This window comes from Methylocapsa sp. S129 (assembly GCF_009765995.1).
Lineage (GTDB): Bacteria > Pseudomonadota > Alphaproteobacteria > Rhizobiales > Beijerinckiaceae > Roseiarcus.
Genome location: NZ_LMUI01000011.1, coordinates 504971 through 619053, shown reverse-complemented (window position 1 = coordinate 619053; position 114083 = coordinate 504971). Strand labels below are relative to the sequence as shown.

The 114083-nt window shown below is 62.3% G+C and carries 103 protein-coding genes, 2 tRNA genes, 2 pseudogenes and 1 riboswitch (2 of these 108 running past the window's edge); of the genes and pseudogenes, 38 read left to right on the top strand and 69 right to left on the bottom strand.

Annotated elements, in window-relative coordinates; all coding sequences use genetic code 11:
- The 4 genes from GSQ90_RS05345 to GSQ90_RS05330 all read right to left on the bottom strand — a co-directional run.
- On the bottom strand, positions 1 to 1060 hold the 5' portion of the coding sequence (locus GSQ90_RS05345; RefSeq protein ID WP_158813742.1) for a CoA-acylating methylmalonate-semialdehyde dehydrogenase. 437 nt of this gene lie to the left of the window's left edge; 1060 of the gene's 1497 nt are visible here — the first part of the coding sequence; the start codon lies at positions 1058 to 1060; its stop codon lies beyond the left edge, outside the window.
- A gap of 98 nt (positions 1061 to 1158) precedes the next feature.
- A complete protein-coding gene (locus tag GSQ90_RS05340; RefSeq protein ID WP_246731419.1) occupies positions 1159 to 1734 on the bottom strand; it encodes an SIS domain-containing protein in 576 nt (191 codons plus the stop codon).
- Positions 1735 to 2124: 390 nt separating this feature from the next.
- Positions 2125 to 2586: a hypothetical protein gene (locus tag GSQ90_RS05335; protein WP_158813741.1), complete on the bottom strand. Its 462-nt coding sequence runs from the start codon at positions 2584 to 2586 to the stop codon at positions 2125 to 2127.
- Positions 2587 to 2670: 84 nt separating this feature from the next.
- Positions 2671 to 3870 carry an ABC transporter substrate-binding protein gene (locus tag GSQ90_RS05330; protein ID WP_158813740.1) on the bottom strand — a complete coding sequence of 400 codons (1200 nt, stop codon included), beginning with the start codon at positions 3868 to 3870 and terminating at the stop codon, positions 2671 to 2673.
- A gap of 214 nt (positions 3871 to 4084) precedes the next feature.
- Here GSQ90_RS05330 and GSQ90_RS05325 point away from each other — a divergent pair, with 214 nt between their 5' ends.
- The gene (locus tag GSQ90_RS05325; RefSeq protein ID WP_246731418.1) at positions 4085 to 4951 is read left to right on the top strand and encodes a LysR family transcriptional regulator; all 867 of its coding nucleotides are present in this window, start codon (positions 4085 to 4087) and stop codon (positions 4949 to 4951) included.
- A 53-nt stretch (positions 4952 to 5004) separates the two neighbouring features.
- Here the strand turns inward: GSQ90_RS05325 and GSQ90_RS05320 are convergent, their stop codons facing one another.
- The gene (locus GSQ90_RS05320; protein WP_158813738.1) at positions 5005 to 6387 is read right to left on the bottom strand and encodes a M17 family metallopeptidase; all 1383 of its coding nucleotides are present in this window, start codon (positions 6385 to 6387) and stop codon (positions 5005 to 5007) included.
- Between the two features lie 116 nt (positions 6388 to 6503).
- On the opposite strand from GSQ90_RS05320, the gene GSQ90_RS05315 reads away from it, so the two are divergent.
- The 5 genes from GSQ90_RS05315 (at position 6504) to GSQ90_RS05295 (ending at position 12227) form a co-directional block, all read left to right on the top strand.
- Entirely contained in the window at positions 6504 to 7394 is an 891-nt protein-coding gene (locus GSQ90_RS05315) for a tetratricopeptide repeat protein (protein WP_158813737.1), read from the top strand.
- A gap of 166 nt (positions 7395 to 7560) precedes the next feature.
- The gene (gene rpsT, locus GSQ90_RS05310; RefSeq protein ID WP_158813736.1) at positions 7561 to 7827 is read left to right on the top strand and encodes a 30S ribosomal protein S20; all 267 of its coding nucleotides are present in this window, start codon (positions 7561 to 7563) and stop codon (positions 7825 to 7827) included.
- A 115-nt stretch (positions 7828 to 7942) separates the two neighbouring features.
- The gene (locus GSQ90_RS05305) at positions 7943 to 9349 is read left to right on the top strand and encodes a nucleobase:cation symporter-2 family protein (protein WP_158813735.1); all 1407 of its coding nucleotides are present in this window, start codon (positions 7943 to 7945) and stop codon (positions 9347 to 9349) included.
- Positions 9350 to 9496: 147 nt separating this feature from the next.
- Positions 9497 to 10855 carry a pitrilysin family protein gene (locus GSQ90_RS05300; protein ID WP_158813734.1) on the top strand — a complete coding sequence of 453 codons (1359 nt, stop codon included), beginning with the start codon at positions 9497 to 9499 and terminating at the stop codon, positions 10853 to 10855.
- 85 nt (positions 10856 to 10940) lie between these two features.
- A complete protein-coding gene (locus GSQ90_RS05295; protein WP_158813733.1) occupies positions 10941 to 12227 on the top strand; it encodes a pitrilysin family protein in 1287 nt (428 codons plus the stop codon).
- Between the two features lie 63 nt (positions 12228 to 12290).
- Here the strand turns inward: GSQ90_RS05295 and GSQ90_RS05290 are convergent, their stop codons facing one another.
- Together GSQ90_RS05290 and chpT are read right to left on the bottom strand one after the other, a co-directional pair.
- A complete protein-coding gene (locus tag GSQ90_RS05290) occupies positions 12291 to 12656 on the bottom strand; it encodes a PleD family two-component system response regulator (RefSeq protein ID WP_158813732.1) in 366 nt (121 codons plus the stop codon).
- A 113-nt stretch (positions 12657 to 12769) separates the two neighbouring features.
- Positions 12770 to 13432: a histidine phosphotransferase ChpT gene (gene chpT / locus GSQ90_RS05285; RefSeq protein ID WP_158813731.1), complete on the bottom strand. Its 663-nt coding sequence runs from the start codon at positions 13430 to 13432 to the stop codon at positions 12770 to 12772.
- Positions 13433 to 13580: 148 nt separating this feature from the next.
- On the opposite strand from chpT, the gene cysQ reads away from it, so the two are divergent.
- The 4 genes from cysQ to GSQ90_RS05265 all read left to right on the top strand — a co-directional run bounded on the left by cysQ (position 13581) and on the right by GSQ90_RS05265 (position 17016).
- Positions 13581 to 14450, top strand: a complete 870-nt coding sequence (gene cysQ / locus GSQ90_RS05280) for a 3'(2'),5'-bisphosphate nucleotidase CysQ (RefSeq protein ID WP_246731416.1) — start codon at positions 13581 to 13583, stop codon at positions 14448 to 14450.
- 100 nt (positions 14451 to 14550) lie between these two features.
- The gene (locus GSQ90_RS05275; RefSeq protein ID WP_158813730.1) at positions 14551 to 15129 is read left to right on the top strand and encodes a DUF1134 domain-containing protein; all 579 of its coding nucleotides are present in this window, start codon (positions 14551 to 14553) and stop codon (positions 15127 to 15129) included.
- Positions 15130 to 15400: 271 nt separating this feature from the next.
- Complete coding sequence (locus GSQ90_RS05270) at positions 15401 to 16375, top strand: hypothetical protein (protein WP_158813729.1); 975 nt, start codon at positions 15401 to 15403, stop codon at positions 16373 to 16375.
- A gap of 74 nt (positions 16376 to 16449) precedes the next feature.
- Positions 16450 to 17016 carry a DUF4337 domain-containing protein gene (locus tag GSQ90_RS05265; RefSeq protein ID WP_158813728.1) on the top strand — a complete coding sequence of 189 codons (567 nt, stop codon included), beginning with the start codon at positions 16450 to 16452 and terminating at the stop codon, positions 17014 to 17016.
- A 56-nt stretch (positions 17017 to 17072) separates the two neighbouring features.
- Here GSQ90_RS05265 and GSQ90_RS05260 read toward each other — a convergent pair whose 3' ends face one another.
- A complete protein-coding gene (locus GSQ90_RS05260; RefSeq protein ID WP_158813727.1) occupies positions 17073 to 18671 on the bottom strand; it encodes a DHA2 family efflux MFS transporter permease subunit in 1599 nt (532 codons plus the stop codon).
- Positions 18668 to 19945 (bottom strand): HlyD family secretion protein, encoded by a 1278-nt coding sequence (locus tag GSQ90_RS05255; RefSeq protein ID WP_158813726.1) that lies wholly within the window; start codon positions 19943 to 19945, stop codon positions 18668 to 18670. The genes GSQ90_RS05260 and GSQ90_RS05255 overlap by 4 nt, the downstream gene beginning before the upstream one ends.
- Positions 19946 to 20091: 146 nt before the next feature.
- Between GSQ90_RS05255 and GSQ90_RS05250 the strand changes: the two genes are divergently transcribed.
- On the top strand, positions 20092 to 20772 hold the full coding sequence (locus GSQ90_RS05250; RefSeq protein WP_246731415.1) for a TetR/AcrR family transcriptional regulator: 681 nt from the start codon (positions 20092 to 20094) through the stop codon (positions 20770 to 20772).
- A 116-nt stretch (positions 20773 to 20888) separates the two neighbouring features.
- A tRNA-Glu gene (locus tag GSQ90_RS05245) sits at positions 20889 to 20964 on the top strand.
- Positions 20965 to 21220: 256 nt separating this feature from the next.
- Here the strand turns inward: GSQ90_RS05245 and GSQ90_RS05240 are convergent.
- From GSQ90_RS05240 to GSQ90_RS05215, 5 genes are all read right to left on the bottom strand, one after another.
- Positions 21221 to 22177: a ribokinase gene (locus GSQ90_RS05240; protein WP_246731414.1), complete on the bottom strand. Its 957-nt coding sequence runs from the start codon at positions 22175 to 22177 to the stop codon at positions 21221 to 21223.
- Between the two features lie 33 nt (positions 22178 to 22210).
- A complete protein-coding gene (locus tag GSQ90_RS05235; protein ID WP_158813725.1) occupies positions 22211 to 23197 on the bottom strand; it encodes a sugar phosphate isomerase/epimerase family protein in 987 nt (328 codons plus the stop codon).
- A gap of 281 nt (positions 23198 to 23478) precedes the next feature.
- On the bottom strand, positions 23479 to 24465 hold the full coding sequence (locus tag GSQ90_RS05225) for an ABC transporter permease (protein ID WP_158813723.1): 987 nt from the start codon (positions 24463 to 24465) through the stop codon (positions 23479 to 23481).
- Positions 24462 to 25940 (bottom strand): sugar ABC transporter ATP-binding protein, encoded by a 1479-nt coding sequence (locus tag GSQ90_RS05220; protein WP_246731459.1) that lies wholly within the window; start codon positions 25938 to 25940, stop codon positions 24462 to 24464. The genes GSQ90_RS05225 and GSQ90_RS05220 overlap by 4 nt, the downstream gene beginning before the upstream one ends.
- Positions 25941 to 26005: 65 nt before the next feature.
- Positions 26006 to 27037 (bottom strand): substrate-binding domain-containing protein, encoded by a 1032-nt coding sequence (locus tag GSQ90_RS05215; protein WP_158813721.1) that lies wholly within the window; start codon positions 27035 to 27037, stop codon positions 26006 to 26008.
- Positions 27038 to 27272: 235 nt separating this feature from the next.
- Between GSQ90_RS05215 and GSQ90_RS05210 the strand changes: the two genes are divergently transcribed.
- The gene (locus tag GSQ90_RS05210) at positions 27273 to 28190 is read left to right on the top strand and encodes a LysR substrate-binding domain-containing protein (protein WP_158813720.1); all 918 of its coding nucleotides are present in this window, start codon (positions 27273 to 27275) and stop codon (positions 28188 to 28190) included.
- 222 nt (positions 28191 to 28412) lie between these two features.
- Here the strand turns inward: GSQ90_RS05210 and GSQ90_RS05205 are convergent, their stop codons facing one another.
- From GSQ90_RS05205 to GSQ90_RS05165, 9 genes are all read right to left on the bottom strand, one after another.
- A complete protein-coding gene (locus tag GSQ90_RS05205; protein ID WP_158813719.1) occupies positions 28413 to 29762 on the bottom strand; it encodes an NAD(P)H-dependent oxidoreductase in 1350 nt (449 codons plus the stop codon).
- A 545-nt stretch (positions 29763 to 30307) separates the two neighbouring features.
- The gene (locus GSQ90_RS32810; RefSeq protein ID WP_371418330.1) at positions 30308 to 30469 is read right to left on the bottom strand and encodes a DUF938 domain-containing protein; all 162 of its coding nucleotides are present in this window, start codon (positions 30467 to 30469) and stop codon (positions 30308 to 30310) included.
- A gap of 11 nt (positions 30470 to 30480) precedes the next feature.
- Positions 30481 to 31428 (bottom strand): ABC transporter permease, encoded by a 948-nt coding sequence (locus GSQ90_RS32295; RefSeq protein ID WP_158813718.1) that lies wholly within the window; start codon positions 31426 to 31428, stop codon positions 30481 to 30483.
- Positions 31425 to 32396, bottom strand: coding sequence for an ABC transporter permease (locus GSQ90_RS05190; protein ID WP_158813717.1), 972 nt, complete (start codon positions 32394 to 32396; stop codon positions 31425 to 31427). Before GSQ90_RS05190 ends, GSQ90_RS32295 begins: the two co-directional genes overlap by 4 nt.
- A gap of 4 nt (positions 32397 to 32400) precedes the next feature.
- Positions 32401 to 33897, bottom strand: coding sequence for a sugar ABC transporter ATP-binding protein (locus GSQ90_RS05185; protein ID WP_158813716.1), 1497 nt, complete (start codon positions 33895 to 33897; stop codon positions 32401 to 32403).
- Positions 33894 to 34940: an ABC transporter substrate-binding protein gene (locus GSQ90_RS05180; RefSeq protein ID WP_210254819.1), complete on the bottom strand. Its 1047-nt coding sequence runs from the start codon at positions 34938 to 34940 to the stop codon at positions 33894 to 33896. The genes GSQ90_RS05185 and GSQ90_RS05180 overlap by 4 nt, the downstream gene beginning before the upstream one ends.
- Positions 34941 to 35077: 137 nt before the next feature.
- The gene (locus GSQ90_RS05175; RefSeq protein ID WP_210254818.1) at positions 35078 to 36145 is read right to left on the bottom strand and encodes a sugar phosphate isomerase/epimerase; all 1068 of its coding nucleotides are present in this window, start codon (positions 36143 to 36145) and stop codon (positions 35078 to 35080) included.
- Entirely contained in the window at positions 36145 to 36918 is a 774-nt protein-coding gene (locus tag GSQ90_RS05170) for an SDR family NAD(P)-dependent oxidoreductase (protein WP_174247444.1), read from the bottom strand. The genes GSQ90_RS05175 and GSQ90_RS05170 overlap by 1 nt, the downstream gene beginning before the upstream one ends.
- Positions 36919 to 36937: 19 nt before the next feature.
- Entirely contained in the window at positions 36938 to 37705 is a 768-nt protein-coding gene (locus GSQ90_RS05165) for a GntR family transcriptional regulator (RefSeq protein WP_256366587.1), read from the bottom strand.
- Between the two features lie 561 nt (positions 37706 to 38266).
- Here GSQ90_RS05165 and GSQ90_RS05160 point away from each other — a divergent pair.
- Both GSQ90_RS05160 and GSQ90_RS05155 read left to right on the top strand, forming a co-directional pair.
- Positions 38267 to 39265, top strand: coding sequence for a 2-hydroxyacid dehydrogenase (locus GSQ90_RS05160; protein ID WP_246731413.1), 999 nt, complete (start codon positions 38267 to 38269; stop codon positions 39263 to 39265).
- Positions 39266 to 39437: 172 nt separating this feature from the next.
- Complete coding sequence (locus tag GSQ90_RS05155) at positions 39438 to 40589, top strand: alpha-hydroxy acid oxidase (protein ID WP_158813712.1); 1152 nt, start codon at positions 39438 to 39440, stop codon at positions 40587 to 40589.
- 150 nt (positions 40590 to 40739) lie between these two features.
- Here GSQ90_RS05155 and GSQ90_RS05150 read toward each other — a convergent pair.
- The 7 genes from GSQ90_RS05150 to GSQ90_RS05120 form a co-directional block, all read right to left on the bottom strand.
- Positions 40740 to 41692 (bottom strand): IS630 family transposase gene (locus GSQ90_RS05150; RefSeq protein WP_158813711.1). Its coding sequence is split into 2 segments (ribosomal slippage): positions 40740 to 41348 and positions 41351 to 41692, totalling 951 coding nucleotides; the frame shifts between segments, so codons are not numbered across the junction.
- Positions 41693 to 41926: 234 nt separating this feature from the next.
- Positions 41927 to 42994 carry an ABC transporter ATP-binding protein gene (locus GSQ90_RS05145; protein ID WP_158814235.1) on the bottom strand — a complete coding sequence of 356 codons (1068 nt, stop codon included), beginning with the start codon at positions 42992 to 42994 and terminating at the stop codon, positions 41927 to 41929.
- A gap of 179 nt (positions 42995 to 43173) precedes the next feature.
- Positions 43174 to 43635, bottom strand: a complete 462-nt coding sequence (locus GSQ90_RS05140; RefSeq protein WP_246731412.1) for a MaoC/PaaZ C-terminal domain-containing protein — start codon at positions 43633 to 43635, stop codon at positions 43174 to 43176.
- Positions 43632 to 44558, bottom strand: a complete 927-nt coding sequence (locus tag GSQ90_RS05135) for a dihydrodipicolinate synthase family protein (RefSeq protein ID WP_246731411.1) — start codon at positions 44556 to 44558, stop codon at positions 43632 to 43634. The genes GSQ90_RS05140 and GSQ90_RS05135 overlap by 4 nt, the downstream gene beginning before the upstream one ends.
- 59 nt (positions 44559 to 44617) lie before the next feature.
- Positions 44618 to 45445 carry a carbohydrate ABC transporter permease gene (locus tag GSQ90_RS05130; RefSeq protein WP_158813709.1) on the bottom strand — a complete coding sequence of 276 codons (828 nt, stop codon included), beginning with the start codon at positions 45443 to 45445 and terminating at the stop codon, positions 44618 to 44620.
- Positions 45445 to 46335 carry a carbohydrate ABC transporter permease gene (locus GSQ90_RS05125; RefSeq protein WP_158813708.1) on the bottom strand — a complete coding sequence of 297 codons (891 nt, stop codon included), beginning with the start codon at positions 46333 to 46335 and terminating at the stop codon, positions 45445 to 45447. Before GSQ90_RS05125 ends, GSQ90_RS05130 begins: the two co-directional genes overlap by 1 nt.
- A gap of 59 nt (positions 46336 to 46394) precedes the next feature.
- Positions 46395 to 47663 (bottom strand): extracellular solute-binding protein, encoded by a 1269-nt coding sequence (locus tag GSQ90_RS05120; RefSeq protein WP_158814233.1) that lies wholly within the window; start codon positions 47661 to 47663, stop codon positions 46395 to 46397.
- A gap of 48 nt (positions 47664 to 47711) precedes the next feature.
- Here GSQ90_RS05120 and GSQ90_RS05115 point away from each other — a divergent pair, with 48 nt between their 5' ends.
- A complete protein-coding gene (locus GSQ90_RS05115) occupies positions 47712 to 48923 on the top strand; it encodes a LacI family DNA-binding transcriptional regulator (protein WP_371418329.1) in 1212 nt (403 codons plus the stop codon).
- Positions 48924 to 48962: 39 nt separating this feature from the next.
- On the opposite strand, the gene GSQ90_RS05110 is transcribed toward GSQ90_RS05115, so the two are convergent.
- The 5 genes and pseudogenes from GSQ90_RS05110 to GSQ90_RS05090 all read right to left on the bottom strand — a co-directional run bounded on the left by GSQ90_RS05110 (position 48963) and on the right by GSQ90_RS05090 (position 53379).
- Entirely contained in the window at positions 48963 to 50195 is a 1233-nt protein-coding gene (locus tag GSQ90_RS05110) for a CaiB/BaiF CoA-transferase family protein (protein ID WP_158813706.1), read from the bottom strand.
- A gap of 14 nt (positions 50196 to 50209) precedes the next feature.
- Positions 50210 to 50971, bottom strand: a complete 762-nt coding sequence (locus GSQ90_RS05105; RefSeq protein WP_158813705.1) for an SDR family NAD(P)-dependent oxidoreductase — start codon at positions 50969 to 50971, stop codon at positions 50210 to 50212.
- Between the two features lie 227 nt (positions 50972 to 51198).
- Positions 51199 to 51504 (bottom strand): annotated as a pseudogene (locus GSQ90_RS05100) (DNA polymerase IV); the annotation flags it as partial.
- Positions 51505 to 51590: 86 nt separating this feature from the next.
- On the bottom strand, positions 51591 to 52076 hold the full coding sequence (gene greA / locus GSQ90_RS05095) for a transcription elongation factor GreA (protein ID WP_158813704.1): 486 nt from the start codon (positions 52074 to 52076) through the stop codon (positions 51591 to 51593).
- Positions 52077 to 52482: 406 nt separating this feature from the next.
- On the bottom strand, positions 52483 to 53379 hold the full coding sequence (locus GSQ90_RS05090) for a patatin-like phospholipase family protein (RefSeq protein WP_210254817.1): 897 nt from the start codon (positions 53377 to 53379) through the stop codon (positions 52483 to 52485).
- Here GSQ90_RS05090 and GSQ90_RS32085 point away from each other — a divergent pair.
- From GSQ90_RS32085 to GSQ90_RS05070, 4 genes are all read left to right on the top strand, one after another.
- The gene (locus tag GSQ90_RS32085) at positions 53378 to 54313 is read left to right on the top strand and encodes a MarR family winged helix-turn-helix transcriptional regulator (RefSeq protein ID WP_210254816.1); all 936 of its coding nucleotides are present in this window, start codon (positions 53378 to 53380) and stop codon (positions 54311 to 54313) included. The genes GSQ90_RS05090 and GSQ90_RS32085 overlap by 2 nt on opposite strands.
- Positions 54314 to 54748: 435 nt before the next feature.
- Positions 54749 to 54949, top strand: coding sequence for a hypothetical protein (locus GSQ90_RS05080; RefSeq protein ID WP_158813702.1), 201 nt, complete (start codon positions 54749 to 54751; stop codon positions 54947 to 54949).
- A gap of 182 nt (positions 54950 to 55131) precedes the next feature.
- Positions 55132 to 55485, top strand: a complete 354-nt coding sequence (locus GSQ90_RS05075; RefSeq protein ID WP_158813701.1) for a hypothetical protein — start codon at positions 55132 to 55134, stop codon at positions 55483 to 55485.
- Positions 55486 to 55801: 316 nt separating this feature from the next.
- Positions 55802 to 57037: an NAD(P)/FAD-dependent oxidoreductase gene (locus tag GSQ90_RS05070; RefSeq protein ID WP_158813700.1), complete on the top strand. Its 1236-nt coding sequence runs from the start codon at positions 55802 to 55804 to the stop codon at positions 57035 to 57037.
- A gap of 21 nt (positions 57038 to 57058) precedes the next feature.
- On the opposite strand, the gene GSQ90_RS05065 is transcribed toward GSQ90_RS05070, so the two are convergent.
- The 6 genes from GSQ90_RS05065 to coxB form a co-directional block, all read right to left on the bottom strand.
- The gene (locus GSQ90_RS05065) at positions 57059 to 57934 is read right to left on the bottom strand and encodes a cytochrome c oxidase subunit 3 (RefSeq protein ID WP_158813699.1); all 876 of its coding nucleotides are present in this window, start codon (positions 57932 to 57934) and stop codon (positions 57059 to 57061) included.
- Positions 57935 to 58037: 103 nt separating this feature from the next.
- Complete coding sequence (locus GSQ90_RS05060) at positions 58038 to 58646, bottom strand: cytochrome c oxidase assembly protein (RefSeq protein ID WP_158813698.1); 609 nt, start codon at positions 58644 to 58646, stop codon at positions 58038 to 58040.
- Between the two features lie 10 nt (positions 58647 to 58656).
- Positions 58657 to 58824 carry a hypothetical protein gene (locus GSQ90_RS31970; protein ID WP_174247443.1) on the bottom strand — a complete coding sequence of 56 codons (168 nt, stop codon included), beginning with the start codon at positions 58822 to 58824 and terminating at the stop codon, positions 58657 to 58659.
- A 6-nt stretch (positions 58825 to 58830) separates the two neighbouring features.
- Positions 58831 to 59775 (bottom strand): heme o synthase, encoded by a 945-nt coding sequence (locus tag GSQ90_RS05055; RefSeq protein WP_158813697.1) that lies wholly within the window; start codon positions 59773 to 59775, stop codon positions 58831 to 58833.
- Positions 59776 to 59854: 79 nt separating this feature from the next.
- A complete protein-coding gene (ctaD, locus tag GSQ90_RS05050; protein ID WP_158813696.1) occupies positions 59855 to 61519 on the bottom strand; it encodes a cytochrome c oxidase subunit I in 1665 nt (554 codons plus the stop codon).
- 57 nt (positions 61520 to 61576) lie between these two features.
- On the bottom strand, positions 61577 to 62458 hold the full coding sequence (gene coxB / locus GSQ90_RS05045) for a cytochrome c oxidase subunit II (protein ID WP_246731410.1): 882 nt from the start codon (positions 62456 to 62458) through the stop codon (positions 61577 to 61579).
- Between the two features lie 358 nt (positions 62459 to 62816).
- On the opposite strand from coxB, the gene GSQ90_RS05040 reads away from it, so the two are divergent.
- From GSQ90_RS05040 to GSQ90_RS05005, 8 genes are all read left to right on the top strand, one after another.
- Complete coding sequence (locus GSQ90_RS05040) at positions 62817 to 63356, top strand: invasion associated locus B family protein (protein ID WP_158813695.1); 540 nt, start codon at positions 62817 to 62819, stop codon at positions 63354 to 63356.
- Positions 63357 to 63445: 89 nt separating this feature from the next.
- Positions 63446 to 64054: a hypothetical protein gene (locus GSQ90_RS05035; RefSeq protein ID WP_158813694.1), complete on the top strand. Its 609-nt coding sequence runs from the start codon at positions 63446 to 63448 to the stop codon at positions 64052 to 64054.
- A gap of 41 nt (positions 64055 to 64095) precedes the next feature.
- Positions 64096 to 64193, top strand: a riboswitch (glycine riboswitch).
- Between the two features lie 162 nt (positions 64194 to 64355).
- Complete coding sequence (gene gcvT, locus GSQ90_RS05030; protein WP_246731409.1) at positions 64356 to 65522, top strand: glycine cleavage system aminomethyltransferase GcvT; 1167 nt, start codon at positions 64356 to 64358, stop codon at positions 65520 to 65522.
- Between the two features lie 26 nt (positions 65523 to 65548).
- Positions 65549 to 65926, top strand: coding sequence for a glycine cleavage system protein GcvH (gcvH, locus tag GSQ90_RS05025; protein WP_158813693.1), 378 nt, complete (start codon positions 65549 to 65551; stop codon positions 65924 to 65926).
- Positions 65927 to 65934: 8 nt separating this feature from the next.
- On the top strand, positions 65935 to 67275 hold the full coding sequence (gene gcvPA / locus GSQ90_RS05020; protein ID WP_158813692.1) for an aminomethyl-transferring glycine dehydrogenase subunit GcvPA: 1341 nt from the start codon (positions 65935 to 65937) through the stop codon (positions 67273 to 67275).
- A gap of 23 nt (positions 67276 to 67298) precedes the next feature.
- A complete protein-coding gene (gene gcvPB, locus GSQ90_RS05015; RefSeq protein WP_158813691.1) occupies positions 67299 to 68846 on the top strand; it encodes an aminomethyl-transferring glycine dehydrogenase subunit GcvPB in 1548 nt (515 codons plus the stop codon).
- Between the two features lie 107 nt (positions 68847 to 68953).
- On the top strand, positions 68954 to 69820 hold the full coding sequence (locus GSQ90_RS05010; protein WP_210254815.1) for a GyrI-like domain-containing protein: 867 nt from the start codon (positions 68954 to 68956) through the stop codon (positions 69818 to 69820).
- Positions 69817 to 70503, top strand: a complete 687-nt coding sequence (locus tag GSQ90_RS05005; RefSeq protein WP_158813689.1) for an HAD hydrolase-like protein — start codon at positions 69817 to 69819, stop codon at positions 70501 to 70503. Before GSQ90_RS05010 ends, GSQ90_RS05005 begins: the two co-directional genes overlap by 4 nt.
- Positions 70504 to 70506: 3 nt before the next feature.
- Here the strand turns inward: GSQ90_RS05005 and GSQ90_RS05000 are convergent, their stop codons facing one another.
- Together GSQ90_RS05000 and GSQ90_RS04995 are read right to left on the bottom strand one after the other, a co-directional pair.
- A complete protein-coding gene (locus GSQ90_RS05000; RefSeq protein WP_158813688.1) occupies positions 70507 to 71499 on the bottom strand; it encodes an MBL fold metallo-hydrolase in 993 nt (330 codons plus the stop codon).
- A gap of 40 nt (positions 71500 to 71539) precedes the next feature.
- The gene (locus tag GSQ90_RS04995) at positions 71540 to 72520 is read right to left on the bottom strand and encodes an aldo/keto reductase (RefSeq protein ID WP_158813687.1); all 981 of its coding nucleotides are present in this window, start codon (positions 72518 to 72520) and stop codon (positions 71540 to 71542) included.
- Between the two features lie 104 nt (positions 72521 to 72624).
- Here GSQ90_RS04995 and GSQ90_RS04990 point away from each other — a divergent pair, with 104 nt between their 5' ends.
- Positions 72625 to 76263: a hydantoinase B/oxoprolinase family protein gene (locus GSQ90_RS04990; RefSeq protein ID WP_158813686.1), complete on the top strand. Its 3639-nt coding sequence runs from the start codon at positions 72625 to 72627 to the stop codon at positions 76261 to 76263.
- Between the two features lie 159 nt (positions 76264 to 76422).
- Here the strand turns inward: GSQ90_RS04990 and GSQ90_RS04985 are convergent, their stop codons facing one another.
- From GSQ90_RS04985 to GSQ90_RS04970, 4 genes and pseudogenes are all read right to left on the bottom strand, one after another.
- Positions 76423 to 77949, bottom strand: coding sequence for an FAD-dependent oxidoreductase (locus GSQ90_RS04985; RefSeq protein ID WP_158813685.1), 1527 nt, complete (start codon positions 77947 to 77949; stop codon positions 76423 to 76425).
- A 72-nt stretch (positions 77950 to 78021) separates the two neighbouring features.
- Positions 78022 to 78757, bottom strand: a pseudogene (locus tag GSQ90_RS04980) (glucose 1-dehydrogenase).
- Between the two features lie 247 nt (positions 78758 to 79004).
- On the bottom strand, positions 79005 to 79169 hold the full coding sequence (locus GSQ90_RS32290; RefSeq protein ID WP_371418328.1) for a winged helix-turn-helix transcriptional regulator: 165 nt from the start codon (positions 79167 to 79169) through the stop codon (positions 79005 to 79007).
- A gap of 12 nt (positions 79170 to 79181) precedes the next feature.
- Positions 79182 to 80327: an FAD-dependent monooxygenase gene (locus GSQ90_RS04970; protein WP_158813684.1), complete on the bottom strand. Its 1146-nt coding sequence runs from the start codon at positions 80325 to 80327 to the stop codon at positions 79182 to 79184.
- A gap of 89 nt (positions 80328 to 80416) precedes the next feature.
- Between GSQ90_RS04970 and GSQ90_RS04965 the strand changes: the two genes are divergently transcribed.
- The gene (locus GSQ90_RS04965; RefSeq protein WP_158813683.1) at positions 80417 to 81049 is read left to right on the top strand and encodes a TetR/AcrR family transcriptional regulator; all 633 of its coding nucleotides are present in this window, start codon (positions 80417 to 80419) and stop codon (positions 81047 to 81049) included.
- 184 nt (positions 81050 to 81233) lie between these two features.
- Here the strand turns inward: GSQ90_RS04965 and mbfA are convergent, their stop codons facing one another.
- Positions 81234 to 82196, bottom strand: coding sequence for an iron exporter MbfA (gene mbfA / locus GSQ90_RS04960; RefSeq protein WP_158813682.1), 963 nt, complete (start codon positions 82194 to 82196; stop codon positions 81234 to 81236).
- A gap of 117 nt (positions 82197 to 82313) precedes the next feature.
- Between mbfA and GSQ90_RS32080 the strand changes: the two genes are divergently transcribed.
- Entirely contained in the window at positions 82314 to 82598 is a 285-nt protein-coding gene (locus GSQ90_RS32080) for a bacterioferritin-associated ferredoxin (RefSeq protein WP_210254814.1), read from the top strand.
- 114 nt (positions 82599 to 82712) lie between these two features.
- Positions 82713 to 83222: a bacterioferritin gene (gene bfr / locus GSQ90_RS04950; protein ID WP_158813681.1), complete on the top strand. Its 510-nt coding sequence runs from the start codon at positions 82713 to 82715 to the stop codon at positions 83220 to 83222.
- A 30-nt stretch (positions 83223 to 83252) separates the two neighbouring features.
- Here bfr and GSQ90_RS04945 read toward each other — a convergent pair whose 3' ends face one another.
- The gene (locus GSQ90_RS04945; RefSeq protein WP_158813680.1) at positions 83253 to 83771 is read right to left on the bottom strand and encodes a L,D-transpeptidase; all 519 of its coding nucleotides are present in this window, start codon (positions 83769 to 83771) and stop codon (positions 83253 to 83255) included.
- Positions 83772 to 83985: 214 nt separating this feature from the next.
- On the opposite strand from GSQ90_RS04945, the gene GSQ90_RS04940 reads away from it, so the two are divergent.
- The gene (locus GSQ90_RS04940) at positions 83986 to 84435 is read left to right on the top strand and encodes an Rrf2 family transcriptional regulator (RefSeq protein WP_158813679.1); all 450 of its coding nucleotides are present in this window, start codon (positions 83986 to 83988) and stop codon (positions 84433 to 84435) included.
- A 9-nt stretch (positions 84436 to 84444) separates the two neighbouring features.
- Here the strand turns inward: GSQ90_RS04940 and GSQ90_RS04935 are convergent, their stop codons facing one another.
- From GSQ90_RS04935 to GSQ90_RS04900, 8 genes are all read right to left on the bottom strand, one after another.
- On the bottom strand, positions 84445 to 85725 hold the full coding sequence (locus GSQ90_RS04935) for a polyhydroxyalkanoate depolymerase (protein WP_158813678.1): 1281 nt from the start codon (positions 85723 to 85725) through the stop codon (positions 84445 to 84447).
- Positions 85726 to 85931: 206 nt separating this feature from the next.
- Entirely contained in the window at positions 85932 to 86567 is a 636-nt protein-coding gene (locus tag GSQ90_RS04930; RefSeq protein ID WP_158813677.1) for a 2-hydroxychromene-2-carboxylate isomerase, read from the bottom strand.
- Between the two features lie 103 nt (positions 86568 to 86670).
- The gene (locus GSQ90_RS04925; RefSeq protein ID WP_158813676.1) at positions 86671 to 88047 is read right to left on the bottom strand and encodes a S41 family peptidase; all 1377 of its coding nucleotides are present in this window, start codon (positions 88045 to 88047) and stop codon (positions 86671 to 86673) included.
- A 578-nt stretch (positions 88048 to 88625) separates the two neighbouring features.
- Positions 88626 to 90833 (bottom strand): FAD-dependent oxidoreductase, encoded by a 2208-nt coding sequence (locus GSQ90_RS04920; RefSeq protein WP_158813675.1) that lies wholly within the window; start codon positions 90831 to 90833, stop codon positions 88626 to 88628.
- Between the two features lie 18 nt (positions 90834 to 90851).
- Entirely contained in the window at positions 90852 to 92060 is a 1209-nt protein-coding gene (locus tag GSQ90_RS04915) for an acetyl-CoA C-acetyltransferase (protein ID WP_158813674.1), read from the bottom strand.
- A gap of 39 nt (positions 92061 to 92099) precedes the next feature.
- Positions 92100 to 92570 (bottom strand): GFA family protein, encoded by a 471-nt coding sequence (locus GSQ90_RS04910; RefSeq protein WP_158813673.1) that lies wholly within the window; start codon positions 92568 to 92570, stop codon positions 92100 to 92102.
- Between the two features lie 179 nt (positions 92571 to 92749).
- Positions 92750 to 94540 carry an acyl-CoA dehydrogenase C-terminal domain-containing protein gene (locus GSQ90_RS04905; protein WP_158813672.1) on the bottom strand — a complete coding sequence of 597 codons (1791 nt, stop codon included), beginning with the start codon at positions 94538 to 94540 and terminating at the stop codon, positions 92750 to 92752.
- Positions 94541 to 94660: 120 nt separating this feature from the next.
- Positions 94661 to 94876, bottom strand: coding sequence for a DUF2093 domain-containing protein (locus GSQ90_RS04900; protein ID WP_158813671.1), 216 nt, complete (start codon positions 94874 to 94876; stop codon positions 94661 to 94663).
- 187 nt (positions 94877 to 95063) lie between these two features.
- On the opposite strand from GSQ90_RS04900, the gene GSQ90_RS04895 reads away from it, so the two are divergent.
- From GSQ90_RS04895 to GSQ90_RS04885, 3 genes are all read left to right on the top strand, one after another.
- Entirely contained in the window at positions 95064 to 95849 is a 786-nt protein-coding gene (locus tag GSQ90_RS04895; RefSeq protein ID WP_158813670.1) for an SDR family NAD(P)-dependent oxidoreductase, read from the top strand.
- Between the two features lie 110 nt (positions 95850 to 95959).
- A tRNA-Met gene (locus GSQ90_RS04890) sits at positions 95960 to 96036 on the top strand.
- Between the two features lie 511 nt (positions 96037 to 96547).
- Positions 96548 to 97975 (top strand): porin, encoded by a 1428-nt coding sequence (locus GSQ90_RS04885; RefSeq protein ID WP_158813669.1) that lies wholly within the window; start codon positions 96548 to 96550, stop codon positions 97973 to 97975.
- 128 nt (positions 97976 to 98103) lie between these two features.
- On the opposite strand, the gene GSQ90_RS04880 is transcribed toward GSQ90_RS04885, so the two are convergent.
- From GSQ90_RS04880 to GSQ90_RS04825, 12 genes are all read right to left on the bottom strand, one after another.
- Positions 98104 to 99471 carry a HAMP domain-containing sensor histidine kinase gene (locus tag GSQ90_RS04880; RefSeq protein ID WP_246731408.1) on the bottom strand — a complete coding sequence of 456 codons (1368 nt, stop codon included), beginning with the start codon at positions 99469 to 99471 and terminating at the stop codon, positions 98104 to 98106.
- On the bottom strand, positions 99464 to 100168 hold the full coding sequence (locus tag GSQ90_RS04875; protein ID WP_158813667.1) for a response regulator transcription factor: 705 nt from the start codon (positions 100166 to 100168) through the stop codon (positions 99464 to 99466). Before GSQ90_RS04875 ends, GSQ90_RS04880 begins: the two co-directional genes overlap by 8 nt.
- Positions 100169 to 100183: 15 nt before the next feature.
- Positions 100184 to 101713 (bottom strand): efflux transporter outer membrane subunit, encoded by a 1530-nt coding sequence (locus GSQ90_RS04870; protein WP_158813666.1) that lies wholly within the window; start codon positions 101711 to 101713, stop codon positions 100184 to 100186.
- 70 nt (positions 101714 to 101783) lie between these two features.
- Positions 101784 to 103067, bottom strand: a complete 1284-nt coding sequence (locus tag GSQ90_RS04865) for an efflux RND transporter periplasmic adaptor subunit (protein ID WP_158813665.1) — start codon at positions 103065 to 103067, stop codon at positions 101784 to 101786.
- Positions 103068 to 103092: 25 nt separating this feature from the next.
- Positions 103093 to 106299: an efflux RND transporter permease subunit gene (locus tag GSQ90_RS04860; RefSeq protein ID WP_158813664.1), complete on the bottom strand. Its 3207-nt coding sequence runs from the start codon at positions 106297 to 106299 to the stop codon at positions 103093 to 103095.
- 283 nt (positions 106300 to 106582) lie between these two features.
- Positions 106583 to 109096: a DNA ligase D gene (gene ligD, locus GSQ90_RS04855; protein WP_158813663.1), complete on the bottom strand. Its 2514-nt coding sequence runs from the start codon at positions 109094 to 109096 to the stop codon at positions 106583 to 106585.
- A gap of 15 nt (positions 109097 to 109111) precedes the next feature.
- On the bottom strand, positions 109112 to 109975 hold the full coding sequence (locus GSQ90_RS04850; protein ID WP_158813662.1) for a Ku protein: 864 nt from the start codon (positions 109973 to 109975) through the stop codon (positions 109112 to 109114).
- Positions 109975 to 110208, bottom strand: coding sequence for a hypothetical protein (locus tag GSQ90_RS04845; protein ID WP_158813661.1), 234 nt, complete (start codon positions 110206 to 110208; stop codon positions 109975 to 109977). Before GSQ90_RS04845 ends, GSQ90_RS04850 begins: the two co-directional genes overlap by 1 nt.
- A 92-nt stretch (positions 110209 to 110300) precedes the next feature.
- Positions 110301 to 110921, bottom strand: a complete 621-nt coding sequence (locus GSQ90_RS04840; protein ID WP_158813660.1) for an alpha/beta hydrolase — start codon at positions 110919 to 110921, stop codon at positions 110301 to 110303.
- An 82-nt stretch (positions 110922 to 111003) separates the two neighbouring features.
- Positions 111004 to 111936, bottom strand: coding sequence for a ring-cleaving dioxygenase (locus tag GSQ90_RS04835; protein WP_158813659.1), 933 nt, complete (start codon positions 111934 to 111936; stop codon positions 111004 to 111006).
- 266 nt (positions 111937 to 112202) lie between these two features.
- Positions 112203 to 112475 (bottom strand): hypothetical protein, encoded by a 273-nt coding sequence (locus tag GSQ90_RS04830; RefSeq protein WP_158813658.1) that lies wholly within the window; start codon positions 112473 to 112475, stop codon positions 112203 to 112205.
- Positions 112476 to 112687: 212 nt separating this feature from the next.
- Positions 112688 to 112924, bottom strand: coding sequence for a hypothetical protein (locus GSQ90_RS04825; protein ID WP_158813657.1), 237 nt, complete (start codon positions 112922 to 112924; stop codon positions 112688 to 112690).
- A gap of 170 nt (positions 112925 to 113094) precedes the next feature.
- Between GSQ90_RS04825 and GSQ90_RS04820 the strand changes: the two genes are divergently transcribed.
- Both GSQ90_RS04820 and GSQ90_RS04815 read left to right on the top strand, forming a co-directional pair.
- Positions 113095 to 113313, top strand: coding sequence for a hypothetical protein (locus GSQ90_RS04820; RefSeq protein WP_158813656.1), 219 nt, complete (start codon positions 113095 to 113097; stop codon positions 113311 to 113313).
- A gap of 538 nt (positions 113314 to 113851) precedes the next feature.
- On the top strand, positions 113852 to 114083 hold the 5' end (the start) of the coding sequence (locus GSQ90_RS04815; RefSeq protein ID WP_158813655.1) for a tetratricopeptide repeat protein. 806 nt of this gene lie beyond the right edge of the window; only the first 232 of its 1038 coding nucleotides appear in the window; its start codon is at positions 113852 to 113854; the stop codon falls past the right edge of the window.

The following is a 114083-nucleotide window of genomic DNA, read 5'->3' as shown; positions in this document are numbered from 1 at the left end:
AGCCGCGACCGTCGACGACAAGCTTGGCGCCCTCCTTGATGCCGATGTCGACATAGGATTTCACTTTGTCGACCTGCGCTTGCGTCACCATCGGGCCGTAATCGGCGCCGGAATCGGTCGAGGGGCCGATCTTCAGCGCTTCGACGCGCGGAATGAGGCGCTTGATCAATTCGTCCGCCGTCGCCTTGCCGACCGGCACGGCGACCGAAATCGCCATGCAGCGCTCGCCCGCCGAGCCATAGCCCGCGCCCATCAGAGCGTCGACTGTCTGGTCCATGTCTGCGTCGGGCATGATGACCATATGGTTCTTCGCGCCGCCGAAGCACTGCACGCGTTTACCCGTCGCGCAGCCGCGTGCGTAAATATATTCGGCGATCGGCGTCGAGCCGACAAAGCCGATCGCCTTGATGTCGGGATCGTCCAGAATGGCGTCGACCGCTTCCTTGTCGCCATTGACAACATTGAGGATGCCTGGAGGGCCGCCCGCTTCGATGAACAATTCAGCCAGGCGCATCGGCACGCCGGGATCGCGCTCGGAAGGCTTGAGGATGAAGGCGTTGCCGCAGGCGATGGCGGGCGCGAGTTTCCACAGCGGGATCATCGCGGGGAAGTTGAACGGCGTGATGCCGGCGACGACGCCGAGCGGCTGGCGCATCGAATAGGAATCGATGCCCGGGCCGGCGCCGTCGGTATATTCGCCCTTCATCAGATGGGGGACGCCGAGCGCGAATTCGACGACTTCGACGCCGCGCTGGATGTCGCCCTTGGCGTCGGCGACCGTCTTGCCGTGCTCGCGCGCCAGGATATCGGCGAGTTCGTCATTGTTCCTGGCGATCAGGTCGAGGAATTTCATCAGCACGCGGGCGCGACGCTGCGGGTTGGTGGCGGCCCAGTCGGGCTGGGCGGCTTTGGCGTTCGCGACGGCTTCGGTCAGTTCGGCCTTAGAGGCGAGCGCGACATGGGCGCGCACCGTGCCGTCCATCGGCTGAAAGACTTCGGCCGTGCGGCCCGACTTGCCCGCGACATTCTTGCCGCCGATGAAATGGCCGTAGCTGATCATGGTTCGCTCCCTGGAATTCGTCCTTCGCGAGAGTCCATAGCCTTCATTTTTTTGCACAGCAATCGCCGATTTCGCTCATCATCTGTGCAAAAATAGGCTTACTCCACATTCGTATGCCGCATGCGCATGCTTTCGACGCTTTCGCCGAGCCGTTCGCGCAAAGTCAGCACAATGATCTCGAACAGCACCATCTGCGCGGTCTCGAACAATGAGCCCATCGGCAGCACCGAGACTTCGCCGCCGCGATCGTCCGCCATGGTCTGGGCGGGAATCGTAAAAACGATATCGGCGCGCAGAGGCGTGCGGCCGCCCGGCTGCGCCGTCACGACGGCGGTTTTCGCGCCCGCCTCGCGCGCCACCGCAATCAGCGCATCGCCGATATTGGAGGCGCCCGGCCCGGAGGAGACCAGCAGCAGGTCGCCCGGCCCGAGCGGCGGCACAGTCATATCGCCGACCACATGCACATCGAGGCCAAGATGGAACAGCCGCATCGCAAAGCCATCCATCTGCAGGCCTTCGCGCCCGGCGCCATAGATGGCGATGCGCTTGGCCGCGACGATCGCATCGACCAGCGCGTCCTCGGCGCCGGGCGCCAGACGCGCGAACACTTTGGCGAGATCGCCAAGCGCGCGGGTCGCCAGAGCTCCCAAGCTGTCTTTGGTCTCAGCGGTCACCTGAAGTCTCCCCTATTACAGACTGATGCGAAGCCCTGTCTGTTGGCGGCGCTTGTGCGGAAGCCAAATGAAGCCAAAAACCGCCCTCGGAAGCGCAATGGAATGTATTTTGGAAATGTCTCGCGTCTCATCCCCATTGAAGTCATTGAGGAAAACAAAACATCCGTTTCCGACATCCGGTCTGCGATCGTGGAATATCAAGAGGTTAGATCGCAAAACGCTTCCGGATGCGTTTTTTCAGTCGCCGTCGGGCGGCGGCTTGGTCGCCGCGCCCAAACAGGATCGACGGCGAACGCGCTTTCGTCAATCTTTTGTTCGGTCACGCGCGCATCTTCCCCCAAGGGGGGAAGGGACGCGCGCGACTGTCGTGTCAAGCTATGTTCTTCGCTTCTATTTTGGGAGGTCTTTCCACGCGTCTTCGAATTTTTCCGCGTGAGTCCAGCTAACGCACGGAAAGATACCGGCCTTGTCCCCGGACCTCCCCTTTTTTATCGCCCGTTCACGCGCCCTCATAATTCCCGCTTCTATCTCTTCGTTGACCTGTTGTTGGGTGAGCACAAAAAATTTGTTTTGAGCATCATTCGGAACGAATGCAAAAACGTAGAAGAGATTACGCAAAGGCTTCTTAGGTTTGACGACCCAGAAATTCCTTTTGTATAGGCCTTTCACATCAATCGAAAACGTCGTCTTGTTTGGGCTATTGACCATCAGGTCTACGGAAGGGTGATTGCCCATCGTAAAGGCTACCTCATATCCCCGCTTGCAAAGCTCACTCGCCACCGCAAATTGAGCGGCCCATTGCGTTCGATGCACAGAACGTCGTTCACTTATCTCAGAATCAGGTTCGGCCATTCCATGCCTCCAAAGCGCTCCCAAAGAATTTTGGCGCTCGGGTGGAGACGAAGTAAAGTCAGCAAACGTATCCGAACAATCCCCTCACTGCACGCCCTCCATCTTGCACCCGCTCGCCCCCATCGCCCGGAACGCTTCCGCTGCCGGGATTTTTGCGACGATCGTCAGATAGTCCCAGGGATATTTCGATTCCGTGGGCGCTTTCACCTTGACGAGGTAGCGGTCGTAGACGACGCGGCCGTCGGCGCGCACCAATCCGTTGTCGGTGAAGACGTCGTGGATCGGCGCCGCTTTCATTGCTTTCGCGACTTCAAGCGCATCGTCGCTCCCCGTCGCCTTCACCGCTTCGAGATAATGCAGCACCGAGGAATAGAGCGCGGCCTGGTTGTCGTTGGGCATGCGCTTGGTGCGCTCGAAGAAGCGTTTGGCGAAAGCGCGCGTCGCATCATTGAGGTCCCAGTACCAGGATTGCATGAAGACGAGATCATGGGCGACGGGCAGGCCGAGCGCGTTGACGTCGCTGAGATAGGTGATCGGCGTCGCGATATATTGGCCCGGGGTGAGGCCGAATTCATTGGCCTGTTTCAGTGAAGTCGAGAGATCCGCGCCGGTATTGGCGAGCACGACGACTTTGGCGCCGGACGCCTGCGCCGACAGGAGATAGGAGCTGAAATCGGCGGAGTTGAGCGGCGCGCGCACGGCGCCGATCGTCGTCCCGCCCGCCTTGGCGATCGCGTCGCGCGCATCGGCCTCCAGCGAGGCGCCGAAGGCGTAATCGGCGGTGATAAAATAGAAACTGTCGCGCTTGTCCTGGATCAACAGGCGCATCAGCGAGACGCCGTTCGACCAATTGTCGGCGTTCCACTGGAAACCGTTGGGCGAGCAGGAGGCGCCGGTGAGGGCGGAGGAAGAGGCGGAATCGAAGATGACCAGCTTCTTTTGCGCCTTGGCCAGATCCTGCAACGCCAGCGCGACGCCCGAATTGGTGATGTCGAAAATCACGCGCACATTTTTCTCGCCATACCATTCGCGCGCGATCGCCATGCCGATGTCGACCTTGTTCTGATGGTCGGCGACGAGCAGCTCGATCTTCTTGCCGAGCACAGCGCCGCCGAAATCCTCGATCGCCATACGCATGGCCTGCACCGAGCTGGGGCCGGCGAGATCGGCATAGGGGCCGGACTGATCGTTCATGATGCCAAGGAGGAAGGGCGCGTCGTCGGCGCGCGCAGGCGCGGCGAAAGCGAGAACGGAGAGGAGGCACAACGCCGAGCGACCAAACATATGAACTCCCTGAAACAGGCGGTGGCGGAACGCGCCGCCAGCGTCGCGCCGCCCCTCATCCGTCGGCTACGCCGACACCTTCTCCCCGCAAGCGGGGCGAAGGGGAAGGCGCGTCCCTTCGCCCCGCTTGCGGGGAGAAGGTGGCGCGAAGCGCCGGATGAGGGGCGGCGCAATCCTCTGTCTATGCTAAACCCGTGCCATGGATTGGGACAATGTGCGCGTTTTTCTTGCGGTCGCCCGGGGCGGCCAATTTGTCGCGGCGGCGCGGCGGCTGCGGCTCGACCACGCCACCGTCAGCCGGCGCATCGCCGCGCTGGAGGCCGGGCTTGGCGCCAAATTGTTCGACCGGCGCACCACCGGGGCGCGGCTGACCTCGGCCGGCGAGCGGTTTCTGGCCATTGCCGAACAGATGGAATCGGCGTTCCTGCATGCGCAGGCCGAGATCGGCGATCGGGATGTCGAACTGACGGGCGTGGTGCGCATCGGCGCGCCCGACGGCTTTTCCACCTATTATCTCGCCGCCGCCTTGCGCGACTTCGCCGAGCGCCATCCCGGCATTATCATCCAGCTCGTGCCGACGCCGCAGGTGATCCCGCTGGCGCGGCGCGAGGTCGACATCGTCGTGGTGCTGGACAAGCCGGAAGCGGGCCGCTTCGTCGCGCGCAAGCTCACCGATTATTCGCTCGGCATTTATGCAAGCGCGGACTATCTGAAAGCGCATAAGGCGCCGCGCGACGTCGCCGATCTCTCGGAGCATCGACTGATCGGCTATGTCGAGGAGCACGCCTTTTCCACCGCCCTCGATTACGTGCGCGAACTCTTCGACGGCGCGCCCACTTCATTCGAATGCACGAGCGCGGTGACGCAACTCGAAGCGATGCGCGCCGGGCTCGGCCTTGGCGTCGTGCATGATTATATCGCGCACCGTTTCGCGGATTTGACGCGCGTCCTGCCCGAGCGCCGCGCCATGCGCGGCTATTGGATCGTGACGCATGAAGACACGCGCGGCCTCGGGCGAATCCGCGCGGTACATGATCATCTGGTCGCGGCGGTCGAGCGGGACCGGGCGATGTTTATTTGAGGGCTAACCGGCCACCTTCCCCCGCAAGGGGGGAAGGGGCGCCGTGTCTGCTATCAAAGCCCAAACCTCTCCCCCACCAGCGCAAACAGCGCCCTCGCCGCCTGCACCTCTCCGCCCTCCGGCCCATGCGCGCGCGCCGCGGGATTCCAGGCGTAGATGTCAAAATGCGCCCAGGCCTTCGTGTTGGCGACAAAGCGCTGCAGGAACAAGGCGGCGGTGATCGAGCCGGCGAAGGGGCTGCCAGGCGAATTGGTGAGATCGGCGATCTTGCCGGCGACCAGCCTGTCATAAGGGCGCCAGAGCGGCAGGCGCCAGAGCGGGTCGCGGACCGCGGCCGCGTGGCGCGCGATTTCGCCCGCCAGCGCTTCATCGTCTGTGTAGAACGGCGGCAGGTCGGGGCCGAGCGCGACGCGCGCCGCCCCGGTCAGCGTCGCGAAATCGAACAGCAGCGCGGGCGATTCTTCATCGGCCAGCGCCAGCGCGTCGGCGAGGATCAGCCGCCCTTCGGCGTCGGTATTGCCGATCTCGACCGTCAGGCCCTTGCGGCTTTTGAGCACGTCGCCGGGCCGGAAAGCATTGGCCGAAATCGAATTCTCGACGATGGGGACGAGCGTGCGCAGGCGCACGTCGAGGCCCGCCTCCATGATCATGCGCGACAGGCTCAAAGCGGCGGCGGCGCCGCCCATGTCCTTCTTCATGATCTCCATTCCGCTCGCCGGCTTGATGTCGAGGCCGCCGGTGTCGAAAGTGACGCCTTTGCCGACCAGCGTCACTTTGGGCGCGTCGCTGCGGCCCCAGGCGAAATCGACAAGACGCGGCGCCTGCCCGGCGGCGCGGCCGACCGCGTGAATAAGGGGCAGGTTGTGCGCGAGAAGATCGTCGCCGCGCGTGACCGCAGCCATCGCGCCAAAACGCTCCGCCAGACCCACGGCCTCCTGCTCAAGTGCGTCGGGGCCAAGATCATTGGCCGGCGTGTTGACGAGATCGCGGCCGAAGGCGACCGCCTGCGCGATGCGCGCAATCTTGGCGGCGTCGACATTCTCGGGCGCTACGAGAGCGGGCTGCGCCTTCGCCGCCGCCCGATAACGCGTGAAGCGATAGAGGCCGAGCAGAAACGCGAGCGCGCCAAGGCTCGAATCATGGGGCGCATTGGCGAAGCGATAGGTCGCCGCCGGCAGAAGAGTAGCGAGCTTGCCCGGCAGCATCGGATCGCGATCGCACGCCTCGGCGTTCTCCAGACCGAACAACACGCCGGCAAGCGCCCCTTGCGCATCGGGCAGGAGCTGGCATTGGCCGGGCGAGGCGTCAAAGCCCGCGCTCTGGGCGAAAGCCGCCGCCGGCGCGGCGAGCGCGGCGCGGATCGCGCCCCATGTCTCCTTGGCGACGAAAGTGATCGGGATGGCGTCTGGGGTCGGCGCGGCGAAAGACGATGACACGCGGGCAGCTCCTTGAGCGTGGGATTATCCAGGCGGCGCGCCAGCGCGTTAACCGATCGTTAGCGTTAAGATTTTATTGATGAGCCTTCGCCCGGCGCCGTTGGGAGGCCTATATCATGCCGATATTTTCATCTCCACCGGCGGGCGGCGCTCCCGCGGCCCGCTGGCTGCGCAACGCCGCTTTCGCCCTTGCGATCGGCGCGCTCGGCGGATGCCGCGACACAGGCGACATCACCGGATCGATAGGCTCAAGCGGCTCTCAGCAGGCCCTGCCGACATCCGACGCGGATTTGCGCGCTTATGCCGACGACTGGGCCAAGCGCTACGACGCCAATCCCGGCGAAAAAATCGCCTCGATGAATTACGCCAGAGCCCTGCGCGCGTTGACGCGCTACGCCCAGGCGGCCGCCGTAATGCAGGCGGCGGCGGTCAAGGCGCCCAAGGACATGGAAGTGCTGGGCGCCTACGGCAAGGCGCTCGCCGACGCCGGCCAATTCGAGCAGGCCGCCGATGTGCTGTCGCGCTCCTACACGCCGGAGCGACCGAACTGGTCGAGCATGTCGGTGCAGGGTTCGATCGCCGATCAGCTCGGCGATCACGCCAAAGCGCAGGATTTTTATCGCGACGCGCTGAAAATCGCGCCAGGCGAGCCCAATGTCCTGAGCAATCTCGGTCTTTCTTACGCCCTGACAAAACAACTGCCGCTCGCCGAGCAGGTGCTGCGGCAGGCCGCCGAAAGTCCGCGCGCCGATGCGCGGGTGCGCGACAACCTCGCGCTGGTTCTCTCGCTCGAAGGCAAATTCGGCGAGGCGGAGCAGGTCGAGCGGCAGGACCGGTCGGCGCAGGCCGCCGCCGCCAATGTCGCTTCGATCCGCCAGATGATCGCCCAGTCCAATTCCTGGCGCGACATCCAGACGCTCGACGCCAGGAAGCACGGCGTCAAACCCGCGCCGGCCAAAGCGGCGCCCGACAGCGCGGTGCCCGTCGCCGATCGGCCGGCCGGTTAGGCTCGGCGCTCTTTTGGCCATTTTCACAGGATGAATTTCGCAAAACCCCTGTTCGGCGGTTGACGCGCCGGAGAACCGGCGTCTATAAGCGCGCCCAACAGGCTGGGCTGCAAGGTCCGGTCCGCAAGCTTTTGGGCGAGGCCGCCCACCGCAAGGACTCTCGTTTATGGCAAATACATCGTCGGCCAAAAAGGCCGTCCGCAAGATCGCCCGCCGCACCGCCGTCAATAAGTCGCGCCGCAGCGAAATGCGCACTTATGTGCGCAAGGTGGAAGAAGCCATCGCCGGCAAGGATCCCAAGATCGCCGCCGCCGCTTTGCGCGAAGCCGAGCCGCTTGTCGCGCGCGCCGCCCAAAAGGGCATCCTGCACAAGAACACCGCGGCACGGAAAATCTCCCGCCTCACCAAGCGCGTGAAGGCTCTCGCGAGCTAAAAATCGCATCGCGAAGGGCGTCCTTCGCCGATATCCCAATGATTTTGCACTAAGCCTCTGGCGCATTCAGCGCCATCGGGACTAGCATGCCTCCAAAATAGGCAGGGGGGATGCGATGTCCGATGTGTCTACGGGCGTAGACGAAATGCTGCCGCCGCCGCGCCTCGCGGCTTTGGGCCTGCAGCATGTTCTGGTGATGTACGCCGGCGCCGTCGCGGTGCCCCTCATTCTGGCCGGCGCCGCCGGCCTGCCGCCCGACCAGCGGGCGTTTCTGATCAGCGCCGATATTCTCGCCTGTGGTCTCGCGACCCTGGTGCAGGCTTTCGGCTTTCCTGGCGTCGGCATTCGCCTGCCGGTGATGATGGGCGTCACCTTCGCCTCGGTCGCGCCGATGCTGGCGCTGATCAACGCCGCCAAGGAAGCGGGCGGCGCTCCGGCTTCGGTTCTCACCGTCATCTATGGCTCGGTCATATCAGCCGGAATCTTCGCGGTGCTCGTCGCGCCGCTGATGAGCCGACTGATCACGCTGTTTCCCCCTGTCGTGACCGGCTCGATCATCCTGGTGATCGGCCTTTCGCTGATGCGCATCGGCGTCGGCTGGGCCGAGGGGCCGCTGAAAGTCTTCGATGTCGCGACCAAGAGCATGATCGACAATCCTGACCGCGACGCGCTGGGCGGATTCGCTATGTCGCTGCTTGTCCTGCTCGTCATTCTGGCCGTCACGAAATATGGCAAGGGCTTCGTCGCCAATATTTCCGTCCTGCTCGGCATTGTCGTGGGCGCGATCGTCGCCGCGCTGTTGGGGAAGATGAGCTTTGGCGCGGTCGGCTCGGCCGCCTATTTCGGCCTCGTCACGCCGTTCCAGTTCGGCTGGCCCGACTTCCAGATCGTGCCGATCGTGACAATGTGCGTGGTGATGATCGTCGTCATGATCGAATCGACGGGCATGTTCCTGGCGCTGGGCGACATGACGGGCAAAAAGCTCGACGCCGCCGACATCACGCGCGGCCTGCGCGCCGACGGCGTCGGCACGATCATCGGCGGCCTGTTCAACGCCTTCCCCTATACGTCGTTCTCGCAGAATGTCGGGCTGGTCGGCGTGACCGGCATTCGCTCGCGCTTCGTGGCGGTGGCGGGCGGCGTCATCCTGATCCTGCTCAGTCTCCTGCCCAAACTCGCCGCCATCGTCGCGGCCGTGCCGGTTGAAGTGCTCGGCGGCGCCGGCATCGTGATGTTCGGCATGGTCGCGGCGACCGGCGTGCGCATCCTGGGCGGCGTCGACTTCCGCAACAACCGCAACAATTTGTTCATCGTCGCGATCGGCGTCGGGGCCGGCCTTATTCCTTTGATCGCGCCGACGTTCTTCAAGAACTTCCCGGTCGGCCTGAAACCCATTCTTGATTCGGGCATCATCCTGACGACGATCGTCGCAGTCATCCTCAACGCCTATTACAACGGCCTGGGTTCGCAGGCGGCGGTGGAAGGCCAGTTGGCGGAGGCGGCGCGCGCCGCGGACCACTAAGGAGCAGGCGCGCGCATACCGGAATAAGGCGCCTCATTTGGCGACTCGCTGGCAACGAGCGCGCCAACGTCCTATATGTCGAAAAGATGTCGGATTGAATCTCGTGCGGCATCCCTGCGCCTCTATCCTCAAACCCATGCGGTGCCGATGTTTTCGTCTCAATCGTCCGCCCAAGGCCCCACCGCGAACGCACCGATTGCACTCTCTGAATCGGCGCGCATGGCGGGCAGCCCCGCGATCGTCGATTTCCGTCTCGACAATGGCCTGAGCGTCGTCGTCATCCCCGACCGCCGCGCGCCTGTGGTCACGCATATGGTGTGGTATCGCAACGGCTCGGCCGACGATCCGCCGGGTAAGTCGGGCATCGCGCATTTTCTCGAACATTTGATGTTCAAAGGCACGAAGCTTCACCCGCAGGGTCAGTTCTCCGAAACCATCGCCGAACTCGGCGGCCAGGAAAACGCCTTCACCGGCAATGATTACACCGCCTATTTCCAGCGCGTCGCCAAGGAGCATCTTGGCGTGATGATGGAATTCGAGGCCGACCGCATGACCGGTCTTGTGCTCACCGATGAAATCGTCGCGCCCGAGCGCGATGTCGTCCTGGAGGAGCGCCGCATGCATTGCGACGCCGACCCCGGCGCCCAGCTCAACGAGGCGGTGCAGGCCGCTTTGTTCACCCATCATCCCTATGGCGCCCCGATCATCGGCTGGAGCCATGAAATCGAGGGCCTGAACAGGACCGACGCGCTCGATTACTACCAGCGGTTCTATACGCCCGAGAACGCCATTCTGATTGTCGCCGGCGATGTCGAGGCCGACGAAGTGCGCCGTCTGGCGGAGGCGAACTACGGCAAGATCAAGCCGCGCGGCGCGCCGCCGCAACGCCAGCGCCCGCAAGAACCCACCCCTGTCGCGCGGCGCCTCGTGACGCTGAATGATGAAAAGGTCGAGCAGCCGAGCTGGCAGCGCTGCTATCTCGCGCCTTCCTTCCGCACCGCCCAGCCGGGCGAGGCTGAGGCGTTGGAAGTTCTCGCCCATCTGCTCGGCGGCGGGCAAACGAGCCTGCTTTATCGCGCGCTGGTGCTGGATCAGGCGATCGCCGTCGTCGCCGGCGCCCATTACATGGGCACCGCCCTGGATGAGACGCGCTTCTTCCTTTACGCCATGCCCAATCCGGGCGTGACAATGGAAGCGCTCGACAAGGCGATCGACGGCGTTCTCGCGCGCTTTATCGCCGATGGCGTCGATGCCGGGGCGCTTGAGCGCGCCAAGACCCGCCTCGTCGCCGACGCGATCTATGCGCAGGACAGCCAGGCGATGCTGGCGCGTTGGTATGGATCGGCTCTGGCGACGGGGCTCAGTATGGAAGACATTCGCCAATGGCCGACGCGCATCGAAGCGGTCGATCCCGCCTCGATCATCGCGGCGGCCCGAAAGCATCTGGACCGCCGCAAGGCCGTCACCGGTCACCTGCTGCCGCTTGAGGAATCAACCGCCGCCTGAAAAGCCTCGCCCGGCTCAATCGCCGCCGCGCCCGGCGCGGCTTCACCGACAAAACACGGCGCAAATGCGCCTGATGGAAACGCCCATGAATGCTCCTGTCGCCAATCGGACCCTTTCGCGCGCGGTCAATGTGCAGCAGCTTGTGACGCCGCGCGGCGTCAAGGCGTGGCTGGTCGAAGATTACGCCGTCCCGCTCTTGTCTCTCGATTTCGCCTTCAAAGGCGGCGCGGCGCAGGATCCGCAGGGCAAGACAGGCGCCGCGACCATGCTCGCCGCTTTGTTCGACGAGGGCGCCGGCGATCTGGATTCGCAGGCCTTTCAGCAGGCGCTCGACGAGAAAGCGATCGAAATCTCCTTCAATTGCGATCGCGATTATATCGGCGGGCGCATGCGCACGCTCATCCGCAATGCCGATCGTGCCGCCGAACTGCTGCGCCTCGCCGTCAATGCGCCGCGGCTAGACGAGGCGCCGATCGCGCGGGTGCGCGAGCAATTGAGCGCTGGCCTGCGTCACGAGGCCAACGATCCGGGCTCGCTCGCCGGCCGCACTTGGCGCACGCGCTCTTTTCCGGACCATCCCTATGGCGCGCCGACCAACGGAACCCTTGAGACCCTGCCGGGAATAGAGCGCGCCGACCTTGCGGCGCTGGGGCGCAATCTTGTGACGCGCGGCGCGCTCTATGTGGGCATCGTCGGGGCGATCGATGCGGAGCGCGCCGCCAGACTGATCGATCTCGTCTTCGCCGATCTGCCGCAAAACGGCGTCCTGGCTGATGTCACGGACGCAGCGTTCAGCGGCCTCGGGACGATCGAGACCATCGATCTCGACGTGCCGCAATCGACGATCCGTTTCGGCCGGCCAGGCCTCGCGCGCCATGACCCCGATTATATGACCAGCGTCCTCCTCGCTCATATCCTGGGCGGCGGAACCGGCCTGTCGTCGCGCCTGTTCCGGGAGGTGCGCGAAAAACGCGGCCTCGCCTATTCGGTCTCGACCTCGGTTTCGACGCTCGACCACGCCAGCTTTCTGCACGGCGGCACCTCGACCAAGAACGAACGGGCCAAGGAATCGCTCGATGTGATCGCGGCGGAAATTCTGGATCTGTCCCGCAACGGCCCGACCGAGGACGAACTCGTCAAGGGTAAGAAATATCTCGTCGGCTCCTATCCCTTGCGCTTCGACACTTCGTCCAAGATCGCCGGCCAGCTCGTGCATATTCAGATGGACGGTTTTGGGCCGGAATGGCTGATCGAGCGCAATCGCCTCATCGAGGCCGTGACGATGGATGACGCGCGCCGCGTCGCCAAGCGCCTGTTCGGCGATGGCGCGATGAGCGTGGCGGTGGTCGGGCGCCCGGTCGGCTTGGGCTAGACAAAGCGCAAATCGCAGCGCGGCTCGAGATCACGCTTAAGCGCCCGCTTACGGTCGCCGCCTTCAATTCACGTCAACCGTCTCGAATTTGGATTTGATGAGATCGCGGTCGAACGGCTTCATGATGATTTCGTCGGCGCCGGCGTGCATCGCGCGGGCGATCAGGGCGACGTCATATTCGCTCATGCAGAAAACGGCTTTTGGCCGGTCGCCGCCTGGCAGGCGGCGCAATTGCTTCAGGAAACCAAAGCCGTCGAGAACCGGCATGTTCCAGTCGACCAGAATGGCGTCCGGCATCAGGAACGAACAGGCCGCCAAGGCTTCCTTGCCATCCGCCGCTTCCGACGTTTGAAAACGCATGCCTTCGAGAATCCGGCGCGCGATTTTGCGGATCACGGGCGAGTCGTCGACAACGAGTACCTGCTTCATTTCATGCTCCCGCGCGTCTTGCCGCGATCGACCGTCCTCCATCATGACCCAACAGGGTTAACGAGCGCTGAAACGCGGCGATTCGCGCAGAAGGCGCGGCTTGCGGGAGCCGCCTACGCGGTCACGGCAGCGGGCGCGGCGGCGCGCGCGTGAAGCGTGACGCTTTCGCCTTCGGTGATCACGGAGACATCAAGACCGCAAGAGCGCCCGACGAGGCCGGTATAATAGGCCTGGATGGAATGCGCGTCGACCGAGCCGCCTTCCGGCTGTCCCGCGATCAGCGACGCAATGCCATGAGCGAGACGCGCATTGGCGCCATTCGCCTCGACCTTCATTTCGAGGCCTTCGCCCTCGCCGGTCAGATCGACGGTGATGACTCCTCCCCGCGGAATGACCGCCAAAGCGATCAGGCAGAGATTGAGCACAAGCTTCACTTTATTTTTTGGGGCATGCTGGCGCGTCGCGTTCCAAACGAGCTTGGTGCGGTCATTATTGATCAGGCCGCGCGTAACGCTCTCCGCATCGCCGGTATCGATCGAAGCGCCGACGGAACCGGCCGCCCCATAGGCAAGCCGGCAGAACTGGAGACGCGCGGAGGCCGAGGCGGCGCTCTTTTTGATGAGGTCCAGCGCGATCTCGCGCATTTCGCCATCCTTTTCATCCTCCAGCACTTCGAGGCCATTGATGATCGCCCCGACCGGGCTGATCACGTCATGGCACACGCGCGAACACAAAAGAGCCGCCAGGTCCATTCCATCAAGGGCGAAGGTGGTCATTGGACAAATCCTGTGATCGATCGCCGCGCGGATCGCGCCGGCTCAGCGCCGGACGCGAGACGCGCGAATCAGCCCGATTGGCTAATTCTTGCGCTATGGGATTAACCTCGCTACGGAAACTTCGCAAACAGAGGAACAGGTCTGCACGATGAGCGCCGACGCCCATAGGGCTGTGATCGACATGAATGCAAGCACGCGCGATGCGATCGCCGTGTTCTTTGCCGAGGTCGCCCTGGCCGCCGGGCCGGTCGTCATGAACGAATATGCGAAGGGATGCGAAGTCCGCACGAAACGGGATAGCAGCCCGGTGACGATCGCAGACGAAAAGGCGGAGGAGCTTATTCTCGGCCTGCTGCGCGCCGGCGCTTCGACGGTCCCCATCATCGCCGAGGAATCGATGGCGCGCGGCGTCCAAACCGCCATCGGCCGCAGCTTCATATTGGTCGACCCGCTCGATGGAACCCGGGAATTCATCGCCGGCAACGGCGAATTCACCATCAATATCGCGCTGGTGCGCGACGAGGTTCCGATCGCGGGCGCGGTTTACGCGCCCGCCTTGACGCGATTATGGTTTGGCGGCGAACGCGCCTTTGTTTGCGAGGCGGCCGTTGGCGCGCCCCTCCCCGAAAAGTCATTCTGGCGCCCCATTCAAACGCGCCCGGCGCCCGCCCGTGCGTTGATCGCCCTGGCGAGCCGCTCCCATTGTGACCCCGCGACCGAAGCCTTTCTGGCGAAGCTCCCGATCGGGGAACGGCGCTCGGCTGGCTCCTCCCTGAAGTTTTGCGCGCTCGCAGAGGGCGCCGCCGACGTCTATCCGCGCTTCGCGCCGACCATGGAATGGGACACGGCGGCGGGCGATGCGGTGCTGCGCGCCGCCGGAGGCGTCGTCCTCGCCGTTGAAGGCGGCGCTCTCCTCTATGGCAAGAAGGCAAGCGGTTTGCGCAACGGCGGCTTCGTCGCCTGGGGCGATTCCACCCTTGCGGCGACCGCGTCTATGCTTAACGAGGCGTCAACCTGACCGGGCCAGACTGGAACCGGCCCCAATTACGCCACCTTAGCCCTGAAGGTCTGACTTCTCGTTGGGACCGGGCTGCGAATGGCAAAATGGAGACTAACCGATGCCGAAAATGACACGGCGCGACATTCTGGCCGGCGGCGCTGCCGCTGCGCTGGGGCAGCTCGCAATGACGAGCGTCGCGCGCGCCGATTCTCCGCCCCCCTTTTCACCAAACGAAATCGTCGATAGCGGCCATCGCTTCTTCGGCGCGGTGTCGCGAGGACTGGCTGAAGTCGTTCAAGAGGCCGGCCGCCGCTGGGGGCAACCGAACGGCTACATTCTCGGGCAGGAGGCGTCGGCGGCGTTTTTCGGCGGCCTTCGCTATGGCGAAGGCAAGATGTATACGCGCAACGCCGGCGATCAGCCCGTCTATTGGCAGGGCCCATCGATCGGATTTGACGCTGGCGCGGATGGCGATCGAACCATGATGCTCGTCTACAATCTTCCGGCCGTCGGCGCGATCTTTCGCCGATTTGGCGGCATCGACGGATCGGCCTATTTTATTGGCGGATTCGGCTTTACGGCGCTGGGCGCGGACGACATCGTCGTCGTCCCGATCCGTACCGGACTCGGCGCGCGTCTGGGCGTCAATATCAACTATCTCAAATTCACGCCGCACGCGACCTGGAACCCCTTCTGACGGGATTCGGAGACCGATTCGAGGGCGCCGAGGCGCCGCTTGTCGCCTGGCGATTGCATCGCAAGAGGGGCGGCGCGCGCCCCGGAAGACGGACTTTGCTTCAACGCGGCGCCGTGCGATGCTCAGCGGCTGTCGCAAGCTCGGGTAGGGCGAATTGGTCGAACCAGCGATGTTTTTCCTTGCTGGCCTCCTGGTTGCGGGGCTTGCCGGGCTTTTGATTTTGCCGGCTTTTGCACGCCGCGCCTTGCGCTTGTCAGAGGCCCGGGCGCGAATGCTGGCGCCGCTTTCGATGAAGGAAGTCGTCGCCGAGCGCGATCTGTTGCGCGCCGAACATGCGCTCGAACAGCACCGCCTGGAACGCCGCGTCGCAACCTTGCAAGACGCGAGCGCGCGCCACCGCGCCGACCTTGGCCGCCGGACCACGAGCCTGGTGGCTTTCGAAGGCGAAATCGCGGGCTTGCGCGACGAATTGGCCGCAAGGGAGCGCGACATCTTCAGCCTTGAGGGCGATCTTGGCGCGAGCCGGATCGCTCTGAACGATTTCAGCGCGCGAATCGATGGAGCTCTCTCGGAAATATCGTCGCTCAAAGACCGCCGCCTGACCCTTGAGACCGCAGCCGACGATCAGCGCACCACGATCGCGGGACTGGAGACGCGCGCTTCCGGTCTTGAGATGAAACTCGGCGACGCCTTGCAGACAGCCAAGGGCAGAGCCGCCGCGACCCAGGCCGAAACGGCCAGGCTGTCCTCGGAACTCGCCGCGCGCACGAGCGAAGTCGCACGCCTGAACGCGGCGCTTGGCGAAGCTCTGGCCAAAGGCGCGACCCTCGTCGCGGATCTCGAAAAAAAGAACGCCGAGCTCACGCAGACCCGTCAGCGTCTTTCGGAAGTCGAGACGGCCGCGCGCGAACAGGCGCGCGAAGCGGCTGCGACCGAGAGCGGCCGCGAGCGCGTCAATGGCGCGGGTCACGATCCGGTGCCCGCCGACGCGGTTAAGGACGCCAAACGCGATGCGGATTCCGGCGCTCAAGGCGATCTTGCCTTGCGGGAGGCGATTGCGCGGCTCGCCGCCGACGTCGTCCGATTGAGCGGCGCGCCGGCCGAAGAGGCGCCGCCCCGCGCCAAGCCTAGCAAAACCGGGCGCCGCGTGACCAGGGCCCCCTCCTCCCAGGGACCGGACACAGGGGAAGGCGCGGCTTCTTCCGCCAAGCCTCGGCAGTTGCAATCGACGGCGCCCGGACGCTGATGTCATTCCAACGACGCGGGTCGTGGAGCCTGCTCACGGATCGAAAAACTCAAGTATTTGGGGGGAAATGAAAAATGGCTGAAGCTCTCGAGGACGCCGTCGAAGCAAAAGACAAGCGCGTTGCGCTGATTATCGCGATTCTGGCTCTGTTCCTCGCTTTGGCGGAAGCCGGCGGCAAGAACGCCGAACATCGCTCGACCGAGCAGAATATCGAGGCCTCCGATCTCTATAATTTCTATCAGGCCAAAAAAATCCGCACGAGCGTGATCGAGGCCGATATCGCCCAAATGGAGTTCGCCCGTCAGGCGGCGACCGATCCGAACGTACAGGCGGCCGCGGACAAGCAAATCGGCGCGTGGAAAAGCCTGATCACGCGCCTGGAGACGGAAAAACCGGACGGCATGGAAGCGATCCAGGAACGCGCCAAAGAAGCGGCGGAAGGACGCGAGCTTTCAAACCACCGCCTCGAACATTACGAATACGCCAGCGGCCTGATCCAGATCGCGATCGTGCTGGCCTCGGCGGCGATCATTACGGGGATCGCCACGCTGATGTGGTTGAGCGTCGGCTTGGGGGTGATCGGGGCGGCGCTGATGGCCCTCGGCTATTTCTCGCCGACCCTGCTTCCGTTCCTTGGATGAACGTCGATCGCACGCAAAAGACGGGCGCGGCCAAAAGAGACCGCCGCGCCTTTCGCTCAATGCCCGCCGCCGCCCGCGCCCTGCATTTGCGGCCTGCGCATCATCGGCGCCAGCGCCACAAGGGCGAAGAAAATTACGGTCAGCGCGAGGAACACGTCGCCGAGCGCCATGACTTCGGCTTGTCGTCTCGCCATCAGCATCAGTTGCTTGGTCGCCGTCAGAGCGGCGTCCGAACCGCGCGAGGCGAAAGCCGCGGTGAGCTGCGACAAGGTTTCATCGGCCGTCGTGCGCCCCCATGAGACGGCCTCATGCAAACGGGCGATGTGAAGATCCATCCGCTTGTCCAGCAACGTATTGATAAGCGCCAGCCCGACGGCGCCGCCGAGGTTTCGCGTCAGGTTGAAGAGGCCCGACGCATTCTTGATTCGCTGCGGCGGCATGGTCCCGAGCGCCAGATTGTTGATCGGCACCATGCACAGCATCAGCGAGAAGCCGCGCAGGATTTGCGGTACGAGCAGTTCCCAGAAATCCCAGTCCGCCGTGATATAGGAGGCTTGCAGCGTCCCGAGGCCGAACCCGGCGAAGCCGATCGCGATCATCAGTCGTGGGTCGACCTTGCCCATCAAGCGGCCCGATATCGGCGCCATGATGAACATGCAAACGCCGGTGACGAACATCGTCTGACCGATCATCAAGGAGGAATAGCCGCGCACGGATGCGAGATAGACCGGATAGATGTAGGTCAGGCCATAGAGCCCGATGCCCATCACGAAAGAGAACAGCGACCCCGTCCAGAAATTGCGATCCCTGAAAGCCGTCAGATCGACGATCGGCTGATAGGCGCGAAACGCGCGCCAGAAGAACAAAATGGCGCCAAACGCCGAAGCGACGATCGCCGTGGTCACCGGCGTGCTCTCGAACCAATCCTTGGAGGGCCCCTCCTCCAACGCATATTCGAGCGCGCCGAGCATCACCGCCATCCCCGCCAGCCCGGCCCAGTCGAAACGCTTGAGCAAAGACAGATCCGGCTCGTCGAAATCGATCAGGAACCAGCACGCGGTCGAAACGATAATCCCGGGAATGATATTGACCAGGAACAGCCAATGCCACGAGAAGGCGTCGGTCAGATAGCCGCCGACGGTCGGGCCGATCGTCGGCGCCAAAGTCGCCACCAGCCCGATGATCGGGGCGACGATCGGCTGTTTGCTGCGCGGAAATATCGTGTAGGCGGAGGCGAAAACCGTCGGGATCATGCCGCCGCCGATAAAGCCTTGCAGCGCGCGCCAGAAAATCATCTCGTTGATCGAGGTGGCCTGGGCGCAAAAAAAGCTCATCAACGTGAAGCCCGCCGCCGAAGCAACGAAGACATAGCGCGTCGAAAAGGCGCGCGACAGGAATCCAGACAGCGGGATCATGATGACTTCGGCGACGAGATAGGCGGTCTGCACCCAGGTCACTTCGTCCGAGGAGGCGGACAATCCCGCCTGAATCTCCGACAGCGAAGCCGAGACAATCTGGATGTCCAGGATCGCCATGAACATGCCAAAAACCATAAAGATAAACGCAAACAGCTTGCGCATATCCAAGGCGTCAGACGGCGCCGCCGGCGCCGCCGCTTTGGCCGGCCCGTTGAGCGAGGCCGAGACCGCGCTCATGGCTTGGCGGCCTTATCGCGCGCGCCCTGCGCCGAAGCGTCGAACCCGAGGGCGCCCAGCAATGTCGGCTTGGGCAGGCTTTCGTCGCGCGTGCGCACGGAGGCGACGACCGAGAGACCAGGACGGATGTCGCCGTTTTGCAGCGCATCGGCCGGCAAGGCGATGCGCACCGCGACGCGCTGGACGACCTTGGTGAAATTGCCCGTCGCATTGTCGGGCGGCAGCAGGGAGAATTGCGCCCCCGAAGCGGGCGCGACCGAAGTCACGACGCCTTCGATCACGCGGCCGTCGAGCGAGTCGACGGCGACATCGACCTTCTGGCCCGGATGGATCGAAGCGAGCTGGGTTTCCTTGAAATTGGCGTCGACATAGGCGCTGGTGAGCGGCACCAACGCAAGCAAACGCGTGCCGGGCTGGACATATTCGCCAAGCTGCGCCGCCCTGTTGCCCACCACGCCGTCGAAGGGCGCGACGATCGTGGTGAAGCTGAGATCGCGCTCCGCCTTTGCGAGCGCGGTTTCAAGCTCGCCACGCGTGCGTTCGGCCTCCACTTTTTGCGCGGCCAGAACGTCGAGATTGGCCCTGGCGCCGCTTTCCGCCGCCGCAGCGGCGGCCGCGCTGGCGCCGGCGCCCGTCAAGGTCGCCGTCGTCTTGGCGCGATCGGCCGTCGCCTGTTCGAGGCGTTGCTGCGACCCGAAATTCGTTTCGGCGAGTTTCTGCGACCGATCGAATTCAAGCGCGGCGCGACGCTTGTCGGCTTCGCCGGCGGCCAGTTGCGCTTGCGCCGCGTCCACCTGGGCCTGCGCCTGGGCGATGACGGCGCGCTGCGCCTCGACCTGCTGGCCGATGCGGGCGATGGTCGCTTCCTGCGTAGCGATCTTGTCCTTGGCCGCCGCGACCGCGAGCCGATAATCGCCGTCGTCGATTTTCACCAGCAAGTCGCCGGCGCGGACCCTGGAATTGTCGGCCGCCGCCACCAAAGCGACATGGCCGGCCACTTTGGCGGCGATGATGGCCGTGTCTGCCCCGACATAAGCGTCATCGGTCGAGACGAGGAAGCGCCCGTTGACGAACCAATCATAGGCCTTAGTCCCGCCAAAGCCCAAAGCGGCGAGAATGATGACGGGCAGGATCAAGCTGCGAATCGACCGGCGCGGCTTTGCTTTAGCGATCGGCGCCAGCGCGCCGCCCTGCCCGTTCGAAGCCAGCATCGGCTGCGGCTGTTGCGCCGCGTTGGCTGGAGTCGCTGTCGTAACTTCCTGATCTTGCGCCATGGAAGGGTTTCCCGGTTCCTAAACTTTATTTGAATAACAAACCGAACCGTTCGGTCATTGTCGGGTTGACTTAAACCCATTCCGGTCCTAGATCAAGAACGAACTGAACGGTTCGGTCAAAAAATTTTGCACTGCGGGATAAGCATTTGAACGATGGAGCGACAGCGGCGATGGACGCGCAATTGATGGAAGGCGTCGATGAAGACGCCCTCGACGGCAGCGCCAAACGACGCCAGATCATGGAAGGCGCGCGCACCGTATTTCTCGCCTCCGGCTTCGATGGCGCCAGCATGAACGACATCGCCCGCGTCTCCGGCGTCTCCAAGGGGACGCTCTACGTTTATTTCGATTCGAAAGAGCGGCTTTTTGAAGCGCTGATTCGTGAAGAGCGGCGCCAGCAGGCCGAGCGCTTGACCGATCTTGCGCTTGAAAGCGATGACGTGCGCAGCTCCTTGCTAGAATTCGGCGTCAGGCTCATCGAAATGATGTCGCGACCGGATACGCTCGCCCATGTCCGCACAGTGATCGCCGCGTCGGCGAAATTCCCTCAGCTCGGCCGCGCCTTTTACGAAGCGGGCCCCTGCTTTGGCGCCAATCGGCTATCGACTTACATGCAGCGCATGAACGACCAGGGTGTGCTCCGAATCGCCGATGTCGAACGCGCCGCCTGGCAGTTCCTCGAATTATGCCAGGCGGGCACGTTCAAGCTGCTGCTGTTCCGGATGGTCGATGAATTGACGCTGGCGCAGATCGAGGCGGGGGTCAGCGCGGGAGTCGACGTGTTCATGGCGGCTTATGGCGCTTCCGCCGCCCGCGAGACCCGCTGAACACGCGCCGTCCGTCATAAGAGGGAGGCCGTTCGGGAGCCTGGCGATTCAGGCGCGGGCGCGCTTGCGTTCAATGCGCGCCGCCGATATAGAACGCGGCCTTGGCATGCATTTCCGCTCCCTTCGTCTAGCGGTCCAGGACGTCGCCCTCTCACGGCGAAAACAGGGGTTCGATTCCCCTAGGGAGCGCCATGATTTCAAAAGCTTAGTTTGTTGAGCTTCCGCAGTGTCCCGTTCGAACCCGGTAACGGATATTTTTCATTCCACACGGCTACCTCTCGCTCCGAATACGCGGTCGCTTCGCAAATCGTCTTTTGAACCGTGTGGCGCAGCGCCATTGATATCGTCGACATTAGCGGGAACGATCGCAGAAATCGCGATCGCAGTTCATGCGTGGGGAACGCGACGGCGAGCTGGAGTTACGTTCCGGTGAATTGAACCTCCATCTCTAACTTTCTTCGAACTCACCTTGTCCGGAGACGTGTCGGGCCGCTTCCGCGTTCGCGAATTCCGCAGCTTGGATCAGGGACGCGCCCTGCGCGAGCTTGGCGGCGAGCGCGCCGCAGAAGCAATCTCCGGCGCCATGCGATGAAACAACCTTGACGCGCTTGGGAGCGATCTTCACCGCTTCGCTATCAGCCCCTTTAACGATCAACCCGTCGCCGCCGAGCGTAACGATTACGCTCTTGGTCCCGATGCAGAGCTTCGCAATCACGGTGAGAGCGACCTGATCGTCGTGAACAACCTCTCCACTCAGCATTTCCGCCTCGACTCGATTCACGACCAGGACATCGATGCATTCGCGGAGCGCCGGCGACATAGAGCGGGCGGGAGCGGCATTCATGATCACAATCGCTCCGTTCGCGCGCGCAGCCCTTGCTACGGAAAGATTCACTTGCTCGGGAATTTCGTTTTGCAGGATGAGGACCCCGGCCCCGCCAAGATCCCTCCACGCCGCCTCAGCAACTGTGGGCTCGATTCGTAGATTGGCGCCCGAAACAATGACGGCGCCGTAATCTCCATCGTCGCGCACGATCGCCGTGCTCATGCCCGAACCGACGGTTTCGTCGACCAGGACCGCGCGAGAGTCCACGGCTGCGTCAGCGAGATTGGACCGCAATCGCACGCCGAAATCATCTGACCCGACCTTGCCGATCATCGCCACGCGAGCGCCCGCGCGAGCGGCCATCACCGCCTGGTTCCCGCCCTTGCCGCCGCATTGCATCGCCCATCGCGTGCCCACGGTCGTCTCGTCGGGCCTCGGGAAGCTCGGCGCATAGACCATGATATCGAGATGCAGACTTCCACATGCGATAACGTCGAAGGCCGGAGCGGACATGTTGGGCGGGACCTTTCGTAATGTGGCGATGGCTCCCTGGAGCTTGGAGAGTGCGGGCTTAGTCACGCAAAGCCGCTTCCCGCCGCGGATGTGGGATCGCTAGGATCCGTAAAGGCTCGCCCGCACGATTCCTTGGCTTGCGACCGCGTCCTGTTTCAGGATCGCAGAGGCAAGAAGTTCGTTGTCTTTGAGGCGCTGGACGGCGCGGCGAAGAGCTGTCACGGCGCTGATATTCCCGGCGCATTCCGCGATCGGGTCGAGCCCGGTGGTGTCGGGAAACGTGTCGAAATAGATGGCGCCGTCGTAGCCCATCCGATCGAGCGCATAGAGCAGTTCGATGGTCTGAATCGGATGCACAGAGGCGACCATCAATCCGTCGTCGCGTTTGCCGTAGCCATCGTTGAGATGGACGCCGAGCAAGCGCGAGTGCCGCGCAATCAAGGATGCCGCGAAGGCTGGCATTTCATCGGCATAGAGCACATGGGCGAAGTCGAGCGTGACCCCCAGGTTCGGCCGGTCGATTTCTCGGATCGCGAGCAGCGTCGTCGCTGCGTCGGGCATCAGGCTGTACGATCTCGGCTCATTCGGCTTGTATTCGATGCTGATGTCGATTGCTGGATTGTGCTCGGCAACCTCACGAATTGCATCGATCGTATATTGCCAAAGCGCGGAATAATCGACCTGGAAGGAATAGTCGAAGCCATCCTGACCCATCCAGAGCGTCATGAGGGCGCCGCCGGCCGCCGCAAGCGAATCCAACCCCCGCTTCGTCAGATCGATCGCCGCACGTCGAATTGCCGGGTCAGGATTCGTGAAAGCGCCAATTTTGTAGGACTCATTATCGTAGTAGCGCATGGCGTAGCCATTGAGCGAAATTCCATTTTCACCCATCTTCTCAATGAGATCACGCTCGACGAGGCCTGCCAGATGATCGGGATAGTTCAGGTCAACGCAGTTCAGGCCAGAGACCTTCGACGCACGCTCGATCAGGTCGAGCGTGGTCGGCTTACGATTGAGCTCCCGCCAATACTCTCGCTCTCGAACGCGAAACGAGTTGAGTCGCGCCGCGAATTTTTGGTTTGTCATTTCCGCTTGCAATCCCATCTGGCCCGAGCATACCAAGGACTTAAAAATGCGCTGCGACTTCTACCATATGTTCTGTCGGCGGGCCCTCGGCCGAAAGTTTGACCGCTCAGATCCCGCACGCCGATAGTCGCAGGGCGGATCGCCGCGGCGCATCGGCGATAGATTGTCCTCGGGCCGCTCTGGAGATTCGCGATCGAGCCATAGATAGCGCCCGGCGGCTAGCTCTTTGAAATGCTGGTGCGTGTCGACGATGCGCCAGCTTTCATCGGCCGTCGCCTCGATCATCGCGGCTTCCGCGTCCATTGGTCGGCAAACACCGCGAGAATCACCACGACGCCCGAAGCGACATATTGCCAGAAGGAGGGAATATTCATCAGCGTCAGACCATTCTGGAGCCCACCAAGCGTCAACGCGCCGATCAGCGACCCCAGCGGATTGCCAATGCCGCCAAACAAACTGGCGCCGCCGATCACAGCCGAGCCGATGGCCTGAAGCTCGAAGCCGCTACCGCCAATCGGTTCCGCCGCCCCGATACGCGCGATCAACACAAATCCCGCCAGGCTCGAAAGGATCCCCGACACCATATAAACCGTTATCTTGACGCGCTCGATGTTTACACCGGAGAGCTTGGCGGCTTCCTCGTTGCCGCCGACCGCGATGATCTGCTCGCCTAGCGCTGTGAACCGCACCAGCAAGAAGGCAAGCGCCGCAACAACGAGCGCCAGAATAACCGGCGTAGGAACGTCGAGAACATGTCCCGCGAAAATGGCGCGGAATTCCTTAGACAGACCATAGATGGGTTGACCGTCGGTATAGATCAGCGCCGCTCCACGGTAGACGCTCAGCGTCCCCAGCGTGACGATGAAATCGGGTAGCTTGAGTTTGGCGATCAGGATGCCGTTGATCGCGCCGCAAACAAGTCCCACGACCAACGCGGCGCCAATCCCCACCAGAAGACCCTGCGCCAGGAGGTGCGCGGCAACCATGCTGGAGAGGCCGACAATCGAGCCGACCGACAGATCAATGCCCTTGGTCATAATCACCAAGGTCATGCCCACTGCGATCACCGCGTTGATCGAGGATTGCAGCATGATGTCGATGAGATTCGACGGCTGGTAGAAAGTCTTCGTGAGCAGCGAAAATACGAGGAATAGCGCTACGCAGCCGATCGCCACGCTGGCTTTTTGTATGAGTTCGCCGCTTCGCGCCGCCGCTCTAACTTTTTGATCGGCTGTTCCTGGTCGCGACAATGTCTTTAGGTCGCTCACAGCTCGCCCTTTCCTGCGGCAAATTCCATCAGATGCTCTTCGGTCAGCGTCGCGGTATTGGGGACGACCTTCTGAAGTCGGCCGCCGCTCACGACGGCGATCCGGTGACAAAGGAGAAGCAACTCGGGAAGCTCCGAAGACACAACCACCAGCGCAGCCCCGTTGGCGGCCAAACGTCTCAATAATGTGTAGATTTCCGCTTTCGCGCCGACATCAATGCCGCGCGTTGGCTCGTCGAAAAGAAAAACTCGGGCGCCGGTGGCGAGCCAGCGTGCAATCACAACCTTCTGTTGATTCCCGCCTGAAAGGTTTCGCATCTTAGTGTTGATAAGGGGAGGCCGAATTCGCATCTCCTCGACATAGGAGCGGATGGCTCGGCGGCGGGCGCCGCCTTTGATAACGCCCATCGCGCCGAAGCGCCCATAATTGCCGAGCCCAAAGTTCTGTTCGACGTCCATCATGGGGACGAGGGCATGGCCGCGTCGATCCTCAGGGATTAGCGCAACGCCAGCCGCCATAGCGTCAGCGGGGTTTCGCGCTCGCATCGGCGCGCCGCCGACGACGATGTCTCCTTCTGTAACGGGATCGATGCCGAAGATTGCGCGCAGGATCGCCGAGCGGCCGGAGCCCACCAGGCCCGAGAGGCCGACAATCTCGCCGGCTCCGACAGTCAAATCGATCGATTGGACACGGGACGTGGATACCCTTCGCAGTTCGAGAACAGGAACGCTTTCGACGGGCGCCGGCTTGTCAGCCGCCATCTCTCGCGACAACTCCCGCCCGGCGATCAACTCGTTCAATTTCGATTCCGAATAGTCGCCCATGGGGCCCGACGCCACCACTTCGCCGTCTCGCAGAACTGTGATGCGGTCGGCAATCTCCCGGATTTCGTTCATCCGGTGAGAGATGTACACAATCGCTTTGCCCGCTGCTTTCAACTTGCGGATCACAGCGAAGAGGTTTTGCTGTTCGGCAGGCGTCAGACTTGATGTCGGTTCATCGAAGGCGATGATGCGGCCGCCGCGCGCGAGCGTGCGGCTGATCTCGACAAGTTGGCGGTCGGCCATCCCCAAGGCGGAAACTTGCGTTTCGGTTTTCAGGTGTGGGGCGAGGTCGTCGAGGATCGCACGCGCCTTTTGACGGAAATCGTCGCGCGGGACGATTGTGAGGCCCCGCGTCTGACCAAGAAAAATGTTCTGAGCGACGTCGAGTTGCGGAACGAGGCTCAGTTCCTGACTGACAAGTCCGATGCCCATGGCAAGCGCGGCGCGGGGGCCATCGATCCGCACCCGCCCAATGAAATCGAGCGCAATCTGACCCTCGTCCGGCTGCACCACGCCGAACATGATCTTCATGAGCGTGGACTTCCCCGCTCCATTCTCGCCCAGGAGGGCATGCACTTCGCCGCTTCGCAAACTGAAATCTACGCCTTTGAGAGCGCGCACTCCGGCGAAGGCCTTAACTACCCCTATCATCACGAGTGTGGGAGGACGGTCTATTCCATCCTCCCTACCAGGGGTCGCGCTCGACATCGAAATCCTCAGTTCACTTTTGGATCCGGAAAGTCCTTGACGCTCTCCTTGGTGATCACCGCTTGCGGCGAGATGATCCATTGCGGAATCGCCTGACATCCCAGAAGGCGGAGCGACATCTGGACGCCGAGCTTGCCTTCCTCGAACGGAAATTCGGCGACAGTGGCGCGCATCTCGCCGGCGCCTACCGACTTTTTCGCCTGACGGATACCGTCTGTGCCGACGACAGCCACCTTGTCGAGGCTGCTGGCGCTCGACACCGCCTCGACCACGCCCAACGCCATGCCGTCGTTGTTGGCGTAGACGCCTGCGAGATCGGGGGTCGCTCTCAGGATGTTGGCCGTGGCGTTAAGCGCGGTCAACCGATCCCAGTTGCCAGGCTGGCTCGCCACAAGCTGAAGATTGGAATATTTGCCGAGCTCCTCCTTGAAGCCCTTGATGCGCAGCCGCGCGTTGGGCGAGCCCGCCGCGCCTTCTATCTGCGCAACCTTACCGCCGCTGGGATAAATCTGGTGCAGGAACGCAGCGGCCTTGGCGCCGATCGCGACCTGGTCGGTGCCGATATACGTGCTGGCGCCGTCCGTGCGGGCGTCGTCGATGATAATCGTGGGAATATTAGCCGCACGGGCTGCTTCGACCACAGGCGCCAGATTGGAGTCGGACTGCGGCGACAGCAGCAGCGCATCGGGCTTCTGGGAAAGCATCGTCTGCGCGAGATTGAGTTGCTCGATCATCGAATTTTCGTCCTTGGCGGCCTGCACGTCGGCGGCGATGCCGTATTTGGACGCCTCGTCCTTTATGCCAGCCGCGACATCCTGCCAGAATTCGTTGATCAGCGTCTTCGTGACATAGGCGATATGCAGCTTCTTTTTAGGCGCTGGAACAGCGCCAAACTCCTTGTCGATCACGCTAGAGTCGATTTTGTCCGTCTTGGCTTTCGGATAGGCTGAGCAGGCGTCGTCGGCGAAGGCCGCGGATGCGCTACCCAAGAGGGCAAGCGCTGTTATGGCGACCCACATGTCGCGGATGCGTGTTGTCATCGATTTCCTCCCTTAGGCGCCGGATTTCCACCCGACCCGTGTTCCTCGGATTTGGGCGGCCGCATAATTCGGCGCCCTACCATCGCGCGTCACGCACGCTTTCAAGGCGTGCAGTTCGATTGCCGGGCGACGACAAGGAAAAGCTAGAGCATCCGATCTGTTAGAAGCAATTTAGATCGGCTATCCTATCTATTAGGAAGTCTTAACATTCGAGATGCTCGTCAGGATGCGCGCCATGCATGCTCCGATCAAGGCCATATGGGTCTTTCACACGGCGGCGAGAGCCGGCAGCATTTCACGCGCGGCTGAGGAGCTTAGCGTTACGCCGTCGGCAGTCACCCAACAGGTGCAAGCGCTGGAGCTGCAGCTCGGCGTTACGTTGATGACCAAAGCTGGTCGCCGCGTCGTCTTGACGGAAGCAGGCGAGCGCTACTTCGCCACGATCACCGACGAGATCGAACGGATTAACGAGGCAACAAGCACGATCAGAGGATATCGTTCGGTGACGGCGCTGACCGTGCGCGCCACGCCGACCCTTTCGAACAAATGGCTCCTGCCGCGGCTCGCCGGCTTCCTCGATAGACACCCCGATCTTGAGATTCGTCTCGATGGCACCAATGAGCCCACGGATTTCAACCGAGAGTCGGTGGACGTCGAAATCCGCCACGGCGACGGTCGCTGGCCGGGTTTGTTCGTTGAACCGATGGCTGAGGAAGCCTTCATTCCTGCTTGCTCGCCAACGCTCGCTGGAGCGGCCAGTCTTCGAACGGAGGATCTTCCGCGCTATCGGCTCATCCACTCCGTAAAGTCGCAAGCGCAGTGGACGCAGTGGTTCAAGCTGGCGAAGGTACAGCCGATCGCCCGATGGCGTCGCGTTCTCTTCGATCGGAGCCACATGGCCATTGACGCCGCTGCAGACGGAATGGGGATCGCGCTCGAAAGCACGATGATGATGGAGCGCGAACTGCGTAGCGGACGGCTGATCTGCCCGGTGGTCGATCCGCCGGCCGTTCGGATCGTGACCCAATGGATCGTGTGTCCACGGGATCATCTCCGGCAGAAGAAAGTGCGGCAATTCCTGGATTGGTTGAGGGAGCAGCGCGATCGAGTATCTCACCAGGCCCTGGTCGACGCGCGCGAAAGAGCCGGATGATCAAGTTCGACAGTGACAGGGCGAAGACCCGCGGGTCAAACGCCAGTCAGTCGATGCAAATCCTGGATCGCACACTATAGTCGCGTTCGCCTCAACCGTGCTCCGCGCGCCGGGAGCATATCCCGTCGATTCCGAATAGCACCGGTGCATTTAGGCCCGGCGAGGCGCCGAGCTTCGGCGCAGCGACGGTGTCCTTCGCCTGTTGCCAGATTTGGTCGGCTGTCACCCTACGGTTGGTCGGAACCGGGTTTCCATTTCGCGACGCAACTTTACGACATCACGGTCGTTCACCAGTTCGACGTCGGCGAAGCTCACGATCTGATCCTTCTTGATCGCGCGCTTAAGCTTGACGTTATGAGCAAGACCGATCGGCAGCGCCTCGAGCGAAAGGCTGCGAGACGCCGGAATGGCGTTTGCCCAGACGGCGAAGCCGCCTTCGCCGTCGAGCATTTCGCCGGGCTTCATGTCCTTCTTCGCGGTGGCGACCGCGTCGCCGCGGAATTCTTTCGACGCCCCCGTCGGCTCATTGCGCAAGACGGCCGAGAGAACGCTGATAGACGTCTCGAGCCCGATGATATGGAAAGGACGCCACATCGATGCGTACCAACCGGAGGGGTCGGTCAGCAGGCCGTATTGCTTGAAACAGGCTCGCGAATATTCGTTGTGCGCCTTGAAGGTCACAAAGACGCCGTAGCGGATGTTGTTATAGACTTCGCGCCCATCGGGTTCCTGGCTTGCCGCGATGTCGACTAGGCCTGACCGCGCCATCCGCCCCCCAACGCTGGCCGGCCGGAAAACTTTTGCGAGATCGTGCAAACCTGCCGGCGGAAAGGCCAGCCCGTCGTCGGGACAATCAAGACCTGTGCCGTTAGCCACCGCGGCCATTTCGATGGCCGCCTTGGTGCCGTCGGTGAACGAATTGTACATCTTCGGATTGAAGTCGCCCTTGGCGACCTCCTCTTCGCTCCATCCGAAGAACCCCCAGACTGTATCTGGCGTAGAGTATCGATAACGTGGCTCAAAATTCATGCCTTTTCCGGCAGCGGTCACTTCAAAGCCGGTCGCGCGAGCCCAATCGACAAGCTCACAGATGAGGGCGGGTTGGTCGCCGTAAGCCATCGAGTAGATGACGCCCTTCTGGCGCGCCCTCTCGGCCAGGATCGGACCCACCATGACGTCGGCTTCGACGTTCACCATGATGACGTGCTTCCTGGCCTCGATCGCCGCCATAGCGTGGCGAGCGCCGGCGATCGGATGGCCGGTGGCTTCGATCACGCACTCGATCTCGTCGCACGCTAGTAGCGCCGCAACATCATCCGTGACAAATGTCGCGCCGCTCTTCACGGCGTCGCCAGCGCTCGCTGCCTGGTAACGCTCAGCGGGCCAGCCGACGCGTTGCATCGACTCCCGCGCTTTGGCGACATTGAGATCGGCCACCGCGACCATATGGTAGCCCGAGATGCGTTGCGCCTGCGACAGCACCATCGAACCGAATTTGCCGGCGCCAATCAGGCCGACACGGACTGGGCGGCCCTTTTCCGAGCGCGCAGCAAGTAAAGTGTAAAGATTCATGTCAACATCCTCGCCCGGCCTACTTCGGAAAGCAGGTTCAATCTGAAACCAACGCGCGCAGGCGCAGAAGGCATCGCCGGCGTCCACAGTGGAGGTGCGCGATACGCAGCGACGCGGTCCATCCTCCCGCAATATCGTCATGGAGGCGCTTATCCGCGCCGATACTGTGGCCTGCGAGCCGGCAAATCTCCTCACGCCGAACGCGGCGCGATTCCTACGGGCAGGCGGATGTTAGGGCAATTTAGATCGCGAACTCGATCTTTAAGCTGAGCTAAAATATTGTGGGCGAATCTTTCTCGCCTTGTAGACGCTTGGATCTGAGGAACGACGGCGGGTCGGCATGGGCGACGATCTAGCCGGAAGACCGCGGACGCCCCTGTTAGCGCGATGCTGCCTTTGACCCTGTCGAATAGGACAGCGGCGTCGCCGATGCGGCCATCCGCTGGCGGATCGTCCATGCGCCGCCGCAATTACATCCGGCGAAACATCACGCTCAGATTGTTTGCCGGCATCTCCGTGACAATCGGAATAGAGAACCCAACAGACTACGCGATTGCTGCGACCGCCTCGAGGTCTCGCAGACCCCAGGCAGGATTGCGATTGCGAAGATTTCGGTCGAACGCTTGGTTGCTCGGCGCCGTTTCAAACCCTTCGCGTTTGTATGGGCCATTGGGGTCGGCGATCCAGCGACGACTGCACCTGCTCACGTCGTTGCGCGTCAAGCTCGGCGATTGGCAAGCCCGAGGACGAGCACGATGATCAGTCCGGTCACCAGAAAGCGGACGCCCACGCTCACGCCGATCACGTTCAGCAGCGTGACGGAGAGAACCAACAGAAGCCCCGCGCCCCAGACGCCGGCCGTGCTTGCCCGTCCGCCCGATATGGCGGCGCCGCCCAACACGACGACCGCGATCGAGAACAACAGGTAGTCTTGTCCCATGTCGAGGGATGCGCCCCCCACGGAGGCCGCCAGCAGGAGCCCGGTAAAGGCCGCGAAGGTGGACGAGATGATGTAGACGAACGTGATGGTCGGGCCGACGCGCAGGCCCGTCAGGCCGGCGGCTCTCGCATTCTGCCCGAGCGCAAGGATCGTGCGGCCGAATTTGGTGCAGCGCAGGGTGAAGGCGACGACGACGCTGAGAAAAACGAAGATGATGGTCAGGTCGGGGACGCCTGCCGAACGATGCGTCGTGACGTCGGCCAGCAAGGCGGGCGGCGCTGCGCTGGCGCCACGGGAATAGGCAATCGCGACCGACTGAAAGACGAAGCCGGACGAGAGCGTCGCGATCATCGGCGGTATCCGCAGAATGCGAACTGGGATGGCGTTCACGAGTCCGGCCGATATGCCGACCAGGAGCGTCGCGCCGGCCGCCGTCGCAGCGCCCCACGGGCCGTCGCCTCCGGCGCCGAGCCCGACGAAGCCACCCAGCGTAATGACCCCCGGGATAGACAAGTCGATATTGCCATTGCCGAGCGCGATGACCAGCATCTGACCCAGACCGACCATGACGTAGAAAGTCGAAAACTGAAGCGCAACCTGCGTGGTTTGGATGACGCCGTGACCACTCGTGAACGGCAGCATGGCGACGAAGACGAGGAAAGCGCCGGCGTAGGACCATACCCAAGCGTTCGAGCTCACCCATTGACGAACATTCGGAGATGTCATCGAACGCCCCAGGCGGAGAAAGTGCGAAGCGCGAGCACCAGCGTCAGCAGACCGCCCTGCACGCTCAACTGCCAATCGGTCGAGATGTCGAGGAACGACAGCAGGGAGCCCGAGAGCAGCATGATGCCAGCCCCGAACACGGCGCCGATCGGAGACACGATTCCGCCCGAGAACTCCGCGCCCCCGATGATGGCTCCGGCGATCGATAGGAGCGTGTATTGGGCGCCCACCCACGGATCGCCGGTGGTGTTCAGCCCCGAGAGCGTGAGGCCGCTGAGGACGCCGCAGAGCCCCGCTGCCCCATAAAGGACGGTCCGCCCGATCAGCAAAGACCAGCCCGCCTGTTGGATCGCCGTCGCGTTGCTGCCGATGCCGCGCAAAATTGCTCCGTACCCGGTTCGCAACAGGAGGATATCGCCGACGACCGCCACCATGACGGCCAGAAGGATCGGCATGGGAATCAAGGGCGGCTGAAACGCCATCATCGACACGAGCCAATCGGGCGCGCTGCCTCCCGGCGTCGGGAGGGTCAGTAACGCGAAGCCCAGCCAGATGAAGGAGAAGCCCAGGGTGACCACGATCGACGGAAGCGCGCGGACCTGAATGAAGGCGCCCATGATCACGTAGCCGATCACGCATCCGATGAGCTCAAGCGCACACCGCGTCGGGCTGGAGGTCGCTGAGACGGATACGATGCAATTCACGAGGGAAATGAACGGGCCGATGCTCAGATCGACGTCGCCGACCGTCAGGATGCACAGTTGCGCCATGGTGGCGAACAGCAACGGCTCCGAATAGCGAAGCAGCAGCGTCAAACCGAAGTAGGACATGACGCGTGGCTGCAGGATCACGCTGAAGCCGACCATAGCCGCAAGCGCAACGGCCGGTACGGCGAGACGGGTATGTTGCGCCAACAGCGGCGCCAGTCCGGACAGCCCGTTGCGCCGAGAGACAGTCACGGATTGCATCGCGTCACGTCCTTTCGAAAGAGGCGCTAATCACCCGTTCCTCACTCAAGGCGTGACGTGGAATCTCCTCCGTGATCCGACCGTTGCGAAGGATGTAAACCCGATCGCAGTTCCACAGTTCGGCTATTTCGGTGGTGTACCAGAGGAACGTGCAGCCGGAGTCCGCTAGGCGCCGAACCTGGCCGTAGAGTTCGGTCTTGGTGTTGACGTCGACGCCGCGCATCGGATCGTCGAACAATACGACGTCAGGTTCGCTCGCAAACGCCCGCGCGACCAAGACCTTCTGCTGGTTGCCCCCAGACAGGAGGCGGATCGGATAAGCGACGCGGGGGGCGCGGATTGACAGCGCGGCGCGCCACCTCTCCGCCAATGTCCTCTCCCGTCGAAGACTGATGACGCCAAGCCGACACACTTTCGAAAGAGATCCGATGCTGAGGTTTTCAGCAACGGTCCAGAGCGGAAAGAGCCCTTCGCTCTGTCGATCCCCCGCCACATAGGCGGCTTTCCCCGTCACCTTGCAATGGGAATCCAGGCGTTGTGTCGCCGAAAGAACCTGGAGAAGAAGCTCGCGTTGGCCCTGACCTGCGAGGCCCGAGAGCCCGACGATCTCCCCTTTCGTCGCACGGAAGGGGATCGAACCGTTCGACCCGGTGATATCGACGACCGAGCGTCCGTCCGCCTTGCGTGTCGGAGAACCGGCCTGGAGCGGCGCTTCGTCATGAACCGCCCCCATCTTTTCGACCAGAATGGAGGCGGAGACATTGGGTCCCATGACGATCGTATCGGTCACCCGGCCATCGCGCATAACGACGATATCGTCGGTGTAGTCGAGGATCTCACGAAGCCTATGCGAGACGAACAGGCAACTGCAACCCTCTTGTCTGACGCGCCGCGTGAACTGCATCAGTTGATTGGCCGCTTTGGCGTCGAGGGCCGATGTGGGCTCGTCCAGGATCACCAGCCTGACCGGAACATCGGTGACCGTGAAGGCGCGCGCGATCTCGATCATCTGGCGCCGGCCGATCGACAGCCGGCCAACGAGTTCATTCACATCAATGTCGTGACCCGGAAAGATCGTATCGAGCGATTGCTGGATGAGAGCGCGGCTTCGGTTCCGCCAACGACGTCCCGTGAGATTGGGGTGGAGCACCCGCGTATTCTCGTAGACCGTGAGGGAATCGCAGAGGGACAACTCCTGGAACACGCATCTGATGCCGAGAGAGAGCGCGTGGCGCGGACTTAATTTATCTTCAGCGTCGCCGGCGATCCGGACCCGGCCGGCGCTGGGCTTCACGAGGCCCGCTATGATCCTGATCAGCGTGGACTTGCCCGCGCCATTGTGCCCCAGGACGCTCGTCATGCGGCCTGCCGTGATGCGCAGATCGACATCGCTCAGCGCTCTCACGGCGCCGAATTGCTTGCCGACGCCGGCGAGCTCGACGAAAGCCTCAGCAGGCGCATCGAGCGCCTGCTGAGAGATCGTGTGGTTCAGCAAACTCATTTGGCGTCTTGCGGCCCAGGCGACGCCGGCGCCGGCGTGTGGTCGACCACCGAGTCGATAAGCTTGGCTGTCCAATCCCGTGAGTAGACCGGCGTTGCGACAGCGCCCACGGGGGTCACCTTCAACCAGGTATCCAGATCCGGCTTCGATATCTCCAGCAAGGACACGTTGATCACATGCGGCATCTGCCGACCAGCGAGGATTTGCTGAGCCACCCAGAAGGCGATCGAAGAGACGCCGGGCACCGACGATGATGCGACCGTCGCGTAGCCGCCCGGCGTCGACTGGTCGAGATCCTTCCAAAGGGCAAGCTCCTCCTGCCTCGTGCCGATCGTAATCACCGGGATTGGCCGGCCTGCGGCCTTGAAGGCCTGGTAGGTGCCGACCGAATCGCCGCCCTGCCCGACGACCGCATCGATCTTCGGCAGCGACGGAAGAATGCCGGACACCTCCTTGTTGGCGATGCTCTCGGTCCAGTTGCCGTTGACCGTGCCGACGATCTTGATATCGGGGAACTTGCCGAAAATCTCCATCTGCCCCTTGTATTCGTCCTCATCGACTTGGGTGCCCGGCAAGCCACGCACGACGAGAACGTTGCCTTTTCCATGGAGTTGGTCGGCGATGAACCGGGCCGGCAGGCGGCCCGCTTCGACATAGTCGTAGGCGACCTGATAGGCGCACGGCGCGGTCGCCAGCGAGTCAAACACAACGACGGTGATGCCCTGCTTGCACGCATCTTCGATCGAGCCGTTGATCGCCGACGGCGAGGCCGCGTCGATGACGATCGCGTTCCAACCCTCAAGGATCATGTTTTCGATCTGGCTCGACTGTTGCGGCGCCGAAGCGTCGGCGTTCACCACCTTGCTTTTGGCGATGATGTGCTTGCCGATGGCTTCGTCGGCCGCTGCCTGGAACACCTTGACCATCTGCTGCCGCCAGGTATTGCCCGCGTAAGAATTGCTGAGCGTGATGCCGAGTTTCGACGTGTCCTTGGCTGCCGAGGCGTCTGCGGCCTGCGAGCCGGAGCCCGTCGTCACCGCCATAAGGCCGGCGGCGGTCACCAGCGACAAAAATATTGATCTCATATGTTATCCTCCCGTTGAATGTTTAAGATCGATCTCGATTTGAACGCTGGCGCCGAACTGCGCCGACGTCCAAAGCAAGCTTGTGGTTGCGTCTGCTAGATCGACGCTTCGGCAGCCGGTCGTCGGTCGGACATCGTCGACAACAGATGCAGCAAATACCGGCGATTCTCCGCCGAGACGGAGAGGCCATCACCCCCGTAATTCTCGCAGAGGAACGCGCCGCGGAAGCCGTTAGCGATCGCGAAAGCAACGAGCTTGCGATAGTCGATCAGCCCCGAAACCATGGGCGAGGGGCTCGTCATGTAAAGCCCGGCTGAAGGGTTCTCGACTCTCGAATAGTTTTTGACGTGCCAGTAGTTCGCATGCGGCAGCGTCTTGACCGCCATCGCCTCCCAGGGCTCGATCTCTTCCGGAGCCCGTACGAGATTGCCGAGGTCGGGGTTCAGGCCCACATTGGGACGCCCGATCTCCTCAAGAAAGGCCACGGCGCTGTCGGCTGCGCCGAGATAGGTCCCCTCGTAGAGTTCGAGGGAGATCGCCACCCCGACCTGCGCCGCGTGATCGGCGAGTTCGCGGTAGCGTGACGCCGCGAGCTTCCAGACGTCCCGGCTGTCCGGCGTGCGCGCGCCCGGAACAGTCCAGAACCAGGTCACCGCCATCTGTTCCTGCGTCAGCGGTTCGTGAAGCCCTAGACAGACGAGCGGCGAACCCACCGCGACCGCGGCGTCGATCGCGCGATGGGTCGCCGCCAGATTGTCCGCCGCTTCCTGCGGATCGATTATGCTTCGCCTGACGACCGACGTCGCGCAGATGTTCAATCTGGTCTCGCGCAGGACAGCCTTCAGCGCGTCATGCTCGTTGGCGGTCATGTCGCCGATGGGGAGCCAGGCGCTCGGCACTTCGACACTCTTGAAGCCTTCCGCCGCAATGGTCCCGAGGTCCCGTAGCCATCGGTCGGGGCCGGCCTGTCGCATGGGCGTTCCGTCCGCTGTGACACCGGGGAACTGCAGCATCGCAGCGCCGATGGGCCAGTCCTGCGGCTGGTACGGCAAGGACAAGGGCATGTCGACCGCTGAAAGGATCGCCGCGGCGGCCGTGCGTTCGATAGGCCGCTTGACCTGCCCGGCGACGGGCGCGCGGCGATGGCTTGTTTCCAGCGCCATCAGCCTATCCTCGCCCCGCCGTTCACATTGTAGGTCGCGCCGGTGATGTAGCCGGCGTCCGGACCTATCAAAAACTCGATGAGCGCCGAGACTTCATCGACGCGTCCCAATCGCCCCACGGGTAATCGACTTGTGAAGTAAGGCAGGCGGGTCTCGTCGATGCGACCGCCCATGATGTCGGTGTCGATGATCGCGGGAGCAATCGCATTGACGGTGACGCCAGTCGCCGCAACCTCGATCGCCACCGCCCGCGTCATGCCCTCGATGCCAGCCTTCGATGCGGCGTAGGCTGCCGCGCTATATGTCCCGCCGCCGCTTTGAGCCGCCGTCGAGGAAAGGCTGACGACACGTCCGATCCCGCGCGCCATCATCCCAGGAACGAAGCGCTTCGTGACTACGAACGTGCCCGTCAAATTGATTCGAAGAACGCGCTCCCAGCGCTCGAGAGACGTATCCACAAAGGAGGTTGGGTCGCTGATGCCGGCGATGTTGACGACCGCCAAGACTGGCGGAAGCTCCGCCTCGAAGCGGCGGGCCGCGTCATCAATCATGGAGGGATTGGAAATGTCCGCCTCCGCGACGGCGATGTCAGCGGCGGAATGCTTTTTAAGATCACGAGCCAAATCGCCTAGTGGACCGGCGTGCAAGTCAATCAGGCCTAGGCTCCAACCCGCCCGGCTCAGGCGTCCAGCCAGATCGCGGCCGATGCCGCGCTCAGACCCACTGCCGGTGACGATAGCTGTTCTTTCGATCGGGTACGAAGCAGACGCCACTCAAAAACTCCCGGCATTTTCAGAAGGGGTGCGACAACGCGCTATCGTCGTCATCGATCGTCGCGTGATCATCCTCCGGCGCGATATCGGCAGAGGCTCTCTTCTCGACATTGTCCATGTGCAGCAGCATCGCCGCTTCCGCTCTGGCGCGATCCTCGGCGAGAACGGCGTCAAGGATGGCCTTGTGCTCGGTCAGAGCGTGCAGATCGTCGGATATGCCGGACTCGGCTGATTGTCTGACCCGGTGCAATTGTCCGCAAAGCGCATCGGCCATCACCCCGATAAAGCGATTGTGCGTGTGATCGAAAATGACCTGATGGAAGTGCAGATCGGATTCCATGAGGCTCCAGCCCAACGCCTCCCGCTGCTCCGCACTCACGCCGACGCTGGAGTGAAATCGGTCAACGGCGGCGCTTTGGACCGCAAAGGCGGCGATGAGCGCCGCGCGAAACGCCTCCCCGCCCGCCTCGCACGCAATGCCAATGGCGCCGACTTCGATCAGCCGCCGAGCCACCATGAGCTTGCGCAGTTGCTTCGCCGATATCGGGGGCGCGACCGTATAGCCCTTCCGCGCCTCATGACGCACCAACCCGGTCGCCGCCAATCGGGCCAAAGCCTCACGGACCGGCGTCGGCGACACCTCAAGGGTCCGCGCTAGGACGTCGATCCTGAGGGTTGAGCCGCGGCGCAGGCTGCTGCGAGCGAGCATTTGCAATATGGCCCGGTAAACACGCTCGCTGAGCGCTTGTGGGCGCTCGAGAGGGGGGATCGATCGAGAAGAGGTCATTTCCATGAAGCGCGTCCAATAGATGAGCTGACTATCTGGTCTACAGGACAATTTTGTACGGTTAGCAAGCGGCGCCGATCTACTTGCCTGATGCCGCCAGAGCTGCTCACGGCGTGGGACGAAGCAACGGGAATTCGTGGCCGCCGACGCGCGTTTCGCAGAATCTGCTGAATTTGAGCGGCGCGCGGCGCCTAAACTCACGATCGCCTCCCATCGCATCTCTGCCGTCAGCCGTTTCATGGATATCGAATATATTTGATATTAACTGCTGTCAAGCCGCCTTTTGGCTTGACCCCCTGAATGGTCGCCTAGGAGCCCCCGGTGAGCCTTGTCGCTACGGCGTGTTTGAATGTCGTCCGCACGCCACAGCTACTATAGGCATAAATATCAAATATATTCACTTTGCGACGGAGGGATGCTATGCTTGTAATTTCTCGGTCGTCCGCTGGCGGCGAGAGGCGGAGCCGAACTCGCTGGGGGCGCCGTGTGGGGGTAAATGCCCTAGCGACCGGGGCTTCCGAAACGTCGGGCCGCCATTATCAACGATCACAGGGGATTACATTGCACGGGTCGAAATCTGCACGCGTCCTCGTTCCGGGCCCGCTCCATGAGAAGGCGCTGCAGCGGATCGACCAGAACTTTGCGATGGTGCGACAAGAGGCTTGGCGCGGACAGCTTTTGCCGGCGGATATCGCCGCCAGCATCCGAGGGATCTGCGCGATCATCCCGATCAATGCGGACATGATGGATGCTTTCCCTAATCTGGAAATCATCGCGCATTTCGGCGTAGGCTACGACAGCGTCGATGTCGGCCACGCGGCGTCCCGCGGCATCATGGTGACACATACGCCTGGCGTTCTCACAGAAGATGTCGCGGACATCGCGATCGGACTATTGATCAATGCCGTTCGCGAATTGCCTCGCGCCGAACGATGGCTGCGCGACGGCCAGTGGGCGTCCCAAGGCGCCTATCCGCTGACCAAGCGCACTTTGCAGGGACGACGGGCGGGGATATTCGGCATGGGGCGCGTGGGCTTGGCGGTCGCCCAGCGGCTCAAGGCCTTCGGCATCAGTATCGCCTACCACAATCGCAATCGGGTGGAGGGGGTTGATTACTCGTTCTACCCTACCCTCATCGGCTTGGCGGAGGCTGTCGACACATTGATATCCGTGGCGCCGAGCACTGCAGCCACTGCAAGGGTGATCGACGCGAAAGTTTTTGACGCCCTTGGTCCGAACGGTATCTTTATCAATATCGGTCGAGGGAAGACCGTCGACCAAAACGACTTGATCAAAGCGCTCCAAAACGGCGTCATCGCCGCGGCCGGTCTGGATGTCTTCGCTGAAGAGCCGAACCTGCCGCAGGCGCTGCTTGACCTTCCGACCGCCACACTATTGCCGCACGTGGGCTCCGCAACGGAGAACAGCCGGCAAGCCATGGCGGATCTATGCGTCGACAACCTCCTGTCGTGGTTCGCAGAAGGCCGAGCGGTAACGGCGGTTCCAGAGACGGCGCATATTAAGGCCGCCGCCGCGCGCCCATCGGGAGAGCCGCATTGATCGGCGCGGCCCCTATCGCAGCGCGGAACGGGACGAAGATTCTTTCCGGCGATATCAACAGACAGGGGATCGGTCGTCGACCAGACTCGGCGGCGCCAGTCAAGAAAGGCGGTCTGAACCAGAGGCTGCCGCCGTCAAACAATCGACGCCTTCGTTCTGGAGTGACGCCGCGGTGATCATCGCCAATTGGGAAGATGCGCGCGATCGAGCGAGGCGGCGACTCCCGAAAATATTTTTCGACTTCATCGACGGCGCCGCCTTCAGCGAGGCGACCGCGAGGGCCAACGTCGAGGATTTCGAAAACTGGTCGTTCGAACAGCGGGTTCTTATCGATGTTGCGGACAGGGACCTTTCGACACATTATCTCGGCAAGACGTGGCCTCGACCGTTCGCGCTGGCGCCGCTCGGTTTCGCCGGGCTGTTCGCGCCACACGCGGAGATCATGGCGGCCCGCGCCGCGCACGCGGTCGGCGCGCCATTCTGCCTCTCCAATTTCGGAATCGTCTCGCTCGAAGACCTTCGCAAGGCGACAGACGGACCCCTCTGGTTCCAACTCTACGTGCTCAAGGAGCGGTCGCTGTCCGAGCGATTGCTGCAAAGGGCCGAGAACGTCGGCGTGGATGCGCTCTGCATCACCGTCGACAGCCAGATCAAGAGCGTTCGCGAAAGAGATACGCGCAATGGCTTTCGCAGCTTGACAAAGATGACGCCGCGGCTGGCGTTGGCGCTGCTCAGGCGGCCTCGTTGGGTGATGGGCGCTCTACGCTCGGGCCCGCTCCGGATCAACAACCTGGCGCCCTACCCGGAATATGGGACGGGCGCTCTCGAACAGGCCGCCAATCTCGGCAATCTGATCGACCCCACCATGACCTGGAGCGATATCGCTCGCTTCCGCGATCGCTGGAAAGGCAAGCTCATCATCAAAGGCGTCATGAACGCGAGGGATGCCGAAAGATGCGCTGATATCGGCGCCGACGCCATCGTCGTATCCAACCACGGCGGCCGGCAACTTGATGGCGCCCGCTCCACAATCTCGGTTCTGCCGGAGATCGTCGCCGCGGCCGGCCGACGGACAGATGTTCTCTTCGATGGCGGGGTGCGGCGCGGCAGTCACGTCGTCAAGGCAATGGCTCTCGGCGCCAAAGCTGTCCTGCTTGGGCGAGCCTATGCTTATGCCGTGGCGGCCGATGGGGAGCGCGGCGTGTCGCAAATGCTCGATCTGCTATCGACGGAAATCGACGTGACGATCGGCCATATGGGGCTGCGTAGGCTTTCAGAGCTCGCAGAACGCGAGGGCGTATTGCGCTTCCGCTATGCCCGATGAAGTCCGCCTGAAATCCCATTGGCCAGGTCCGAGCGGAGCCATTTCGCCAGTAGTCACGGCGCCTCCAAAGCGGAGGTTCAGGCGACGGGCCAGATTGACGGCTATGGGTGGTGTAGGAGTGCGGCGCTGTGGCGTTAGAGCGTTTTGCATTTAGCTTGGCGCATATCCTGCGTTTTCGAGGTAGTTTCCGCATTCCCTGGGACTGAAGCGGGGCAGGGTTTGGCGGATTGCGTCGCAGATAGCGTCGATGGTTCGTGGCTTGGCCTTTCGAAGTTCGCCCTTGAGCTTGGCGAAGACCTGCTCGATCGGATTGAGATCGGGCGAGTATTTTGGGAGGAAGACGAGGCGCGCTCCGACCGCTCGCACGGCGCTGCGGACCGCTTTTGATTTATGAGATCCGAGATTGTCGAGAACGACGATGTCGTCGGTCTTGAGCGTGGGGACGAGTTCTTGTTCGACATAGGCTCGGAAACGTTCGCCGTTGATGGGACCGTCGAATAGGCAGGGCGCGTCGATGCGGTCGTTTCTCAGCGCCGCGAGGAAGGTCGTGGTTTGCCAATGGCCATGAGGCGTCGTCTTGTCGATGAGACGGCTGCCCCGTTTCGCCCAGCCGTATAGGCGCGTCATGTTGGTCTTGGTCCAGGTCTCGTCGATGAACACGAGCCGGGCAGGATTGATCAGCCCTTGATATTTGCGCCATCGCTCGCGGCGGCGCGCGACATCCGGGCGCCCTTGTTCGCGCGCGACCAACGTCTTTTTTTAAACGTGATCCCTTCGCGTCGAAGAAAGCGACTCATCATCGATGTATCCGCCTTCACCCCGCGTTCGGCCAACAAACGGTCGCACAGGGCCTGCTGGGTCAGGTCGGACTGCGCCGCCAGAGCCGCCTCAATGAACGCCCGGTGCGGCGCGAGCTTGGAAGCTCGGTGGCCCCCCGTGCCCGCCGGCAGCCGCGAACCAGCCTCCATCAGCCGTCGAATCCAACGGATCGCCGAAGACTCGCCAATCCCGAACCGGTCCGCCGCCGACCGCCGGCTCATGCCTTCCTTGTCGACCGCATCCAGAACCCGATCACGCAAATCCTGAGAATAAGATTTCGCCATGCCCGCTGACCTCCGTCCAGTCAGCAGGGTGAATCAGAAATCTCCCGATTCGGGAATCCCCCTTCGAGTCAACCCAAGAGCAGAACGCTCTAGGTCGAGCAAGTCTGTTTCCGCCCCTTTCAGCTCTTACAATTTCCTCAAACGCTTTGAGACCACGATTGAAACCGCGCCTCGCGTAGCGAGGAAAGTCTTTCGCTTTGTCCTTGCGACGATGAAATTGTCCGCTTGGTCATCTCATGCGGCGAGGCGCTGACCGCTCTCGCCGTCGAAGAGATGCACGGCTTCCAGATCGGGTTGAATCTTGATGATCTCGCCCGGTCTGACCGCGATGCGGTCGCGGAACACGGCGACGATGTCGGAGCTGCCAAGCCTAAGCATCACCTGGGTCTCGGAACCCGTCGGCTCGACCACCACCACCTCGGCCGGCACGCCGTCCTGCGCGATACGCAGGTGCTCGGGACGGAAGCCGTAGGCCATAGGCTTCCCTTCTGAAGCCGTGGGGGCCGTCATGAGCGGCATCACGACACCGTTATCGGCCTTGAAGGCAGGCTTCGCACCGCCCTCGATCTTGCCCGTCAGCACATTCATCGCGGGCGAGCCGATGAAGCCCGCCACGAACAAATTGGCCGGCCGGTCGTAAAGCTCGAGCGGCGCTCCGATCTGCTCGACATGGCCGCCATGGAGCACCACAATCTTGTCGGCCATCGTCATCGCCTCGACCTGGTCATGGGTGACATAAATCGTGGTGGTCTTGAGCCGCTGGTGGAGGCTCTTGATCTCGGCGCGCATGGCGACGCGTAGCTTGGCGTCGAGGTTCGAAAGCGGCTCGTCGAACAGGAAGACGCGCGGATCGCGCACAATGGCGCGACCCATGGCGACACGTTGCCGCTGGCCCCCCGAGAGTTGGCGTGGATAGCGATCGAGCAACGCTCGCAAACCGAGGATATCCGCCGCCCTGTCGACCATGGTCTCGATCTCGGCCCTGGGCGCCCGCTTCAGCTTGAGCGAGAAGGCCATGTTGTCGGCGACCGTCATGTGCGGGTAGAGCGCGTAGTTCTGGAACACCATAGCAATATCGCGCTCCTTCGGGGGCACGTCGTTCACCACGCGGTTCTCGATCCTGATCTCGCCCGAAGTAATCTCTTCAAGCCCCGCGATCATGCGCAAGAGCGTTGATTTCCCACATCCGGACGGCCCAACCAAGGTGACAAACTCTCCGTCAACGATCTCGACATTGATGCCGTGGATCATCTCAACCGAGCCATAGGCTTTGCGGATGTTCTTGATGCTCACACTCGCCATGAAGACGTTTCCCTCAAACTGCGCCGAAGATGACGCCGCGCCGAACTCGGCGCGCACCATCCCGACCGCATGCGAACCAACAGCCGCCGCGGCCCCTCGCGGCGGCGCACGAACGGATTACGGAGGCTGCCGACAGGCCCAAGCCCGTCACCGGGCTCCAAACGCAGCCATGCGCGGCTCTAAGTCCGAGCAACCCATTTCAGGATGTGCTGCCCGACAGCGACGGTTTTCCCTTGGTCATTCGCCACGGTCACATCAGACACCGCCCGGCGTTTGTTCAAGTCGATATGCGCGACCGTGTAGGTCACGGTGATCGTGTCCCCGATAAAGACAGGGGCGACAAATCTGATCCGGTCGTATCCCAGCGACACCGGCGTCTCAGGCGCTCCATCTCTGCCAGCGCGCTCGGCGACGATCGTCGACGTCGTCGACATGAAGCCGATGAGCATTGCCCCGTGCGCCATCCGGCGACCATAGGCAGTCTTGCGCATCTCGGCTTCGTTCATATGGTTTGGCGAGAAATCCCCCGTCAAACCGGCGTACAGGTAAATATCCGACTCTCCGATCGTCTTGCTGAAGACAGCGTTGTCGCCGAGCTTGACGTAGAAATTTTCTGTCGACGTCGCGGAGTGTTCCATCATGCTACTTTCGCGTAGACGTTTTGGGGATGAAGGCCAGCGAGCTCGAGGAAATGACGGATTTTCTCGATCTCTTGCGCGGTAAGTTTCACAAGGGGGGGACGCACGACGGCCCTGTCGAGGCGCCCAAGAATGACAAGCGCTTCTTTCATCCTGTTGTGCTGATCGAAAAGCGGCGAATCGTAGAAGGCGCGGACCGTCGGGAAGATATGATCGTTGATCTCGCGCGCCTTTTGCAGCTCCCCCGCCTGAACGGCCTGGAACAGCGCCACTTGGAAATTGGCGATGACGCTGCCCGCGCCCGAAAGAACGCCCTGGCATCCGAGAGCCAATGACCCAAGGAGCCAGGTGCTGTGGGTGGTGAGGACATTGACGGGGCTGTCGAGCGCGCCAAGCTCACGAATATGGCGCTCGTGCGCCTTGCCATCTCCGTATTGATCCTTGATCGCTCGAATCTGCGGGTAGCGCTGGCATAATTCGAGGAGCGTCTCCAGCGGGTAGCTCAGCCGGGACACGAACGGATATTGGAAAGCGATGATCGGCAGATCGCTCGCTTGCGTGATGTAACGAAAATGCTCGATGATGCTTGCTGGGCGCATATGCCCTTCGAGGCCTAAGATGTCGGGCGGAAAGACAAGCAAAGCGTCCGCGCCCTCGTCTTGGGCCATGCGCGCAAGTCTCGCGGCCTCCATGCTCGAATTCGTGAAGACGCCGACAATGGTCGGGACGGCGTCCCCGAGCGCCTCCTTCGTGATCGCGGCAACGCGTCTCTGCTCATCGAAGGTAAGCGACGAGACCTCGCCGGCATGGCCGTTGGCGCATATCGCGCTCACGCCAGCGACGGACGCGATATCCTTGAGATGACGACGGTAGGCCCCCTCGTCGATCGAGAGATCTTCGCGGAACGGCGTGAGGCAAGCCGGCATGACGCCTCTTGCGATAAATTTCGAAATGCGTGCCATTCTCAGGTCCTTTCCGTTGGAGGTTAGCGCCTTACCCCAGCCATCGAGATCCCTGCGATCACGTGACGCCGAAGGAGGAGAAAGATGATGAGCGCCGGCAAGGTGGCCATGAACGAGCCAGCCATCATCAAGTCGTATTGAATGTCGGAAGCCGCCACGAGCGTCTTGAGTCCGATCGGCAGCGTTCGCACGCCCGAACGCTGAAGGGCCACGAGCGACCAGAAGAATTCGTTCCACGCGAAGATGAAGATGAAGATCGCGAGCGCTCCATAGGCCGGCAGGGACACCGGAATGATGATGTGCCAGAGGATTCGCAAATGCCCGCATCCATCTATCTTCGCCGCGTCCTCGAGGTCGGTCGGAATGTTGATGAAGAACTGCCGCAACAAGAACAGACTGACAGGCAGTGCGGACAGCGGCAGAGCGACTGACATGAAGGTGTTCAGCAACCCCATATCCTTGACGATGAAGAAAAGTGGGATCGAGTTGATTTCCCAAGGGATGAACATAGCGGTGAGAAACATGGCGAAGATGGCGTTGCGCCCTCGCCATTTGAGCCGAGCCAAAGAATAGGCGGCGAATGTCGTCACGACGATCGTGATCACGGTGGCGAGAAGCGCGATCTGGAACGAATTCGCCAGCCACAAAAAGAAAGGACGACGCTCGAGGAGCGCCCAGAAATGCTCAAGCGTCAGAGACGACGGTATCCAATGCGGGGTGAAGCTCATCACCTCTGGCGTCGGCTTGACTGAAGTTACCGCCATCCAGATGATGGGGACGACCCAGATGAGCGCCAAGCCGTAGTAGAGGACGTATTTAACGATCGGCTTGAGCGCGCTTGATCTTCTCATCAGCCGAGCTCCGATTTCAGCCCGAACACCCGGACGAGCGCCATACTGATCAAGAAGACGATGGCGAAAAGGACGAAGCCAACGGCCGCAGCCTGACCGAAATTGAAGGATTCGAATGCGGTCCGATACATGAAAAGCGCCAGGACCTCGGACGATGTTCCCGGTCCGCCGTTGGTCATGATAAGGACCTGGCCGAGCATACAGAGGCCGGCCACGATGGTGAGGATGGCGGCGAAGAGGATCGACGGCTTCATCAACGGCAGCGTTATCGAGAAGAACTGGCGAACGGGTCCGGCGCCGTCGAGCGAAGAGCTTTCGTACAGTTCCTCGGGAATGGCGTTGAGCCCGGCGCGAAACACAACCATCCTGTAGCCGCACAGCCACCATGCCGAGACGAAGGCGATCGTCGGCAGCACCAGGGCTGGGTTATTGAGGAAATCGGGCGCGGGAAACCCGGCCGCCCGGATGTAGTAAGGAATGATGCCGACATTGGGATCGAGGAGAAAATTCCAGAGAATGCCGACCACCGAAACGTTCAGCAAATACGGGAAGAACAATGCGCCTTCGATAAAGCCTACGCCACGCACCTTTGCGCGCTTCAAGAGAAGAGCGAACGCCAAGCCGAGAACGAGAACGAGCGGTATCGCCCACACGGCATAGATAAAGGTGTTCTCCAATGCATTCAAAAAACGAGAGTTGCTGAACAGTTGGATATAGTTGTCGAACCCGACGAAGGGTGACGCGCCCATCGGGTTCCATTTATGAAGACTGATGTAGAATCCATAGCCGACCGGGATAACGACGAAGAGAAGCCACAGCACGAGATACGGCAGCAGGAATAATATGCCGACGAGAGCATCGCCTCCGCCGGCTTTCTTGATACGCGTCATCGCCCCTTTGCCTTTCGCCTGAATGCATCGGCTTTCCAGTTCAGCTCATGCGCGCTGACTCAGGTGGCGGACAATACCTTGTTGACCTCGACCTCAGCTTTGGCCAATGCGTCCTTCACGCTCATCGTACCGTTGTAGGCCTCCTGCGTGAACGGCTCGACAGCGAGGTCGACGTCGGTGATCTTGGGATGTCTCGGCTCCGCCTGCAGGATCCCGCTGGCGGCCGCTGCAGAGAATACGGCAAGCTGCTTCTTCCAAGTGTTGGACTGGCGAAGCTTCGGATTGTCCGTGGCCGCCTTGAGCATTGGCACGGCCCCGCCCATTTCGCCCCACAGCGCATAGAAGGGCAGAAATGCTTTCAAGAATTTCGCAGTGGCCTTAAGCTTCTCGCGCGAGTCGCTGTCGTCCTCTTGCTTCGGCAGCACGATCAGATGATAGCCGCCCCAAGCCACCTGACGGTCGAAAAATTTCGGAGGCATCGAACAGCCATAGTCGATCTTGGCTTTTTCGGCGGTCAAATAGAACCAGGTTCCGTTCTGGAGCATTCCCAGCTCCCCTGCGAGAAACTGATTGATGCCGTTGGTGCCGGGCTGGTTCCAACCCTTGGCGTGGACCATGTCGACCAGGTACTGCAGGCTCTCCCGCCCCTTGTCGTTGTTGAAGCTCGCCTTTCCGTTGTCGATGTAAGAGCCGTTCAGGCTCCATAGCAAAGCGAGCCAAGCCCGTCTGATATAGCGCGTCTCCCCGCTCAAGGCGGGATGGTAGGCGATCTTACCGACTTTCTTGACGGCCTCGCAGGCGGACTCGAACTCCTCGCGCGACTGTGGAAACCGTTCCGGGTCCAGCCCCGCCTTCCTGAAAATGTCTTTGTTGTAATAGATTCCGAAGCCGTTCTGATCGAGGGGAATGCCAAGCGGCTTGCCCCCTACCAAAGATACGTTCCATTGCGCGAAATCCTCAGGTTTTGCTCCCATCAGATCCAGAATATTGCCGGCCGGAGTGTCCTGAATATCGTAGAGAATGCTCGCGACGGATTCGTAGCGGAAATCGTCGACGATGCCGATCTGCGGCGCCGCCTCGGCGACAACGGAGTTGTAAAGTTGCGCGTAATACTCGGTCCACGCGCCCTGCGTCAGGTCGATTTCGAGATCGGGATTGCTCGTGTGAATATTATTGACGATCGTTTCCATCGCGTCGGCGTCTCCGCCGTGGAAGAGCGTGTTGAACCATATCTTTGTTGCGGCGGAGGCGGGGTCGGCTCCAAAAGCGCCTCCCAGCGCTCCCAAGCCAAGCGCGCCCGCGCCCTTGATGAAATCTCTCCGATCCATGGACGTCCGCTCCCTTATGCTTCGCCTCTTAGGCGGCGCGCACATGTAATGGATTACATTAGCGCGTGGCGGCCGTCAAGCTTTGTGGTATGGTCTCGTTGGAGACGGGTCGGCGGGGCGCCTTTTATGACGGAACACCAAAGGGGGAGAAAGCGGCGGAGCATCAAGACCAACAATGCATCGAGCAGCGCGACCGTCAGCGACGTTGCAAGGCTCGCTCATGTTTCCACTGCAACCGTTTCGCGAGCGCTCAACACGCCCGACGTCGTCCGGTTGGAGGTGAGGGAGCGCATCGCCGCCGCAGTTGAGAAGCTTGGATATATTCCCAACGATTCCGCGCGAGCGCTGCGGCAGAATCAAACGCGCCTCATCGGCGTCGTCGTGCCGACGCTGAGCTACGCTTTGTACGCGGATTTCTTCGCATCTTTGCAGGGCACGCTTGCGCAAGACGGCTATTTCGCGCTCCTCACGACGAGCGATTATGATCTGCATTCGGAGGCCGAACATGCGATCAAACTGATCAGGCAGGGAGCGCAGGGCTTGGTCCTCGTGGGTCGGTTGCGCGAAAAGAGGCTGGCGAATTTCCTGGCCGCTTCGGGTATCCCTCATGTCAGCACTTATGTGACCGATCCGACTGACAACGAGAACATCATCGGTTTCGATAACGCGCGAGCGATCAGAGAAGCAGTCGAGCATTTGGTTTCGCTCGGCCATCGACGCATAGCCATGCTGTCCGGTGTGACGACGAAGCAGAATGACCGCGCGATCGCCCGCGTCAACGGCTTCCGGATCGCCACGCAGATTCATCAGCTCCCCTCGGAGAGCTGGATAGCGGAAGCGCCTTACACCATAGAAGGCGGGCGGTTGGCGCTGCGCGCGATACTCGCCCGCGGTCTGGAGCCCACAGCCCTCGTATGCGGCAGCGATATGCTCGCGATCGGCGCCCTACAGGAGTGCAAGGCCCGGGGTATCCACGTGCCTCGCGACATCTCCATCGTTGGTTTCGACGATCTCGAGATCGCCGCTCATCTTGATCCGCCCTTGAGCACTGTCGAAGTTCCATCGGTCGAGATGGGCAAGGCCGCTGGCGAACACATTATCGCGCTGTGCTCCCGCGCTCCGGCGCCGGAGAAGACAATCTTTGAAACCCGCCTCGTTATTCGGAAGACGACCGCGAAGCCGCGCAGTCGTGAAATAATCACGCAGCGAGCGAGTCGTAGACGCACGCCTTCCGATCTACTTGTGTTTTCGTCATCGTGAAGCCCCGTTCGTCCACCGGGCCGCGCAGCCACGCGCCGTTCAGGAGCGCTTCAATTCGTATCGCTTGCGTTCGCGTTTGATTTCAGGCGTTCCGATCACATCATCGACGATATAGCTCTCGATGTCTTCAGATGAATAGCCAAGCTCCGTGAGGATTTCTCGCGACTGCGCTCCCAGAGGCTGCGGCGCCAACCGGACCTCGGGAGATCGGCCGTCATAGCGGATGGGATGGGAGACAAGCTTCAGCGTGGAACCGCTCGAGGCTGAGCCGACACTGATGATGTGCTCGTTATGCTGGACTTGCGGATCGCGTTCGACCGCCTCGTAGTCGTTCACGGGCATGTGCCAGACATGTTTGGCCGAAAGACGCTCCTTCAACTCGACGAGCGTGAATTTTCGGGTTCCTTTCTCGGTCAGCTCCGAAATCTCGTCGCGCCGCTTGAAATTCTCGTCGTCTCCTATGCTCGACAATTCGAGAACCTCTAGCGCCTCTCCCAGATCCTTGTTCGTGCACAGCGAAATCGCAACACTGCCGTCCAGAGCGGGATATATGCCGTAAGGGGCCTGCATGCCCCAGCCGCTGACATTTCCCGGCTGGCTGACGGAAGTCGGTCGCGGGCCATTCAAATAGCTGGTGAGACTCTCCGTCTGCAAATCAAGGGCCGCCGCAAGCAGGCTGACATCGACACGGCACCCTACTCCGGTTCGCTTCGCCCTGTGCAGCGCCGCCAATATGCCGACAGCCAGCAGGGCGGCTCCATGGTGATCTACGGCCGATACTCCGATCGCGCGGGCGCCGTCGGGCGCGCGTCCCGTCGTCGCCGCCAAGCCCGACAGCGCCTGCACAAGCAGATCCTGGCCGGGCCGGTCGCGATAGGGGCCGTCGGCTCCATATCCGCTCGCGGCGGCGTAGACGATCTTTGGATTAAGAGCCTTGACCTCATCATAACCAAGACCCAACCGGTCCATGACGCCCGGGCGGAAATTTTCCGCCAGCACATCCGCTTCCAAGATCAGCTTCTTGGCAATCTCAATGCCCACCGGCGAGCGCAGATTGAGCGCGAGGCTCCTCTTGTTGCGATTGGCGCAAGCGAAAAGAAGCGATTCCTCTCCGAGAAAAGTGTCGTTAGGGCTCCATTTGCGCTGGAAAGCGCCGTCCAGCGCCTCGACCGCAACCACATCGGCCCCAAGATCTGCAAGAATCTGCGCGCCAAGCGGACCCATCAGGAAATGATTGAAGCTAACGACCTTGAATCCGTCCAACATTGTCATTCTAGCCGCCACTTTCAGTTCATCCATAAGCCGCCGGTGATATTGATCGCCTGCCCCGTCATGTAACTCGCATCTTCCGACAGCAGGAACGCGATGAGGCCAGCGACATCGTCCGGTTCTCCCATGCGACCCAATGGGATCATCTTGACCCGGTCCTTCGCCGGGGAAAGCCCGCGCGCGAGGGATTGCTGATCCGCCTCCGCCCTCATTCTTGTGTGATCGATAGGCCCCGGGCAGACCGCGTTCACGGTTATGCCGAACTCGGCCACTTCCTTCGCCAGGCTTTGCGTCAAGCCAAGCATCCCGAACTTCGACGCCGCATATGGCGCGTGTCCAGCCATGCCCGATTTGGCAAGCCACGACGCAACGTTGACGATACGGCCACCCTTCCGCTCGATCATGTGTCGAACCGCGATTCGACACATCAGGAAGGTCCCATCAAGATTGACGGACAAGATTCTCCGCCAGTCTCCTAAACTGCACTCCGCGACCCGGTCCAGGTGATCGATCCCGGCGCTGTTGATCAGGAAATCGATCTTGCCAGCCTTCTCGATCGTGCGAGCCATGCCCGCGTTGACGGAGGCTTCATCCGAGATGTCGACGTCGATCGTATCCAGCAACGCGCCAGCGCCCAGCTCCGATGCAAGACGGGTCAAACCACCCGCGTCTCTGTCGAAAGCAACAACACCGCACTTCGAGCCGATCAACCTGTCAACCGTGGCCCTACCTATTCCCGACGCTGCACCCGTTACGACGGCAACCTTGTTCTCAAACACGGGATTCTCCATATGTAATCCATTACATTATCGAGCAACGACATGTCAATGGCGGAGACCTCGCCGCGATTGCTCAGTACGTAGAGTTCCAAGGCCGCTCTCTCGGGCCTCGATTCGCCAACCATTCCGCCCACGCCCCGATGCGTCCGAAATGTCCAGAATTCCGTAACGCCATCGCCGCAAAGCGGTATTGAGCGATTCTATTCGCGACGCACTCCGTCGCCTGGGTCCAGCGAGAGCGGTTCGATCAGCGGCGTATCGTCAGCCAAGATCAGGTGAATTTCGCGGGACACAGCGCGGCAGACGTCGAACCGCGGCGGCGCGAACACGAGGTCTGGGCATTTGCGCATCGCTGTGCTCGACGGCATCGCCGAGCGCACGCCGAACTTGCGCGCCTCGTAGCTGGCGGCCGCGACCACGCCGCGCTTTGCGGCATAGCCGACCGCGACGGGTCGACCGCGCAGGGCTGGGTGATCCCGCTGCTCCACCGATGCGTAGAAGGCGTCCATGTCGATATGGATGATCTTGCGCATGACCCGCTCTTCATGATCGAGTTTGATCCTACCCGATGAAGAGCATAAGGGGAGCTGTTCGCTTAATTCGCCCCCTGGGGAACCGCCTACTCTGCGATGGCAAGAACCTCGATCTCGCCATCGCCCAAAACGACGACATCGCCGACAGCCTTGCCGATGAGCGCGCGCGCCACAGGGGAGACGTAGGAGATCGACTCGTTTCGAGGATCTGCTTCGTCTTCACCCACAATTCTGAAAACCTGGCGCCGGCCGTCGTCGCGACTGAACGTAACGCGATTTCCAAAAGCAACGGTGTCGCCCAACGCCGGCGGCGCGACGAGCTGAGCGCTCCGCAGACGCTCGGCAAAATACCTCAGATCCCGATAAGCGGGCGCAGCAGCGCGTCGGCGCTCGTTCACGTCCTCAATCTGCTGCGCAGCGTCGTAGGCGGCACGAGCTACTGCCATCGCCGCGCCCAGCGCTCTTAATCCGGACGCCGTCACCAAATTAGGATATGGCGAGACAGGTCGATCGGGAAGTCCGACCTCCGCGGCGGTTTCGGCGCTCTCCTCTCGAGTAAAGGCGACGCTCATTGCTTCTCTCTCTTCTTCGTCCAATCCAATACCCGCTCACAGCACAGGGGCGGGATCAAGGCTAAGGCCGTTAAGAACGCTCGACGCTTTGGCCGACCCGGCGCAATAATCTTCTTCACAACTCTCTGCGAGTTGCTTCCGTGACGCTTCCGCGAGAATTTCACGGATGGCCATCGCGGCGAAGCACGCTTTCAAATCATTGATTTGAAAATAATATTGGCGCACCGGAAGGGATTCGAACCCCTAGCCTCCGCCTTCGGAAGGTGAACTTGCCCATCGCGAATGGCGCGGACGCGGCGCATATTCGATCATCGGCGCGAACATCAACCATCACACCGCGCCCATCGGCCATCCGAGGCATAAGCAGGTGTCGTCACGCCTATCAAGTCGACTGGTCTCGTAGGCGTCAGCGCCAGAATTCGGTGAGCTGGTCGGCAAGGGCTCGGCCTTGGTTGTAACCGGCTTGAGCGGAGGGCCGACGCCTCGACAGATCCATCACTTTCATGCCGCCGCCCAGTGCGTTTTGAGAGTCGCTATCCGGGAAGATGGTTTCGACTCTGCTGCCGCGTGCGCGTAGTTCGTCGGCCTGTGCTGCGAGATGGGTGCCCCAGTGCAACGGGTGCAATGATCTACCGCCGAATGGCGACAGCACCAGCACCCGTGCGTACCCGGCTGCCAGATCGACATTCTCGTTTCTTCGGTAGCCGCCGTTGATATATCGCCGACCGCCGATGCTGTACGGCGGGACACCGAAGCCGTTGGAAGTGCTGGCGGCGACGGCGTCCACCAAGTCGACGCCGCTGTGGCGGTCGAACACGACCGGCTCGCCGGTGTGGGCATCGACAGCCGGGATAAGTATCCGCCGTTGCGGCCAGAGCTGATTGGGCAGCCGAGCGGCGACGGTAGCGCGCCACTGCGTTTGCGCAGACCTGTGCGACGCCGCATCCACCTCGAGCGCCGCCGCTCCCATCCTGCGGCGCATATCGGCCGCATCCTCAGCGGCGCCGATGATTCTGCTTGTTATTTCCATATGGTTCGCTGCTGGCCCAATTGGAACGGGTCCACGGTCGGGTCCGACCGCACCAGTCCGTGGCTGGGGCGCGGCAAGGATGTTGGCAAGCAGTTCGGGCGGTTGGGTCGCGCTGCTTATCTGGGCCGCGGCCGTCGATCCGGCCGACGTCCCGATGATCAGATCGGCCTGTGTCACATCCAACCCGGCATCGAACAGGCCGGCGATGACGCCGATCAACCAGGCATTGCCTGACGCTCCGCCACCGCCAAGCACCAATGCGCGTTCGCTCATGACCGGCGCTCTACGCAACCGCAAGGTGCGTGATGCGCTGATGCGCAGCGGTCGAGTGAAAACCATGTTTGCTGATGTCGTCCAAGCAAACACTCACATCAACGCCCTGATAGGGTTCGTCGTGATGCAGCTCTATCGCCTTGAAGGTGGTCCAAGGGCCATATTGCTGCGGCAGGTTCGTCCCTTGCTCATCAAGCGTAAAGCCGAACACGCGGTCCTGGCCTCTCAAAACATGCACTGTCGCCATGGGTCGTTCTCACTTCGCTTTCTAAGAAACCGATTGGGGCACAAGATGTCGCCCAGCCTGCGCCTTTCGTGGGGCGGAGGAGTCGACGAACCGTTCGGAAGAGCGATATATTCCAGCCAGGTCGTTGGCCACGCCAACGATCTATCACAAGCCACCAATGTCGCCAATGGCAAATTGTTGGCGCCACCAATCTTTTTCGGAGGCGCAATGGACATCACCAGACATGCGGGCCAGGCGCCTCTATGGCGCGATCTGGCGTCTCGCTTGCTGAATCAGACGGCCATCCTGGTCGGCAGAGTCGTGAACGAAGCCCTCGCCGTGGAGGGGACTCATCGCTACCAGCTCGCCGTGCTTGCTACGCTCGTTGCGTTTGGCGCCGTCTCGCAGGCCGAACTCTGTCGACGGACGAACATCGACCGCAGCGACATGAACGCGGTTGTCAATGCGCTTGAGGCAGAAGGTATAGTCACGCGCGTTTCAGATCCCGACGACCGCCGCCAGAATATTGTTGAGGCGACAGAAACGGGCAAAGCTCGCTTCGAGCGCCTGAAGGCTGGCCTCGCGGAGGCGGAGGACCGTGCGTTGGCGCCATTGGCTCCAGCAGACAGGCGAGAGTTGATGCGTTTGCTTCGGATACTTCACGACTATCACGCGGTTCCCCCGCCTTCCGCAGAAAGCCGTAGCTGAAGCTCGCTTCATGCCGGCGATCCGCGTAGCCCAGGCAACGCTCAGGCCCCAGCACACCCAGATCGTACCCAGCTTCCTCTGAACTGCCTAGTGCTTACATTTTTTGGATTACGAGATGTAAGCAGCAAAAGCGAACGGGCGCCCGACGCGCTTCGAGCGAATGACTTTTATGGTCGGAGCGAGGGAGCCCCGCGTTCAACAAACTCTTGCTCCTTTGCCCGAAGAATTTTAGCGTAAGTTTTTCTCAATTATCCGGCACACTCGCGCCGCGGTTCTTAGCGAGAACTAGGGAGCGCTTAAAATCAACGGATTAGCTGCTAAGCTGCGTCGCCCTGCCCAAGATTTGTCCAATTTGCGGGTATGGGTTTGTGTGGATTGCTGAGGACCAAAAGGGATTGGACGCCCGGCGTCAACGGACGAAAAATGGCTAAGTGAATGAAGGGTCCGGATAAGCCGCCTGAATATGAGAATAGAGACGGCGCCAATATCGCCGCCATAGTCGTTGTCGTCGTGCTCGTCATTGGCGGCATTTGGTTATTCAATAAGCTCAATTCCTCCAATGACCTGCTGAACTGCGTGGCGTCCGGCCGCACCAATTGTCACGAGTTCACGCCTCCCGATGCGACGTCGCCGTAACATCCGCGACCACTCCGACACAAAGGAATGCCGCCGGCATGGCGTGCGGCGCGTAATCCTCACGAGTTGTTGTAGGTCGGAAGCCTTCTCACACATCGTTCTCCGCAACCCCGATCCTAAATGAGCATTGATCTAGCGAAGTTCGGGTTGATCCCGAACCGTTCGAAAAACAGGAGATCGTAATGCTCTCGACATTCAGAAGAACCGCGATTGCATCAGTCGCGGCGCTTGCTCTCGGAATGGCGTTCGCTGCTCAGAGCGGGCCGGCCGCAGCAGCGACGTTTCATGGCGGCGGCGGATTCCATGGCGGAGGAGGTTTTCACGGCGGCGGCGGTTTTCACGGCGGCGGCTGGCGCGGCGGGTATGGCGGATTCGGATGGGGATGGGGCCCGTGGGCTGGCGGCTACTACCCCTATTACGGCGATTTTGCCTATAACGACTATGGCTACGGCGGTCCTGGCTGTATGACCGTGCGCCCGGTTTATGATCGGTACGGCCATTATCTCGGTCGCCGCACCGTCGATATTTGCCAGTAGCTCCGGAGTGTCCGGAGAGCCAAGCGGGTGAGCGGCGCGCATGCGCAGTCCGGACGATTGGCTGACATGAACGGTCGCCGGCGTGAACCGGCGGCTGTCGTCAATCGGCGACCGCGGATTAGGACGCGTATGGTCCCGTCGCCCGCATCCCTCCTCGTCGACGAAGATAATGCGCCTTTAAAGCCAGGGATCAAACATAATGGGGGCCTCTGGTTTCCTGCTCTCTCGCTTTGAACTTCGCCTGCCTCTATGTTCGGCCTGACGGCGCGCTCGCGCCGGGCGACGATCTGACCCCACCCGCCGCCGAGGTCTTCCGATGAGCGTTTCCTCTGTCGTCATAATCGGCGCCGGCCATGCCGGCGTGCAGGGCGCCGCCAGTCTGCGCGAAGAAGGCTTCGACGGGACGATCAAGCTTTTGTCCGCCGAAGCCCATCTGCCCTATCAGCGCCCGCCCCTCTCCAAAGCGTTTTTGAAAGGCGCCATGGAAGCCGAGGGATTGCCGCTGCGCGCGGCGCAATTCTATTCCGACAAAGGCGTGGATCTCATGCTTGGCGCGGAGGCGACGCGCATCGACAGAAGCGCGAATCGCGTCGAACTCGCCTCTGGACGCCCTCTCGATTACGCGCATCTCATATTGGCGACCGGCGCAAGACAACGCCCTCTCGACGTGCCCGGGATCGATCTTGACGGGGTCCTTGTCCTGCGCGACCTCACCGATGCGCGGGCCCTGCGCAAACGTCTTGGCGCGGCGCGGCGCATTGTGGTGGTGGGCGCAGGCTTCATCGGGCTTGAGATCGCCGCGACGGCGGCAAATCTCGGGCGCGAAGTGACGATCGTCGAGGTCAGCCCTCGCCCGCTCGCGCGCGCCGTTTCCCCCGCGACTTCGGCCTTCTTCCTGGAAGCGCATCAAGCGTTCGGCGCCCAACTCCTGCTTGGCGTCGGCGTGGTCGCGCTGCATGGGCAGCGCGGCGCGATCAGCGCCGTGGAATTGTCGGACGGCGCGCTTTTACCGGCCGATCTGGCGATCGTCGGCATCGGCGTCTTGCCGGAGGACCGGCTGGCGCGCGCGGCGGGCCTGGCCTGCGACAATGGAATCATCGTCAACGACCGTCTTGAAACATCCGACCCCTTGATCTCGGCGATCGGCGACTGCGCTCTTTTCCCGAGCCCCTTCGTCGGATTCCCGGTCCGGCTCGAATCCGTGCAGAACGCCGTCGACCAGGCGCGATGCGTTGCGCGCCGCATTGTCGGGAAGGCGGAGCCCTATGCCGCGCTGCCATGGTTCTGGAGCGATCAAGGCGACCTCAAGCTGCAGATCGTTGGCCTTTCCCATGGCTGCGACCAATGGGTGATGCGCGGCGATCCGCAGGCAAGATCCTTCGCCATGTTCGGTTTCCGCGGCGGCGAGCTCGCGGCGGTAGAGACGGTCAATCGTCCGGGCGACCATATGGCCGCGCGGCGCATTATCGGCGCTGGCCTGCCGCTCTCGGCGGCGCAGGCGGGCGATCCGGAATTTGACTTAAGGAAGCTGGCCGCTTCGGCGCCCAGGTGACTGCCCGAACTGGCGAACGCCTCAGCCGCCGCCAGCCGCGCCCTCGATCGCCGCGCCCCACGAACCCCAGACATAGACGCAGGAGAACAGGAACAGCCAGACGACGTCGACGAAGTGCCAGTACCAGGCGGCGAACTCGAAGCCGAGATGCTGCTGCGGGGTGAACTGGCCGGCGTTGGCGCGCACGAGGCAGACGATCAGGAAGATCGTGCCGATGAGAACATGCGCGCCGTGGAAGCCCGTCGCCATGAAGAAGGTCGCGCCATAAATGCTGTGAGAAAACGCAAACGGCGCGTGCGCGTATTCCCACGCCTGGACGCAGGTGAAGGTCGCGCCAAGCAGAATCGTGAGCAAAAGCCCGATTTTCAGCCCTCGGCGATCGTTATGCAGCAAGGCGTGATGAGCCCAGGTCACCGTCGTGCCTGACGTCAGCAGGATCAGCGTATTGAGCAAAGGCAGATTGAGCGGATCGAGAACTTCGGTGCCCTTGGGCGGCCACATGCCGCCCGTGAAGGCGACGCGCGCATATTGAATCTTTTCGTCCGTAAACAGCGAGGCGTCGAAAAAGGCCCAGAACCAGGCGACGAAAAACATCACTTCCGAAGCGATGAAAAGAATCATGCCGTAGCGATGGCTGATCTGGACGACCCGCGTATGGTCGCCCGATTCCGCTTCATGGATGACGTCGTACCACCATGAAGCCATGACATAGAGGATGCCGGCAAAACCGAAAACGAGGATGAAGGGGCCAACCTTCAGTCCGCCGATCGTCAGGCCTTTCATCGACATGATGAGGCCGACAGCGGTCAGGAAAGCGAAGATGGAGCCGACGAGCGGCCACGGGCTCGGGTTTACGAGGTGATAATCGTGATGCGGCTTCGCATGAGCGTCGGCCATGTGCTTCCCCTATCCCCCTAAAGTCCGTCAATCGCGGCCGGGCGTCTAGCATGCCCGATTTGCATCGTTTGGCCGACGCCGTCAAGGCGACGATTCGCCACTCCTATCGCTGCGATTCGCCATTCTGAATCCCGGGCGCGGCCGCAACCGGCCGGTTGGAGTCCAGCGCGGCGAACAGCGTATAGGACAATGTAATTTCCTGGACCCCGTTCAGCGTCTCATCCTGCTCGAGCCGGGGATCGAGAAAGAACACAACGGGGAGTTCGGCGGTCTCGTCGGGCCCCAGATGCTGTTCGCTGAAGCAGAAACAGGAAATCTTGTCGAAATAGGCGCCCGCGACGCCCGGGCTAACGTTGTAAACCGCCGTCGCCGCGGTTTCGCGCGACACGCGATTGCGGACTTTGAAATAGACGGTGGCGGTGGCGCCCGTGCGCAACTGGACCGACGCCGTCTCAGCTTCGAAGCTCCAGGGTAAGCCCGGCGCGACATTGGCGTCGAGGCGGACGGTCAGGACGCGCTGGCCCTTGAGCGCGGGGGCCGCGGTTGCGACCTGCGTCGTGCCGGCAAAACCCGTCGCGCGGCAGAACATGAAGTAGAGAGGCACGGCGGCATAGGCCGCGCCGACCATCGCAACGGCGGCCAAAACCGCGCACGCGGCGACCAAATGATTGCGCGCGGCTTTAGCCTGCGGAGTTTTCTCGCGCCCGCTCATGCTGACCTGCTCATGGCTCCGGCCGTAAAATGCCCGGCCCCAGCTTGACGATGGTGATCGCGTAAAACAGCGCCGCCAGCAGACCGACGCTCAGGCCGATCGCCAGGTTGCGCAAGCGGCGGTTGCGCAATTGTCGGGGCGTCAGAACGACCCCTTCAGATGGCTTTGTCTCATCCATGCGGCCTCACAAACCGAAACGTTCGATGAGCCCGAAACCGTGCTCGACGACCAAAGCCGAGAACAGCAGGAACAGATAGAGGATCGAGAAGGCGAACAATTGCATCGCGGCTTTGCTCGCTCGCGAACCCTCGCGAATCCTGAACACGCGCATCGCCATAAACGCCATGCCCGCGCCCGCGGCAATCGCGACAGCCGCATAGAGGTCGCCGCCTATGCCCATCCGCCAAGGCAATATACCCAGGGGAACGAGAACCAGAGTGTAGATCAGAATCTCCAGCCTAGTGCGGTCCGCGCCCTTCACGTTCGGCATCATCGGAATGCCGGCGCGCGCGTAATCGCCGCTCTTGACGAGCGCCAGCGCCCAGAAGTGAGGCGGCGTCCAGACGAAGATGATCGCAAACAGAATCAGGCTGTCGAGCGTCACGGAACCGGTCGCGACGGCATAGCCGACGACCGGCGGCAACGCGCCCGCCGCACCGCCAATCACGATGTTCTGCGGCGTCGAGCGCTTGAGCCACATCGTATAAATGGCGACATAGAAAAATATCGTGAAGGCCAATAAAGCCGCCGCCAGAAGATTGGCCGCCGCCGCCAGCGTCAATACAGCGAGGAACGACAGCGTCAAGCCGAAGAAAAGCGCTTCGCGCGGGTCGATCAGCCCGGCCGGGATCGGCCGCAACCGGGTGCGCGCCATCAAAGCGTCGATATCGGCGTCCCACCACATATTGAGCGCGCCCGCCGCCCCGGCGCCGACGGCTATGGCGAGGATCGAGGCGACGGCGATCACGGGGTGGACATGGGTCGGCGCGACGAGCAGGCCGGCCAGCGCAGTCCAGATGACCAAAGACATGACGCGCGGCTTGAGCAGCGCGAAATATTCCGCAGGGCCGGCGGCGTAATCGCCAACCCCGATCGGCGATACGCTTTCGTTGTGGCTCGCAATACTCATACAAGCGCCTTTGCGCGCTCAGCCGCAGCGACAAGCCGCGGCCGGCGTCGAAGGCGAACGCATTGCGGCGTCGCCTTTGTCAATGGTCCGCGCCGGTGATGCGCGGCAGCGTCTCGTAGCTATGGAAAGCCGGCGGCGAGGGCAATGTCCATTCGAGCGTCGTGGCGCCGACGCCCCATGGATTGTCCCCGGCGACGCGCTTCTTCGCGAAGGCTTCGTAGACCGTATAGAGAAACACCAGCGTCCCGAGGCCCGACACATAGGCGCCGATCGACGACCAGAAATTCCACAGCGCATAAGCGTCGGGATAATCGATATAGCGACGCGGCATGCCCGCGAGCCCAAGGAAATGCTGCGGGAAGAAAACCAGATTGACGCCGACGAACAGCAGCCAGAAATGCAGGTTGCCGAGCTTCTCATTGTACATATAGCCCGTCATCTTCGGGAACCAATAATAGAAGCCCGCGAAAATCGAAAACACTGCGCCCAGCGACATCGTGTAGTGGAAATGCGCGACGACGTAATAGGTCTCGTGCAGCGCCCGGTCGACGCCGGCATTGGCCAGCACCACGCCCGTCACGCCGCCCACGGTGAACAGGAAGATAAACCCGATCGCCCAGATCATCGGCGTGCGCAGCGAGATCGAGCCGCCCCACATGGTGGCGATCCAGGAGAACACCTTCACGCCGGTCGGCACCGCGATCACCATCGTCGCGAAGACGAAATAGCGCTGCGTGTTGAGCGACAGGCCGACCGTATACATGTGATGGGCCCAGACGACGAAGCCGACCGCGCCGATCGCCACCATCGCATAGACCATGCCGAGGTAGCCGAAAACCGGCTTCCTGGAGAAGGTTGAGACGATCTGGCTGATCATGCCGAACCCGGGCAGGATCAGGATGTAGACTTCCGGATGGCCGAAGAACCAGAACAGGTGCTGGAACAGGAGCGGATCGCCGCCGCCGGCCGGATCGAAGAACGTCGTGCCGAAATTACGATCGGTCAGCAGCATGGTGATCGCGCCGGCCAGCACCGGCAGGGCGAGCACCAGCAGGAACGCCGTCACCAGGATCGACCAGACGAACAAGGGCATGCGGTGCATCGTCATGCCGGGGGCGCGCATGTTGAAGATGGTGGTGATGAAGTTGATCGCCCCCAGAATCGAGGAGGCGCCCGCCAGATGCAGCGACAGGATGACGAAATCCATCGCGGGACCGGGCGTGCCGGCCGTCGACGAGAAGGGCGGATACATGACCCAGCCGCCGCCAAAGCCATGAAAGCCCGCCGAGCCCTCGACGAACAACGAAGTCAGGAGCAGCAGGAACGAGGCCGGCAGCAGCCAGAACGAAACATTGTTCATGCGCGGGAAGGCCATATCCGGCGCGCCGATCATCAGCGGCACGAACCAATTGCCGAAGCCGCCGATCATGGCGGGCATCACCAGAAAGAAGATCATGATGACGCCGTGGGCGGTGATGAAGACGTTGTACATGTTCTTGGCGGCGTCGATCGAACCGTCGCCCGCCAGAACCGCGGAGATCACCGAGAAGACATGGTTGTTCGGATACATCAACTGCATGCGCATGGCGCCCGACAGACCGCTGCCGATCAGACCCGCGATCACCGCGAATATCAGGTAGAGCGTCCCGATATCCTTGTGATTGGTCGAATAGAGATACCGGCGCCATCCCGTCGGATGGGCGTGATCGTCATCGTGATCATGGGTTGCGGATGTGGTCGCCATGGCTCTGGTCCCTGAAGAATCTTTTGGCCGCTCGTCTCGTCGCTTACATCAGGCGGATTATTGGCGGATCTCTGTCGCTCCCGCATCGGCGACCGAAACAGCGCTCGACGCCGCCGCGAATTTCTTCTTCGCATCGCCGAGCCACGCCTGATATTTTTCTTCGCTCACGACGCGGAAGACGATCGGCATGAAGGCATGATCCTTGCCGCACAGTTTCGAACACTGGCCGTAATAGACGCCTTCGCGATCGGCCTTGAACCATGTTTCATTCAACCGGCCCGGCACCGCGTCGACGCGCACGCCGAACGACTGGACGATGAAGGAATGGATGACATCGACGGCCGTAATCTGCAGAACCACGGTCTTGTTGACCGGCACCACCGCCTCGTTATCGACCGAAAGCAGGCGCACGTCGCCGTTCTCCGGTTTGATATCTTTGTCGTCCTTCATGTACGATTCGAAGGAGAAGCCGCCGCCCTGATCCTTGGGATATTCGTAGGCCCAGTGCCATTGCGACGCGGTGACTTTCACGGTCACATCGGCCGGCGGGATCACCAGTTCATCGGTCAGGAGGCGGAAGGAGGGAATGGCGATGATGACGAGAATGATCACGGGGATGATCGTCCAGGCCACTTCCACAAGCGTATTATGGGTGGTCTTGGAAGGCGTCGGGTTCGCCTTCTCATTGAATTTCCAGATGACATAGGCCAGCAGGGCCAGCACGAAAAGAGAGATCAAAGTGATGATAGGCATCAGCAGATCGTCGTGGAACCAGTGAATATCCCTGGCGATCGGCGTCACCGCCTCCTGGAAGCCGATCTGTCCCGGCTCCGCCAGCCCATAGCCCGCAGCCCAGGCCGCGCTGGCGGCCATCGAGGCGGCGAGGGCGCCCATCGTCCGGGCCACGCCTTTGGCTGACATCCATCCCGCAATCTTCATGATCCCACCGCTCCCGATTGCGCCGGTCCTGTCTGGCCATCCGACGGACCGTCCGGCCGACGAACCACGCGCGGCGAGCCCCCGTCGCGCTTCGGCTCATCATAGCCTCTAATTCAGAGTTGAAAACCACAAAGCGGCCCGGGAAGCAATGCCGCGGCGCCATCTTCCATGCTGCGGCATATCCGCGCTGGCGGCATTCGCATCGCCATCTCCGCGGGATGCGGCGCAAAGCGGACGAAGGGTCGCAGCCGCGCCGCCTTTTGCCGTTAGGGCGATAAGTTCGGCTTGACAGGTCGAGGGCTTTTGATAGGCCAAATGAAATGAAGCTGGCGAGCGGTCGGAAAGGCTGTCATTCAAGATGAAATCGTCAATTTTCGAGCGCGGGCGTCGTGCTCGACCGCTTCGTCAGGCCAGCGCAGCGCTTGTGGCCCTCCTGTTCGTCGCCTTTGCGTCGTCGCCGGTTTTGGCGCAGGGCGTCGTCAAATCCAAACATGGCGATTGGGAAACGCGCTGCGAGACGCCGCCAGGAGCCGCCCGGGAGCAATGCGCGCTCATTCAAAGCGTGGCGGCCGAGGACCGGCCGAACATCACCCTGATCGTGATCGTGCTCAAGACAGCCGACGGCAAGAGCCGGCTGCTGCGCGTGATCGCGCCTCTCGGCGTGCTGATTCCCTCGGGCCTCGGCCTCAAGATCGACCAGGCCGACGTCGGCCGGGCCGGTTTTGTGCGTTGCTTGCCCAATGGCTGCATCGCCGAAGTCGTGATGGAGGACAAGCTCGTCGACCAGATGAAGAACGGCCAGTCCGCGACCTTCATCATCTTTCAGACGCCGGAGGAGGGAATCGGCATTCCGCTCGCCCTCGCCGGCTTCAAGGACGCGATTGAGCAATTGCCATAATAGCGCGCCGCGTTGACGGGGCGCATCTGGCCGCGGCAAAGAAAACTGCTATAAGCGGCCCACATTTTAAAGCGGCGGAGCGTTGAGTAATGATGCGAATGATCGACTCCAGGAGCATGCGCCTCGCCTTTGTCGCGAGTCTGGCCGCGCTATGCGCCTCCTGCAGTTCGCTGGGCGCATTCGACCCGGGCAATATCATTTCCGCGGGCGCCGCCACCCAGGCTCCTCCCGGCGCGCCGACAGGCGAAGTCCAGGAGGTCGACTGCCCGCAGATCGAGGTGCTGGACGGCACGGCAGCCGTTCGAGTCGGCGGGCAGAGCAATGATTCGGTCCGCTATCAGTTCGACATCGCCAATACGGCGCGCGAATGCCATGTCCAGGGCAATCAATTCGGGATCAAGGTCGGCGTCGCCGGCCATCTGCTGATCGGTCCGGCCGGAGCGCCCGGCGCCTATTCCGCGCAATTGCGGATCGTTGTCCGCCGCGACAGCGACAACAAGCCGCAACTCTCGAAGGTCTACAAGATCGAGGCCAATACCGCGGGCGGCAGCGAGGCGCCGTTCCAATTCGTGTCCGAGCCGCTCATGCTGCCCTACGAACATAAATGGGCGGACCAGGATTATACGATCCTTGTCGGTTTCGACACCGGACGCGCCGGCGAGGCGCCAAAGCCCCGCCATAGGAAACACCCCAATTGACAATGACACGCGGTTCGGGCTTGCTCGAACCCGTCAGGTCAAGACCCCCAGCGGGAGAGTCCGGCGGAGCTTTCGCTCTTCCGGCGCCGAAGGCGCAACCGCCCCGGAAACGCTCAGGCCAATGGACCGCCGAGGGGATGACACTCTGGAAAGAGGCTGGCGCGCCAAACGCGCTCGCCCACCGACGGGGGTAACTGCCGCGCAAGCGGCGGGAAATCTCTCAGGTCACGGGACAGAGGGGGCGCTATCGATCCGTTAACCCGTTTGCGGGCGAGCGGCGTCGAGGCTAGCGCCTATTCTCATGACCGGTGGCTTGATGTCCTCTCCCGATTCGCCAAACGCGCCCGCTTTGCTGCAAACGCCGCTTCATGCGCTGCATGTCGCGCTTGGCGCGCGCATGGTTCCTTTCGCCGGCTACGACATGCCAGTGAATTATCCCCCAGGCATTCTGGCCGAACACCTGCACACCCGCGCGGGCGCCGGGCTGTTCGACGTTTCGCATATGGGTCAGGCCTATCTCGACGGGCCCGATCACGCAGCGACCGCCCATACGCTCGAACGGCTTTGCCCGGCCGACATCCTCAATCTGGCGCCGGGACGCCAGCGCTATACGCAATTTCTCAATGAGGAGGGCGGCATTGTCGACGATTTGATGGTCACGCGGCCTGTCGGAGCGGACGGCGCCTTGTCCCTTGTCGTCAACGCCTCGCGCAAGGCAGTCGATTTCGATCTCCTGCGCGCGCGACTGCCGGCCAACGTGCGCCTCACGATCCTGGACACTCTCGCCTTGATCGCTCTGCAGGGGCCGCAGGCGGCCAGCGTGCTCGCGCGCTTCGCCCCGGACGAGAATATCGGCGCCATGCCCTTCATGAGCGCGCGCAAGGTTCGCCTTTTGGGCGTCGAGGCGAATATTTCGCGCTCGGGCTACACCGGCGAGGATGGTTTTGAGATTTCGCTTCCCGCCGAATCGGCGGAAACCTTTGCGAAGCGCCTGCTGGCCGAAGCAGAAGTGAAGCCCATCGGTCTTGGCGCGCGTGATTCGCTGCGTCTGGAGGCGGGCCTGTGCCTTTATGGCCACGAACTCGACGAGACGACAGACCCTATCGAGGCGGGATTGAACTGGTCGATCCAGAAGCGGCGGCGAATCGAGGGCGGTTTTGCCGGCGCGGGCCGGATTCAAGCCGCGCTGGCGAACGGCCCCCGCCGCAAGCGCGTCGGGATCAGGCCTGAAGGCCGCGCGCCCGCGCGCGACGGCGCAGAGATCGTCAACGAGGCGGGCGCCGTCGTCGGAATCGTCACATCGGGCGGCTTTGGCCCGAGCGTCGGATCGCCGATCGCCATGGGCTATGTCGCGAGCGACTATGCGGCGCCGGGCGCGCCGATCGGCCTGATCGTGCGCGGCAAGACTCTTGCGGCCAGCATCGTCGCCCTGCCCTTCCATCCGCATGCCTATTATCGCGGCCCGTAGACAGCCAACGCTGGGGAGATCCATCCATGTCGCAAGTGCGCTACAGCAAAGACCATGAATATATCAGCGTCGAGGGAGACGTCGGGACCATCGGCATTTCCGAACATGCGCAGGCCCAGCTCGGCGACGTCGTTTTCGTCGAACTGCCCGCTGTCGGCGACAAGCTCGCCAAAGGCGCCCAGGCCGCCGTCGTCGAGAGCGTCAAGGCGGCCAGTGAAGTGTTCTCGCCGGTGTCGGGAGAGGTCGTCGCGATCAATAGCGATCTTGAAAGCGAGCCGAGCCTGATCAACGAGGATGCTTTGGGCAAGGGCTGGATCCTCAAGCTCAAGCTCTCCGACCCCGCCGAAGTCACGGCGTTGATGGACGAAGCCGCCTATCAAGATTTCCTCAAATCCATCGCGTGAGCCCTTCGATGCGCTACCTGCCCCTCGACGCTGTTGACCGCGCGCTGATGCTGGCGCGCGTCGGCGTTTCGCATATCGATGAAATCTTCGCCGATATTCCCGCCGACAAGCGGGTCAGCGGCTTGCTCGACATCCCGACCCGCAAGAGTGAAATCGAGGTCGAACGGATACTTTCTTCGCTCGCAAAGCGCAATGTCGCGGCGGGCTCGGTTCCGTTTTTTGTCGGCGCCGGCGCCTATCGCCATCATGTGCCCGCCAGCGTCGATCATCTCATCCAGCGCTCCGAATTCCTGACGAGCTACACGCCCTATCAGCCCGAGATCGCGCAAGGGACATTGCAGGTTCTGTTCGAATTCCAGACGCAGGTCGCCGCGCTCACCGGCATGGAGGTCGCCAACGCCTCCATGTATGACGGATCGACCGCTTGCGCCGAGGCCATGCTGATGGCGCATCGTCTGACGCGGCGCAAGAAGGCGGTGCTTTCGGGCGGCCTTCACCCACAATACGCCGATGTGGCGGCGACGCTGGCCCATATGGCGGGAGACGAAATCCTGCGTCTTGCGCCCGACATTCTGGCCAGCGAGGACATAGCCGCCGCGATCGACGATCAGACAAGCTGCGTGATCGTCCAGAGCCCGGATTTTTTTGGCAATCCGCGCGATCTCGCGCCAATCAAGGCGGCCGCCCACGCCAAGGGCGCCTTGCTGATCGCCGTCTTCACCGAGACCGTTTCGCTCGGCGCGCTGCGTTCGCCCGGCGAAATGGGCGCCGATATCGCCGTCGGCGAGGGTCAGTCGATCGGCAATACGCTCAATTTCGGCGGCCCCTATGTCGGCCTCTTCGCCACGCAATCGAAATATGTCCGCCAGATGCCCGGACGCCTCGCCGGCGAAACCATCGACGCGGAGGGCAGGCGCAGCTTCGTGCTGACGCTGTCGACGAGGGAGCAGCATATCCGCCGCGAGAAAGCGACCAGCAACATCTGCACCAATTCCGGCCTCTGCGCCCTCGCCTTCTCGATCCATATGAGCCTGCTCGGCCAGACCGGAATGCAGCGCCTCGCCAGGGTCAATCACGCCAACGCCGTCCAGCTCGCCGACCGCCTGTCGGGCGTCAAGGGCGTTAGCGTGATCAATGAATGTTTCTTCAATGAATTCACGATCCGCACGCCGCGCCCCGCCGAGGAATTGATCGAGACGTTGGCGAAAAAGGGCGTCATCGGCGGCCTGCCGGTCTCGCGCCTGCTCCCCAAGGCCGGCCTCGACGATCTCATCGTCGTCGCGAGCACGGAAACGAATTCGGATGAGGATCGCGCGGCCTATGCCGCCGCCCTCGCGCAATGCCTCTAGGCCAGACAAGCGGAACATTCGGAATGCTGAACAACCAAGGACGCCCGACCCGCTCAGGCGAAGCGTCGACCGCCGATACACATACGTTCACCGGCAATCGCGCGCTCGATATGGAAGAGGCGCTGATCTTCGAGACCGGCCGTCTGGACGCGACCGGCGTCGACATCGACGAACCCTCGGCCTTCGTCTCGCGCCTTGGCGCCCATGCGCGCAACAGCGAGATCGGCCTGCCAGGCCTCTCCGAGCCTGAGGCCATGCGCCATTATGTGCGCCTGTCGCGCAAGAACTATTCGATCGACGCCGGGCTCTATCCACTCGGCTCATGCACGATGAAACACAATCCGCGTCTGAACGAGAAAATGGCGCGCTTGCCGGGATTCGCCGACATCCATCCGCTGCAGCCGACCTCGACCGTGCAGGGCGCGCTCGAACTCACCAGCGATCTCGCCCGGATATTGATGACCATGACCGGCATGAGCGCGATCGCGATGTCGCCAAAGGCCGGCGCCCATGGCGAGCTTTGCGGCATGATGGCGATCAAGGCCGCGATAGAGGCGCGGGGCGAAGGCGCCACGCGCAATGTCGTGCTGGTGCCCGAATCGGCGCATGGCACCAATCCGGCGACCGCTGCGCTGATCGGTTTTTCCGTGCGCTCGGTGCCGACGGGCGCCGACGGAACCGTCAGTCCCGACGCCGTCAGAAGCGCTCTGGGGCCCGAAGTCGCCGCGATCATGCTGACCAATCCCAATACCTGCGGGCTGTTCGAACGCGAGATCGCCGCCATCGCGCAAGCGATGCATGAAGCAGGTGCGTTCTTTTATTGCGACGGCGCCAATTTCAACGCCATCATGGGTAAGGCGCGTCCCGGCGATCTGGGCGTCGATGCGATGCATATCAATCTGCACAAGACCTTCTCGACCCCGCACGGCGGCGGCGGTCCCGGCGCCGGGCCGGTCGTGCTGTCGAAAGCGCTCGCGCCCTTCGCGCCGGTTCCTTATATCGTTGCGCGGGGCGATACGCTGGACTTTGTCGAGCATATCGAGGGTTCGCAGGCGTTCGGGCGCATGACCGCCTTCCATGGCCAGATGGGCATGTTCGTGCGCGCCATCGCCTTCATTTTATCGCATGGCGCCGACGGACTGAAACAGGCGTCGGAGGACGCGGTGCTCTCGGCCAATTACATCCGGGTCAGCCTCAATGATCTCATGTCGTCGCCCTTCGGCGACCGCCCCTGCATGCATGAAGCTTTGTTCGACGACCGTTGGCTCAAGGAGACCGGGCTGACGACGCTCGATTTCGCCAAGGCGATGATCGACGAAGGCTATCATCCGATGACGGTTTATTTCCCGCTGGTGGTTCATGGCGCGATGCTGATCGAACCCACAGAATCCGAATCGAAGGCCAGCCTCGATCTGTTTATTATGACCTTGCGCGATCTCGCGCTATCGGCGCTCGGCGGCGAGCGCGAGCGCTTTACCGCCGCCCCGCGCCGCGCGCCGCGCAGGCGCCTTGACGAGACGCGCGCCGCGCGCCAGCCCGTGCTCAAATGGACAAAACCGGCGCCGGCTTGAGGCGTCGCCTCACGCGATATTGAGGGCGGCGTCTTGGCGCCAAGCGGCGTTCGCTTCATAGTGGCGGGGAACGAATCCGCTACGTTCGAGCGAAAAAGGGGCGCGTGATGATTTCCAGGGCTTTCGCCCATGGCCGGCTCGCGGCTTTGGCTTGTGCGCTGATCTTCGGCGCGCCCTTCGCGATCGTCAGCGGCTCCGCGCAGCAAGCCGCGCCGGCGACGCCTGGCGTATCGCAACCTGCGCCGGCGGCGCCCGCCGCCCCTGCTCCCGCCGCGACGCCGACGAATCCCGCAGCCAACGCCCCCGCGGCGACGCCTTCCCCGGCTCCAGCCGCCAGCGCGCCGGCAACCCCGCCTTCCGCGCCGCCAGCCGCCCCGACCCCTGGCGCCAATGCGCCAGCCGCGACGCCTCCCGCCGCCGCGCCTCCAACGACGCCCGCCGCGCCGCCGGCCAGTCCGCCCGCCGCGGCGACGCCCGGCGCATCAGGACCCGATGCGCCCGACGATTCCTCGAGCGGCGTTCCACTCGAAATGACCGCTCATCCCGCCGCCTATATCGAAGGCAAGGCGAATTGGACCGAGGGTTTCAGCGCGATTACCGACGCCTTCGGCCTGATCAGGGCGGAACTCGCTAAATCGGGATTGACCGCCTCGGGCCGGCCCATCACGGCCTTTACTGAAACGGACGACACCGGGTTCAGCTATCGCGCGATGATCCCGGTCGACAAGGCGCCCGACGGCAAGACCGCGCTATCGGATTCCGTCAAGCTTGGCCAGACGCCGGCGGGCAAAGCGATGAGATTCGAGCATCGCGGCTCCTATGAAGATATCGATTCGACCTATGAGGCGATCACCGCCTATCTTGACGAAAAGGGATTGGAGGCGGCCAATCTGTTTGTCGAGGAATATCTCAACGACGTCAAAACGCCCGACGATCCCAACCTGCAAGTCGATATCTACGTGCTGCTCAAATGAGCAGTGCGGGAATCGCTATTTTCGATCTTGACGGCACGCTGACGGATTCGCGGCCGGGAATTCTACGCTCGACGCGTTACGCGCTGGGGCGGCTGAACGAGACGACAGGCAAGGCGATTCCCATACCCGAGGAGAGCGCGCTCGATTTCATGATCGGGCCGCCGTTGCGCAACACCTTCGCAACGCTTGTCGGCGACGATCTCGTCGAGCCGATGATGAGTTTTTATCGCGAGCGCTACGCCACGATCGGGTTGTTTGAGAACGCCGTTTATCGGGGCGTCCCGGAAGCGCTGGAGGTTCTGCGCGCCGCAGGCCGCCGCCTGTTCGTTGCGACGTCGAAAAATGAGGCCGACGCCCGCCGCGTCCTCGATCATTTCGGGCTGGCGAAATTCTTCGCCGAAATATATGGCGCGCAAAGCGATGGCGGCCGCGCGATCAAAAGCGACCTTCTCACCTATCTGCTCGGACGCGAGCGCATCGCTGCAAATCCAGCAAACGTCGTCATGATCGGCGATCGCAAATATGACGTCCTGGGAGCGAAGGCGGTCGGGATCGCGGCGATCGGCGCCCTATGGGGTTACGGCGGCCAGGAGGAATTGAGCGAAGCAGGCGCCGACGCGCTGGCTGAAACGCCTCAGCAAATTCCCGCGACGGTCGAGGGTTTGACCCGGGCGGCCGGTTAGGAACTACGCGCTCGCTTCTTGCCAAACCTCGCCCGGCCGGATCGCGTGAAAACGATTGGCTGGCGCGCCGGCCTCGGCCAAAGCGATGCGCAAGGCCTCGGGCGGCGCTTCGATCGCTTCGTCGGTGAGCTGAAAAGTTCCCCAATGATGGGCGATGGCGTTGCGCGCGCCGCAGAGCTCCAGAATTTTCACGGCCTCGGCGGGATTGACGTGGAAATCTCTCATGAACCAGCGCGGCTCGTAGGCGCCGATCGGGATAAGCGCCAGACGCGGCGCACCGTGCTTTTGCCGGATGTCGCTGAAAATGGCGCCATCGCCAAAACCCGTGTCGCCGATGCAATAGATCGCGCCGTCCGGCGTTTCGATCGCAAAGGCGCACCATAGCGCCATGCGACGATCGCCAAGACCGCGCGCCGACCAATGATAGGCCGGCTCAAAATGCACGGCGACTTCGCGCGACAGCGCAACCCGCGCGCCCCAGTCGAAAGGCTCGGCGATGAGCGCCGGATCATGCGCCGCCAGGATCGCGTCATTGCCCAGAGGCAGCAGGATGCGCGCGCGATGTCTTCGTTTCAGCGCGGAAAGCGATGCGAGGTCGAGATGGTCGTAATGGTTGTGCGAAATCAGAATGGCGTCGACGCCAGGCAGATCGTCGAGCGCTACGCCCGGCGGACTGACGCGCGCCGGTCCGATCCATTGCAGAGGGCTCGCGCGCTTCGAGAAGACGGGATCGACGAGAATATTCAGCCCGCGCGTCTGGATCAGAAAACTGGCATGGCCGATCGAGACCACCCGCAGCGCGCCGCCCTCGACCCGCGCAGGCGGCCGATCGGCAAACGGGCTTGCGAAGCTTTTGGGCCAGGGCGCGCGCTTTTCCCTCAGCCTCCAGCGCAGGACGTCCGGTAGGCCGCGATCGGCCGAGCCGCCGGGCGCGAAAAAACGCATTCCATCGAAATGATCGGAAATCGGCCCGGAATAATAGCGATTGCCCGTCATCGCGGCCGAACGCCGCGAGGGGCGAAGGCGTCAGGCATCGCTAAGCATGTCCGGCGACCGCTTTGGGATGATAGAGCTCTTCCAACTTGGCAATGGCGCGCGCATCGAGCTTCAGCGTCAGAGCGGCGATCGCGTCATCAAGATGATGCGGTTTGGAGGCGCCGACAATCGGGGCTGTGATATAGGGCTTCGACAGAACCCAAGCGAGCGCGACGACGGCCGGTTTGACGCCATGCTTCTCCGCCACTTCCACGACACGCCGGCGAATCGCTTCGTCCTGCCGCGAGCCCAAGCCCAGCGTCACGCTATAGGGATCGGTGCGGCCGCGCAGCGTCGACGCCTTTTCGCCGACCCCGGAACCTGCGAGATAGCCGCGCGCCAGCGGCGACCAGGGAATGACGGCGAGGTTCTGGTCGGCGCAAAACTTCATCATCTCGCGCTCCTCCTCGCGATAGATCAGATTGTAGAAATTCTGCATCGAGACGAACTCGACCAGACCCCTCTCGCGCGCGACCGAAACCATGCGCACAAATTGCCACGTCCACATCGACGACGCGCCGACATACAGCGCCTTGCCCGCGCGCACGACGTCATTGAGCGCCTCGACCGTTTCCTCGATCGGGGTGTCATAATCGAAACGGTGGATCTGATAGAGATCGACATAGTCCGTGCCAAGGCGGCGCAAGGAGGCGTCGATCGATTCCATAATATGTTTGCGCGACAGGCCGCGCGCATTGACGTCCGACCCCATCGGACTGCAAACTTTGGTCGCGACGACGACTTCATCGCGCTTGGCGAAATCCTTGAGCGCCCGGCCCAATATCTCCTCGCTCGCCCCGAGCGAATAGACATCGGCGGTGTCGAAGAAATTGATTCCCTTCTCCAGGGCTTCCTTAATGAAGGGCCGCGACGCCTCCTCATCGAGGATCCATTCGCGCCATTTGGGCGAGCCATAGGTCATGCAGCCAAGACAAAGTCTCGAGACTTTCATGCCGGTCTTGCCGAAACGGGTATATTCCATATTAGGTCTCCTGATTGGCTCCGCGGGCGACTTCCGGTCGTGGGAATGTAGACCTTGACCGCTATCGCGCCAGCGTTCGTTCAGATCATACGGAAAACAATATCGTGACCAAAGCGGCAAAAAAGCACAGCGGCGAAACGCGCTCTTCCCAGGCGCATTGGGATTTCTGGGTCGATCGCGGCGGAACGTTCACCGATGTCATTGGCCGCGACCCGCGCGGGCGACTGCATGCGCGCAAACTTCTGTCAGAGAATCCGGCCTATAGCGACGCAGCCGTGCAAGCCATCCGCGACCATCTCGGTCTGGCGCCGGGCGAGCCGATCCCCGTGGGGGCGATCGGCGTCGTGAAAATGGGCACGACGGTCGCGACCAACGCCCTGCTCGAGCGCAAGGGCGAGCGCACGTTGCTGGTGACGACGCGCGGTTTTCGCGATGCGCTCGAAATCGGCTATCAGGCGCGGCCCAAAATATTCGCGCGCAACATCATCAAGCCCGAGCAGCTTTATTCCGACGTCGTCGAGGTCGACGAACGCGTGCTCAGCGACGGAACGATCGAGAAAGCCCCCGATCTTGCCGCCATTCGTGGCGATCTGGCGGCGGCCAAGGCGCGCGGCTTTGGCGCACTCGCCATCGTCTTCATGCACGCCTATCGCTATCCCGAACATGAGCGGCAGGTGGCGCGCCTTGCTCGCGAGCTGGGCTTTGGCCAGGTTTCCGTCAGTCACGAATGTTCGGCGCTCATCAAGCTGGTCGGGCGCGGCGACACGACCGTCGTCGACGCCTATCTCTCGCCGATTCTGGCGCGCTATGTCGCGCGCGTGTCGAAGGAGCTGGATGTGGCGCGCACCGGCGCGCGCGTGATGTTCATGATGTCGTCGGGCGGCTTGACCGCGGCGGAGCTGTTCGCCGGCAAAGACGCGATCCTTTCGGGCCCGGCGGGCGGCGTCGTCGCGATGGCGCAGACCGGCGCGAGCGCCGGTTTTGATCGCGTCATCGGCTTCGATATGGGCGGCACGTCGACCGATGTCGCCCATTTCGATGGCGAATATGAGCGCGCGTTCGAAACCGAAGTCGCCGGCGTGCGCATGCGCGCGCCGATGATGATGATCCACACCGTCGCGGCGGGCGGCGGCTCGATCCTGCGTTACGACGGCGCGCGCTTTCGCGTCGGGCCGGATTCGGCCGGCGCCAATCCCGGCCCGAAATGCTACCGGCGCGGCGGGCCGCTCGCCGTCACCGACGCCAATCTGATGACCGGCAAGCTGATCCCCGATTTCTTTCCGAAAATCTTCGGACCGGAACAGAACGAAGCGCTCGACGGCCAAAGCGTCTCGCGCGCCTTCGCGGATATGGCGGAGCAAGTGGGCGACGGGCGCAGCGCCGAAGAGGTCGCCGACGGGTTCATCGCCATCGCAGTGGCCAAAATGGCCGAGGCGATCAAGAAAATATCGGTGGCGCGCGGTTATGACGTCACGCGCTATGCGCTCAATTGTTTTGGCGGCGCCGGCGGCCAGCACGCCTGCGACGTCGCCGACGCGCTATCGATCAAGACCGTGCTGATTCATCCGCTGTCATCGCTGTTATCGGCCTATGGCATGGGCCTTGCCGATATCAGCGCCAGTCGCGGCCAGGGCATCGAAGAGCCGCTGGCGCCGGCCGCGCTGGAGCAGATCGCGACGCTGGCCAACGCGCTCGGGCGCCAGGCAATCGACGAGGTCGCCAGCCAGGGCGTGGCGCGCGCCGATATCGCCCTGCATGTGCGCGCGCAATTGCGCTATGCCGGCTCGGACACCGCGCTTGAAGTGAAGTCGGGAAGCATCGCGGCGATGCGCCGCGCCTTCGAGACCGCGCATAAAGCGCGTTTTGGCTTCATCGACCCGGCCAAAGCCCTGGTGATCGAAGCGATCAATGTGGAGGCGGTCGGCGGCGCCGCGCGCTTTTCCGAACGGGCGAGGCCCAAGGCCAAGGCGGCCGCGCCGGAGCCAGTGCGCGCCACGCGCTTTTTCTCGAATGGCCAATGGCGCGACGCCCATGTTTTCCTGCGCGAAAATCTCGCGCTTGGCGCTGAAGTAGACGGCCCGGCGCTGATCCTCGAGCCGCACCAGACGATCGTCGTCGAGGATGGCTGGCGCGCCCAGATCACGCAGAAGAATCACGTCGTCCTGCGGCGCGTCGCCGCCATCGCGCATCGCGAAGCGATCGGCGCCAAGGCCGATCCGGTGATGCTGGAGATCTTCAACAATCTTTTCATGTCGATCGCCGAGCAAATGGGCGTAACGCTGCAAAACACCGCCTATTCCGTCAACATCAAGGAGCGGCTCGACTTCTCCTGCGCGGTGTTCGATCGGCACGGAAGGCTCGTCGCCAATGCGCCGCATATGCCGGTGCATCTGGGCTCGATGGATCGCTCGGTCGAGACGATCATCCGCCTCAACGAGGGACGCATTCACGCCGGCGACGTTTTCGCGCTCAACGCGCCCTATAACGGCGGCACGCATCTGCCCGACATCACCGTCTGTACGCCGGTGTTCGACGAGCGCGGCAAGACCATCCTGTTCTGGACCGCGTCGCGCGGCCATCACGCCGATGTCGGCGGCGTTTCGCCGGGATCGATGAGCCCGCGCGCCACCAATATTCTCGAAGAAGGCGTCTATATCGACAATTTCACGCTGGTCGAGCGCGGGCGTTTTCGCGAAAAAGAACTTTACGCGCTGCTCGAAGGCGGCCCCTACCCCGCGCGCAATCCGCTGCAAAACGTCAATGACCTGAAGGCGCAGATCGCCGCCAATGAAAAGGGCGCGCAGGAACTCAAGCGCATGGTCGACCAGTTCTCGCTGGCGACGGTCGAAGCCTATATGGGCCATGTCCAGGACAATGCCGCCGAAAGCGTGCGCCGCGTCATCGACCGATTGAAGGACAGCACATTCTCCTGCGAGATGGATCAGGGCGCCGTCATCAAGGTGAAGATCAGCGTCGACCGGGAAAAGCGCGAAGCGACCGTCGATTTTACCGGGACCTCGCCGCAGCAGCCGACCAATTTCAATGCGCCCGAGCCGGTCGCCCGGGCCGCCGTGCTTTATGTCTTCCGCGTCATGGTGGAAGACGAAATCCCGATGAATGCCGGCTGCCTGCGCCCGATCCGCATCATCATCCCCGAAGGATCGATGCTGTCGCCGCAATATCCCGCCGCGGTGGTCGCCGGCAATGTCGAGACGTCGCAGGCGGTGACCGATACTTTGTTCGGCGCGCTGGGCGCGCTGGGTTCGGCGCAGGGCACGATGAACAATGTGACCTTCGGCAACGCCCGCTATCAATATTACGAGACGATCTGCTCGGGCGCGCCGGCGGGGCGCGGCTTCAATGGCGCCAGCGGCGTCCATACCCACATGACCAATTCGCGCCTGACCGATCCCGAAGTGCTGGAATCGCGCTTTCCCGTCGTGCTGGAGGATTTCCATATCCGCCGCGGCTCGGGCGGCAAGGGACAATGGCATGCGGGCGACGGCACGATGCGCAAGTTGCGCTTCCGGGAGCGCATGGATCTGGCGCTGCTGACCGGCCATCGCCGCGTCCCTAATTTCGGGATGGAGGGCGGCGCGACCGGGGAGCTCGGACGCAATTTCGTCGAGAGAAAGGATGGACGCGTCGAGGAGCTCGAAGGCTGCGCGCAAACCGTTCTGGAGGCGGGCGAGACGATCGTGATCGTGACGCCGACGGGCGGCGGCTGGGGCAAGGCGGAGTGAATGGCGTCATTCGCGGCCTCCTCGCCTATGTCAGCGGAACTTCGCCCTTGCCGCCGCCAGCTCGGCATGTCGCAACCGGCCCTCGGCAGCCCTACGGCGCACCGAGATTAAGACTCCAGCGTTGACCGAAGAGAACAGCTCGGGCCGCGGCGGAAAGGATCACTGTTCGGACGGCGCCATAGACCCGTCATCCAGTGCTGGGATGAACCAGCGGCGGAGCGCTTCTTGCAATCCGTCTATGCTGTCTTCCTCGCCGGCCCAGGCGATGCAGGCATCGGGACGGATCAGCATCGAAGGCCCTGTATCGACGGCGACGCAACGAACTCTCTGCGTGCTGGCTACAACGAGCTTGGAAGCCTTCCCCTCGGTTGAAGCATCGAGAAGAACGCCCGTGCCATCCTGGATGAGAGCGTAGAGCGAGACTTGCGTCTTGCCGTGGTGGATCGGCCTGTCGCCAATCAATCGTCCGACTTCGTCGCGCTCCGACCCGAAATCGTAACGGATGGAAAGGCCGCTCGTCATCTCGCCGATGAGTCGATTGACGTCATCGAGTTGCATGAGGTTCGCCACGAGGTCTCGCATGGCGCCCGATTGCGGATCGGGCCGCATGATGGCGACCTGGGCAAGGGTGTTGGCCAGAACGGCTTCGGCGACGGGCCGACGCTCGTCCGTATAGGTGTCGAGCAGGCTTTCGGGCGCCTCGCCGCGTATCACGGCGGCGAGCTTCCAGCCGAGGTTCGCCGCGTCGACGAGCCCGAGGGTCAGGCCCTGACCGCCGAACGGCGTGTGGATATGCGCCGCATCGCCGGCGAGCAGCACGCGGCCTCGGCGATAGGAGTCGACAAGCCGCGTGTTGTCCGTCCATCGGCTCCCGCTTTCGAGCGCCTTCACACGGACGTCCGCGCCGCTGACGCGGCGCAGCACGTCTTCGATTTCCTCGCGGGTCACCGGCGCCTGCCGATCTTCAGGCGGACCGGTGAACTCGAGCATGACCAACCGGCCGGGAAACGGCCCGTAGGAGAACACACCGCCCGATGTGCGCCGCCAACCCATGGGCGCCAGGCGTTCGGGATGGTCGATCTCAGCGACGGCCTGGTAGAAGGTCGACGACGGCTCCGTGCCGGGGAAGTCGAAGCCGGCTTTTCTGCGGATGAAGCTGCGTCCCCCGTCGCAACCCACGAGGTAGGCGCAGCGGATATGGTCCGCGCCTGTCGGAGTGGTCCATTCCACATCGACGCCGTCCGCCTGCTGGACGAAGTTCGTGACGTCACATTCGCGGCGCACGTCGACCCCGAGCACGCGGGCGCGGTCGGCCAGCATCGCTTCGAGGGCCTGCTGATCCACGGGGTGGGACCGCCGCTGCGGCTCGTTCTGCGCGTCCTTTCGGATCAGGGCGAGGCCGGCGAAATGGCCGCTGTATTTCGATCCCTTAGCGCGCGGGTCAGCCCCGGCCTGCGTCATCGCCGCGAAGCTGCGGGCCTCCGCAGCGGCGATGGCCGCCGCCATGCCGCGGCGCTCCAACGCTTCGAGTCCCAGCGGTCCGAGCCCGCCAGCCTTCATGTCCAGGCTCGCGGCGGCCAGACGCTCCAGCACGAGGACGCGCACGCCGCCCAACGTCAGCTCGATGGCGGTCAGGAGTCCGACCGGTCCGGCTCCGACGACGACGACATCAATTTGTTCTTTCATATATCGCGCTCCAATTTGCCGTCCTCAGACGGGCGCCGTCATGACCTAGCGGGCTCCATCAACCGCTGCGTTTCAGCGCAGGCCTCCGGCGGCGAGGAGTTTTTCACCGGTCAGCCATCGTGCGTCGTCGGAAGCCAGGAACACGACCAAGGCGGCGATGTCGTCCGGCTGGCCGATACGACCAAGCGGGGTCCGCGCGACGACTAACTCTTTGAATTCCGGGCTCAGACCGGCGCGCGAACCTTCGGTTTCCACGAGACCAGGGTTGATGGCGTTGACGTGGATTTTGCGCGCACCGAGTTCACTGGCCAGCACGCCGGTGATGACATCCACCGCGCCTTTGGAGCCGGCGTAAACCGCCAGTTGCGGCCAGAAACCGCTGGTCACGTTGGAGGAGATGTTAATCACGCTGCCGCCTTCCCCGAGATGCTTGACGGCGGCCTGGGTCGTCAACAACACGCCGAGCACGTTAACGTCGAATACCCTGCGATAAAGCTCCTCCGTCACGGCTCGGCGAAAGTTCGTAGACGCCGCAGTTGTTGACCAACACGTCGAGGCGAGCGAAGGCCTTTATCGCCGCCTCGATCAGGCCTTTGGCCTGGTCGGCCTTAGACACATCTCCTTGCACCGCTATGGCCTTTCCGCCGGCGCTGCCGATGGCGTCGACGACGGCGTCCGCGCCGGCCTTGCTCGACGCATAGTTCACCACGACCGCGGCGCCTTCCGCCGCGAGCGCTTTGGCGATTGCGGCGCCGATACCCTTGGAAGCTCCGGTCACCACTGCGACCTTGCCTGCGAGTTTCGACATGAGTCTGCCCCTTCTGCTGACTGTCCGGCGGTCGGGTTGGCGCACAAAGCTGCGCTATTTATGTATCGAATCTATTTACATACTTAGTACATGTAAACATCATCATGAGTTACATGTCAAGGCCGACCGTCGATCCCGCACGCGCCTCGCCACCCGGCAAGGCGCCCTCAACGGCGGCTGGATTGGTCGGACCCACCCGGCAAGCACCTCCAGGGGCGGCTTGAGAGAGTGGCCGAGTTTCGTCAGCTCATGGTCCACCCTCGGGCCGCCGTCGCGAACGCCGTGCGTCCATCAGACCATCGCGTTCGACGCCGCGTAGCGTCAGGGTCAGCGTGCGGCGCTCGGCGCCCGCAATGGCCCGCTGCAGCGCGTTGAAGCGCATGCGGCCGTCCGACAAGGCGCCGACGACCATCGCCGAGACATGCTACCAGGGATTGGGCTGAGTGTTTCTCTTGCGAATGGCTTCTTTCGTTTTCGGAATAAGTACGTCCAACATATTTACGGCGTTCGCTTGCACGTCTTCGATAAATGGACGGAAACTCTCGTTGTATTCCTGGAAGGCCAATTCGAAGTCGCCGTGGGTTTTTTCAAACGCATCAGCCAACGCGCCAGCGCCGATTATCGCCAACGACCCACCCATGCCTGCAGCCGGAGAGGCGCAATAAGCGGCGTCGCCCACAAGCGCCACTCTGCCTTTTGTCCATGACGACATTTTTATCTGATTCACCTTGTCGAAATAGAACGTCTTCGAGTTACTGACCTCTTCCAATAATTCCTGAGTTCTCCAGCCCTGTCCGGTGAACTGCTCGGAGATGATCTTTCGTTGTTGTTCCTCGTCGCGATAGTCGTAGGGGATCTCTGTTTCCGAAGAGAAGCAAAGAACGATGTCTGTCTTGTTATTGTAGGCGTTAAGCATCACAGCTTTGCCCGGCACGTTATACATCTGTGTGGTGTTTTCCTTGATCAACAGTTTGTCGACGATCGTTATAGAGAAATATTGACCGAGGAAATGTGTGTATTCAGCCTCTTCGCCAAACTGCAATTTTCGGACAAGCGAATGGTTGCCGTCGCAGCCAAATACCAAAGCAAACGAGCGCTTCGAGCCGTCTTTGAGGGAAACATTGATACCGTTTGTCGTTTCGTCCAAAGCGGCGACGCTGTTGTTGAAAACGAACTCCACATCGTCTTTTACGGAACCGAACATAATATCCAGAAGTGCATCGCGTTCCACTTCCCAGTCATCGTCAGCGCGTTCGGCATCCGGCTGCGGCCGGATTGATCCCTCGGTGACGTCATCGGAGTTTTTGAACTCGGTCCCTTCCATCTCCAAGCGGTTTGATTGAACCTGCTCGAACAGGCCCATGCGTTTCAGGATGTCCTTGGCTTCCTTACCGATATTAGCGGGCGTGCCGCCTTTTTTGAGGTCTTTCGCAATCTCGACAACCGTCACTTTGTAGCCGAGTCTATTCAGCCAATACGCGGTCGCCAGTCCCGCGAAACTCGCCCCGGAAACGAGGACATCTTTGTTTGGCGTAGTTGCTGCCGCAGCATCATCGGCTTGCTTTCCCATTTACCCCGTCCCATCATGTATGGATACTAAATATGTATTGAATAATATTATGTACTAAGTATAATAAAAGAGGTTTTGGGAGCTTGTCAATGTCGCCGGATCGCCGAACCCGTAAGCGTCTCGCCACGCGGCAAGGCATCTCCAATACCGCCACGCTCCTCTTCATCGAGCGGGGCTTTGATCACGTGACGGTAGACGAGATTGCGGACGCCGCCGACGTCGGACGGATGACGGTGTTCAATCACTTCCCCCGCAAGGAGGACATGTTCTTCGATCGCGACGAAGAAGGCCGCGAGATGCTGCGCGAAGCCTTGCGGCAGCGCGATCCCCGCGTCGCGCCTATCGAGGCGTACCGTCTGCTCGCGCATCGGCTGATCGCGGAACAGAGCCCTTACCTCAGTTTTTCTGAGGAGGGCCAACGCTTCATCGAGACGATCGAGCGCAGCGAAACCCTCAAGGCTCGGGCGAGGGCGATCCGCGACGAGCTCGCGCAAGTCGTAACGGTGGCGCTATCTGAATGCGCAGGGCGAGAACCAACCGATCCCGACGCCTATCTGGCCGCCAATCTCCTCCTGGCGACGTGGACCGTGGCCTTCATCCAGGCGCACCGGACCTTTCGACAGAGCCGAGATGCAGAGGAAGCGAAAGCCGCCTTTCTCGCGACTGTCGACAAGGGAAGCGTCGGCCTGAAAGCCGCAATGGCGGGCACGCCATACGGCTGAGCAATCGACCCGGCCTCACGGGTATGCCGCCTTTGCGCTCCGGCGCGTCCGATCTCTCGAAGGCCCTTGAATTCCGGGCAGAGGCGCTTCGTCGAAATGCTCACCATTTGAAACATGGCAAACGTCGCTTTTGCGTCGAAGTCGGTCACCCGACTGGCTGGCGCCGAACATTAAAGTTCGTCCCCTAACTGTTGCCGATCAATATGCCGGCGGCGAGCACGAGCGCGCCGCCGAGCATGACTTTGGCGGCGGCGGCCAGCGGCGGCGTGCTCATGAACTTCCACTGGATCACGGCAATCGAGATCAGTTCGATCACGACGACGATGCAGGCGATGACCGTTGCGGTGTAAAAGTTCGGAATGAGGTAAGGCAGCGTATGGCCGATGCCGCCGGCGAAGGTCATGACGCCGCAGGCGAGGCCGCGCAACAGCGGCGCGCCACGCCCCGAGAGCTTGCCATCGTCAGCCAAAGCTTCGGCGAAGCCCATCGATATGCCGGCGCCGATCGAGGCCGCCATGCCGACCAGAAACGCGTTCCAGGGATTATGGGTGGCGAAAGCGGCGGCGAACACCGGCGCCAAAGTCGACACCGAGCCGTCCATCAGGCCGACCAGCCCAGGCTGAATGATTTGTAAGATGAAGCGCCGCCTGGCGTCGTCATCCTCGCCGGCGCGAACGTCGCCGGGCAGATGCTCCGCCTCGATTTGCGCGGCGGTGTTTTCGTGCTCCGCCTCCGCCGCGGCGAGATCGCCAAGCAGCTTGCGGATGGCGGCGTCGGTCGTGCGGCTCGCCGCCTGCTGATAGAAGCGCGCGGCGTCCTGCTCCATCTGCCGCGCCTGGCGCCGCACGACATCGACCCCGAGCGGGCGAAGCTGCCAAATCGGGCGGCGCTGCACCCAGCCGCGAACATCCTGGCGCCGAACGAGCGGAATGTGATCGCCGAATTTCTGGACGAAGAGATCGATCAATTGACGACGGTGCGCGTTTTCCTCCGCCGCCATATCGGTGAAGACATGGGCGCTGGCGGGATAGTTCTCCCGCAGGCCATCCGCGAAATCGGCGTAAATGCGGCCATCTTCCTCCTCGCTGCTGATGGCCAGCGCAAGAAGCTCGCGCTCGCTGAGGTCGATAAAGCGCCGCGTCGTCATTTTCGCTCCCGGACATTTGGAATTGTCGCGCGCGGCTCTTGTCCAGGGGCGCGACGATCGGTATATAAGGCCTTGAGAAACCTATAGTTTTTAGCCATTCTAAACTACGCGGCCGCCATGATCGTTTGTTCCTGCAACGTTCTGTCCCATACGCAAATCCTCGCGACGCTCGACAGCGAGGACGATGCGCGTCCCCGTTCGCCCGCTCAGGCTTATGGTTGCCTGGGCTGCGCTCCTCAATGCGGCCGCTGCCTCGTTACCGTCCGCGCCCTGCTGGCGCATGCGCGCGGCGCCAATTGCAACGTCGGCTGCGCCATCTGCCCCGGCGCCGCCGGCGAGGACCATTCCCACCACAACGCGCACCCGCACGCCCCCGTGCCCTTCCTGATCGCGGCCGAATAAAGCGCGCGTCTCGACCTTGCCTGTCGATCACTCATTGCCCTCAGAGTAGAACTATTCTAAACTGAGCTCCAGCGACCGGTCAATTCACCGGCCGCGATGCGCAGGGAGCGACAAATGAAGGGCGATACGAAAATCGTTGAATATCTCAACAAGGGTCTGCGCAGCGAATTGACCGCCATCAGCCAATATTGGCTGCATTATCGCCTGCTCGACAATTGGGGCCTCAATGGCCTGGCCAAGCAATGGCGCGAGGAATCGATCGAGGAAATGCGCCATGCCGATCGCTTCATCGATCGCATCATCTTCCTCGAAGGCTTTCCCAATCTCCAGATGCTCAACCCGCTCGTCATCGGACAGAACGTGCAGGAGATCATCACAGCCGACCTGGGCGCCGAGGTCGAAGCCCGCGCGCTTTACCAGGAAGCGGCCGAATATTGCATCAAGATGAAGGATTATCCGAGCCGCGACCTGTTTGTCCTGCTGATGTCGGACGAGGAGGGGCATATCGACTTCCTCGAAACGCAGCTCGATCTCATCAAACGCATCGGCCTCGAACGCTACACGCAGGCCCATATCGCGGGGCTTGGCGAGGGCGGAACGCCGGGGCTGCGCGGCGAAAAATAAGAAGGCTGGGTTCCAGCGGCCCGGGACGGCCTAGCGGATCATGACCACTGGCGCGCCGATGCTGACGCGGTCGAAAAGATCGATCACGTCTTCATTGAGCATGCGGATGCAGCCATAGGACGCTGCGGTTCCCACCGAAGCGCGCATCGCCATCGTCGTGCCGTGAATGGCGACTTCGTCGCGATCGAGGGTGATCGCCCGGGCGCCCATCGGATTGTGCGGCGACCCGCCGGGGATCACGTCGGGCAGTTCCGGATGGTCGCGCTTGACCGATTCAGGCGGCGACCAGGCTGGCGAGACATATTTGCCGTCGACTTTGGCGTAGCCGCTCCATTCCTTGCCATGCTTGGCGACCGCGACGGGATAAGCGATCGCCGATTGTGGGCCGGTGACCAGAAACAGCTTCCGCGCGCTCTGGCTGATGACGATCGTGCCAATTCCATAGGGCGAGGGGAAAGCGACCGCCTCGCGCGCCTGCGCCAGGGACGCGCCCGTCAATGCGACGCCAAGCCCGATCGCCGCCGCGCGCCAGTTTCGCATCGCTGTCATTCCTGATCCGTCCGCGGCCGGGAGGTCGGCCGAATGGTGAGGATCAGAATACCATTTGCGCGCCTCGCCCGCGGCAAAGCCATCGGAGTTGGTAAACTTTGTGCAAAATCAGGGCGCGATCGGCCTGTTGGACGCCGGTTCCGCGCTTTCTATAGTATTTATCGACTGAATCGCTTATGTAATCGATAGCGGATGGGGTCCGAAAGGCCAAACGATGCTGACGAACAAGGGAAAATACGGCCTGAAGGCGATGGTCCATCTGGCGGGGCTTGAGCCGGGCCGGCCGGCCTTGGTGGCCGACATCGCGGCGATCAACGGCATCCCCAAGAAATTCCTCGACGCGATCCTGGGCGAATTGCGCACGGCGGGGCTGGTCCATTCCAAAAAGGGCCGCGGCGGCGGCTATGTGCTCGCCAAGCGCCCCTCGCAGATCATGGTCGGCGACATCGTGCGGGCGCTCGACGGGCCGCTGGCGCCGATCGCCTGCGCCAGCAAGGGCTATTACAGACGCTGCGACGATTGCCCGACCGAGGGCAATTGCACGGTCCGGTTGATGATGCTGGAAGTGCGCAATTCGATCGCGTCGGTTCTCGACAATCGCTCCCTCGCCTCGATGCGCGCGCTGGCCGACGTCGATGAAGCGAACCTGATGTACTACATCTGAGCCGAGGCTTCAGCCTCTGGCCGGTTTCCGTCGCGACGATTTCTGCGACCTGGCGTGCGCATCGGCATTGGCGTGAAAATCGACGATGCGCGGCGCGATCAGCGCGCGAAAGCGCGAACCGTTGAAGACGCCGTAATGGCCAACGTCTTTTTGCAGATAGTGAACCTTCAGTTCGTCGGGAATATTCGGGCAAAGCTCCTGCGCCGCATAGGTCTGGCCGACGCCTGAAATGTCGTCATTTTCGCCCTCGACCGTCATCAGCGCGCAGCGATGAATCGCCTTGAGATCGATCGCCGTCCCGCGGTGTTTCATCTCGCCTTTGGGCAGGGAATGCTCCACGAATACGGTCTCGATCGTCTGCATGTAATATTCGGCCGTGAGATCCATCACCGCCATATATTCATCGTAGAATTCGCGATGTTTCTCCGCTGAATCGCCGTCGCCGGAGACGAGGTGATTGAACATGTCGACATGGGCGTTGACGTGCCGGTCGAGGTTCATCGCCATGAAGCCTGACAATTGCAGGAAGCCGGGATAGACGACGCGCCCGAAGCCGGCGTGAGGAAAGGGAACGACATTCAGGCAATTGTCGCGAAACCACGCGACGCCGCGCCGTTCCGCCAGGAGATTGACCGCCGTCGGGCTGCGCCGCGTGTCGATCGGTCCGCCCATCAGCGTCATCGACGCGGGGATATCGCTATGATTTTCGGCCTCCATCAATGCGACCGCCGCGATCAGCGGCACGGCGGGCTGACAAACGCCAATGGTATGGGCGCCCGGTCCCAGCACCCCTAACATCTCGCGCAGATAAACAATGTAATCGTCGAGGTCGAAACCGCCGGCGGCGAGCGAGACCATCCGGGAGTTGGTCCAGTCGGTGATGTAGACTTCGTGAGTCGGGAGGAACGCTTCGACCGTGCCGCGCAGCAGCGTCGCGTAATGGCCGGACATCGGCGCGACGATCAGGAGTTTGGGTTGCGGCGCGCGCAGCTTCACTCCCTCGCGGACGAAATGAAGGAGGCTGCAAAAAGGGCGCTCCCACACAACCTCCTCTCTCACCGTCACGGGGACGCCATCGACCGCCGTGCGCTGTAGACCGAAAGCCGGCTTTCCGTAGCGACGCGTCATCCGTTCGAACAATTCGGCGCCGGCGGCGATATTCTTGCCGAACGGCGTATTGGTGAGTGGGTTGAAAGGATTGGCGAAAACGAGCCGACTGGCGTTTGAAATCGCGCGCGCCGGTCCCAGCGCCGCAAGCGCCATTTCGTACATCTGATAGGAAAAATTCATTTGTCCGACCACCCTTGCCGCGACGCGCGGCGCCCCGAACGTCACTCACGCTGGACCTTATAAGTTAAGGTTCCTATTTAAACTAATCAACGTCACAAAAGGTATAAGAAGCGCGCGCCGAGGATCGTTCCGCCCTTCATTCGCAGGGTTTCCAAAACGCCGGCGACGCGCGTTATCGGCGTGTTGAAAAAGGGCAAGGATTGCGCTCACGTCCCGCCTTGAGGCTTGGCGGCGAAGGGCGCGCGGCCGCTGGCGAGCGCGTCGGCCAGAAGATCCAGACGATCCTGACCCCAGAAAATCTCGCCATTGAGCACGTAGCAGGGCGCGCCGAAGACGCCGGCCGCGATGGCGTCGAGGCGATTGCGCTCGTAGGCGGCGCGAATGGCTGGCGAATTGGCGCTGGCGAGAACGGATGGCGGGTCAAACCCCGTTTCTTGCAGCAGACGCGTCAGAGCGGCCGCATCGGCAAGATTTTCCTGGTTCTCCCAAACGCCATTGAATGCTTTTTGCACGAGATCGGCGGGGTCGCCGCCGGCGGCGACGACAGCCAGAACGGCGCAATTGGCAAGGTCCGCGTCGTAAGGCCAATGTTTGGGCCAGAGATGAAACGCGAGGCCGCGCTTCTCGCGCCAGCGCTGCAATTCAACCGTGCGATAGGCCTGGCGGGCGGGGTGACGCCTGGCCAGCGGCAGGCCGCCGGTTTCCGAGAAGACCTCGTTCAGCAGCACCGGTTTGTAAACGATGCTCGCGTCGTGACGGCGCGCGATATCGAGGAAATGCCTGTGCCCGATATAAGCCCACGGGCTCACCAGCGAAAAATAATAGTCTATACTGCGGGACATTGCGGCTCCGGCTTTCGTATGCGCCCTTACGGACGCGCATTTGGACGGCGAACTTCAGCGCCGCGCCCCCCGCAGGACTGGAAACCCGCGCATCTTCGCAAAATCATCCCGGCGGCTTGGTCGCCGCGGCGCTCGGCTTTGCTTCGGCGTGAGGCGCCGCGCTCTTGGCTATTTCCGGCGACGGCGCCGCGGCGCGCTTGACACCGTGCAGGAGATCGACGGCCGCGATCAATTGATTGTCGGCCTTGGGCTCGGCCGGCACATAGGCCTGTGAAGCTGTCGTCTTCTCGTCGTCGCCATTCCTGAGATGGCCCTTGAGCGAAGCCTCGCCCTCCATGTCGTCCTTGCCCTTCAGATCATCCGGGACGTCCTCGAGGATCTGAATGTCGGGTTCGATGCCCTTGGCCTGGATCGAGCGGCCGGACGGCGTGTAATAGCGCGCCGTCGTCAGGGTCAAGGCGCCGTTCTCGCCAAGCGGCATGATCGTCTGCACTGAACCCTTGCCGAAGGAGCGGCTGCCGATCAATGTCGCGCGCTTGTGATCTTGCAAGGCGCCCGAGACGATCTCCGACGCCGAGGCCGAACCGCCGTTGATGAGCACGACAAGCGGCCTGCCATGCGAGAGATCGGCGCCGGGCCGCGCGTCGTAGCGCTGCGTCTGCTCGACATTGCGTCCGCGCGTCGACACGATCTCGCCGCGGTCCAGGAAGGCGTTGACGATTTCGATCGACTGATCGAGCAGCCCGCCGGGATTGTTGCGCAAGTCAAGAATATAGCCCTTGAGCTTGCCGCCCGGCGCGTCCTCGAACTTGTCCATCGCGTTCTTGAGGCCGTCGAACGATTGTTCGTCGAACTGATTGATGCGGATATAGCCGATATCGCCGTCCTCGACATGCGAGCGCACTGAACGCACCTTGATGATGTCGCGAACGATCTTGAATTCCTTGATCTCCTTGGTCGCGCCGCGCGAGACCTTGAGCCGAACCGTTGAGTTCGGGGCGCCGCGCATCTTGTCCGCCGCCTGATCGAACGTCAGCGCCTTGGCCGGCTGATCGTCGATTTCGGTGATGATGTCGCCAGAGAGAATGCCCGCTTTGGCCGCCGGCGTATCGTCGATCGGCGTGATAATCTTGACGAGTCCGTCCTCCTCCATGATTTCGACGCCGATGCCGCCAAATTCGCCCTTGATCTGCTCCTGCCTGTCGCGAAAACCTTTAGCGTCGAGGTAGCTCGAATGCGGATCGAGCGAGGTGAGCATGCCGTTGATCGCCGCTTCAATGAGTTTGCCCTCGTCAGGCTTCTCCACATAATTGTTGTTCACTTTTTCGATAACGTCGCCCAGCAGATTGAGCTGACGATAGGTGTCGGTCGGCGCGGCGAAGGCGCCGTTGCCCATGAGAGGCGCGGAACGCGGGATCAGCGCGGCCGATGCAACGCCGATCGCGACGCCCAAAGCGATATAGGAAACCTTGCGCAGCATGCGCACGCCCTTTCATGGAACCTATCCAGCATTCTGCGGATAGACACGACTCTGCCGGACATTGTGCCCCGGCTTGGCGTTCTCGGCAATCTTCAACCGCGCCATGCGCTTTCGAGGCGCGTTGATGCAGTTTTCGCCACATTTGACGTAGGACGCCTCGCTCCTGTCAATTATTCCGAGCGACCGCGCATTGGAGGCGAAACGGCCGCCGTCTTCAACGGCCCTGGAAGACAAAACGTCCAACGATTGAGACGACCTGACCATCAAGGCCATTGATTCTATGACAGGCCATGGGCTGACGGCTTCCGGCGACACCCGTCATGATGGCGTTCGACAACGAGAGTCGGCGGCAAAGCCGACGCCGACCCCACGGCGCTCTCTATGTCCGGCAAGAAGCCCGAAGTCAAAACCCGCCGGTCGGGGCCGGCCGACAGACCTTGAACGGCGCGCAACGCGCCGCGGCGGGCAGGTCGGCCCCCATGTCGACTGTCAGAGTCGCAATACCCATTCTCGCATAGGCTTGGCGGGTGCGGACCAGCTGGTTGCCCGACAAGGCGCCGATGGAGCCGGCGACCGTCCTAGGCCGCGCGCGGCTGTTCGCCGAACCGGCCGTAGAACGTCTCGCCCTTCTTGGCCATGTCGATCAGCAGCGCATTGGGCGTGAAGCGGTCGCCGTGCTTGGCGGCGAGCGATTGGGCCAAAGCGACAAAACGCGCCACGCCCATGCCGTCGATATAGGAGAGCGTGCCGCCCGCGAAGGGCGCAAAGCCGAATCCAAGGATCGAACCGACATCGGCTTCGCGCGGATCTGTCACGACATTCTCTTCCATGCATCGCGCCGCTTCCAGCGATTGCACGACAAGGAACCGCTCCTTCAATTCCTGCACGCTGAGCGTGTCAGGATCGAGCGCTTTGCCAGCGATCTTGGCGAGGCCTGGCCACAAACTCTTCGGGCCCTTCTCGGGATAGTCGTAGAAGCCTTTTCCGTTCTTGCGGCCAAGGCGCTTCTCAGTCACGACCATCGCATCGAGCAGCTTCTCCTGCCCCGGATCGACGGCATTGGCGCCAAGGTCCTTTTTGGCGGCCTGGAGAATGCGCCAGCCGAGATCAATCGCCGTCTCATCGTTGAGCGATAGCGGACCGACCGGCATGCCGGCCATTTTCGCCGTATTCTCGATCATCGCCGGCGGCACGCCCTCCATCAGCATGCGATGGCCCTCGCCGATGAAGGCGCCGACGCAGCGGTTGGCGTAGAATCCGCGGCAATCGTTGACGACGATCGGCGTCTTCTTGATCGCGCGCACAAAATCCATCGCGGTCGCGAGCGCTTTGGCCCCCGTCTTTTCGCCCACGATGATTTCGACCAGCATCATCCTGTCGACCGGCGAGAAGAAATGCACGCCGATGAAATCTTCCGGCTTGAGCGAGGTTTCCGCCAGCGAGGTGATCGGCAGGGTCGAAGTGTTGGTCGCGAATATGACGTCCGGCCCCAGCACGGCCTGCGCCTTTTTCGTCGCCTCGGCCTTCACGGCGCGATCCTCGAACACCGCTTCAACGACGAGATCGCAACCGGCGAGATCGTTGTAATCGGCGCTCGGCTTGATGCGCTCCAGCAACGCGTCGCGATCGGCGGATTTGGCGCGGCCCTTGGCGATCTGGTTGCTGATGATTTTATGCGAATAGGCCTTGCCTTTGTCGGCCGATTCCTGATCGCGATCGATCAGCACGACGTCGAGCCCGGCATTGGCGCTGACATAAGCGATGCCGGCGCCCATGAAGCCGGCGCCGATGATTCCGACCTTGCGCAGCTTGGTCGCGGGGATATCGGCGGGGCGACGCGCGCCCTTGTTGAGTTCGCCCATCGAGACGAACAGCGAGCGGATCATCGCGGCCGCTTCCTTCGAGAGCACGATTTTCGCGAAATAGCGCGCTTCCACCGCCAATGCGAGGTCGATCGGCAATTGCAACCCTTCATAGACGCATTGCAGGATCGCTTTGGCGGCGGGATAATTGTCATAGGTCTCGCGGCGATAGATCGCATTGGCAGGCGGCCAGGTCATCATGCCGGCGGGCGAGAAGACGCGGCCGGACGGCAGTTTGAACTTCGGGTCATCCCAGGGCGCTTTGGCGTTCGGATTGGCCTTCACCCAATCCTTGGCGCGCTGGAGGATTTCCCCAGCCGGCGCCACCTCATGAACAAGCCCCATCGCCTTGGCCGCGGCCGGTTTGATCTGGTCGCCCTTGAACAGCATCTGCAAGGCGTCGCCTGTCTGCATCAGCCGCGCGACGCGTTGTGTGCCGCCGCCGCCGGGGAACAGGCCAACCTTGATCTCTGGCAGCCCGACGCGGACTTTCTCGCCATCGGCGACGACGCGGTAATGGCAGGCGAGCGCAAGCTCGAAACCACCGCCCATGCACACGCCATTGATCGCCGCGGCGATCGGCTTGCCCGCGGTCTCGAGCCGACGGTAGGTCCGTGACAATTCGCCGATCTGTTTGACGAAGGCGCGCATCGCCGCCTCTTCGCCCTCGGCCTTGACGAGCCGTTTGTATTCGCGCCCCGTATTCTGGAGCATGGTGAGATCGGCGCCGCCGGAGAAACCCTCCTTACCGGAGGTGAAGACGGCGCCTTTGATCGAAGAATCGCCGGCGATTTTATCCACGATGGCGCCGATCTCGGCAATGACCTCGGCGTTCAGCACGTTCATCGAACGGCCGGGCATGTCCCACACGACAAGCGCGATCCCATCGGCGTCCGTTTCAAAACGGAAATTGGTGAAGCTCATGATTCGATCTCCGCTCTTTTAGACGCGTTCGATGATGGTGGCCGTGCCCATGCCGCCGCCGATGCACAAAGTGATCAGAGCCGTCGACTTGCCGGTGCGCTCAAGCTCGTCGAGCGCGGTGCCCAGGATCATCGCGCCTGTCGCGCCCAGCGGATGACCCATGGCGATGGCGCCGCCATTGACGTTGAGCTTGCCGGGATCGACGTCGAAAGCCTGCTGGAAGCGCAGCACGACGGAAGCGAAAGCTTCATTGACCTCGAACAGATCGATGTCGGCGATCGTCATGCCCGCGCGCGCGAGCACTTTCTTGGTGACGTCGACCGGCCCTGTCAGCATGATCGCAGGCTCGGAGCCGATATTGGCGAAAGCGCGGATTCTTCCACGCGGTTTCAGTCCCGCAGCGGAGCCCGCTTTCGCCGAACCCAGCAGCACAGCCGCTGCGCCATCGACGATGCCCGACGAATTGCCGGCGTGATGGACATGAATGACGCGCTCGATCTCGGGATGCGCCTGCGTCGCCACCGCGTCAAAACCGCCCTGCTCGCCCATCATGACGAACGAAGGCTTCAAGGCGGCGAGCGACTGCATATCGGTCTTGGGCCGCATATGCTCGTCATGGTCGAGCAGGCTGAGGCCGTTCACATCGCGTACCGGCGCGATCGACTTCTTGAAGCGGCCGGCCTCCCAGGCGGCGGCGGCGCGCTTTTGCGATTCCACGGCGTAGGCGTCGACATCGTCGCGCGAGAAGCCATATTTCGTCGCGATCAGATCGGCCGAAACGCCCTGCGGCATGAAATAGGCCGAGATGGCGAGCGAAGGATCGACCGGCCACGCGCCGCCCGAAGCGCCGATGCCGACCCGGCTCATCGATTCGACGCCGCCGCCGATCGTCATATCGTGCTGGCCGGCCATGATCTGGGCGGCCGCGAAATTGACGCTGTCGAGGCCCGAAGCGCAGAAACGGTTGATCTGCACGCCGGGAACCTGATCGCCGAGGCCCGCCGCCAGCGCGCCCATCCGCGCGATATCGCCGCCAGCCTCCCCGACGGGATCGACGCAGCCCATCACGACATCGTCGATCAGTTTGGGATCGAGATGATTGCGATCCTTGATCGCGCGCAGCGCGGTCGAGGCCAGATGCAGGGTCGTTGCGGTATGGAGCGAACCATCCGGCTTGCCGCGCCCGCGCGGCGTGCGGACGTGATCGTAAATAAAGGCCTCGGTCATTGGCGGTCTCCTCGGGAGCGGCCAAAGGCCGCGATGATTTCAGGTTTCGCGATCGGGGTGCTGATGGTTGCCGACATCGTCGATTTTCGCGGCGCGGAGCCAGTCGTCCGTGCGCTGTCCCGGCAAAGCGGCGAGCGCCGCGAACCAGGGCAGAATCGCTTCGGTCCCGAACTGCTCGCCCGGCGCGAATAAGGCGGGATCGTCAAGGCTGCCGATCGTGACGCTGATCCGGTTGAGCCCTTTTATCTGGTAGGTCAGCGGCGTTCCGCAAGCCGCGCAGAAGCCGCGCTCGGCGAGATCGGAAGAGGCATATTTCGTCGGCGTCCCGCGCGTGAAGACGAGATCGGCGGCTTTTACCCCCGTGAAAGCCATGAATGGCGCGCCGCCCGCCTTCTGGCACATGCGGCAATGGCAGATGCCCGCGCCCGTGGGGGCGGCTATCAACCGATAGCGAACGGCGCCGCATTGGCAGCCGCCGGCAAAAGGCGGGGCGGGATGTCCGGGTTTCATCGTACCTCCCTTTGTTTCCCGCGTCGTCATTGCGAGCGGAGCGAAGCAATCCAGAGATCGAGACCTATGCCGCCTTGTTCGCGGCCCGTAATCAGAAAAAATCGCGACTGCGCCGCCACCGTTCAATTTCCAGACGTCACGACCTCTGGATTGCTTCGCTCCGCTCGCAATGACGTCCCCTAGAACGCCGCCGCGGGCATCGCCATGATCGACCCGGCGCCCGAGCTCAATCGCGCGAGATGGGCGCCCGCCTCTGGCATCATACGCTCGTTGAAGAACTTGGCGAGGACGAGTTTGCTTTCCAGTTCTTCGCTGAGGCCGCCGTTCGCCTTCTTCGCGAGAACCGCCTTGACGATGCGCGCCCACATATAGCCGAGCAGGGTCAAGCCGAAGAGATGCATGTAATCGGTCGAGCCGGCGCCTGCATTGTCGGGATTGCCCATCGCGTTCTGCATCAGCCACATCGTCGCCTGCTGCAATTGGCCCGAGCCCGCCTTCAGCCCGGTCAGATAGGGAGCGAGTTCCGCATCCGCCTTGTTCGCCGAAAGAAACGCCGCGATCTCGCCAAAGAAGGCGGTGATCGCGCGGCCGCCGTCCTTGGGCAATTTGCGCCCGACCAGATCGAGCGCCTGGATGCCGTTGGCGCCTTCATAGATCATGTTGATGCGCGCATCGCGCACGAATTGCTCCATGCCCGATTCCGCGATGTAGCCGTGGCCGCCGAACACCTGTTGCGCCTTGACGGCGTTGGCGAAGCCGGCGTCGGTGAAGACGCCCTTGAGCACCGGCGTCAGCAGGCCAAGCCGATCTTCGGCAGACTGGCGCGCGGCGGCGTCGGGAGAACGGCGCGCCTCGTCGCTCGACAAAGCCGCCCACATCATGGCCGCGCGCGCCGCCTCGTTGAAGGCGCGGATTTCCAACAGCATGCGACGCACGTCGGGATGGACGATGATCGGATCGGCGGGCTTGCTCGCGTCCCGTGCGCCGGTCAGCGCGCGCCCCTGCACGCGCTCTTTGGCGTAGGCGGCGGCGTTCTGGTATGCGACCTCGGAAATGGCGACGCCCTGCAGCGCCACGCCCATGCGCGCTTCGTTCATCATGACGAACATCGCATTGAGGCCGCGGTTTTCTTCGCCGACCAGCCAACCCTTGGCGCTGTCGTAGTTCATCACGCAGGTTGAATTGGCGTGAATGCCCATCTTGTGCTCGATCGAGCCGCAGGAAACGCCATTGCGCTCGCCGAGCGACCCGTCATCGCGCACCATGACCTTGGGCACGACGAACAGCGAAATGCCTTTAACCCCTGCCGGCGCGCCCTCGATGCGCGCAAGCACGAGATGAATGATGTTGTCGGTCAGATCGTGCTCGCCCGAGGAGATGAAAATCTTCTGTCCGGTGATCGCGTAAGATCCGTCGCCCTGTAGCGCGGCGCGCGTCTTGATAAGGCCAAGATCGGTGCCGCATTGGGGCTCGGTGAGGTTCATCGTCCCCGACCATTCGCCGGAGATCATTTTGGGCAGATAGGTCTTTTTCTGCGCATCGCTGCCATGGGTGTGGAGCGCCGCCGTCGCCCCGTTCGTCAGCCCGGGATACATGGCGAAGGCCTGATTGGCCGAAATAGCGAATTCATTCAGGGCGAGCGCGAGGAAATGGGGCAGGCCCTGACCGCCATAGGCCGGATCGCCCGCAATGCCGACCCAACCGCCCTCGGCAAAGGCTTTATAGGCTTCCTTAAATCCTTTGGGCGTCGTCACCGCGCCATCGGCATGGCGCGTGCATCCCTCGATATCGCCAGAGCGATTGAGCGGCTGCAGCACTTCTTCGGCCAGCTTCGCCCCTTCGCTCAGCACCGCCTCGACGACATCAAGGGGCGCCTCAGAAAACCCCGGCAGATTGTCATAGCGCGCATAGTCGAAGACATCGGTCAGCAGGAACAAAGTGTCGCCGACAGGCGCCTTGTAGCTCGGCATGGGTCAAGTCTCCAGAACGGGGCCAATTCGTTCACATGTAAACTATCTGCCGAGAAACGCAAGGCCTCGCCGCGACGAGAGGCCGGGCCAACAGAAATCAGGGCGACGCCGACGCTCGCGCTACGCCCGACCGGCGCGCCGCTGCAAAACGGCGTCGGGATTGGCATAGGCTTCCTGGCGGTCGACGCTCCAATAGCGCAATTCGTCGATCGGAATCGGCGCGCCCGTCACCGCGCAGCGCACAAAGGCGCCGGGGCGGACGACGCGAAAATCGCCGTCGAGATATTGTACGCGCGCCTCGACCGCGCCTGTCGGACGGGGTTCAAACCGGTTCATGCGGAACTCATCTTCAAGCAGGACTCATCGATCAGGACTTGGACCAGGACTTGCCATGCGCGTCGAAGCTCTATGATAAGGCCTGTCGCTTGCCGCACGGAACCCAATTGCAATACCCTATTCGCGCCGACAATTCTATCACGCAAGCCTGGGCGATCGCCCCAGGCGTCAAGGGGAGCCGATCGCCATGAAACTCGATTCGTCAATCGCCGCCATCGTAACTGGAGGCGCTTCGGGCCTAGGCGAGGCGACCGCGCGCAAACTTGCCGCCGACGGCGCCAAGGTCGCCATTTTCGATCTGCAGCGCGAACGCGGCGCGGCGTTGGCGCGCGAGATCGGCGGCCTGTTTTGCGAGACGGACGTCACCAATGAGCCCAGCGTCGACGCCGCGCTGGCGGCGGCGCGCGCGGCGCATGGCGTCGAGCGCGTGCTTGTCTGCTGCGCCGGCATCGGCCCCGCGCGGCGCACGGTGTCGAAAAAGCGCGATACCGGCGAACTCATCGCCCATGACATTGCAACATTCCGGCGCACCATCGAGATCAATCTGATCGGCACATTCGCCATGGTCGCCAAAAGCGCGGCGGCGATGGTCGGGCTTGATCCGATCTCGGCCGACGGCGCGCGCGGGGTGATCGTCACGACCGCTTCGGTCGCCGCCCAGGACGGGCAGATCGGCCAGGCTGCCTATGCCGCCTCCAAGGGCGGCGTGCTGGCCCTGACCCTGCCCGTCGCCCGCGATCTCGCCGGCTATGGCGTGCGCGTAATGACCATCTTGCCTGGCCTGTTCCACACGCCGATGTTCGACGGCCTGCCGGAAGAGGCCCGCAAAGCGCTGGCCGTCTCCGTTCCCTTCCCCTCCCGCCTTGGCAGGCCGGACGAATATGCGGAGCTGGTCGAGACCATCATCGCCAACGATATGCTCAACGGAACCTATATCCGGCTCGACGGCGCCTTGCGCATGGCCCCCAAATAAGCGCCGCCTATTTGCCAGGCGCTGGGGCGCCGTGGCAGTTTTCCTTGACAGCTTTGGCCGCGGCTTCATATATGCGCGCTTTCCGGCGCGCCCTCGTGGGCGCGCGGTGCGGCGGGGTAGCTCAGCTGGTTAGAGCAGCGGAATCATAATCCGCGTGTCGGGGGTTCGAGTCCCTCTCCCGCTACCAACAAAGCCGATGGTTTAGACGCGCGCCGTCATCTCCGATGAACGTGATTTCTTGCGGGTCGCCGGCCGAGAGCGGCGCCAATCGACGTTTATCGCGCTGAGGATGCATCGGGCGGCGTTTGTCGGCTCTGGCCCCGGCGCTGATTCAACGCCGGACATGACGACCGGCGCGTATTTTTCGTCCGCCGCGCCAATTCAAATGGCATGTGGCCGCATAGCAACACTCGCCCGGCAAGCGCCCGTTTCATGCGGAATTCCAGCGCGTTGAGACGCCTTCGCCGCCGCAGCCGCACGCTCGTGCGCGCCGACGCCGCCTCTGGAGCAGCGCGCGTTATAAAACTGTCATTTGCGACCGGTAGCGGTAGTTAACGAGCAGACAGGCGCGGGCCGAGAAACGGCCCGACTTCATCGTCAACTGTCGTCGAGCGACCAAGCCCAGGCCGCGCCAATTGGCTGGCCTGTTTTTTGCCTGCGTCGCTTAGCTGAAATATAGACCTTGAGTGGGGGCATAAATGAGAAGAAGAATAGGTATTTCTGTGGCGATGGTTCTCGGCGCAGCCGGAGCCGCGCATGCAGCGGATTTGCCCACCAGCAAGCCGGCCCCCGTCCCGCCGCCGCCGACTCTCGCATCTTGCGCGACGCCCATGGAATTCATCACCACGGCATGCCCGCTGACTTATTACGGCATTACGCTGTACGGCACGGTCGATATGGGCGGCGGGTGGCAGAGCCACGGCACCCCCTTCAATGGCGCCATCGCCACCGGCGTCGAAGAACTCGTCCAGAAGAACAGCAACCATGCCCAGTGGAACGGCGTTCCCGGCGGCTTGAGCCAGTCCGTCGTCGGCATCAAAGGAAAAGAGGAGTTCGCTCCCGGGTGGTCCTTTGTTTTTGATCTGAATATGGGTTTTGATCCCTATTCGCTGCAGCTCGCCAACGGGCCGAAGTCTCTGCTCGAGAACAACGGCGTGCCGCTCGGCTCGCAAACTTCAAACGCCGACTCAAGCCGGGCGGGTCAGTTTTATAATGGCGTGGGTTTCGCGGGCATCAGCAATACGACTTTCGGCACGCTGACCTTCGGCCGGCAAAATTCGCTCACGCTGGACGGCGTCAACGCCTATGACCCGATGGGCGGCTCCTACGCCTTCTCGCCGATCGGCTGGTCGGGAGCGACCTCCGGCGTCGGCGACACCGAAGACACCCGATATACGACGGCGCTGAAATATCGTGTCGACGTCGGCATGTTCCGGGCTGCGGCGCTCTATCAGTTCGGCGGCTATGAGTTAAACAACGCCTCGCAAGACTCTTACCAGTTCCAGGTCGGCGCGGACTTTGACGGCGGCGCTTACGGCAAGCTCGCGCTTGACGCCATCTACAGCAAGGACAAGGACGCCGTGTCCTCGGCGGCGCTGAGCGCGGCGCAAGACCTGAAATATCCGGGCACGCTCGCGGCGACGATCTCCGACGACACCAGCGTGATGCTGCTTGCCAAATACACTTACAACCAGATCAAGCTGTACGGCGGATTTGAACATATTACGTTCCAGAATCCGTCCAACCCGCAGTTGACAAGCTTCACTGACATCGCCGGCTACACCGTCGCCGCCGCCGACATCACCAACACGGCCTACACCAATAACAAGATCCTCAAAATCATGTGGCTCGGCGGACGATACGCCTTCACCGACACAATCGATGCCGGCGTCGCCTACTATCATTACATCCAGGACAGCTACGCCGCTAAATACTGCAACAATACCTCGTCGGGTTCCTGCGCGGGAACGCTGGACGCCGTATCCTTCGACGCCGATTGGAAGTTCGCCAAGAAGTTCGATGTCTACGCTGGCGTGATGTTCTCGGAAGTTCATAACGGACTGGCGAGCGGCTATCTCTACAAGACGAACATCGACCCGACGGTCGGCCTTCGCTTCCGCTTCTGAACCGGAATTGATCCGCGTCTGAGATTTAAGGGTTCGCAAAAGGCGGGATTTTGGGAGACCGTGATTACGGTCTTCTCAAAATCCCGCCTTTTGCTTGTCTATTGAGAAGTCCCAAGGCGCCGCTGCGCTCAGGATTGTTTGGGCGCGCTCTTAAGGCGGGCGCTCATTTCGAACAAAGCGCCGGGACAATTGTCTTCGACCCGCAGATCGAAATCATGAAGATTGGCGATCGCCGCCGCTATGCTCAAGCCAAGACCGCTGCCAGCAACGCGATCGTTGCGGATGGTGCGGTAGAATCGCTCGAAGATCTTGTCGCGCTCGCCCGGCGCCACGCCAGAGCCGCTGTCGCTGACCCGGATTACCGGCCGGCCGGCCTCCATCGCCGCCGCTATCCGCACGGTCCCGCCCTCGGGCGTGAATTTGACGGCGTTGTCGATGAGATTCGACAAAGCCTCGCGCATCAGGTCGCCGTCGCCCAGGGTCGGAACCGGCGACTTGGCGTCGAGAACCATCGCAATCGATTTGGCTTTCCCAAGCGGCTCGTAGAATTCGAACACGTCGGCGCAGATCGCCGAGAGGTCGATCGGTTTGAACCCGCTCGACCTTAAGGCGCTCTCGACTTCCGATATGCGCAACAAAGCGGTGATCGTTCTCATCGCTCTGTCGAGTTCGGCGAGCGCCTGGCGGGCCGCGGCGCGCAATTCCTGATCGTCGTCGCCGGCGAGGCCGCGCTCCAGCTTGGCGCGCATCACCGCCAGCGGCGTGCGCAGATCATGGGCGATATTGTCGCTGACGCTTTTGATCTGCACCAGCAATCGCACAATCTCGTCAAGCATGAGATTCACGTCGCGGGAAACCTTGTCGATCTCGTCAGGCGCCCGGCGCACCGGCAGACGAACCTGAAGATCGCCGCGCATGATCCGCACGATCGTGTCGTGGATGCGGGTCAGCCGGAGCGACGCGCGGCGGGCGAAGAAGGCGCCGATCGCGAGCGCCATCAGCAGCATCGGGCCGATCGCCGTGGCGAGGGCGACGAGCACGGTCCGGCGAAGCGCATAGACTTCGAGGAGGCTTCTACCCAGCAAAAGGACGCTGCCGTCCGGGCGCAGGCGCGCCACGAATATGGCCGGTTCGCTTTGCCGGGGCGCGCCCGGAGGCTGCACGGCTGCGATGAAATGGGATTTGCCGTCGGCGGGGATCGCCGGCATCTTGTCGATATTGCCGATGAGGACGTTTCCGGCGGCGTCGAAAAGCGCAACATAGTCAAGGCGGCGCAGATCATGCGTCAGCCGCAAGTCGAGCGCGTTCCTCAGCTCCGCATCCGAGTAATTTGCCCCCTTTTCGGCTTCGTTGACCAGAACGACGCGCACGAGCGCTTCGTCCGACGCGGTGATTTGCAGATAGACAAAACCAAATATCAGCGACGTCGCCACGGTCATGGCGATTGCGAAGGCCAGAGCGACCCGCAACGCCGAAGACCGAAAAATGTCAGGCATCCGCATGCAGCGTGAATCCCGCGCCGCGAATATTCGTGATCAACGACGGCTCGCCGGCCTTGTCGATCTTACGGCGCAAATTGCCGATATGCACATCGACGACATTGGTTTCCGGGATGAAGCGGTAGTGCCAGACCCCTTCAAGCAACATGGCGCGCGTGACGATCTGATTGGGGCGGCGCAGGAAATATTCAAGGAGCTTGAACTCGCGCGGCAACAGATCGATCAACGTTTCGCCGCGCTTCACGGTCTGCTCGATCAGGTCCATTTCGAGTTCGCCGACCCGCAATTTGGTGGTGCGCACGTCGTCAAGGCGGCGCAGCAAGGCCTCGATGCGCGCCGCGAGCTCGGCCATGGCGAAAGGTTTGACGAGATAATCGTCTCCGCCTGCCTTTAGGCCGCGAATGCGTTCGTCGACCGACGAAAGCGCGGAAATGACGAGAACCGGCGTCTTGACGCCTTCCTCGCGCAGCGTCTCGACCATCGACAGGCCGTCGGAGCCATGCAGCATCCGATCGACGACCATGATCGCCGCGCCGCTGGCGCGGGCGGCGTCAAGACCTTCAGCGACCGTGTCGACATGTTGAACGGGATAGCCGAGGCGATGAAGTTCGGCGATGATTTCTTCGGCCAATCCCTTCTCGTCTTCGATCAAGAGCACGAGCGGGCGTTTGAGGGGATCGCCGGTCGTCGACATCGCGGCCTTTCTCCGTCAATGATCCTGCGCGGGCGCCATGAGATGTTTCGCCGCGGCGACAATGGCGGGCTGGAGGGGACGGGTCGGAGGAATGATTTCATTCGTCGGCCAGCCGCCGCCCAGCGCCTTGTAAAGGGCGACGAGATCGTCCGCCGCGGTCTGCCGCGCGGCGACGTGGCGTTCCTCGATGTCGAATTGCTCGCGCTCGGCGTCGATGACATTCAGAAAATCGGTCAGGCCGCGATCGTATCGCTCGGTCGCGAGCTGCGTGGCCTGGCGCGCGGCCGCCAAAGCGCGATCGAGGCTCGCCAGGCGCTCCTGTTGCGCCCTGTAAGAAGTATCGGCGTCGTCGACTTGGCGCACGGCGGTCAATATCGCCTGCCGATAGGTCGCCAAAAGTCCATGCGTTTGCAGGTCGGCGATTTCTATTTGCGCATCGAGCGCGCCAAAATCGAGCAAAGGCATGGTGACGGATGGGCCCAGCGACCCGATCCAGGTGATCGGAACGAGCGACGACGAGCGCGTCCCCCCCTGCGCGCCCGCCGCCCCGGTCAGGACCAGGGTCGGGAAGAGAGCGGCGACCGCCACGCCGATGCGGGCGTTCGCGGCGGCCAGATGACGCTCCGCCTCGCGAATGTCTGGACGCCGCCGCAGCAGATCGACCGGCAGCCCGACCGGAATTCTTGCCGGCAGCGCCGGGATTGGACCGGATCTGGCCAGCTCTCTGGCCAGACTTTCAGGAAATTGACCAAGCAGGACCGCGATCGCGTGGCGGCTGACGTCGATTTGCGCGGTCAGCGGCGCCTGATCGGCTTGCAGGGTCGCCAATTCCCTCTGCGCGAGGCTGACGTCCATTTCATTGGTGAGCCCGCGGCTGAAGCGCGTCTGCGCGAGGTCCAGATTGCCTCGCGCGGCGGCGATGTTTTGCCCGAGCACGACAAGCTGCCTCTGCTGCGCCCGCATGTCGAGATAGGCGCGGGCGACATCGGCGGCGACCGTCACGAATATCCAGTCGCGCGCATCCTTGAGCGCTTCGGCGTCGGCGGTCTGCGCTTCGACTTCACGCCGGATCTTGCCGAAGAGATCGAGCTCCCAGGCCGCGTCGACGCCGCCCGCTCCGTTGATGCTCTTGAGGTCCTTGGCGTTCTCTCCCGACCGCAGCGTGGGCGACACCCGCCCGTTCGTATTGTCCGACCCCGTTCCGCCGCCGCCGCCGCCGCCCGCCTCGACATCGGGAAGCGCCTGATCGGCTGCGATGATCACCTGCGTTCGCGCCGCTTGAAGCCGGTCAAGCGCAATGGCGAGATCGAGATTGGACTGGAGCGCACGAACGACAAGAGAGTCGAGCTCCCGATCATGCAGCGATCGCCACCATTGGGTAAGATCGGCTGTCGTGGAATTGGCCGATTGCGGGGATTTTTCGCCGGCCTGCGCGAGAAATCCGCCCGGCACGGACACAAACGGCAATTGATAATCGGGACCGACAGAACAGCCAGCCAACAGGCCGGCGACGCCGAGCGCGCCCAAACTCGTCCATTTTCTCACGCGCGCGCTTCCAACCCTACGAGAACGCCCAAAATAAGATGACACGACGGAACGCGCACTTTCATCCCCCTCATTGGGCGGCTACGCTTTTTGTATCGCCTGCTTTGGCCTCATTCAACTTGACCTTTTCGCCCGCCGCGATCTGGCTGCTGAGGTTGAGGGCGACCCTGTCGCCCATCGCCAGGCCGGCGCTAATGCCAACGACATTGCCTTCGTCGCTGCCGATCGTGACGTCCCTGAACGCGACGACGCCTTTTTCGTCAATGACGGCGACTTGCGGGCCGCCGGAGCGAAACAACAGAGCGGCGGCGGGAACCTGGATCTGCGAGCCGCCCTTGAGATCGAAAGCGACCTGCACATACATTCCAGGGACCATTGTGCGATCCGGGTTGGGGATGTCGATCTCGACGCGAAGCGTGCGCGATTCCGGGTTGATCGCTTTGGCGGTTCGCGCAACCTTTCCTTCAAAGTGAAGGCTTGGCTGGTCGCTGCTCGTGATCACCGCCTTCACGCCCTGCGCCATCAGCTGCGCGGCGGCGCTCTGGGGCGCATGGACGAAGACGCGAATCGGATCATCCTCCGAAAGCCGGTAGAGCGAGGATGTATTTGAGGTGCTTCCCGCCGTCACAAGATTGCCGGTGTCGATTTGACGCTGGACGATCGTGCCGTCGAAAGGCGCTTTGACTTCCTTGAACTGGGTGAGCGCGGTCAGGCGATCCACGTCCGCCTGTTCGAGCAAGACCTGCGCGCGCGCCGCATTGAGCTCGGCGATCGCTTCGGCGCTGCCTGCTTTCTTGGATTCGCGCTCCTGATCGGACACGACGCCTTTGGGAGATTCTCGCCAGCGCTCGTCCGTGGTCTTGGCGAAATCGGCCTGGGCCTGCTTGACCGCCACCTGGGCGACGCTGGCGTTCAGTTTCGCCTTTGCGGCAAGGAGTTCGGCGTCAAGTTCGGGCGTATCGATCGTTGCGAGCGTCTGGCCGTTGGTCACGCGGTCGCCAATATCGACGAACCATTTGGCGACATAGCCGTTGACCCGCGCATATATGTTCGTCTCGTCCCACGCGGCGGTCTCGCCCGGAAGCGCAAGGGACTGCAATGCGGAGGACTGGCCGACGGTGACCACATCGACCGCCGGCGCCTCCGCCACGTCCAGGGCGGTCGCGTCGGAGAGCCGCGCCTCCGCCTCGGTTTTCTGATGACGGATGAAGAAAAAGCCAAGGCCCAGCGCCAGCGCGAGCAACACGACGGCGCGCAGAATCCTCCCCCCCGTTCCGCGGGAAAAATGGGTGGCCTGCGCCGTGTCGTCCGGGTTTGGCGACTTTGGGTCGAGGTCTTCTGTCAAAGGAGTCATCGCAATCCCTGCCTGCAAAAATGGATCATCCCGGCGAAACGGCCGCTCCGGCGGCGTCCGGGTACAGGCTCGCCGACAGCGCTTTGGGCCGCAGAATCCGATAGACCACGGGAACGAAAATCATCGTCGCCATGGTGGCGAATAAGAGCCCTCCTATGACCGCGCGCGCCAGAGGCGCATTTTGCTCGCCGCCCTCGCCGACGCCCAAAGCCATGGGAATCATGCCGAGAATCATGGCTCCCGCCGTCATCATCACCGGCCTCAGACGCGTATAACCCGCGACAACCGCGGCGGTTGCCTTGTCGTCGCCCGCCTCCATCCGCTGGTTGGCGAAAGTCACGACGAGGATGCTATTGGCCGCCGTCAGGCCAATGCACATCAAAGAGCCCATCAAAGCGGGCACGCTCAGGTGCGTCTGCGTCAGAAATAGCATCCACATGACGCCGCCCAGGGTGAAGGGGACAGCGGCCAGGACGATCAGCGGGTCGACCCAGCTCTGAAAGTTGATGACGAGAATAAGATAAACGAGCACCACCGCCAAGGCCATGCCGGAAAATAGGCCGTCAAAGCTCTCGCGCATGGTTTCGACCTGTCCGCTGAGCGTGATCGTCACAGGGGCGGCGGAGGCGGTTCGTTCTTTGGCCAGCGCCTTATCGATCTCGTCGGCGGCGGAGGCGAGGTCGCGCCCCTGAACGTCGGCGTTGACGTCGAAGACCGGCCGGATGTTGAGCTGTGAGGCGACGAGGGGCACGTTCTCGCGCCCGAACTTGGCGACATTCATCAGCATTTGGCTCGACTTGCCGCCGCCAGCGGTGACCGGCATGGCGCCCAGGTCTTCGGTCGAATTGATGCGATAAGTCGGCATTTGGACAACCAGCGGATAACTCACGCTGTTCTTGGGATCGATCCAGAAGTTGGGAACGGTCTGGGCGCTTGAATTGGCGGTCACCAGGACATTCTTGGCGATCTGATCCTCGCTGACGCCAACTTGCTCGGCGAGCGTGCGATCGACGTCGATCGTCAAAGCGGGGGCGTCGGGAACCTGAAACACATGCGCGTCGACGACGCCCGGAATGGCGTTCAAATCATGCGCGATCTTCTGGGCAAGCGCATAGGCTTCCTTGCTCGCGGGTCCGGAAATCCTGACGTCGATGGGCGCCGGCTGGCCGAAATTCAGAACCTGATTGACGATATCGGCGGGCTGGAAGAAAAACTGCAAGGCCGGAAACAGCCGGGGCAATTCATGGCGCAGGATGGCGATATGGGCGGCCGTCGGGCTGTGTTTCTTCTTCAGGGAAATGAGGATCTCGCCGTCCATTGGGCCGACGGTGGCCGAATCGCTCAAGGCGATATTGATGCCGCTGTAAGGCAGGCCGATATTGTCCAGGATGACGTCGATCTGGTCGTTGCCGACGATCTTGCGGATGGCGCCCTCGACTTCGGCGAAGTAGCGCTGGGTCTCCTCAAGGCGGGTGGCCGGCGGCGCGCGAACGTGAAGCCGCATCTGACCCGCGTCCACCTGAGGGAAGAAGTCGCGGCCAAGCTGGGGGAAAAGCAATAGCGAACAGGCCATCAACAGAAGGAAGGCGACGCTTGTGACGCCGGCGCGCGCGATGCAGAAAGCGGCGATGTTGCGATAGCCCTCGCGCAACCCATTGAAACCCGCCTCAAACCCGTGGTGAATCGCGCTGAAAATATTGAACCGCGCGCGCGGCGCGGAGGGGCCCCCCGAATGCGCGCCATGGCCCTCAAGCGAGGAGCGCATGAGATAGGCGAACAGCACAGGCACCAGAGTGAAGGACAAAGCCAGACTCGCGACCAGCGAGACGCAGACGGATAGCGACAGCGGCGAGAACAGATATTTGGCCGTGCCTTGAAGCATGAATACCGGCACGAAGACGATGCAGATGCACAGAGTCGAGAGCGCTGTGGGGACCGCGACCTCTCCCGAGCCGGATATAATCGCCTGCGTCAGCGGATCGCCCTCATGCACATGGCGTTCGATGTTCTCGATGACGACTGTGCTGTTGTCGACGAGGATGCCGACGGCGAGCGCAAAGCCGCCCAGCGTCATCGTATTCAGCGTCTGTCCGTCGATGAAGATGACGAGAATGGCGGTAATGATCGCAAGCGGGATCGTCGCCAGGATGATCAGCGTCAAACGCCAATTGCCCAGAAACAGCAGGATCATCATCGCCGTCAATCCGGCCGCCATCGTTCCGCCCATGAGCACGCTATCCAGCGACGCCTTGACGAAAACCGATTGATCGAAGATCGCCTTGATGTCGACGCCCTGCGGCATCAACCTCTTGATGTCCGGCAAAGCTTGGGTGACGCCATCGATCACGGCGAGGGTCGAGACGCCGCCGGTCTTGCGCACCGTCATCAAAGCGCCCGGCCGGCCGTCGACGCTCACCGAATTGGTCTGGACCTGGAAACCGTCATGCACATGCGCGACGTCGCGCACGAACACAGTTTGGCCACCCACCTGCTTGACCGGAAACTGGTTGATGGCGGCGATGGCGTCCGGGCTGGTGTTCATCGCCAGCGCATAATCCTTGGCGCCGATCTTGACGTCACCGGAGGGGAGAATGACGTTCTGTTGCTGGATCGCCGCGGCGACGTCCGAAGGCGACAATCCGCGCGCGTCGAGGGCCTGCTGGTCGAGATCGACCATGATGACGCGGGGCTTGCCGCCATAGGGATAAGGAACTTCCGCGCCATGGACGACGGCGAGATCGGGGCGGATGATGTTTTGACCCAGATCGTTCAGTTTGGTGTCCGGCAAGGTGCTGCTGGACAGGCTGAGCTGAATGATCGGCACGTCCGTCGCGCCATAGCGCAACACGAGCGGCGGCGTGATGTTCGGCGGCATATATTTCAAGACGACGAGCGCACTGCTCGCGAGCTGCGTAATGGCGCGCGTCACATCGGCGCCTTGATGGAGATAAACTTTCTCGACGCCGACGCCGTCATAGCTCGTCGCCTCGATCCGGCTGATGTCGTCGACCAGCGAGGCAAGCTGCCGCTGATGCAGGGTTAGAATGCGGTCGCGAATATCAAGCGCGCTCATCCCGGCATAGGTCCACACGACGCTGACGACGGGGATGTCGATTTCCGGAAAAATGTCGATCGGCATGCGCAACGCGGCGCCCATGCCCATGATGCAGATAAGCACCAGCGAGGCGACCACCGTATAGGGCCGTTTGAGCACCGATTCGACGAGCCACATCAGAAAACCTCAGTCTTCGCGGTCAATGCAACGAGCGAGCGTCAAACCCAGCCTTCTCATGACCCCACCTTCATGCGGAAGTTTCTCTGGTCGGCGCGAACAGTTCCAGGACCTGAAAAAGCAGCGCTCTTGCGCATGGAATGCGCGAATGCACTGTCCTCGATCATCGCCGCGAGGCGTCTGGCGTCAAGCTCCGATCGGCGATGGATGGCCTTGGCGGCGATCGGCATCAACTAATATAAAATTTAGGAAGGCGTCATTCCGGCTTAACGAAACTGGGCAATCAGTCGGCCGAGCCCAGCGGAGCCGCGGCGCTTGCATAGGACGCCCAGGCGTCTTTCATCGCCTTCTTTCCCGAGAGGACGTTGAGGACATCGAAGTCTCCGGGCGCCGCCCCCTGCTCGACCATCGTCCATGAGATCGGCATCGACACCGCGGCGGCGGCGTTGGCGCGCGCCGAATAGGGCGCGACGGCGGTCGCGCCGCGGCCGTTGCGTAGGTAATCGATGAAAATGCGGCCCTTGCGCGTGGCTTTCGCCAAAGTCGCGGTATAGGATTTCGGGGCCTGCTGCTCCATCGCCTTGGCGAAATCATGGGCGAAGTTCTTGACGCTTTCCCAGCCGGCCTTCGGCTGCAGCGGCGCGACGACATGGAACCCCTTGCCGCCCGATGTCTTGGGGAAACTTTCGAGGCCGAGGTCTTTGAGGCGGTCGCGAATGGCGACCGCGGCGTCGCGGATTTTTTCGAGAGCCAGCCCTTCGTCAGGATCGAGATCGAAAACGATCTGGTCGGGCGTTTCGATAGCGTCGATCTTGCAGCCCCAAATATGAATTTCGACAACGCCGAGCTGGACGAGAGCGGCAATTCCGTCGAAATCGCGGATGAAAAGCAGGTCCTCCCCGTCGGCCGCGTCTTTCGCGACGGCGATCGCGCTATGCAGGCCGGGCGAAGCGTGTTTTTGAAAGAAGCGCTGACCCTTCACGCCATTGGGCGCGCGCACAAGACTCAAGGGCCGCTCGATCACGTACGGACGCATCCGCGGCCATACGGCCTGATAATAGGCGAGGAGTTGCGCCTTGGTGACGCCCGCGTCGGGCCACAGAACCTTGTCGGGATGCGTGAGCTTCACCTCGGTCTCGCTTTCCCCGGCCTTCGCAGCGGCGGGCGCGTCGGCACGGCGTTTCGCCTTTCGCGGAGCATCCGTCTTCGCGGGTTTTTCCGCCACGACCTCCGCGGCGGGCTTATCCTCGCGCAGGCCCTGAAACGACGCATGCCTGAGGATTCCATCCGCCGTCCAGGCGCGAAATTCGATTTCGGCGACAAGCTCGGGTCGAACCCAGACGATTCCCTTCTCCTTGCCGGCGACGCCTTCGAAGGCGGAAGCCTTGGTCCGGAGCGGCTTGAGTTTGCGCATGAGATCGGCGGCGGATTTTTCGGTGAAGCCGGTCCCAACCCGGCCGGCGGCCTTCAGAATCTTGCCATCGTGATAGCCGAGCACGAGCGAAGCGAGAGCGCGCCCGGCAGCCTTCGACGCGACATAGCCGGCGATCAGGAACTCCTGCCGCTGGGTGCATTTCGATTTGATCCAGTCCTGGCTGCGGCCGCCATGATAAGGCGCGCCGGCGCGTTTGGAGACGACGCCTTCCAACCCCATGCGGCAGGCCTGCCGCAACATCGTCTCCCCAGGCGCGACGAAATGCTCGCTGTAGCGAAGCGCGCCCTTGTCGCCCGCCGCATGTAGCAGGGATTCTAGCCGCTCTTTGCGCGCCAGCGCCGGCTCGCGCCGCAGGTCTTCGCCGTCGACGTAAAGAAGATCAAAGGCGAAATAGACCATATTGGCCGTGCGCCCTTCCGACAGCGCGGCCTGCAGCGCGGAAAAAGACGAGACGCCATTGTCGGCGAGAACGACGACTTCGCCATCGATCAGCGCATTGTCGCATGCAAGATCGGCGAGAGCTTTGGGAACGTTCGCGCCGAAACGCGCGCTCCAATCAAGCCCGGTTCGCGTAAACAGCTTGACCTTGCCCGCCTCGATGCGCGCCTCGATGCGATAGCCGTCGAATTTCACTTCATGCAGCCATTCCTTGCCCTCGGGCGCATGCGCGGCAAGCGTGGCGAGACAGGGAGCGACGAAATCTGGCATCGGCGCCGTCTTCGCCGCTTTGCTCGCTTGCTTTGGCGCCACAGGCGCCTTGCTCCGGCCCCTCGCGGCGAGCGCCTTCTCGCCTGCGCCGATTTGTTCGATGCTGAGACCCGACTTTACGGAATTGGGCTCGGTTTCGAGAATATCCTCGTCGGGACGCGCGGCTTCGTCATCGGCCTTCATCAAAAGCCAATTGTCGCGCTTCTCGCCGCCGCGCGGCTTGAGGCGGACCAGATGCCAAAGACCCCTGAGCTTGCGGCCCTCCAGTTCAAAGGAAATGTGGCCCTTTTTCATCGCGGCGGCGGGATCGTCCTGCGGCAGCCATCGCCCTTCGTCCCAGATGATGACGGAGCCGCCGCCATATTGCCCTTTGGGAATAACGCCCTCGAAAGTGCGATAGTCGAACGGATGATCCTCGACATGGACGGCGAGCCGCTTTTGCGAGGGATCGAGGCTCGGCCCCCTGGTGACTGCCCAGCTCCACAGCACGCCATCATGCTCCAGGCGCAGGTCATAGTGGAGCCGCCGCGCGGCGTGTTTTTGGATGACGAACACGCCGCCTTTCGCCGGCGGCTTATGGCGGGCCTTCGCGCCGCGTGGTTCGCTGGTCGTCCTGAAATCGCGTTTCGCGTGGTAAAGATCGAGTTCCGCCAAGCGTCTCACCCCTGTTCAGGCAGACTTTCGCGTTTTCGCCGGACGCCGCGCGGCCAGCGTGGCGGCTTTGCGCCTTGCCGGCGCGGCTCGCTTCTTGCCGCCGTCGGCGGCAAGGCTCTTTTTCAGTGCGTCGAAAAGATTGACGACATTGGTCGGCTTCTCGACCGAATGGGCTTTAGGCGGCTTCTTGCCCGCCTGCTTGGCGCGGATCACGTCCAGCAAGGCGTTCTCATAACGATCCTCGAATTTTGACGGATCGAACTTCGCTTTCTTCTGGTCGATGATGTGAGAGGCCAGACCGATCATTTCGGCGTCGATCTTGACCTTGGCGAGGTCGCCGAAGGCGTCGCCCGGCTTTCTCACATTGGCGTCGTAGCGCAGCGTCGTCAACAACAGGCCCTTGTCGAAAGGCTCGATCATGACAGGCCGCTCGCGGCGATAGAGGACAATGCGCGCGATCCCCGCCATTTTCTTGCGGATCATCGCCTCGCGCAAGACGGCGAACGCCTCCTCCGAGACCTTGTCGGCGGGCGCGAGATAATAGGGCGTATCGAAATAGATTTGCGCGATCGAAGCGCGATCGACAAAGCTCTCGATATTCAGCATGTGCGAGGATTCGATCTGGACCGCGTCGATCTCGGAATCCTCGACGAGAAGATATTCGTCCTTGCCGATCTCGTAGCCCTTCACCTCATCGGCGTCGGCGACCGGCTTACCCGAGACCCCATCGACATATTGCCGGCGCACCGTGTTACCGGTCTTGCGGTTGAGCGTGCGGAACGACACTTTCTCGCTATGGTCGGTGGCGTTCGAAAGCTCGACCGCGCAGGAGACGAGCGACAGCCGCAAATAGCCTTTCCAGACCGGACGCGGCGCCATCACGCCGCCTCGCGGCCGGCGGCGCGCCGGACGCTGCCAACCAGCTCTTCCGCGTGACGCAGATCGTCCTTGGCGACAACGGCGACGGGGTCGGACAGGATGGCGCGCAGAGCGTCGACCGAAACGCCGCCATTGGCGAGCGCCGTCTCGAACGCCGCGCGCGTCTCGCGTTCGGCGCGCAGGAGCGCGCAAAGCGCGAAAATCAACCGATCCTTGTCATCAATTCCGCTCATTGACGCTCCTCACACAGCGAAAGGGAAACAGTCTTTAACGCCGCCGGGCGGCGGAGGTTCCGCCGCGCTACGCCTAGCGGTTTCGCCGCGCGTCAGAGCCGCGCGAGCCAGTCTTTGGCGAGCGCCACATCCATCTCGGTCAATTGGTGCCCGCTTGGCAATATCTCGCGCCTGACGGCGGCGCCGGCGCCGCTCAGCGCCGCGACAAGGCGCGCAACGGTCTCGGCCGGCGCTATCGGATCGCTCGCACCCGAAATCAGCAAGACGGGTTTGCCGGTCAGATCGACTTTGGACGGGTCGCGGAACGGCGCCATGGCGCGGAGCAGGACAGCGCCGTCAAGCGCCTCCGGGCGAAGCAGAAGCACAGCGGCGGCGATATTGGCGCCGTTCGAGAAGCCGACCGCGATTGGCGCGGCCAAGCGATAGGCTTTGCGCGCCTCGACGATGAAATCGGCCAGTTCGCCGGCGCGCCGGCGAATGTCGTCCTCATCGAAAACGCCCTCCGACAGCCTACGGAAAAAGCGCGGCATGCCGCGCTCAAGAACCTGGCCGCGCGGCGACAGCAAGGCCGAGCCTGGCGCGATCAGGCGGCCGAGCGGCAGCAGATCATTCTCGTCGCCGCCGGTCCCATGCAGGAGAAGAATGGGCGGCCTCGTTGGATCCGACCCCGGCTCGAAGCGATGCACGAAGGAAAGCGGCGGGGTCTGGGTCATAGCGGACCTTTCGCGTAGGATGGGATGAATGACGAGCGGCGCCGATGGAGGCGTCCATCGGCGCAGAAGGCCATTGCCCTGTTCAGGCGAGCGCTGGAAGCACCGCCTCGATATCCTTTCGGCGCGGCTCGAGGAATTGCGGCAGCTTCAGATCCTGGCCGAGCGTGGCCAGCGGCTCATCAGCGGCAAAGCCGGGAATGTCGGTCGCGATCTCGAACAGAACATGGCCAGGTTCGCGGAAATAGACGGAGCGAAAATAATTGCGGTCCTTCTGTTCCGTCGTCCGGATCCGATGATTTTCGGCGAGCTTGCAGACCATCGCGGCCTGCGCCGCATCGTCGGGCGCGCGGAACGCGATATGATGGACCGAACCCGCGCCCTGTCGACCCGGCAAAAAGCCGCCCGCCGCGCGCAAGTCGACAATGCCGCCGATCGCCGTTTCGCCTGCTTTGTAGCGGATCAACCCGCCCTCGCGTGCAATTTCCACAAAGCCGAGCACATCGCTGAGGATGGCGCCCGTGGGCGCGGCGTCCTCCAGCAGCAGGCTGACGCTATGGAAACCCCGGATCGCGGCGTCGAGCGGGATATCCCCATGGCTCCAGGCCGGCTCGCTCCCGCCACCCGGCGTCGCCACAAGCGCGAGCCTCATGCCATCACTGTCCTTGAACGCAAGGACGGTCTCGCCGAAGCGTTTCGCCAGCGCCTGATGGGACACGCCCTTTTCGACAAAACGATGCGTCCAATAGCCGATCGCGCCTTCGGGCACGCGAAAGACCGTCTCTTGCGCCTCGCCGACGCCAAGCCGGCCGGGCGTCGCCTGCGCCCATGGAAAGAAAGTCAGAACCGTCCCTGGCTGCCCCGCCTCGTCGCCGTAATAGAGATGATAGGTCTCGGGGTCGTCGAAATTGACGGTCTTCTTGATGAGGCGAAGCCCAAGGATGCGCGTGTAGAAATCCACATTGCGACGCGCCGGCCCCGCAATGGCGGTGACGTGATGGATGCCGTTCTGACGCATTGTCTGCCCTCCGGCGGGTCACTTCTGCCCGCGCGATCTCAGATAGGCGACATTGCCTCAGCCGCCATCTCCCTATCTTTGCGTAAACGCAATATCAAAGCCGCATCTGTGCTATTTATATTGCAGAATCGACCATTAAGATTTGCCGAAGCCCAGGCTGCGAAGCCCCGTCAGCAGAAAGAATACGGCCGCCGGAGATTACGCCGGCGGCCATTGGTTGATTGAACCCTGTGGTCGGACCGCCTGACGCGGCCGCGATCCCACCTTCAATAATTGCAGTGGAGGTGGCCCCAATAGCCGCGCCAGCAATGGGGTCCGTCCCCGTAGCCGCCGCCCCAACCCCACCCATGATGATGCCAACCCCAACCGCCGCCCCAACCATGGTGCCACCAGACCTTGTCGATCTGCGCGGAAACGACGGGCTGTTCCAGGGAAGGACCCGAAAGCGTGAAGGCCGACGCGGGGCTCAAAGAGAGTGCAAGCATCGTGGCGCCGCCGAGGGCGGCGATTGAGTAGTTCGCAAGGCTTCGCAATGACATGATATTCCTCCTGATTAGCGCGACAGGCACTCGACCGCGTCGCGGGTTGACTGCGCGACGGGCGACCACGCCCGACGAGGTGAGCTTACGGTCTATCGTGGGCCCATCCGGGCGACGGAGCGGCCGCAGGACGCGTTGATCGCAAATTCGTGACCAAGGGGCTCAAGCCGCGAGGCCGATAAAGCCAATGTCGACGCGCCGCCAACCTGCGATCACATCAAGCCATCAGCCTTCAAGGCCCGCGACAATTCCGCGCCGGCGTCGACGATCGGATCCTGCCGGCTGCGATAGGCCGCCTCCATCAGCAGCTCAGCGGCGCGCCGCCAATGCGGGTTGGTCTGGTCAAGCCGGGAAAGCGCGAGCATGGCGTCGCGCGCCTGGGCCAAGGTCGCGATCGTGCGACCGTCGTTGAGGTAAATAGGCTTGGGAAGCCTGCGAGACCAGGTCATAGGCTAAAAGGTCCCTCGCGCTTGCGATCATCGCTAAAACACAAAGCAGGCCAAAAGGTTGCAACCGATGGCTCTCCGACCACGCGCCATCCGACGCGAGACCGGGCGGGCGCAGGCAGTTCATCCAGGGTTCATCGAATCGCCGGTACTTTCGATGGTGGGCTCCGCTCATGGGGCTTTCTGCAAGTTGGGGGCTTTTTTCGATGATCAAGACCCTTCTGTATGCGGCGGCGATTCTTGTCGGCGTCGCCCTCCTGCCAACGGTCGCCGAAGCGCATTGGCATCATTGGCACCATTGGCATCACTGGCACCACTGGCATCACTGGCACCACTGGCATCACTGGCATCACTGGCACCACTGGCATCACTGGCATCATTGGCACCACTGACGCCGACGTCGTCGCTATCGACTGACGCTATCCAAGAGCCGCGCTGTTAGCCGTGACGGCGGTGCGTGGCGGCTTTGGCGCCGGGGGGAACCGCGGCGCCAAAGCGACCCAACCGGCGCCAGCGCTGCAATGGTTGCGATGTGGTTTCGACGGCGAAAGCCGCGGTCTCTATCGGCGCTTGCACGGGCGAAGTCAAAATCGACGGGGTTTTAAGAAGCGCCCGCCGTCAGGACGAGCAGCGGACATTGCGAACAGGAGATGGGTGGAAAGCCGAAATTCCGGCACCCGTTTGCTGAACGTCTACCGCTAACAATTGCCGGCAGAAACATGTTTCTTGGGAATTGACGTTCGGCGATCTAGCAGTCGGGCGTTTCGCCATATATCGCGCAGGCGTCGATTGGCTGTATATCAACTTAACAAGGCCCCTCTGCCCGGGGCGAACTGACGGCGCGGCAACGCAAATCTCGCCTTGGCGATCGTCTCACCAAACGGGGTCAGATGACGTTCCTATCCAGCGGAAGGACATGACATCCGCAAAGTGCTTCTCGTCATCGCCGGAGTCGTGGTGATCGCAATCGTGGCGATGGCCTATGTTTTCAATCAACTTCTCGAAGATGCAACCGCCCGACGCCCCGACGGCAGGATCGACCAATACAGCCAGGAGATCCGGGACTATCCGAACCATGCCAGCGCCTACGTGAATCGTGGCAGGGTATATGACTTCATGAAGCAATTCGACCGGGCTATCGCCGACTATGACCAGGCCATTC

Excerpts from the sequence above, each read along its gene's own strand:
- GSQ90_RS04895 (WP_158813670.1), top strand. The coding sequence starts at position 95,064 with ATGAAACTCGATTCGTCAATCGCCGCCATCGTAACTGGAGGCGCTTCG.
- GSQ90_RS05190 (WP_158813717.1), bottom strand. The coding sequence starts at position 32,396 with ATGCAATCCGTGACTGTCTCTCGGCGCAACGGGCTGTCCGGACTGGCG.
- rpsT (WP_158813736.1), top strand. The coding sequence starts at position 7,561 with ATGGCAAATACATCGTCGGCCAAAAAGGCCGTCCGCAAGATCGCCCGC.
- gcvH (WP_158813693.1), top strand. The coding sequence starts at position 65,549 with ATGTCGCAAGTGCGCTACAGCAAAGACCATGAATATATCAGCGTCGAG.
- GSQ90_RS05165 (WP_256366587.1), bottom strand. The coding sequence starts at position 37,705 with ATGACCTCTTCTCGATCGATCCCCCCTCTCGAGCGCCCACAAGCGCTC.
- GSQ90_RS04880 (WP_246731408.1), bottom strand. The coding sequence starts at position 99,471 with ATGCCTGACATTTTTCGGTCTTCGGCGTTGCGGGTCGCTCTGGCCTTC.
- GSQ90_RS04875 (WP_158813667.1), bottom strand. The coding sequence starts at position 100,168 with ATGTCGACGACCGGCGATCCCCTCAAACGCCCGCTCGTGCTCTTGATC.
- GSQ90_RS05060 (WP_158813698.1), bottom strand. The coding sequence starts at position 58,646 with ATGAGCGGGCGCGAGAAAACTCCGCAGGCTAAAGCCGCGCGCAATCAT.
- GSQ90_RS05315 (WP_158813737.1), top strand. The coding sequence starts at position 6,504 with ATGCCGATATTTTCATCTCCACCGGCGGGCGGCGCTCCCGCGGCCCGC.
- cysQ (WP_246731416.1), top strand. The coding sequence starts at position 13,581 with ATGAGCGCCGACGCCCATAGGGCTGTGATCGACATGAATGCAAGCACG.
- GSQ90_RS31970 (WP_174247443.1), bottom strand. The coding sequence starts at position 58,824 with ATGGATGAGACAAAGCCATCTGAAGGGGTCGTTCTGACGCCCCGACAA.
- GSQ90_RS04885 (WP_158813669.1), top strand. The coding sequence starts at position 96,548 with ATGAGAAGAAGAATAGGTATTTCTGTGGCGATGGTTCTCGGCGCAGCC.
- GSQ90_RS05210 (WP_158813720.1), top strand. The coding sequence starts at position 27,273 with ATGCATGCTCCGATCAAGGCCATATGGGTCTTTCACACGGCGGCGAGA.
- GSQ90_RS05035 (WP_158813694.1), top strand. The coding sequence starts at position 63,446 with ATGATGCGAATGATCGACTCCAGGAGCATGCGCCTCGCCTTTGTCGCG.
- GSQ90_RS04985 (WP_158813685.1), bottom strand. The coding sequence starts at position 77,949 with ATGAAAGAACAAATTGATGTCGTCGTCGTCGGAGCCGGACCGGTCGGA.
- GSQ90_RS05120 (WP_158814233.1), bottom strand. The coding sequence starts at position 47,663 with ATGGATCGGAGAGATTTCATCAAGGGCGCGGGCGCGCTTGGCTTGGGA.
- bfr (WP_158813681.1), top strand. The coding sequence starts at position 82,713 with ATGAAGGGCGATACGAAAATCGTTGAATATCTCAACAAGGGTCTGCGC.
- GSQ90_RS05080 (WP_158813702.1), top strand. The coding sequence starts at position 54,749 with ATGAAGGGTCCGGATAAGCCGCCTGAATATGAGAATAGAGACGGCGCC.
- GSQ90_RS05180 (WP_210254819.1), bottom strand. The coding sequence starts at position 34,940 with ATGGCGGTGACGACGGGCTCCGGCTCGCAGGCCGCAGACGCCTCGGCA.
- GSQ90_RS04920 (WP_158813675.1), bottom strand. The coding sequence starts at position 90,833 with ATGAGCTTCACCAATTTCCGTTTTGAAACGGACGCCGATGGGATCGCG.
- GSQ90_RS04970 (WP_158813684.1), bottom strand. The coding sequence starts at position 80,327 with ATGGGAAAGCAAGCCGATGATGCTGCGGCAGCAACTACGCCAAACAAA.
- GSQ90_RS05260 (WP_158813727.1), bottom strand. The coding sequence starts at position 18,671 with ATGAGCGCGGTCTCGGCCTCGCTCAACGGGCCGGCCAAAGCGGCGGCG.
- GSQ90_RS04910 (WP_158813673.1), bottom strand. The coding sequence starts at position 92,570 with ATGAAACCCGGACATCCCGCCCCGCCTTTTGCCGGCGGCTGCCAATGC.
- GSQ90_RS05040 (WP_158813695.1), top strand. The coding sequence starts at position 62,817 with ATGAAATCGTCAATTTTCGAGCGCGGGCGTCGTGCTCGACCGCTTCGT.
- GSQ90_RS05110 (WP_158813706.1), bottom strand. The coding sequence starts at position 50,195 with ATGACAATGTTGGACGGATTCAAGGTCGTTAGCTTCAATCATTTCCTG.
- GSQ90_RS04965 (WP_158813683.1), top strand. The coding sequence starts at position 80,417 with ATGTCGCCGGATCGCCGAACCCGTAAGCGTCTCGCCACGCGGCAAGGC.
- GSQ90_RS05145 (WP_158814235.1), bottom strand. The coding sequence starts at position 42,994 with ATGGCGAGTGTGAGCATCAAGAACATCCGCAAAGCCTATGGCTCGGTT.
- GSQ90_RS05270 (WP_158813729.1), top strand. The coding sequence starts at position 15,401 with ATGCTGGCGCCGCTTTCGATGAAGGAAGTCGTCGCCGAGCGCGATCTG.
- GSQ90_RS05175 (WP_210254818.1), bottom strand. The coding sequence starts at position 36,145 with ATGGCGCTGGAAACAAGCCATCGCCGCGCGCCCGTCGCCGGGCAGGTC.
- GSQ90_RS04930 (WP_158813677.1), bottom strand. The coding sequence starts at position 86,567 with ATGTCCCGCAGTATAGACTATTATTTTTCGCTGGTGAGCCCGTGGGCT.
- GSQ90_RS05255 (WP_158813726.1), bottom strand. The coding sequence starts at position 19,945 with ATGGCGCAAGATCAGGAAGTTACGACAGCGACTCCAGCCAACGCGGCG.
- GSQ90_RS04860 (WP_158813664.1), bottom strand. The coding sequence starts at position 106,299 with ATGTGGCTCGTCGAATCGGTGCTCAAACGGCCCTATACGGTGGTCGCC.
- greA (WP_158813704.1), bottom strand. The coding sequence starts at position 52,076 with ATGAGCGTCGCCTTTACTCGAGAGGAGAGCGCCGAAACCGCCGCGGAG.
- GSQ90_RS05090 (WP_210254817.1), bottom strand. The coding sequence starts at position 53,379 with ATGAGCGAACGCGCATTGGTGCTTGGCGGTGGCGGAGCGTCAGGCAAT.
- GSQ90_RS05140 (WP_246731412.1), bottom strand. The coding sequence starts at position 43,635 with ATGATGGAACACTCCGCGACGTCGACAGAAAATTTCTACGTCAAGCTC.
- GSQ90_RS04825 (WP_158813657.1), bottom strand. The coding sequence starts at position 112,924 with ATGACCTGGTCTCGCAGGCTTCCCAAGCCTATTTACCTCAACGACGGT.
- GSQ90_RS05290 (WP_158813732.1), bottom strand. The coding sequence starts at position 12,656 with ATGAAGCAGGTACTCGTTGTCGACGACTCGCCCGTGATCCGCAAAATC.
- ctaD (WP_158813696.1), bottom strand. The coding sequence starts at position 61,519 with ATGGCGACCACATCCGCAACCCATGATCACGATGACGATCACGCCCAT.
- GSQ90_RS05125 (WP_158813708.1), bottom strand. The coding sequence starts at position 46,335 with ATGACGCGTATCAAGAAAGCCGGCGGAGGCGATGCTCTCGTCGGCATA.
- coxB (WP_246731410.1), bottom strand. The coding sequence starts at position 62,458 with ATGAAGATTGCGGGATGGATGTCAGCCAAAGGCGTGGCCCGGACGATG.
- GSQ90_RS05055 (WP_158813697.1), bottom strand. The coding sequence starts at position 59,775 with ATGAGTATTGCGAGCCACAACGAAAGCGTATCGCCGATCGGGGTTGGC.
- GSQ90_RS05300 (WP_158813734.1), top strand. The coding sequence starts at position 9,497 with ATGTTTTCGTCTCAATCGTCCGCCCAAGGCCCCACCGCGAACGCACCG.
- GSQ90_RS04905 (WP_158813672.1), bottom strand. The coding sequence starts at position 94,540 with ATGCCGAGCTACAAGGCGCCTGTCGGCGACACTTTGTTCCTGCTGACC.
- GSQ90_RS05005 (WP_158813689.1), top strand. The coding sequence starts at position 69,817 with ATGAGCAGTGCGGGAATCGCTATTTTCGATCTTGACGGCACGCTGACG.
- GSQ90_RS32080 (WP_210254814.1), top strand. The coding sequence starts at position 82,314 with ATGATCGTTTGTTCCTGCAACGTTCTGTCCCATACGCAAATCCTCGCG.
- GSQ90_RS04840 (WP_158813660.1), bottom strand. The coding sequence starts at position 110,921 with ATGACCCAGACCCCGCCGCTTTCCTTCGTGCATCGCTTCGAGCCGGGG.
- GSQ90_RS05130 (WP_158813709.1), bottom strand. The coding sequence starts at position 45,445 with ATGAGAAGATCAAGCGCGCTCAAGCCGATCGTTAAATACGTCCTCTAC.
- GSQ90_RS04935 (WP_158813678.1), bottom strand. The coding sequence starts at position 85,725 with ATGAATTTTTCCTATCAGATGTACGAAATGGCGCTTGCGGCGCTGGGA.
- GSQ90_RS05205 (WP_158813719.1), bottom strand. The coding sequence starts at position 29,762 with ATGAATCTTTACACTTTACTTGCTGCGCGCTCGGAAAAGGGCCGCCCA.
- GSQ90_RS05335 (WP_158813741.1), bottom strand. The coding sequence starts at position 2,586 with ATGGCCGAACCTGATTCTGAGATAAGTGAACGACGTTCTGTGCATCGA.
- GSQ90_RS05070 (WP_158813700.1), top strand. The coding sequence starts at position 55,802 with ATGAGCGTTTCCTCTGTCGTCATAATCGGCGCCGGCCATGCCGGCGTG.
- GSQ90_RS05235 (WP_158813725.1), bottom strand. The coding sequence starts at position 23,197 with ATGACAAACCAAAAATTCGCGGCGCGACTCAACTCGTTTCGCGTTCGA.
- GSQ90_RS04835 (WP_158813659.1), bottom strand. The coding sequence starts at position 111,936 with ATGCGTCAGAACGGCATCCATCACGTCACCGCCATTGCGGGGCCGGCG.
- gcvPA (WP_158813692.1), top strand. The coding sequence starts at position 65,935 with ATGCGCTACCTGCCCCTCGACGCTGTTGACCGCGCGCTGATGCTGGCG.
- GSQ90_RS04940 (WP_158813679.1), top strand. The coding sequence starts at position 83,986 with ATGCTGACGAACAAGGGAAAATACGGCCTGAAGGCGATGGTCCATCTG.
- GSQ90_RS04995 (WP_158813687.1), bottom strand. The coding sequence starts at position 72,520 with ATGGAATATACCCGTTTCGGCAAGACCGGCATGAAAGTCTCGAGACTT.
- GSQ90_RS04925 (WP_158813676.1), bottom strand. The coding sequence starts at position 88,047 with ATGCTGCGCAAGGTTTCCTATATCGCTTTGGGCGTCGCGATCGGCGTT.
- GSQ90_RS04865 (WP_158813665.1), bottom strand. The coding sequence starts at position 103,067 with ATGACTCCTTTGACAGAAGACCTCGACCCAAAGTCGCCAAACCCGGAC.
- GSQ90_RS04900 (WP_158813671.1), bottom strand. The coding sequence starts at position 94,876 with ATGAACCGGTTTGAACCCCGTCCGACAGGCGCGGTCGAGGCGCGCGTA.
- GSQ90_RS32085 (WP_210254816.1), top strand. The coding sequence starts at position 53,378 with ATGACCGGCGCTCTACGCAACCGCAAGGTGCGTGATGCGCTGATGCGC.
- GSQ90_RS05215 (WP_158813721.1), bottom strand. The coding sequence starts at position 27,037 with ATGACAACACGCATCCGCGACATGTGGGTCGCCATAACAGCGCTTGCC.
- GSQ90_RS05220 (WP_246731459.1), bottom strand. The coding sequence starts at position 25,940 with ATGATAGGGGTAGTTAAGGCCTTCGCCGGAGTGCGCGCTCTCAAAGGC.
- GSQ90_RS05115 (WP_371418329.1), top strand. The coding sequence starts at position 47,712 with ATGGATTACATTAGCGCGTGGCGGCCGTCAAGCTTTGTGGTATGGTCT.
- GSQ90_RS05010 (WP_210254815.1), top strand. The coding sequence starts at position 68,954 with ATGATTTCCAGGGCTTTCGCCCATGGCCGGCTCGCGGCTTTGGCTTGT.
- GSQ90_RS05305 (WP_158813735.1), top strand. The coding sequence starts at position 7,943 with ATGTCCGATGTGTCTACGGGCGTAGACGAAATGCTGCCGCCGCCGCGC.
- GSQ90_RS05135 (WP_246731411.1), bottom strand. The coding sequence starts at position 44,558 with ATGCCGGCTTGCCTCACGCCGTTCCGCGAAGATCTCTCGATCGACGAG.
- GSQ90_RS04845 (WP_158813661.1), bottom strand. The coding sequence starts at position 110,208 with ATGAGCGGAATTGATGACAAGGATCGGTTGATTTTCGCGCTTTGCGCG.
- GSQ90_RS32295 (WP_158813718.1), bottom strand. The coding sequence starts at position 31,428 with ATGACATCTCCGAATGTTCGTCAATGGGTGAGCTCGAACGCTTGGGTA.
- GSQ90_RS05330 (WP_158813740.1), bottom strand. The coding sequence starts at position 3,870 with ATGTTTGGTCGCTCGGCGTTGTGCCTCCTCTCCGTTCTCGCTTTCGCC.
- GSQ90_RS05295 (WP_158813733.1), top strand. The coding sequence starts at position 10,941 with ATGAATGCTCCTGTCGCCAATCGGACCCTTTCGCGCGCGGTCAATGTG.
- GSQ90_RS04915 (WP_158813674.1), bottom strand. The coding sequence starts at position 92,060 with ATGACCGAGGCCTTTATTTACGATCACGTCCGCACGCCGCGCGGGCGC.
- GSQ90_RS05185 (WP_158813716.1), bottom strand. The coding sequence starts at position 33,897 with ATGAGTTTGCTGAACCACACGATCTCTCAGCAGGCGCTCGATGCGCCT.
- GSQ90_RS04830 (WP_158813658.1), bottom strand. The coding sequence starts at position 112,475 with ATGTCATTGCGAAGCCTTGCGAACTACTCAATCGCCGCCCTCGGCGGC.
- GSQ90_RS05000 (WP_158813688.1), bottom strand. The coding sequence starts at position 71,499 with ATGACGGGCAATCGCTATTATTCCGGGCCGATTTCCGATCATTTCGAT.
- GSQ90_RS05265 (WP_158813728.1), top strand. The coding sequence starts at position 16,450 with ATGGCTGAAGCTCTCGAGGACGCCGTCGAAGCAAAAGACAAGCGCGTT.
- chpT (WP_158813731.1), bottom strand. The coding sequence starts at position 13,432 with ATGACCACCTTCGCCCTTGATGGAATGGACCTGGCGGCTCTTTTGTGT.
- GSQ90_RS05275 (WP_158813730.1), top strand. The coding sequence starts at position 14,551 with ATGCCGAAAATGACACGGCGCGACATTCTGGCCGGCGGCGCTGCCGCT.
- GSQ90_RS05065 (WP_158813699.1), bottom strand. The coding sequence starts at position 57,934 with ATGGCCGACGCTCATGCGAAGCCGCATCACGATTATCACCTCGTAAAC.
- GSQ90_RS32290 (WP_371418328.1), bottom strand. The coding sequence starts at position 79,169 with ATGGTCGTCGGCGCCTTGTCGGACGGCCGCATGCGCTTCAACGCGCTG.
- GSQ90_RS04820 (WP_158813656.1), top strand. The coding sequence starts at position 113,095 with ATGGGGCTTTCTGCAAGTTGGGGGCTTTTTTCGATGATCAAGACCCTT.
- GSQ90_RS04850 (WP_158813662.1), bottom strand. The coding sequence starts at position 109,975 with ATGGCGCCGCGTCCGGTCTGGAAAGGCTATTTGCGGCTGTCGCTCGTC.
- gcvPB (WP_158813691.1), top strand. The coding sequence starts at position 67,299 with ATGCTGAACAACCAAGGACGCCCGACCCGCTCAGGCGAAGCGTCGACC.
- GSQ90_RS04945 (WP_158813680.1), bottom strand. The coding sequence starts at position 83,771 with ATGACAGCGATGCGAAACTGGCGCGCGGCGGCGATCGGGCTTGGCGTC.
- gcvT (WP_246731409.1), top strand. The coding sequence starts at position 64,356 with ATGACCGGTGGCTTGATGTCCTCTCCCGATTCGCCAAACGCGCCCGCT.
- mbfA (WP_158813682.1), bottom strand. The coding sequence starts at position 82,196 with ATGACGACGCGGCGCTTTATCGACCTCAGCGAGCGCGAGCTTCTTGCG.
- GSQ90_RS05075 (WP_158813701.1), top strand. The coding sequence starts at position 55,132 with ATGCTCTCGACATTCAGAAGAACCGCGATTGCATCAGTCGCGGCGCTT.